The organism is Evansella halocellulosilytica, assembly GCF_002335745.1.
Classification (GTDB): domain Bacteria; phylum Bacillota; class Bacilli; order Bacillales; family Salisediminibacteriaceae; genus Bacillus_CA; species Bacillus_CA halocellulosilytica.
On sequence record NZ_NIST01000001.1, the window covers coordinates 2,152,094 to 2,267,436 of the forward strand.

A 115,343-nucleotide genomic window follows, 5' to 3' on the forward strand; every position below is an offset into this window, starting at 1 on the left:
CTGATTTATACGTTACGACGGCCAGGGATGGGATGAACGAGAGTCAACTGGAGAAATATCCTTATTCCGGAGGATTGTTTAAAATAAAAACAGGGGTTAAAGGAACGTCGGCATGTTTTTATAAAGGTTAATATGTGCGGACACTCGATACGCTAAATGACACTAATACGGTGGTTTATAAGAGTTGACGGCGAGGAGATACGCTATTCGCTTATAAGAGTACAACTTTTGAGTGGTTTTTGTAAAATAGCGAATTCATTGTCCACTGCTACAACAGGAGTAGATATGAGGTAATAACGAACTCCATGTCCGCCAAAAGAAAAGAGGTAAATGGTGATTATTAAACGAATTACGTGCGATGTAAAAGAGGATCAAAAGCTGGAATTCTATGAATATCAAAAACAATGGAAGCCTCTAAGTGATGTTCAAGGTTTCTTAGGTCAAATTGGAGGTTGGAATAAAAAAGATCCTCTTAAAGCTTGTATTTATTCATTTTGGCAGAGTGAAACAGATTATCAACATTTCATGAGAGAGATCCATGACGATATGTTTGTCAGTTCAGGGCAAGAAGAAACGTACCATTCCATTAATGTAAACTTATTTCAAGAACAGTTGAGTCTTCCTGGCTCTGAAAACAATATTGTACCTATTTTAAGGAGTAGTCGCTATTGTCGTATTGCCTTACCTGAAGTGAGAGAAGAGAAAGTCAAGCACTTTGTTGACATGCAAAAAAATGTTTGGAATTTTGGTATGAAAAAATGTAATGGCATGCTTGGTGGAACATTTGCATGCGCACTCAATGATAGAAGTAACTTTCTAGTTTTTTCAGGCTGGAAGACAAAAGATGACCATCAAAAATATATGGAGGATCATTTCCCTGATTTATTCAAAAACGCTAGTCCTCATAATGATGTTTTGAACCTTAAAGGAGAACAATTTGAAGTGGAAGAAGCATGGGTTGTTTTACCTACTTGATTTTTTACTGACTGAGGCCTTACTTAAAGAAAGAAGTAAGGTCTTTTTTTGAGAAGGCTGCAAAAAGGAGGATAAACAATGAATATTAGGGACGTTAACATGGAGGATATACCTGACGTCGTTCCTTTAATGGAGCAACTTGGTTATCCTGCCTCAGTTGAACAATTAAGAAACAGGTTTACAAAAATAATAGCGAATAAAAGCTACCACACTTTCATTGCAGATCTCGATGGGAAGATTGTAGCGTTGGCAGGATTATGTACAAGTATTTTCTATGAGCATGATGGTTATTATGTTCGTATTGTCGCTTTTGTTGTAGATGAAAATTATCGTGGAAAAGGGATAGGAAAACAACTTCTGCAAAAGGTAGAAGAATGGGCAAAAGAGCAAGGCGCTATTGCGATTTCATTAAACACAGGAACTCGTGAAGAAAGACAAGGAGCACACCAATTTTATATGAGCATGGGATTCGAACCGAAAAGTATCGGATTTAGTAAGGAAATAGAGTAAAAGGAGATCTAGCAATTGATAGACTAAGAATTTTTTCACGATTTTGCAACACTATTTCTCATCATTTATGTCATTTATGATCTCATTCGTAATAGAAGAAAGCAACGTTCGCTACTAAAAAGATTCGTTTTTACAGCTTTATTTATTACATGATTAACGTTATAAAATTTACGATATTCCCAATTATGTTTATACCATTTGATTTATCGGTTCAATTTGTTCCATTTTACTTTGTTATAGATTCTTTTAAGAGCGGCTATGTTGCGAGAGCATATATTGAAAACTTTATCTTATTACTACCTTTAGGACTGTATGTGCCACTTTTATTTGAGCGTTTTGGGAAAGCACAGATAACGATTTTTATGGCATTTTTAGTAAGTACATCGATCGAGACTTTACAATTAATGATCGGTTTAACAGTTGGGTCCTATCGAACTTTTAATGTTGATGACATCACTTTGAACATAGCAGGGCCAAGTATTGGGTATTACACATTTTTAACGTGCTTTCTATCATTATAAAAGATATAATATTCATTTTCTAAAATGGGCACGCTAACTCGCTTTATCCGTGAAACGACTACATAAATATTTGTTTGTATGAAGGGGCAAATTAGCGACAGAGGTGATCATTCAGATGAAAAAGTACTTTATTCTAATATTAATGTTAATCACTCTGTCGATTCCATTGACCGTTCATGCTCAACCGGAAACATGCCCAAATGTAAATGAATTAGAGAAAGTTACGATAGACGATAAAGACGGTTTTTTAAAAGCATTAGAAACAATTATTCCAGAAACATATGAAAAAGGTGATATGGCAGACAAGTACTCGGAGTGGCGGATAAGAACTGCTCTTCCTTTTCCAAAAACTGTGGGGATTGAAACGGATGAAATTTATTATGAAATGGCTAAAAACTTTTGTGGGAATGAGGTTGCGGATAAATCTTGGTTAGCAAGGATCTACTTCCCAAAATGGGAGGGGATAAGTGTCAGTGCATCAGAGGGGCAAATTTTCCTCGCAAAAAGTACAGAAAAAGGTTGGTTTGTTTGGTTTAGATACCATTAACTTTTTTCAACTTCTTGTAGGGATAAGTACAATAAGAACCGAAATGAGAGAATCAGGTGGTTCTCATGAGGAGGGAGGAGAATGGCAAATAAGAATAAAAGTGTGAAATTTAAAAAAGTTGTTCAGCGTATGAATTCCGAAAGTGAACTGCTTCGATCATGGGAAATGACTGGAGGTATTTCTGCTACGGTAACTGGAATTGAAGTTTTACGATCAAATGGAGAGGTGCAAAAATTGGTCGTACGTCAGCATGGGGAAGTTGACTTGCAAGGAAATCCGCTTGCTGCAGTAGCTGAATATAAGCTGCTACAACTACTAAAAACTGCGAGGGTTCCTGTACCGACTCCTTATGATTATGATCAAACAGGTGATATTCTTTCTTCACCGTATGTAGTAATTGAATTTATCGAAGGTGAGACAGTTTTCTCGCCATCAAATATACACTTATATATAGAACAGTTAGCCGCAATGTTAGTAAAGCTGCATCGTGTCGATCTGACGAGCTGGGATCTGTCTTATTTGCCAAAACAAGATAAAGTGTTGCTAACACTCATTCGTAAAGCAGAAGCAAATTATGAAAATTTGAAAAGTGAATTAAAAACCTTTTTGTCCATTAAATCGAATACGAATAAAAACGTCATCCTTCATGGCGATTTTTGGCCAGGAAATACGTTGTGGAAAGATGAAAAACTGGTAGCTGTTATCGACTGGGAAGATGCCGCAATAGGTGACCCACTTTTTGATGTCGCGAATGCGCGCTTAGAATTATTATGGGCATTTGACGATGAGGCAATGAAAAAATTTACGACATTGTATCAGTTTTTTATGCCAACTGTTGATTTCACGAATTTGCCCTATTGGGATTTATTCGCAGCGTTACGTCATGCAAGGTTTCCGGAGTGGGGATTGGAAAAGAGCATCGAAAGTGCAATGAGGGAAAAACATCAATGGTTTATTGATCAAGCTTTTAATACGATTCAAGGATAAAGCTGTTTGAGATTATGCTAAACCTCAAACAGCGCTAATCGTTAATACATCTTAGGGTAGTATGGTCCTCTAAATGGCCTCCACCAAGCTTCGACCGTGTTCCATGCTGTTTGAAAGTCTTGTCCTCTCCCCATCAAGTATCCGATTGCCACAGCTTCTCTTAATGCATGTTCAAAGCCTAGGTGCTGTGCCTCTCTTAGTCCATGGCTAACTGCAGGCTCTATAATCGAAAGTGTTTCTTGCGCTTCGTGGTGATGATGTGGATGGTGATGATGATGGTTATTCATATAAATCACGCCTTTCATTTGTAATCATGGCTCTATTCCTTTTTAATGTATGATTAGGTGGGTATTTGTGGAATAGGCAGGCGTCTGTTTTTTATACGAAAAGAACTTTGAAAACTTATAGCCAATCGTTATAACGTCAACTAAGGCTTTTGCCATTAAGACTGGGAAATAAGCTAAGTTTTGTTTATAGGAGATAAAAAATTATTTTAAAGGAGTGCTTGTATGACCCATGTTCATGAGCTTTTATCTGATCAACTGTTAGCAAATGCAAATGACCCTAGTTTTTACCTTCCTTTTTCGCATTCTGTCGAAAACTTGACAGATGAAGAAGCGTTTTGGAAGCCAACGAAAGAGTGCCATTGTATCGCGGAAATTGTTCAACATCTACTTTATTGGAATGAGACGTGGCAAAGAAGGTTTACAGAGTCTAGTTTTCATGCTGTTCAATCGCCAGAAAATAATGACGAGAGTTTTAATGTTTCGGAAAACGTATCGTTCAAGGAATTAAAAGAGAGATTGCTAGAGGTGCTGCTAAATTGGCAAAATATCTTATCAGAAGAAAGAGTACAGCAAGATGTAAATGATTTTCCTGTACAGGCAAAATGGTGGGAAATACTTGGGAATATTACGACTCATAATGCGTATCATATCGGACAAATTATTTATATTCGTAAGCTGCAACAAAATTGGAAAAATGATTAAGGATCATACACCTGCCCCTCCTTGCACGAAGATTTATGTGAGGAGGGGCAGAACCTTTTCCTTATTGATCATTCAATGCAAACGAAGCAGCTGCTTTTGAATGTAGCAGAGTCGTATCAAATAAAGGCAGTGATGTATCTTCCTGCTTAATGAGGAGGGGAATTTCTGTACATCCTAAAATGACTCCTTGTGCCCCCATATTTTTCAACCTTTCAAGAATACGTAAATATGCTTGTTTAGAGCTTTCTTTTACGATACCTTGACATAACTCTTCATAAATGACGTTGTGGATCACTTGACGATCGTCATCTGTTGGAATGATGACATCAATACCGTAGTTGTTTAAACGCTCTTTATAAAAATCTTGTTCCATCGTAAAATTTGTACCGATTAAACCAACAGACGTTACCTCTTGTTCCTTCATTTTCATAGCTGTTGCATCGGCAATGTGAATGAGCGGGACGTTAATTCCGTTTTCAACTTCTTCAGCCATTTTATGCATCGTATTCGTACAAATAACGATAGCTTCAGCTCCGCCTTTTTCCAGTGTTTTTGCAGTATCCACCATATATTTAGTTGCCTTCTCCCACTCACCATTATGTTGTAACTCAACCATTTCAGCAAAATTAAACGAATACATTAAGCACTTGGCAGAATGTAATCCCCCTAATTTCTCTTTCACAAACGTATTGATATACCTGTAGTATTCCAAGGATGATTCCCAGCTTAGTCCTCCGATCAAACCAATGGTTTTCATACCGATTCCTCCTTCTTTTTTATGGATCATATCATGCTATACTGGTATATAATAGATCCAAACAATGTAGAGTTTTATAGTACCAATTCAGGTGGGAGGGTCTCGTTTTGCTTATCGTTAATCGAAAGAACGGTACTTCACTAACACAACAAGTATATGAACAAATTCGTAGTCGAATATTGGAACAGGAATTTAAAGAAGGTGAGAAAATATTCTCTTCTAGAGAGCTGGCAGCGACACTTGGGGTTTCAAGAAATGTCGTTTTAGAAGCGTATGAACAATTAATTGCAGAAGGCTATTTGGAAGTCAGGCCAAGATCAGGAACGTTTGTAGCAGAAGGGATTAACTTTCAGAGAAATGTAGAGGAGTCTTCATCAATCGCCAACTCAATAGATAAGAAAGAAGAAAAGGATATCATTGATTTCCGAGCAGCAAATCCTGCGATGGATCAATTCCCGCGAAAAATTTGGGGCAGATTAACGAAAGAAATATGTAATGATACTCCAAATGAGGCATTTGCTTATAGTGGAGCTGAAGGAGTGAGGGAATTAAGGGACGTGCTCGCAAATTATTTACGTAATGTTCGGGGAGTACGGTGTCATCCAGATCAGATTGTCATTACTTCTGGTGCGACACAAGCACTCTATTTAATCACAAGACTATTAGGGAACCGTAATGACAATTTTATTGCCGTTGAAGATCCGGTGACAGACGAAATGCGCGAAATTTTTTCATTAGCAAATGTTGAAGTTCAACCAGTAGACGTCGATGAAAAAGGAATCCTGCCAGCTAAACTTCCAAATAAAAAGAAGCCCAGCTTTCTTTTTGTCATCCCGTCCCATCAGTTTCCTCTAGGAGGGACACTGTCGATTCAACGAAGAGTCCAGCTCATTGAGTATTCGCGTAAAATGGATACGTATATTGTCGAGGATGATTATGATAGTGAGTTTACATATGAGGGGATCCCGGTTCATTCGATTCAAGGATTAAATCCAGAAAAAGTATTATATGTCGGGACGTTTAGTAAAATCTTGTCTCCTGCTCTTCGAATCGGTTATGTCGTATTACCTTCATCATTTGTGAAACCATATCGCGAATTAAAGTGGTATACTGATCGACATACTTCTTCATTAGAACAACTCGTTCTCGCTAGGTTTATCGAGGAAGGTTATTTAGGGCGGCACGTCCGTAAAATGAAAAAAACATATAAGGAACGTCGCCAAACGTTAGTCAATAATTTAAAAGAGCATTTCCCTCAGGCTGCCATTTTAGGGCAAGCAGCTGGTATGCATTTAGTCGTTGAGTTTCCAAACATCACATTTACACAACAGTTCATCTCTTTATTAATGGAATCAGGCGTCCGGGTTTATCCTGTCGAGAGTTATGCACTGAAAAAAGGAAACCATAAACATCAAATTGTCATGGGCTATGGTGGTTTAACTGAGGAAGATATTATAAAAGGTGTAAAGAGGTTAAAGAAAGGGATAAGTGCATATCACCTAAAAAAATGATCGAGGGCGTTTAAAAATGAATCTGAAACGCTCATTGTCTCGCCGCCAGTACGTAACGCCAAATAAGCGTTTCAGAAACGCATGTTGAAGCCCCTTTCTTAGCAGCTTCTTTATGCATTTTTATGTTACATGATGAAACGCGTTTCAGAGCAAGGGGAAAATTTGTAATGTCTAAAACTAAGTTGAATTTGAAAGGAGAGGGATTATATGGAGAAGCTTTCACAAGTTGATAAAGATGGATTTATTGCAACAGAAGTTTCATTTGAACATATTGACCCACAGTTTGAAAACATGATTAAGGTGACGACTGAGAAAATCCAATCTGCATTAGATTCGAAGCTTCATAGTTTATATTTGTATGGCAGTGTTGCTACAGGCAGAGCGAAGACAGGACAATCCGATCTCGATGTTTTACTTGTACTGCAAGAAGAGCCAACAGAACCGACAAATAAGCAGATACGAGACATTAAAACTGAATTAAGCGATGCTTTTGTGAAACAAGTAAGAGAAGTCGGGATTGCCCGCACATATTTAGCAGAAATAGAGGAAGGGTCAGAATCATTAGGGCTTCACGTTTTTTTGAAGCATTTATGTTTATGTTTATCGGGAAAGGACTTACGTAAAGATATCGGAAAATTCAAACCGACAAAACGAGTAGCTACAGCACTAAATGGAGATGCACCAGAAGTGCTAGAGCGGTTATGGCGAAAATATGAAGATGCCAAGTCACAAAACGAAAAATCTCGTATTCGTGCATCAATTGCTCGTAAAATCTTACGAACAGGTCTCTGTTTTGCGATGGCACAAAAAGAAGTTTGGGCAACTGAGAGAAACGCAATGGCTCAGTTATTCCTTTCCTGTTACCCAGAACATCGTCAGCATATTGATATAGCTTTGCAAGCGACAGATGAATTTCTGCCAGTTACGACAGACCAGCTTCAATCGATAAAGGAGTTCAGTCAGTGGGTTGCTCATGAAGCTAAACGAGTATTTTAATATTTTCTGAAAAGAAGTCTCCGTCTTCCGGCAACCTGTAATGATGATAAGTGGTAGGTCGTTCACCTTATGAAATTGTGCTTTGCAGGAATGATAACCGACTTTATCTTTGTTAGGACCATATGAGTTAGCCTGAACAGACAATTCGCACATTCACTCGTGTCATTGTATATGTACGGAAGATTGAAAATTCTATCAATTCCATTTCATTCTACTTTCATTTCCTTTATAATGATAGTTAATCACTTCGTAACACGAAATAAATTTTGCAAACTATTATTTTTCAAAAAAGGAGAGGTTTTATGGCAACAGCATTTAAAAAGACGGTAAAGCGCTCGGAGGTTCCTGTTGAACAAACGTGGAACTTAAACGATTTATTTGCGAATGACGAGGCATGGGAGAAAGAACTAGCACATATTGAAAAAGATATAAAGACGGTCACAAAGTTCAAAGGTCGTCTCAATGAAAGTGCAAAAGCCTTGTTAGATTGTTTGCTAGCTAGAGATGCTTTGCACGAAAGAGTTGTTCGCGTGATGACATTTGCACATTTGCGTCAATCTGGAGATGGAACAGACCCTGTCAATCAAGCGAACTCTGCACGTGTCGGCTCACTCGTATCAACAGTAAGTGCAAATATGTCATTTATCCGTTCAGAAATTCTTGATCTCGATGATAAAACGGTTGAACGATACATACAAGAAGAGCCGGGACTTGAGGAATATCGAAAAGTTTTAACCGACTTGTTAGAAATGAAGCCACATAAGCTGTCTTCTGATGCTGAGGAAGTCTTAGCTGCATTTGGCGAAGTTCTGAATGCCCCTTATATGATTTATGAGCGAAGCAAAACATCAGATATGCAGTTTTCTTCGTTTACTACGGATGATGGAGAAGAATATCCATTAACGTTTAACTCATTCCCTAAATATGAAGGTTCAGCAGATACGGAACTACGTCGAAAAGCTTACAGCTCGTTTATTGATACGTTGAAGCAATACAAAAATACGTACGCCGCTACGTATGCGACAGAAGTGAAAAAGCAAGTCGTCGAAGCGAGATTGCGAAATTATGACTCGGTAACGGATATGCTTTTACACGATCAGCAAGTGACAAAGGAAATGTATCATAATCAACTCGATACGATTCAAACAGAGCTGGCACCTCATATGCGGCGGCTTGCGAAACTAAAACAACGTGTGCTCGGTTTAGACAAGATGTATTTTTCGGATTTAAAAGCTCCGCTAGACCCTGAATTCAATCCGCAAACAACATATGAGGAAGCATCGAAGCTTGTTCTTGAATCGCTAGAAGTCATGGGTCCTGAATATATTGAAATCATCGAGGAAGGCTTACACAATCGCTGGGTTGATCGTGCTGATAATGTCGGAAAACGGTCTGGAGCCTTTTGCTCAAGTCCATACGGTGTTCATCCATACATTTTAATGACGTGGAATGATTCGATGAGAGATACGTTTACGCTTGCTCATGAGTTCGGACATGCCGGACATTTCCGGTTAGCCAGCCGTTATCAAAATATCTCAAATACACGTCCATCCAGATACTTTATCGAAGCTCCATCAACGATGAACGAAATGTTGTTAAGTCAGCACATCTTAGCGAAATCTAATGACGAACGAATGCGGCGCTGGGTCATTCTTCAATCATTAGGGACGTATTACCACAATTTTGTCACACATGTCCTTGAAGGTGAACTGCAGCGAAGAGTGTACAATTTAGCTCATGAAGGAACGCCAATTACTGCACAAATTCTCTCTGAACAAAAAACGGAATTGTTGGCTATCTTCTGGGGAGACGATGTCGAGATGGATGAAGGAGCTGGTCTAACTTGGATGCGCCAGCCTCACTATTACATGGGGCTTTATCCATACACTTATTCAGCAGGACTTACCGCATCAACAGCTGCCGGTCAAATGATAAAAGAAGAAGGCCAGCTGGCTGTCGATCGCTGGTTATCTGCGTTAAAAGCGGGTGGAACGTTAAAACCGCTTGAATTAATGAAATTAGCAGGTGTCGACATGTCCACACCAGAACCGATTCAAAAAGCCGTTGCATACGTCGGAAGCCTCGTCGATGAACTTGAGAAAAGCTTCTAATTCTTTTCGACATTAATCGGGAAGTGCCTGTCACTTCCCGATTCCCTTATGATTCGGGGATTTTTTGTTGACATTATAGGTAAATTAACTTACCCTGTTAATTGAGTGAGTAACTCACTCAATTAAAAAGAACATTTGGGAGAGGATAGAATGGGGAAAAAGAATATGTTGCCTGAGATCATTTTTAGAAGGCGTAACCGGAAAAGAAATGCAAAGTTACTATATACTGAATCAGCAAATCGAATAACGGAAGGTAAATATATTCATATTGGTGGTATTGAGCAGTGGATCACCATTCGTGGTGAAGATCTAAATAATCCTGTTTTGTTGTTTATTCATGGTGGTCCAGCTTCTGTTTATTCAATATTTAATCCTTTGTTACGATCTTGGGAAAAAGATTTTACAATTGTTCAATGGGATCAGCGTGGTGCAGGAAAAACGTTTCGGAAGAATGGGAAGGATGGAAGCAGGAAAATTACATTCGAGCGTTTAGCTCAAGACGGCATTGAACTGACACAATACTTAAGTAAAACACTTAAGAAAGATAAAATTGTTCTAATCGGAAGTTCAGTAGGAAGTTTAATTGCCACGATGATGATAAAAACACGACCGGACCTTTATTATGCTTATGTAGGAACGGATCAAAATGCACCGGATCCAGAAAATATTTATTATCAATTGATGGTTGAAGCTTTTCAATCTACAGGCAATCAGAAGGGGTTGAAGTTTCTAGAGAAAATAGGAAAAGACCATTTAACTTGGAGTCGTAAAGACTACGATAAAATGAATCAATATCTTGTCAAATCAATCGAAGGTGTTCCAAATATGATCATGGATTTGTATTTTCCATCTATGCTTTCTTCGCCTGATCATAAACTGCGTGATATTTTTGATATATTTAATGGAATGAGTTTTTCACTCGATCATTTATATGATGAGTTCATAAATTTTGATATAAAGAAATTTGGGGTATCGTTTGAGATCCCATATTTTATTTTTCAAGGAGAGTCAGATATTTTAACTCCAACTACTTTAGCTGAAGATTATTTTAAAGAGATCGAAGCACCGTATAAAGACTTCGTCCTGATTAAAGAGGCAGGTCATCTTGCGTGTTTTGCCCGTCCTGATCAGTTTATGGAAGAATTGAAAACTAGGGTTATTCCTTTTATCAAAACGAGTAGCTAAAAACATTTGTGAACCAATCATGGTACAATGGTATCAATATAATATTAACAATTAGCGGAGGTTGAAAGATATTGACTCCATTAAAAGATGACCAGCTTGACCGAATTCGAGATGAGCGAAGAGAACAAATTAAGCAGGTTGCGCTTACATTTTTCGCCCGCTATGGGTATAAAGAAACGAAAACAAGTCAAATTGCGTCTGAGGCACGCATTAGTGAAGGATTAATTTATCGTTATTTCAAAACAAAAAAAGAACTTTTTTCTACAATTGTCCATGATCTATTGGGGGAAGCGAAAAAGGAACTTGAGAGTGTTCCCCACATCCAAGGAACACCATTAGAGCAAATGAAAGTCTTAACAGAAAACATGCTTGATGAAAAAAATAAGTTTGGGTTTATGCTAATTCATCGAGTGAAAAAATCGGAGGATATCCCCGATAATATGTTTGGTGATGATGAGTTAACTTCTGAAGAGACTTTAATTAATGTACTCATCCCTACTTTTGAAAAGGGGCAAGAATCAGGAGAATTTACGAGTGGTGATCCAAAAAAGATACTCTCATGGTACTTTTCAATTATTGACAGTCTCATAATGTGTGAAATAGGAAATGAAGAATACGGAATGCCTGATGTAGAGATGTTAATCCGGATGATAAAAAAATAGTTGCATCTTTATTATTGGGGGTAACTCAATTTACAAGACTGATTTGATAAAGAGCTTGGGAATTTCCAAGCTCTTTGAAGATTATAATGGTACTTATTTTTGGTTTAACTCAAAATGGTCTTCTTTTAATTGAATGGTTTTAACTTGTTGATTTAAGTCAACTAGTTTTTTTGCCAAGCTTTCGACACCGAAAATTTCCGTGAACGTATGACTGCCAGCTATTAAGTTGATTCCTACATATTGCGCGTACTGAATTGAATATAAAGTCGCTTCACCTGTAATATACGTATCGCAACCTTTTTCTAGAGCATATTTTATATTGTTTGTAGAATGGCCAGCACCAGTCAATAAACCAATTCTCTTAACGTCTTTTTTATTGTTTCTCCATACTCTGACTCGTTCATTTAACTTTTTGTTCATTTTTTCAACAAGAGTATAAAAATCAAGCGTTTCGTTATATTCACCAATCCCCGGAAATTCACCATTTTTGAACGTTGAATATTGTACAGTCCGATCAATACCTAAAACATTCATTAATGACGTACACGTCCCGAATGGAATATAATCTAATGGTCCGTGGATCCAAAAGTGACTAATGTTGTATTCTTTTAATTTTTTCATACATTCTTCTTTTAAGCCATAAATAAAATCCCAAGCATCATGATGGGTAATCATTAAATCAGCCTTACCTTCCGCTGCTCTTTCAATTGTTTCGAGTGATAAGTTAGTAGAATAGCCAATTGTTGAAATCGAGTTGTTTGATTTGTTTGTAAAACCGTAATCGTCATCAAAATCTTCCAATAGTTCATTGTGGAATAGCTTATTAATAGAAGCTTCAAATTGTCTTATGTCCAATCGATTTCTTCCCCTCTCATACGTACAAAGCATTTTGAATAATTTTACCATAATCCTCCATTTCCATAACGAGTAATCTAAAGAATTCGTTTTGAAAAATCAAAGATGAATAAGTAATATGAAGGGTGGAGGTGATGAAATCGTGAAGATCAATCATATTTTGTTCGTAAGTCCGATGTATCGAGATATTAAATCAATTTTGGAAAACAAAGGCTTCGACGATCGAAAAGAAGTCAGGTATCGCTCCGAACAAGGTGTCACTACAGAGGATTATCGTTGGGCGGATTCACTCGTCACATTTAACCGCCCGGAAAACTTTCAATTCGAGAATATAAAATGGGTGCATTCTCTCGGAGCAGGGATCGATAAAATCTTAAAACGTGAGAAATGGAAAGACGATGTCGTGTTAACGAGAACGATTTGTTCTTTCGGGCAAAAAATTAGTGAATATTGCTTGAGCTATATTTTAAGAGACGTACAAAACCATAATATGTATGAGTCGTTCCAATCTAAAAAAGAGTGGAAGCCGATTGCACCGACACCATTACGGAAAAAACAAGTCGTTATTTTCGGTACGGGAGTCATTGGTCAAGAAGTCGCAAAAGTTCTCACATCGTTTGGGGTGACTGTATTTGGGGTGTCGTTAAGTGGGAAAGCGAAAGAACCATTTACGGGCATTTTTTCTTCAGAGGATAGCAACTACGATCACTATTTGGCTCGAGCTGATTATGTCATTAATACGATGCCGCTAACTGAAAAAACGAGAAGCATGTTTAATACGAACTTCTTTCACAAATGTTCCCAAACATGTTTCATAAATATTGGGCGTGGTGAGTCGGTTCATTATGAATCATTACTTAAGGCGTTGAATTCAGGACAGATCCGAAAGGCAGTATTAGACGTATTTGAAGAAGAGCCGCTTCCAACAGACGACTTGTTGTGGAATCATCCGAACGTCATTATTACACCACACATATCTGCTGTTACGACACCAGAAGAAGGAGTAGAATGCTTCATCGATACGTTACATAAAATCGAAAACGAAGCCCCCCTCCCAAATAAAGTCGACCTCACCAAAGGGTTCTAAGTGCTTTTCTAAGTGCCAGGCACTTCCCGAAGTTTGTCGAAAAATCCTTCTGACCATTGTTAGAGGGATTTTCTTTTGGTTCTTCCATTGATCAATTAAAATAAAAAAATTCACAATATCAATAAATAGTACAATGAAAAATTTGTAAATCGTACTTCTACATTAAAAATGTACAAGAAATTCTATATATTCTCCTAACACGCTATTGATGACGGGTGGTATGATAATGGACGTACTCACATAGAAAGCGCTTACATTAAAGGGTGTTTTTTCAGTCTTATTTTACTTTTTGAACTTCCTCTAAGGTCTTTCATACAATCATTGTTAATGGTCATTACATGTTTTCAAAGTATCAATATTTTCATATCGCTACAAAATCTGTTCATTAGCAACGTTTCACCTAGTATTCGTTCAAGGAGGTGATAAGTTCTGTGCAATAAAGACTGAAAATTAAGAAAATATCTACTGCTACGTTTCGATGATCGTCAAAAGCTTGATAAGGGGAGGAATTGGACATGCCATCTTTTTTTAAAACGACTTGGAAAAAATATTTCGTCTATTGTTTATTGGTCGTACTATTAATCGAAACAGTCTCTCCTGCAACAGCGTCAAATCAAGATGAAGGAGCAGGTGAGGATGAAGTAGAAACTGAGTTGATTAAGCTCGATCCTAGCTATCAACACGATCCTTTTGACGGTTGGGGGACAGCACTCGTTTGGTTTGCTAACGTTATTGGCGGATGGCCTGATGAAATAAAGGAAGAGCTGGCTGATGCTCTTTATGGTGAAGAAGGGCTGAATTTCAATATCGGCAGGTATAATATCGGTGGCGGAGATTCACCAGAGACAGAACCGTATATGCGAAAAGGTGGTGCGGTACCTGGATATTGGGATCGGCCAGATGAATTTGGTCCGCCTGAAGATGCAGGGGATGATTGGGAAGAAGAAGAAAATTGGTGGGACCCTGAAGATCCAGATCATTGGAATTGGGAAGCTGATGAAAACCAGCAATGGTGGATTGAGGCAGCCAAAGAAAGAGGAGCCGACATTTTTGAAGCATTTTCAAATTCTCCTCCTTACTTTATGACGCAAAGCGGTCTCGTATCAGGAAACTTTAATTCCTGGGATGATAATATTAAGCACGATCAATTTGAAAACTTTGCAACATATTTAACTAAAGTCGTTGATCATTTACAGGATCATTTAGAAGTCGAATTTCAAACGTTATCCCCAGTAAATGAGCCGAACAATGGATATTGGGGAGCTTACGGTAGACAAGAAGGAGCTAACTGGTCACCGGAATCACAAGCGACAATCATAAATGAAGTAAAGGGACAGCTTGATGTAAAAGGATTAGACACGGTTGTCTCTGCAATGGATGAAACGAACCCAAGCAGGTTTAGGCATAACTGGGAAAGATATGATCAAGAAACGAAGGATAACATTGGTCAATTAAATGTTCATACGTACTGGCCAGAACAACGTGGAAGCATTAGAGATATTGCAAAGGGCGAGCAAACGCGGTTATGGATGTCGGAAGTAGATCTTGGTCCTAGCGGGATTCCTCAAAACCATGAGGATATCCGTCCAGCTCTCGCTTTATCAGAACGGATTCAAACTGACATTCAAGAACTAGAGCCGAAAGCATGGGTATTATGGCAAGCGATTGAAGACGAAGTTAATATGAATGAAGATCATGAAAACATGAACTGGGGTCTGATTCACGTTGATTTTGACCCTGAAGATTTTGACACACTACAATATCACAAAAATAAGAAATATTATGCGATGGGGAACTATAGTAAATTCATTCGCCCAGGGTATCAATTCATTAATACGAATAATAGAGAGACGCTAGCTGCAATCGAAGGGGAGAGTGATTCATTAGTTATTGTTTATACGAATCACTCTGCAGATGAAAAGACTGTTCAGATTGATTTATCAGGTTTTGATTCTATTGATACTAATGCAGTGGCGACTCCACATGTAACGTCTGCAACGGACAACCTTGTTGAAAAAGAGAGTATGTCAATATCAGATGATCAACTATCAGCTGTCGTACAGCCAGAGTCTGTCACAACCTTTGAAATAAGTGGTGTTTCAGGGGTTAATCCGGAAGGTTCATTTTTAAGTGAAGAACAAAAATATAAGTTTATTAATAAAAATAGTGGAAAAGCGATGGATATTGGATCAGATGGTGAATCAATCGTTCAACGAACAAGCGCCAATGAAAACGACAGTCAACAATGGAGCATTGAGAAGATAACAGATGGTTATAGCCACACAGAGTATTATCGAATCATCCATAATGAGACCGGTAAAGCACTTGGCGTAGACGGGTGGGATGCCGTTCTTCAAGATGAAGTTGAACATGACGATGGCCAAAAATGGTTATTGTCGACATCAGGAAATGGAAAATATACGTTACTAAATTCACAAGAAAGAGTGTTGTTGGAAGTAGGCGGTGCCTCAGAAAGTGATGATGCGTCAATAGGTTTATGGAATCCGAATTCAGGAAACAACCAAGTTTGGCAAGTCGTACATGCAGGCATTGTTGATGTTGAATCAACAAATATCGTCACATTCCCTGGTCGAGAACCAGAGCTGCCAAGTGAAGTAATGGTTACTTATGGTGATGGTGAGAGGATGAGTAAGGACGTTGAATGGGATGCCATTGATCCAAGTTTATATGAAGAAGAGAACACGTTTGATGTTAACGGAACTATAGAAGGTACAGACACGAAAGCAGTTGCGAACATTACAGTGAGTGAGGTTTCGAACATCGATCCTATAAAAATTAAGACGATTGCAGGACAAGAACCAGAGTTGCCAGAGCTTGTACAAGCTGATTTAGCTATTGGGTCAAAGGGAACAATTCCTGTCGAATGGGATGAAATTGATCCAGAAAACTATGCTGAATTGGGGAAATTTACTGTAGAAGGGACGATTGATGGCAGTGATGTGACAGCGACCGCTCATGTACAAGTAGAAGAGCCAGGTCTGGAAAATGTCGCATTAAACCAGCGAGGGTCTGACCAAGAGTATCCGAAGGCAGAAGCGTCCTTTACAGGCCAGTATGACAATGTGAATCACGTTAATGATGGTGATTTTTCCAATGATAGGTGGACAAATTGGGATCCAAATAATTGGCGAGAAGTTGACTGGGTATCAATCGATTTTGGTCAAGATGAAACCATTTCACAAATTGATTTTACATTTTATGATGATGAAAGTGGGACAAGACCTCCAGCTTCATTGTATCTTGAGTATTGGGATGGAAACGAATGGATGGAGATTCCTGGATCAGCGTTAGAAATTCCGGAAGATGAGAGGACAACAGAAGCTTCGATTCATTTTGATCCGTTGGATACCTCAAAAGTTCGATCAGTGATGACTGCGATGGAAGGACCTTGTATCGCAATAGTTGAAATGGAAGTGTATGGAATAAGCAGTTCAGTTCCAGCTATCGGAACCGATGCTACTCTTGAAAGCATTACAGTAGACGGGAACGAATATGCAGGTTTTGATCCAGAGCATTTTGATTATACAGTAGAGTTGTTAGCAGGGACATTTGACATTCCTGAAATTGAAGTTGAAACGAATCATATATTTGCAAGTTACGATATTGAACTTCCAGAAACGATTCTTGATGAAGTCGTCATTACTGTAACTGCAGAAGATGAGGTCACGACAAATATTTATCATTTAGAATTTGAATGGATACCGAGAAGGGATTGGAACAACAGGCCGTTTCCACACCCAGTACACCCGAAGGCTAAACAATAGCTTTTACTGTTAAAAAATATGAGGATGTCAGAAGCCATGAATGATTATTAAAATCCATGGCTTTTGATTTTTTTTATTCTAGCTCTCGATAGATGGCTGTTTTGGATAGCAATAGGAGGTCTGGTGTCCGCGTAGCAGTCAAAGAAGTCAAAGCTGCATCTGTCAAAGGTTGTCCAAATGCTTACGGAATCCAAGAGTTTGATGTTTAGCGGACATCAGATCCGTTATGTAGTGGAAAAGAGGCGATATGAAGATGTTCGAGGACATCAGATCCGTTAATGCTAGCAAATCATCAAAAAAGCTGAGCAAAATTCTTTAATAGTGGAACAGATGGCCGCGAAAATACGAAAATGGTTGTTTTGGAGAGCAATAAGGGATCCAGTGTCCGCGTAGCAGTCAAAGCAGTCAAAGCAGCCAAAGCAGACATACGGGTATCCAGGTGGATCCAGTCAAAAGCTGTAAAAGTGCTTACGGAATCCAATGGTTTGTCCGACAAAACTATTATTGAGGAAAAGGGGATTTCTAAATAGTGAAAATATTCAAAATTGTTAACGGGAGGTATATAATGAGAGTAATAGAATTGAAAGAGCTGTTATAAAAAAGGGGGATTACCTTGGCCGTTAAAGAAGCATGCAGAGTCGTAATTGTGGATGATGAGACTTTAATTAGACAAGGAATTAAACATTATTTCAATTGGGAAAAAGAAGGCTTTAAGATTGTCGGTGAAGCTTCGAACGGGCAAGAGGCTTTAGATGTCATCGCGTCTGTTGATCCTCATATTTTGATTACGGATATCGTCATGCCAATCATGGACGGGGAAGAATTAACGAAAATCGTAAAGGAAAAACACCCTGACATAGAAATCATCATTTTAAGTAGTTTTGGCGAATTTGATTACGTACGCTCGACATTTCAAAGTGGAGCTGCTGACTACATTTTAAAACCTAAGCTTGAAGCTGAAGGATTGTTAAAAACCTTACAAACAGCTGCAAGGAACATTTCGTCGTTAAACTATACAGAAGATCAGGTAAACGTTCAGCTTTCGATCGATCAAATAATCGATAAGATGATTTCAGGTTATGATGTGGATGATTATACAGACACAATTGTTCAAGCTTTTCCGAACAGTCATTATCAATTGTTAGGGGTTGATTTGAAGGAGCATCAACCGAAACGACAAGTTGAATTATCAACTTATATGAAAGAAAAAATTGAGTTTTTAGCTAAAGATCGTTTGGGAGAAGTATTGTTTCACAGTTATAAGCCAGATGAGACGACCCTTCTTATCATCATGAATGTGAGGGAGAAAGATGCGGCTCAGTTGGTGGACATAATCCATGATTTAGCTGATTTAGAATCACATTTCAGCTTTGTTTTAAGCGAAATGTTCCATTCTTTTTCGCAAGTGGGCGAAGTTTACAATAGAAGTCTCCTAAACTTAATTCAATGTCGCTTCTACTTGCCAGACAAAAAGGTCATTTTCTATGACGAACTAACGAGTAGTTCAAAGGAAATGGTTCACTTTAATTTAGAGTGGTTTACTGAAGAGTTTAAACGGTCACAGTTTGAATCAGCATTCCGTTATTTGAATAGCCATATTAAGGAACTAACGAAGTGTTATACGTTAGATGTCCATGAGTATAAATCGTTTGTAAATAATGTCATTTTTACGATTACCGTGCTTCTGAGGAATATGGGGTATAACGTTCAGGAGTTAGAAAAGAACAAGTATTCGATTATTCACGCCATTGATGAAGCCCCTCTAGCACGGGAGGTAATGGAACATTTAAATCAGTTTATTAAAGAAGCAAAAAAATGTATCGACAAAAACCAACCTCATTCAGGGAACCCGAATATGAATAAGATTTTGGAGTATATATCGAATCATTATATGGAGCCTTTGAGTTTATCTGAGGTAGCAAAGCATTTTCATTTTAACCCTTCCTATTTTTCTAGTTATTTTACAGCGCACAATCATGAAAGTTTCATTGAATATTTGAATAACATTCGAATTAAAGAAGCTGCAAAGCTATTACGAACAAGCTCTTCACCTATCTCTGAAATTAGCGGTATCGTTGGATATTCCGATCACAGCTATTTTTGTAAAGTGTTTAAAAAAATAACCGGTTTATCTCCAAGCAAATATAGAAGAAAAACAATATGAATAAAAGGAAGGAATGAATGATGACATTTTTGCGTAACAGATTGAAGCATAATGGTATGTTTATAAAACTATTCCTCCTTACTTTTATCATTATAATTGCTGTGTCAGTGACAATCACAATTACGACGCTCCGAATGTCGGAGCGCCTTTTCATTGATACATTTAGTATTACGAATGCAAAGGTGCTCAATCAAATAAATGGAAACTTTGAATCGTTTAATTACTCTGTTGTTCATGCATCAAATAGTCTGCAGCAAAATACGACAATTAGAACGATTCTTACGAGTGAGCATACAAACGCTGAATTAATGAATGCGTTTTACCATATGCATAATCACATTGAGCATATAAAGTCTAATTTAGATACATATGAAGCTGGAATGATGATTACAGGCATGAGGGGAATGAATTTTTCTACTGACAGGTCTTATTGGCGCATGTCTGATGAAGAATGGCAGCAGCATGAAATTACGAGAAAGACATTAAATGAGCCACGTAGACTCATTTATCAATATTACGAGCCAGATCGTGAAGAAAGGCCTGGAGAAGAGCCAATGATTGTTGCTTCTAAAGCCCTTTTGGAAAGAATCTCTGGTCAAATTTATGGAACCGTTTCCTTTGCGATGAAAGAAGATGATTTTAGACAGTTTTATAACAGTTTTACAAGTCCCGGAAATGATGTGTTTTTAATGGACAAGTCTGGTGTGATCGTGTCAAGTAATCAGTCAGATATGGTTGGGCAAATAACCGAAGATCTATTAACATATGCAGAAGAAATCGAAAGCCTGTCTCAAGATTACGTAAATAGAGAATTTAGGGGGAAGGATCACATTATTTTGACTGAGTATCTCCCTTTTTTTGACATGTATTTAGTCAATACAATTGATAGAGAAGTTGTCACAGAAGGCGCGATTGATAAAAAAGAAATTGCGCTCGTTTGCATTGAAATCGTTCTGATAGCGTTAATTATCGTGTTTATTTTTTCGAGGAGATTGACGAGTTCTTTATCAAAATTAGTGAGACAAATTGGGAACACGCCGAAGCATGACTTTGATCGCTATGTTTCTGTTACAGGTACTTATGAGACGAGACAAATTGGTCATGCGTTTAATTCGATGCTTGATGAACTTCATGAATATGTAGAAAAGCTAATGTTAACACAAAAACAAAAGAGAAATGCGGAGCTAGCAACACTCCAGCAGCAAATAAATCCACATTTCTTATACAATACGTTAACGTCTATAAAGTTTATGGTCCAGCAAGGCGGGAAAGAAGATGCTGCGAACACGATCAATTCTCTCATTTCGTTATTACAAAATACGGTCGGTAATGTGAGTGAAGCCGTGACGATCGAGCAGGAAATTGAGACCTTAAAAAACTATGTTTTTATTAATCAAAAAAGGTACGGCAACCGGATTAAAGTGAATTACTTTATCGCACCTGATTGTAAAAATTACAACGTTCCTAAGTTAATTCTTCAACCGTTTGTAGAAAATGCATTTTTCCACGCATTTAATCAAATAGCTGGAGGGTCGATCAATGTGATGATCTGGCATGATAATGGTACGGTGATTTGTGAAGTGATGGATAATGGAGACGGTATGGATGTTACCCCGAAAGGTCATTTCCCTGAAAAAAAGCAGAAAAAACAGCAGTTTTCAGGAATCGGTATTCGCAATGTTCATGAGCGTATTCAGTTATTGTATGGAGAAGCGTATGGAGTCGAAATCACAAGTAAGATAAATGAAGGAACAAAAGTGCGAATCTCACTCCCCGCAATTAAAAACTAAATATATTTATAAAATCTAAAGATCGTCTAAATTGAAATTAGTAAAGAAACTGAATATACAAAAATATCACAAAATGAAGAAAATATAATTCTAACGTGCCCCATTATACAAGTGATAACATGATGGTGTGATAGAAAGCGCTTACAAATAATCGGATCTGGGGGGAAGCAAGGATGAAAAATATTTTAATGGCATTATTATTAATCAGCGTCATGTTATTAGCAGCATGTTCTGGAGGGGATGATTCTGATTCAGCTTCCGGAGAATCTTCCGAAGATGACAATGGGAGCGAAGGTGTTAATGAGTCTTCTGACGGGAATGGAGCCGATGAGATTACGATTTGGGCATGGGATCCTAACTTTAATATTGCGGCGATGGAATTAGCAAAAGAGGCGTATACATCAGTCAATCCAGATCTTGAGATTCATATTAACGAGTTTGCTCAAGACGACATCATCCAAAAATTAAATACAGGGTTGAGTGCCGGGACTGAAAGTGGTTTGCCAAATATCGTCTTAATTGAAGATTACCGTGCACAAAGTTTCCTTCAAGCGTATCCAGGATCATTTTATGAATTGACGGGCTCGTTTAATGAAGAAGACTTTGCTCCATATAAGATCCCGCCTACTAGTTTAGACGATGAGAATTATGGATTACCTTTTGATACAGGTGTAACTGGTATGTATGTAAGAACCGACTATTTAGAAGAAGCCGGATACAGTGTAGAGGACTTACAAAATATTGATTGGAACGAATACATCGATATTGGTAAACAAGTAAAAGAAGCGACTGGAAAACAGCTTCTCACGTTAGATCCAAATGATCTTGGTCAAATTCGTATGATGATCCAGACGAATGGTGACTGGTATGTAGAAGAGGATGGTACAACGCCTAGTATCGCGAATAATGAGGCACTTAAAGTTGCTTTTGAAGTATATAAAGAGCTTCTTGAAGAAGATTTAGCTAAACCTGTTTCTGACTGGAGTCAATTTTTAGCAGGGTTTAACAGCGGGGATGTAGCATCAGTACCGACAGGGAACTGGATTACACCATCAGTTAAAGCTGAAGAATCTCAAAGCGGAAATTGGGCAGTTGTACCATTACCAAGCCTGCCTGGGGTTGAAACTTCAGTCAATGCGTCCAATTTAGGTGGAAGCTCTTGGTACGTTCTGAACATTGATGGAAAAGAAGAAGCAGTTGATTTCTTAGCTGAGACATTTGGATCGAACGTTGAATTGTACCAAAATTTTATTACAGAAATCGGAGCAATGGGTACGTATCTTCCGGCAACAGATGGAGATGCATACCAAGTTGAAGATGATTTCTTTGGCGGGCAATCGATATTAGCTAATTTCTCAGAGTGGTCTGAGCAAATTCCTCAAGTAAACTATGGGCTGCACACGTATGCAATTGAGGATATTCTTGTTGAAGCAATGCAAAATTATTTGAACGGAATGGAGCTTGATCAAGTACTGGAAGATGCTCAGCAGCAAGCTGAAGCACAAGTGAATTAGAACGTATGAATCAATCTACTAGTTATAAAAGAGGGAGCCTCGTTAACTTACTGTATATGCTCGGTTCCACAAATGTGGAGGGCGATACGAGTCAGTTGTTCCGAAGCTCTTTTCTTTTATAGGAAGATATGTGAAAGCATAATGTTGATATTGTGTCTCGCTATCGGCGAACGCTTGTACCTCTAGGCACAAGTGCAACAACCGCTCTTACTTCACTTCGTTTGTAATCATGGTGTTTTCTTTGCCCCGGACAGGGCCTCAAGCTCCTAAAACTTACAAAGATCGTTTTGGGTGATTTTCAGCTCAGGCTGTTCCCGTGGGTGTAGTCGCCTTCGCTCGACACATCAATAAGCTCTTCCATTAACTCATTTTATATCAACACTGAACTTTTACATCGCCTATAAGAAAAGTAAGGAGTGACTTCAGGTGGAAACAGCTAATCATAACGAGCAGACAGCAACGGTAAAGGTAGGGAAACCCTTTAAACCGAAAAAGCCAAAGATGAGTCATCGCATGAAAAGCCGGATGATCGGCTGGTCTTTCGTGCTGCTTTCAGTTTTTCTCATCTCATTATTTTATTTTTATCCGATGGTACATGCTCTTATTTTGTCTTTTCAGTCTGGTGCTGGAACGAACCTTCAGTTTGTCGGGTTCGATAATTATATTCGTTTATTTAAAGACCCTACTTTTTTAACCGCTGTAAGAAATACAGTCGTTTATTTGATCGTACAAGTACCGGTTATGATCATTTTAGCGTTGTTTTTATCGGTCCTATTAAACAGCAAAAAATTGAAACTAAAAGGGTGGTTTCGAACCGCTATTTTCTTACCATGTGTCACATCTCTAGTCGCATATGCGGTCATCTTTAAATATTTATTTGCTAACGATGGATTCGTAAACTTAATGTTAATGAATTTATCGATTATTTCTAGCCCGATACAGTGGTTGACCGATCCTTTTTGGGCAAAAGTAACGATTATAATTGCGATTACGTGGCGCTGGACAGGGTACAATATGATTTTTTATTTATCAGCCCTGCAAAATGTCGACAACTCAATTTATGAAGCAGCAAAAATTGATGGTGCTTCATCATTTCAGCAGTTTTTTAAAATAACGATTCCGATGTTAAAACCGATTATATTATTTACAACGATCACGTCAACGATTGGTACGCTGCAATTGTTTGATGAAGTTATGAATATAACTGGCGGGGGACCAGGCAATGCGACTTTGACGATATCTCAATATATTTATAACCTTTCGTTCCAATATACTCCTGACTTTGGTTATGCTGCAACGGTTTCTTACGCCATTGTCGTGTTGATCGTGTTCTTTTCAATTCTTCAGTTTAGAGTAGCAGGTGATAAAAATGGCTAAGTTGAAACAAGTTTTCATGTACCTCACCCTAACAATTGTCTCAATCATATCGCTTTTTCCGTTTTTTTGGATGGTGATCAGTGCTACGAACAGATCAGTCGATGTAACGCAAGGACGATTACTGCCAGGTACACACTTAATGGAGAACTTTCAAAACTTACTTGAAAATGTTGAACTCGTTCCTGCGCTCATGAATTCAGCTAAAATCTCGATATCAACAACGGTTCTATCTCTGTTTATTGCTTCATTAGCAGGATATGGTTTTGAAATCTATCGAAGTCGAGCAAAAGATATCGTGTTTAATATTTTACTATTATCGATGATGATTCCATTTGCGGCATTAATGGTTCCGTTATTCCGGATGTTTGCGAATATTTCACAAGTCATCCCCGCGATTGGAATTGATACGATTCCAGCAGTTATTTTGCCGACATTAACAACAGCTTTTCTCATTTTTTTCTTTAGACAAAGTACGAAGATGTTTCCTAAGGAATTGATTGAAGCTGGCAGGATTGACGGATTAACCGAGATTGGTGTGTTCTTTCGTATCTACGTTCCGACGATGAAAACGACGTACGCTGCAGCCGCAATTATTACGTTTATGCTTAGCTGGAACAACTATTTGTGGCCTCTGGTTGTCCTCCAGTCACCTGAAAATCAGACGATTCCGTTACTTATTTCAAATTTAGGCTCTAGTTATTCACCTGATTTTGGTGTCATTATGACAGCGATTGTCATTGCGACACTGCCAACTGCGTTAATCTTTTTCCTCATGCAAAAGCACTTTGTTGCTGGAATGATGGGATCTATTAAATAAATAGAAATTTGTTTTGAAAGGAAGCGGGAAATGATGACTATTCCAAAACAAAGCTGGTTGTCTGATCCAAATGTGTTTGCAGTGAATCGTCTTCCAGCTCATTCAGATCACGTCTATTATGAATCAGTACAAGAAGCTGAAGAGAAGCGTGTTATGCCAATGAGGCACGATTTAAACGGAAAGTGGAAGTTTCATTATGCTGTGAATCCGCAGTATCGTCCTAAAGAGTTTTATAAGCTTGATGAAACGTGTGCAAATTGGCAGGACATATCTGTCCCTAGCCATATTCAATTACAAGGTTTTGGAACACCTCAATATGTGAATACGATGTATCCATGGGACGGTCATCATCACCTTCGTCCTCCAGAAGTTCCAATGGATGACAATCCTGTAGGAAGCTATGTAAAGTATTTTCACTTGCCCAAACAGATGAAAGGCAACCGAGTGTACATTTCATTTCAAGGAGTCGAGTCGGCTTTTTACATTTGGCTGAATGGACATTTTATCGGTTATAGTGAGGACAGCTTTACACCTGCAGAATTTGACTTGTCGGATCATGTAATAGATGGTGAAAATAAGGTAGCTGTTGAAGTTTATCAAAGAAGCACAGGCAGCTGGTTAGAGGATCAAGATTTTTGGAGGTTTTCTGGGATATTCCGAGATGTCTACCTTTATACAATACCAGAGATTCATCTATTTGATGTAAATGTTCGTGCTGAGCTGGATGCGACATACCAAAAAGGAACCGTTACAGGACAGTTTACGTCTGTGGAAGATATTCCAAGCGGGTCTGAGCTTGTTGGAAAACTATATGATGAAGAGGGACGCCTTGTTGTTACTAGAAAAGGGACGGTAAGTGATGGTAAGTGGAAGTTGACATTACTAGTAGATGCTCCGCAATTATGGAGTGCAGAAAGACCTTATTTATATGAACTGTTCATCCATATTTTTAATGAGTCTGGAAAGTTAGTTGAAGTCATTCCACAAAAGATAGGGTTTCGCAAATTTGAGCTCATCGATAAAGTAATGTGTCTCAATGGAAAACGGATCGTATTTAAAGGGGTAAACCGTCATGAATTTAATTGCCGAAAAGGGCGGGCTATAACAAAAGAAGATATGCTTTCAGATATCAAAACGTTAAAACGTCATAACATAAATGCGGTTCGCACGTCTCATTATCCGAATCAAAGTTATTGGTATGAGCTTTGTGATGAATATGGGATCTACGTCATGGATGAGATGAACCTAGAAACACATGGATCTTGGCAAAAAATGGGTGAAGTTGAACCTTCTTGGAACATACCGGGAAATAAGCCAGAATGGCAAAATATTGTCATTGATCGTGCGAAGTCGATGTATGAGCGAGATAAAAATCATCCTTCAATTTTAATCTGGTCCTGTGGGAACGAATCGTATGCGGGTGAAGTCATTCTCAATGTGAGTAAATATTTTAAAGAGGTTGACCGAAGTCGTCTTGTCCATTATGAAGGAGTATTTCATGCTCGTGATTATGATGAGACGAGTGATATGGAAAGTCGAATGTATGCGAAGCCTGATGATATCGTACAATATTTAGAAAGCAATCCGACTAAACCGTATATAAGTTGTGAGTACATGCATGCGATGGGAAATTCAGTAGGTGGAATGGATAAGTATACAGACTTAGAGGCGAAATACTCAATGTATCAAGGTGGATTTATTTGGGATTTCATCGATCAAGCGATATTGAAAAAAGATCGTTATGGCGAAGAGTATTTTGCTTACGGTGGGGATTACGGAGATCGTCCGACTGATTACTCCTTTTGTACGAATGGGATCGTTTATGCGAATCGAGAGTTATCACCTAAAATGCAGGAAGTGAAGTCGGTATACGAAAATGTGAAGTTGGATGTAGATAAAGAAGGTGTCACAATCAAGAACGACAATCTTTTTATAAGTACGGAGTACTATGAAGTTGAGTATACTTTGTATGCTGAAGGAAAAGAGATCGACCGAAATACGATCAATGAGGTCTTGATCCAACCTGGAGGTCATAAGAGGCTTCAGTTTGATTTTTCAAAAATCAATACGAGTGGGCCGAGCGAGTACTGCATTGATGTCGCTGTCAAATTAAAGGAAAGTACTTTGTGGGCAGAAGCGGGTTTTGAAGTCGCCTTCGGTCAGCATGTTTTCCAGAACGGGGAACGTACGCAGAAACAGTCGGAAGTGTTCACTGAGCAAAAGAGAGAAATGAAAGTTGTATACGGTGATGTGAACATTGGTGTTCACGGAAAGGGTTTCTCAGTTTTGTTTTCAAAGCAAGTTGGCAGCCTTATCTCACTTCATTATGCAGGGAACGAAATGATTTCTGACCCTCCAGTACCGATGTTTTGGAGAGCGACAACTGAAAATGATAAAGGATATGCACAAGACTATCATTCTGGCGTTTGGTATGCAGCAAGCATTGCTCGAAAATGCGTTGCTGTAGATGTTGAAGAAAAAACGGATTGTATAAGTGTGATCTTTACTTATCGCTTCTCCATTCATGAAGAAGTAAAGGTACAGACTAAGTATGATGTTTTCCCGAATGGGAGTCTACGTATTAAAATGGATTATGCTGGAGCTGAAGGGCTTCCACAAATGCCTGCGTTTGCGCTGTCGTTTAAGGTTCCTGCAGATTATGACCAGCTGCAATGGTATGCGCTTGGACCTGATGAGAATTATCGTGATCGGTGTCACGGAGCGCGTCTTGGAATATTTGAAAACACGGCAGCAGTGAATGTATCGAAGTACGTCGTACCGCAGGAGACGGGAAATCGAACCGGACTACGCTGGGTAAATGTAAGGAATCATGAAGGGGAAGGGATAAAAGTGTCTTCATTGGAGGAACAGCTTGACTGTACAGTGACGCCTTATACAGCGTTCGAACTAGAAAGTGCCAAACATCATTTTGAGCTGCCAAACGTTCATTACACGGTCATTACGGTTGGAAAACAAATGGGAGTTGGCGGTGATGATAGTTGGGGAGCACCTGTCCATGAAGAATATTTATTAAATGGAAGTGGTGGTTTACAATTCGAATTTATGATAGAGCGTATATAACAACGTAACAGCGGACGTGATGACGGTTATAAAGGTTATAGATCATTCATAGTCTAGAAAAGAGGATGTTGATTATATTATTTCGACATTATTCGGGAAGTGCCTGGCACTTGCCGAATGATACAAATAATGATAGATTTATCTTTAATGAAAACAGAATAGTGTATGTTCAAAAGGAGAACAAAAAGGCGCAGAGAATCGAAAGCTATTTTTTCCCGGAATTTTTGAACATCCTCTAAATAGAAACACTCTAGGGGTGCTTGTAAAAGCTGAGAGAGACGATATGTCTTAACCCTTTTAACCTGATCTAGGTCGTACTAGCGTAGGGAAGAAGTGTAACATGTGAAAAGGCTGACGTATATTTATTTACAAAAATGCGTGTCATTTTTTCGGTGTTATTTAACCACTTCTACCTAGTAGGAGTGGTTTTATTGTTTTCTATACATTTACGGAAGAGAGGGGGAATTGGTTATGGAAGAAAAGTTAACAGCTGCATTACGACAAGTAGATGAACGAAAAGATGAGCTAATCGAGTTGTTGAAAACACTCATTTCATTTGAGACTCCGGCTCCGCCTGCTCGAAATACGAAGGAAGCACAGCGATATGTAGCTCAATTGTTAGAAAAACGAGGATTTTCGATTGATATGTGGGATGTTTATCCAAATGACCCAAACGTCGTAGCTCAATTAAAAGGTCACTCGTCAGAACAGTTTCACAGTTTAATCATCAATGGCCATATTGATGTAGCTGAAGTGAATGAAGGTGAACAGTGGGAGAAAGACCCTTTTACACCAGTCGTTCGAGATGGATATGTGATTGGCCGCGGGGCAGCGGATATGAAAGGCGGTATCGCTGGAGCGTTGTTTGCGATTCAGCTGCTTAGAGAGTATGACATTGAGCTTCCGGGAGACCTCACGCTTCAATCCGTTATCGGTGAAGAAGTCGGTGAAGCAGGAACACTGCAATGCTGTGAGCGAGGATATAATGCGGATTTTGCGGTCGTCGTCGACACTAGTGATTTACATATACAAGGACAAGGTGGTGTCATAACAGGCTGGATTACGATTAAAAGTGACGTAACGTTTCACGATGCACAAAGAAGCAAGATGATCCACGCAGGTGGGCAGATCTTTGGGGCAAGTGCAATCGAAAAAATGACGAAGGTGATTGGAGGGTTACAGGAGCTTGAACGTCATTGGGCGGTAACGAAAAGCTATCCAGGATTCCCACCAGGGACGAATACGATTAATCCGGCTGTTATTGAAGGCGGACGTCATGCCGCGTTTATCGCAGATGAGTGTAAGCTTTGGATTACCGTTCATTATTATCCAAATGAATCGTATGAGCAAGTTGCCACAGAAATTGAAGAGCACATTTTACAAGTTGCGAAAGCTGATCCTTGGTTGAAGGAGCACCCGCCAACGTTCATGTGGGGCGGAAAGTCGATGATTGAAGATCGCGGCGAAATTTTCCCATCACTTGAAGTTGATCAAAATTATGAAGCGGTGCAATTGCTCGCTTCGGCACACGAAACTGTTGCGGGAAAAAGAGCTGTTATTGATGTCTCCCCTACTGTCACAGACGGCGGCTGGTTAGCTGATGCAGGGATACCGACGGTCATATACGGTCCTGGCGATTTAAATAATGCCCATGCTGTCAATGAACAAGTAGCGATTGATCAATTAGTTGAGTATACGAAAGTATTGTTAACGTTTATCTATGATTGGTGTCATCAGAAAAAATGAAGGAGTGAAGCTTAAATGAAATTTAGTGAGCGTTTATATGAAAATTTGCAGCCAATTTGGCGGAAAAACCATGCACATCCGTTCGTTCAAGGTATTGGAGACGGAACACTTGATAAAGAGAAGTTTCGTTTTTTTATGATTCAAGATTATCTTTATTTAATTGATTATGCGAAATTATTTGCATTAGGGTCGATGAAAGCGAATGATGTTGAAACGATGGGTAAATTTGCGAGACTACTAGATTCAACATTGAATGAGGAAATGTCGCTTCATCGTGAGTATGCGAAAAAGTTTAATATAAGTCTAGAAGAGCTTGAATCAGCGAAGCCTGCGCCAACGACGCTTGCTTACACACACTATATGCTCCATGTTGGTCAAAATGGCGGTTTAGCGGAGCTTGTTGCTGCACTGCTTCCTTGCATGTGGAGCTATTGGGAAATTGGCAAAGAGCTGAACGAAAAGCCTGGAGCGAGTGAACATGAATTTTACGGAGAGTGGATTCAAATGTACAGTTCAAAAGAGTTTGGTGAACTAGCGATGTGGTGTATTGAGCTTCTTGATGAATTAACACAAGATAAGCCGGAAGCAGAGCTCGCTAAACTCGAGGAGATTTTCTTAAACACGACGAGATTTGAATATATGTTCTGGGATATGTCCTACAATCAGGAGATGTGGCCGACTGATGGATGAGCTCGCGTTACAATTCGATGCCGTCAGCTTTCATTATCGGGGACAAAAAGGTGAGACAACAGAGGCGATTATTGATTCACTAACGTTCAATGTCCAAAGTGGGGAATTTGTCAGTATCGTTGGCCCAAGCGGGTCAGGAAAAAGTACGTTGTTTAAACTGATCACTGGCTTGGAACAGCCATCTGCAGGGGACATTTCTCTCAATGGTGAGGTGTTAACAGACCGTCTCGGACATGTTGGTTATATGCCACAGCAAGATTTGCTCATGCCTTGGCGAACGATTATAGATAATGCAGCTTTAGCTTTGGAGTTAAAAGGAATGAATAAGCGAGCGGCTCATGATAAGGTCATTAAGCTGTTAGGTGAATTTGGCTTGTCAGGGACCGAAAACAAATATCCTGACGATTTATCAGGTGGAATGAAACAAAGGGTTTCGTTTCTCAGGACGGTTTTAAGTGGTTCGAACCTGTTGTTGTTAGATGAACCTTTTAGTGCATTAGATGCGATTACTCGAATATCGATGCAGGAATGGCTCATTGAGCAATGGCAAAAGTGGAGAAAAACTGTTTTATTCATTACTCATGATGTTGATGAAGCGTTATTTTTATCAGATCGGGTGTTCATTCTTAAAGAAAATCCGGTGCAACAGCTGCAAGAGGTTACTGTTCCGACAAAGCGACCTAGGTCCCTTCAAGATATGAGAGCGCCAGTTGTCGTTGAATTAAAACATTCATTGTTAGATCAATTGAGGCCGAGGTTGAAAGTATGAGGATCGTGAAGGAATATAGTATTTCATTTATGCTCGTTTTCTTCATTTTTTTCATTTGGGAGCTAGGCGCAAGGGTACTAGATATGGCTTATATATTACCAGCACCTACTCAAATCGTGATGAAGCTTTGGGAATTAAGAGAGCCTTTATTTTTCATGCATTTGCCAGCAACGGTCACCATTATTTTAGTCGGACTTTCGTTATCGATTGTTTTTGGTGTCGGCTTAGCTATATGGATGAACGTTAGTAAAGCAGCTGAGAAAGCGTTCTATCCAATTATTATTTCATCACAAACGATTCCGGTTATTGCTTTAGCACCAATTTTCGTTTTATGGTTCGGCTATTCACTTTGGAGTAAAGTGATCGTGACCGTTCTCATAACATTTTTTCCGATTACCGTAAATACTTTTGACGGGCTTCGCTCCAGCAGTAAGGAGTTAAAAGATCTGCTTTTAACGATGGGAGCAAACAAAAAGGATATATTCTTAAAACTATATATTCCGTCGGCACTGCCACATTTTTATTCAGGGTTAAAAGTTGCTGTCACTCTTAGTGTGATTGGTGCGGCAATTGGGGAATGGTTAGGTGCTCAAGCAGGACTAGGATATTTTAGCCGAAGGATGATGACTCAATTTGACGGTGCAGGCGTATTTGCACCAATTGTTTTACTATCTGCCATTGGGATTGGCTTATTTTTATTTGTCGTACTACTAGAAAAAATCACATTAAAATGGAGGAAAACAGGGTGAAGAAATGGTTATTACGTAGTTTTATAGGATTTGTGGTCGTACTTGCCACTGCATGTGGTGATGAGTCTGGAGAGAGCGAAAGCGCAGTAGAGGGAGGAGAATTAACAGAAGTTGATATTATGCTAGATTGGTATCCGAATGCTGTACATAGTTTTTTATATGTTGCAATTGAAAATGGCTACTTTGAAGAAGAAGGTGTTGAGGTGAACATTCAGTTTCCTGCCAATCCGACTGATCCGATTAACTTAGCTGCAGCGGGACAAGTGACTCTCGGGATTTCGTATCAGCCTGATGTTGTTATGGCAAGAGCGAATCAAGATGTACCGGTCAAATCGGTTGGGGCGATTGTTCGTTCCCCGTTAAATCACGTCGTCTATTTAGAGGATGAATTGATTGAATCACCGAAGGATCTTGCCGATATGCAAGTCGGTTATCCGGGGATTCCGTTAAATGAGTCGCTTTTAAAAACAATGGTTCAAAATGACGGTGGGAATGTTGAGGAGCTGCAGATGATCGATGTTGGGTTTGAATTAGGTTCATCGATTGTGAGTGGAAATGTAGATGCTGTCATTGGTGCATATATTAACCATGAAGTCCCGGTTTTACGAAACCAAGGTCATGAACCGAGCTATTTTAATCCAGTTGACTATGGTGTGCCTAGTTATTATGAGTTAGTCGCGGTTACAAATGATCAGACGTGGGAAGAACAGCAAGGTGTCATTGAAGCGTTTTGGCGTGGAGCAACGAAAGGATATGAGTTTATGAATGACAATCCTGAAGAAGCTCTCGACATTTTATTGAGCAATCAAGATGAAGCGAACTTTCCATTAATCGAAGAAGTTGAACAAGAAAGCCTTGATGTTCTGCTGCCAAAAATGAAGTCAGATGATGGGTTCGGCAGCCAGGAAGAAGCATCATGGCAAGAGACGATCGATTGGATGAAGGAATATGAGTTAATCGAAGAGGAACCATCAGTAGACGATATTTTCGTAGATATTGTTAACTAGCTTAACAGACAGGGTGATATCCCTGTTTGTTTTTTTTGAAGGGAAAGAATGTTTATAATTACAATCCCACAATAGGTGTCTATCCTCAAAGAAGATGAAGAGACAATAGAAAGCGTCAAATTCTCCTTAAAAATGAGGCGAATAGATCAAAGCGACGAAGTTTATGAGTAATGGAGCGTATATTGTTAATAAGTGAGCATAAGGAATGCATTTACTAAAATCCGAATCACACACAGGAAAAGTGTTTTTCCAAGGGATGGAGAAACGAGTCAATGCAGAGGCACTCGGGCTTTTTTAACATCTTCTTATAGGTTAGGTGAAACGCTTATTATGTCAAAAATAGACGGAAATCGGTCATCATTAGCTTGAAATTACACCCATAAGATAGGTAGTAGTGGCAAAAATTGAGGGGGAGTGATGAAGGTGAGATTTTGGGCAATTTTTTGTCCGCCGGTAGCTGTATTAATGGCGGGCAAACCGTTTCAAGCCATTATTGCGTTCATTTTATGGTTATGTTTATGGGTTCCTGGAAGCATTTACGCATGGGGCATTGTCAGTGATTACAAGGATGATCAACGAATGAAAAAACACGTTCAGTTACAACAAAAATACGGTAAATAGGGGCTGGGACAAAAACCAGCTCATAAGAGTGGCACTCACCGTGACACCTAAGTAAAGGTGTCTTTTCTTTTTTGGATATGTATAAGGGAGGAAAGTGAAAAGAACATTATTATATAGGAGTAAATCTTTGTTTTTTACGTGAAGATAAGCAGTGAATATGAATGAACGCTTATTTTTTACGAATTTGTATTGCCAAACTCATCCTTTCTCCGTATAAATAAAGTAAACTTTTGTTTTTTGGGGAGGGGTGAGTGGGATAGTCAGTGTTGCTGCAGTACAGATGCATTCAGCAATAGGTGAAGTTATCACAAATCGTCAGCAAGCTGTCGAATTCGTACGGGAAGCAGCTGCGAATGGCGCTAAACTGATTAGTTTACCTGAGTTGTGGGTGACTGGCTATGGGTTGGAAACGGGGGAGTTTCATAGATTAAGTGAGCCAGCAGACGGTGAAACTGTGTCGTTGTTTAAGCAACTGGCGAATGAACTGAAAGTTGTATTGATCATTCCATTTCCGGAGAAAGCGACGAAGCTTGGAATTGAGAATATGTTCATTTCAGCTGCGATTATTGATGCGGATGGAACCGTAGTGGGGATCTATCGGAAGTCGATGCTTTGGGGAGAGGAGAGCAGGACATTTGTACGAGGGGAAAAGCGGTATCACGTTTATGAGACAGCTATAGGTCGTATCGGTGTGCTAATTTGTTACGATATTGAATTCCCAGAGCCGACAAGGTTGCTTGCTTTGCAAGGAGCTGATCTGCTTGTCGTCCCTTCTGTATGGAGTAAGGAGGCAAAGTCACGTTGGGATATTCAGCTGCCTGCCCGAGGGTTAGATAATACGATATACGTTTTAGGTACGAATGCCGTAAGCGGTGGTGCATGTGGGAAAAGCAAGTTTATCGGTCCACAAGGAACGGTGCTAAATGAAGCTTCCTCAATAGAGGAGGAGATCATTTACGGAGAGGTCGATTTACAAACACTATTAGAAACGAGGAAGACCATCCCATATTTAAAGGATTACAAGTGCCAGGCACTTGTCGAATAAAAGCTCACATAACAGCTCATGAACACCCAAAAATATCCAGGTGCCAGGCGCCTGGATATTTTTGGGTGTATTTATTGTTTTATTGTTGGGTTATTTGGGTTATGTTTTTGCTTTATGGACTTTTAGTTGTTTCCCTTTTATCGTTTTCGTTTTCATTTCTTTGAGGACGTGGGGGCCTTTCCCATTGAGAATATCAACATACGTACAATGATCCTGAATGGTTATGATGCCTATGTCTTCAGCTGTAATGTCCGGAATGTTTGTAAGTGTTCCAACGAAATCAATAGGTCGTAACTTCTTTTTCTTGCCGCCATTAAAGTATAGTTTCATAATATTTTTATTTAGTTCGGTACTTTTATCCTTTTTCTCAACTGGAATTGTTTTCATTTTCTTTTCAAAATCAGCTTTCAAATTCTGAACGACTTTTCGTGTTGGTGCTTGCTTGTTTGGAATGGAAAAACCTATATATCGTTCAATATCTTGGAGATGTCTACTATCATAACGGGTAACAAAGGAAATCGCTTTTCCTGTTTTACCTGCTCTGCCAGTACGTCCAGTTCTATGTACATAGCTTTCTTTCTCTGTAGGCAAGTCGTAATTAATGACGAGCGATATATTGTCTATGTCAATCCCTCTTGCTGCAACGTCGGTAGCGATTAAATAACGGAATTGTCCTCGTTTAAATCTATTCATTACATTGAATCTGTCTTTTTGATAGAGGCCGCCATGAATTTTTTCACAAGGGTAGTTTGCTTGTTTTAATTGACGAAACAGATTGTCTACCTTTTCTTGTGTGCTGCAAAAAATGATACAGCTATCTGGATTTTCTGCGATGGTGACATGTTTTAACAAGGAAAGCTTATCGTGTTCATCTACTTTAATTAATGTATGCTCGATTTTTTCAGTTGCTAAGCTTGATTTAGTAATTTCAATCTCAACTGGTGATTGCATGTATTTTTGACGAAGGTTATCGACATCATCTGGTATGGTTGCAGAGAAAATCGATGTGACTCTGGATTTCGGCAATTTTTTAATAATTGCTTCGACTTGATCGATGAACCCCATATTAAACATTTCGTCAGCTTCATCAATAATAAGATATTTGATCTTTTCTGTTGCTAGAGTGCCTTTTTCGATATGATCAAATACTCTTCCAGGTGTTCCGACAACGACATGCGTTTTTTGTTTTAATTCAAGCCTTTGTTTGTTAAATGGATGCTTGCCGTAAATGGCTGCAGCTTTTATTCGTTTATACCGACCAATATTGGATATGTCCTCTTTCACTTGAGTGGCCAGTTCCCTAGTTGGTGTGAGAATCAATGCCTGCGGCTTGTTTTCTTCCCAATCGATTAATTCACATATTGGGATACCGAATGAAGCGGTTTTACCGCTCCCGGTTTGAGATTTAACGACCAGATCCTGCTTTTGTAATGCTTTTGGAATGACTTTTTGCTGTACTTCTGTCGGTGTATGGAAATGTAAATCTGATAATGCCCGTTTAATATCCGCACTTAGTTCATATTGATTAAACTTATTCATCGCTCAAAACCTCACTTTGGATTCGACAAGTGCCTGGCACTTGTCGAATGTAATCATACTATAGTTTTGCTTTTTATCCTAGGAAGCATGTGGATCTCAATGTATTTCTTTGGAAGTGACAAGGCATTCGTTTAAAAAATATGATTAAAGGTCGGAAAGGTGTTAACAGGATAAGTAAAAGGATAATGGGTGGAGGGTTCTTATATGACACACGAACAGAACATGTGGAGAGAAAATGGGGTAGGTTAGGATTAAGAAAAGAAAAAACAACTGCTGGTTCCAATATAGCAGTTGTTTTTTTTGAATTTTATTGTTGTTCAAGACGTTTAATTCTCTCGTCTAACTCTGGATGTGAAGAGAATAGGTTCATGACTCCGCCTTTTCCATTGATCTTCATCGTCTGAATCGCTGAATCGTCTGTACGATCATTAGCAGTAGCACGACTAACGTGTGCTTTTAACGACCGTAGAGCATGAGCCATTTTGTCTTTACCGGCTAAGTCTGCTCCGCCGCGATCGGCATGGAATTCTCGATGGCGTGAGTATGCCATAACGACAAGACTTCCAAGGATTGAGAATAGTATTTGGAAAATAATAATAGCGGCAAAACGAACGACAAACTGTAGTTCAGAACGAACTAAACGTGACACTAGGATTGCTGCAATTCGTGAGAAGAAGACGACGAATGTGTTCACGACACCTTGTAGCAATGTCATGGTCACCATGTCTCCATTTGCAACGTGGGCAACCTCATGGGCAATAACCCCTTCTACCGCATCATCGTCCATTGTGTTTAATAGACCAGATGAAACGGCAATAAGCGAACGCTTTTTTGATGGACCCGTTGCAAATGCGTTTACTTCGTTTGAATGGTAAATTCCAACTTCTGGCATATGCATTAAACCAGCTGCGCGTGACAGGCGGTGTACCTTTTCCACGACAGCACGTTCATGTGCAGATAGCGGACCATCAGGATCAAGTACTTTTATTTTCATCATTTTTTTTGCGATCCATCTAGAGATTGCTAAAGAGATGAATGCTCCTGAAAAACCAACAAGTAAACTGAATACAGCAAGTGCTGTAAGGTCAATACCTAATCCAGGTCCTCCAGTATCAATAGTTCCGCTGACTCCAGTGTAGGTAGTGATCAAAGACCAGACAATGACAATTGTCGTCATCACAAGAATATTTGTTAAAATAAAAAACAATAACCGTTTCCCCATTATACGCCTCCATCTATTTTGAAATATATTAATATATTAACATAGGTGACAAGTGCCAGGCACTTGTCGAATGAATTTATTATAAAAGGAATGAAAAAAATTTGATTACTATTCAAAATGACAAACTGAAATCGATCTATACATTTTCATATACAGAAGAAGAGCTGGAGTTATGTAAGCTGGAAATGCGGGCATTTTTTGGGATGGATTCCATATCTGGCACGTTAGAAAGTCACATTCAAGTTGATCCGACGAGAAGTCCATTTATGAATGAACGGATTGATGTGCTCTTAGAGAGTGAATCTATATCGGAAATGGCTAAGAAAGTCAAAAATCTACCTAAAAGTGAGATGACATTTAAAGTCGTGTTCGTAAAAAATCCATCCGGAGAAAAACTGTCGTTTAAAGAAAGACAAGCTGTTGAAAAAGAAGTCGGGCTGCAAGTGCGAGGGGATATTGATTTAAATCGTCCGGAACAATTATTTGGAATAATGAAAGTCAACGGACGTTGGGTGTTTGGCCATCTCCATCAAAGCAACTCGAAATGGTTAGAACATCAAAATAAGCCTCACGAATACTCAACAGCTTTGAGCACCAAAATGGCTCGAACTGTCGTCAATATCGCAGTACCAAAACCGGAAGGAGTTAAAGCGATTGACCCTTGCTGTGGAATTGGAACCGTCCTTATCGAAGCGTGTTCGATGGGAGTGAATATTGACGGGAGTGACCTTAATATTCGCGTCGTGTACGGTTCAAGAAAGAACCTCGCACATTTTGGCTATTCAGCTGAAGTATCGTTAAAAGATATTCGGGAAGTGACAGGAGATTACGATGTTGCGATTATTGATATGCCTTACAACCTCTGTTCAGTAATCTCAGATGAAGAACGATATGAGATGTTTAAAAGTGCATGTTCTTTTGCAAATAAGGTTGTGATTGTCACCATTGATCCCGTTGATGAAATAGTTAAGAATGCAGGTTTAACAATAATTGACCGTTGCAAAGCTAGCAAAAATAAAACATTCACCCGTGAAGTACTTGTGACAAGTGCCAGTCACTTTCCGAAAAATGTCGAATTCGATTAGGTAGGTGAGGAACGAATTGAATATAAAGAAATGAGGCTGTCCCAAAAGGTCGCTGAATAGCGACCTTTAGTGGACGGTCTCTTTTCTATTTCGTTTGATTTTTTATTGTTTTAGAGGACAGGTGGCCTGTTATCCTGCCATCTGCTCTCTCTTTTTTTCTTTTTGTTCTTTGAATTTATAATGTCTTTCCCATTTTAGAAAGTTATGGGCAATACAAAGAAGACCCCATTCCAGCGTAGTTTTGGAAAGGCCTCTCAGATGAAACCGATCAAAGCCCCGGTTATATTTTATTTGTCCAAAAACAGGCTCTACGTCACACTTTCTCTGCCGATAAAGCTGACTGCCAGTTTCCGTGTTCAGTCGATCACGAACCTGTCTTCGCTGCTCCTGATTTTTCATGGAAACACTGATGGTCTTGGTGTCATTTCCTTTAGCACATACTTCCTGGAAAGGGCAGCCGTGACAATCCACGCACCGGTAAACACGCTTGATAGTTGTATAACCGTTTTCAGTTTGGCGATTTGCCTTGTACTGAAACGTGAGACGCTTATTATTGGCGCATATCCACTCATCTTCATCCTCATCATATTGGAGATTTTCCACCCGTCCAACCTGATTTTTGAACTTTTTAGTCTGTTCTTTATCAAGCGTACTGTATTTCACAAAAGCTTCCATTTGCTTCTCTTCACAAAAGGAGTAATTTTCCTCGCTACCGTATCCTGAGTCGGCTATCAGATGCTCCGGCAGTGGTCGTCCGTATTTCTCTAAAAGTTCAAAATGGGGTTTTAGGCAACCAGGATCACCGGCACGCTGATGAAGACTAAACCCGGTAATAAACTGGTTTTCGGTTCCTGTCTGAATGTTGTAACCTGGCTTGAGTTGGCCATTACGCATATGGTCGTCTTTCATTCTCATAAAGCTGGCATCCGTATCCGTTTTAGAATAGCTGTTTCGCCCCGCCAGAATCTCTTTTTGTTTTTCATATTTTTCTTTTCGCGGAAGAAGGTCCTTCTCAAGCTGGCGCTTCGCTTTTTTAACCTCACGGTTTTTTGGTTCATCAACCAGTTTCTTTTCGAGATGGTTAATAGACTCTTTGATATCCTCTGAAGTAATTGGATCAGCCTCCAGTTTCTCTTGCTCGTCCAACTCTCCTGCGTGTTCCTCGTCTTGCTTGGTCACCTTTTCAATGCCCTGCATAATGGTGTGGTACTTTTCGTTGAGCTGACTGTCGTAGCGCTCTGTGGCTTTTCGCCAGACGAACGTATATTTATTGGCATTAGCTTCTACTTTGGTGCCATCAAGGAAGTAATCTTCTAACTTTACGAGGCCGTGATTCCGAAGGAGATCAACTATGGAAAAGAAAACTTCATAAATAATATCTTTCATCTTCTCGGAGCGAAAACGGTTGATCGTGCGAAAATCAGGCTTTTGATGACGGGCAAGCCACATAAAATAGATGTTTTCATTAAGTTGTTTTGCGATTTGTCTGGAGGAATAGATTTTCTGTGTATAGGCATAAAGGATAATCTTTAACATCATTTTGGGATGGTAAGGAGGACGGCCGCCGCCATCGTAACATTGATAGAGAATAGATTCATCCAGTTCTTCGACGGCTTGATTGACAATGCGGCAAACGTGATGGACAGGAATTTCTATTTCAAGATCCATTGGTAAGTATAGCTGATCCATGTTATAATCTTGGAAAGAAATATGATTATGTTTCATAAAGAAATCGCCTCCTGGTATGGTTTTGGTGTGGTGCTTTAATTATACCAAATGGGGCGATTTCTTTATTTTTCAATTTTATTAAAAAAGCTCGAAAGAGTGGCAGGCGGCGACTCCCTCAGAAAAAGTTGTTATGAAGGGCTTTCGCCCTTGTCATGAACTTTGAAAAAAATTTTTTCTAAAGAGTCCTCCGAGACCCACAACCACATAATGTAATCAAATACACATTATGGATCATTAAGTGACGCGTTGCGTTGGCAGTTTGACAAATACTGCCAGATTAAACATGATTTGCACGAGTGATCTCTGCTTCTATCAGGTGACTTACCCTCCCATGTCTCTTGGCATCAAGTGCATACATTCCTTCGTTGGGTCTTGCCTGACGCAGAGCTCGGGCTCATACTCCAGCATGGACTGACACTCTAATGGCCGTCTTAAGTCGCCGTCTGCCGAATCTCTGTGCCTTTGTTGTTGATTTAGATGGAACGCAGGTTTTTACGCTGCTTTGTTCTGTGTACCTTGTGAAAGGTCCGCTATCATTCTGTGAGGGTCAAACATAATCTGGTTTTTACTTAGTCCGTGTAACACCTGAAGCAGTTTTCTACACAACACGACCATCGCTTCTTTTTTGGTCAGTGGATTATGCTCTCGTGAGTGATAATACGTGTACAAATCATGAAAAGCAGTGTTGTTCTGAATCAGTGGAAGGATCGCTTTGTAAAGTAAAACGCGAAGTCGTCTCCTTCCACGTTTAGATATCTTCTTCGTACCCTCATGTTTGCCTGAGCTATTGTCTCGCAATGTTAGTCCCGCTAGCTTAATGATTTGGCGTGGATGCTTGTAATTGCGAAGAGAGCCTGTCTCGGCCAATAATGCGCTTATTGTGTTTTCACTTATTCCTTGGATTGAAACAAGGAATTGGAACTCGTCTAAATCTTTGGCCCGCTCAATCATGTGAGAGGTTACCTCTTCGAGCTGTAAGTCCAATAACTCAAGTTGACTGACAAGGCCCTGTATTTCCATCCTTGCCATTTGATCACTCTGTGTCACTCCGATGGAGTGATGGGCCTTTTCAATGAGGGCCACCATCTTGGGCTTTCCAGCATACTTGGCTCCTGCTTCCTTCTGTTGTTTAATTAATTCTTCAACAGAGGCGCCTCTGATGTCTCCTGGAAGCGGAGTCAGCTTTAAGACCGTTAGAGCTTGTTGGCCATAGTGTTTAAATACTTGATTAAATTCCGGAAAATAAAGGTCCAACCATCGCTGTATTCGGTTTTTTACCATAGCAATGTCTTTACGCAATCGTTCCTGGACCGCTGATCCTTGACGTATGTGATGATCTACAGGCGTCATCTTCCTTGGTATACTAAAGTACCCATTCGGAAGGAGTTTCGCTATAATACGCGAATCTTTCGCATCATTCTTTGTTTGTAGATTATCGTCCATTTCCTTGGATTGTTTCACATGCATTGGATTAACCAAAACAAAAGGTAATCCTGAGATCTCTAAAAATGCCGCAAGGTTCATCCAGTAATGACCAGTTGCTTCAAAACCGATGAGTACATTTGTTTTTTGGTGTGTTTCCATTAGATCTTTAACAGTCTTTTCGAAATGAATGAAACCGTCTTTCGATTGGTGGACTCGCCACACCCTAGCAAGTTCACGTCCACGCAGGTCAACGGCACATGCATAGTGATTTTTTTTAGCAATATCAATACCTATGACCAAAGTGTCTTCGTTTACTTGATTAATTTTTTCATTTCGAATACGATTCATGAAGGATCCTCCTTTGTGAATGCTTATTTCTTACGGCACTTGCATCATATCGGAGGATCCTTTTTTTATCAATAGGACGTATAGTTATTTGACAGGAATGCTCCAGCGGGAAAAGCAACAGCTGAAGACCCCGCAGGGTGGTTTTCCCAAGGAGGCTGAAGTGTTGCCCGCGGAAAGCGTCCGCCTAGAGCGATTCGAGCGAACCTATTACATTTACTTCAATTAATTAGTTAAAACAAAGAGGGTGTCACCGAAAGCTAGGCTTTTGGGACACCCTCATTTTAAGGTATACGAGTCTTCTTTATGAATATAAATTTATTGACCTTCTTTCATGGATAAAGTTATGTAATTAAAACTTTATTAGAAAAGAATGAATTTTTTTGCAGGAAATCATCGTATCATGTTGAACAATATTATTATGCGAAATATTTGTTTATTTAAACTATTTGGAATCATACCAAAATTGGTGTTATTCCAAATGGCTATAAAAAAAGGGGGAAATAACAAGTGAAGAACAAATTCATATTAGGTTTCGCATCATTATTTACTGTAGCAGTCATTGCTGCATGTGGTGCCGGGGACGATGAAACAACCGGAGATGGTGGAAACGATGACGGAGATGGAGATCTCCCTGTGTATACGGTGGCAACGGACACCAACTATGTACCGTTTGAGTTCTTAAATACCGAGACTGAAGAAATGGAAGGTTTTGATATCGACCTTATTAACGAAATTGCCGAAAGAGTCGGCTTCGAAATCGACCTTGAGGTTGTTGAATTTGACGGTATTGTAACCGGAATGGGAACTGGTCGTTACGATATCGGTATTGCTGGGATGACGATTACAGACGAACGAGCTGAGAACTTTGATTTTTCCGACCCATATTATGATGCTGGTTTAATTTTAGCTGTTCGTGAAGACGAAGAAGAAATCCAATCGATCGATGATGTGGATGGACGTCCTGTAGCGACTCGAGCTTCAACGACAAGTGAAGACTATTTATTAGAAAATACAGAGGCAGAAATTAGCACATTCCCGGACATAGTCAATGCCTACCAAGATTTAATTGCAGGCCGTGTCGATGCTGTTATTTATGATGTACCAAACGTCCTTTATTACATTGAAACAGAAGCACTTGGAGAAATGAAAACAGCCGGTGAATTATTAACTGGTGAGAAATATGGGATTGCTTTCCCACAAGACTCAGAGCTTACTGAACAAGTAAATGAAGCGTTAGCTGAAATGAGAGACGATGGCACATACGGTGACATTTATGAAGAATGGTTTGGTCAGCGTCCTGATGATGAATAAGTTAGACTAAATGAATAGAAACGCTAATCTAAATGCGCGACGAGTGGTTAGCTTGTTGCGCTTTAGATATTTATACTACAAGAATTTATAAAAACAATGGTGATAGTATTGACGTCAATTAACAATTTCACCATTAAAAGTTGCACAAAGCATAAGAGTTTTTAGGAAAGTACAATTCTCTTGCTGAGAACCGATAAGCTTAGTTTTGTTTATATGAAAAAAGGAGGTCATTACTTGACATGTTTGATGGCTTAATAGAGTTGGCACAGAGTCCTCATTGGAAAGGGACGCTGCCATTTATTGCAAAAGGTTTGCAATTAACGCTTTATATTACGTTTGTCGGAGTTTTTATCGGGTTTATCATTGGTAGTTTTACTGGACTTGCCCGTTTATCGAAAAATAAAATTATTTATGGTAGTGCGACCGTATATATTGAGTTAGTTAGAGGTACGCCGATTCTAGTACAAGCATTGTTCTTATATTTTGCTGTTGCAGACGCATTTGGCATTAACTTAGATGCCGTTACGGCAGGGGTCATCGCTATTGCCATTAACGCTGGAGCATACATTGCTGAAATCGTTCGCGGCGGGGTTGAGTCGATCGACAAAGGACAAATGGAAGCAGGGCGGTCCATTGGTTTAAGTTCCGCACAAACGATGAGATATATAATCTGGCCACAGGCGTTTAAACGGATGATTCCACCATTAGGAAACCAATTTATAATTAGTTTGAAAGATACGTCGATTTTTGCGATAATTTCTATCGGCGAGGTCACGTATTTAATGAGACAATATGTAAGTACAACAGCTCAAACATTTGAACCTTATGTCATGCTTTGTTTAGCTTACTTAATCATTACGATCCCGGCCATGTTAATTTTGAGAAAGATTGAACGGAGGTTAGATGTGTAATGATCAAAGTAACCGATTTACATAAATCTTTTGGCGACTTAAAGGTGCTGAAAGGAATCAATGCAGAAGTAAAAGAACAAGAGGTCGTTTGTGTGATCGGCCCTTCTGGTTCCGGGAAAAGTACATTTTTACGCTGCTTAAATTTGTTAGAAGAAGTGACATCTGGTGATGTAGTCATTGATGGTGAAAACTTAACGGATCCAAAAATTGATATTAACAAGCTTCGTTCACAAGTTGGTATGGTGTTCCAGCATTTTAACCTGTTTCCGCACATGACTGTGTTGGAAAATGTTACTCTCGGACCGAAAAAAGTGAAAGGGATCGAGAAAAACGAAGCAGAAGAACTCGCGTTACCTTTACTTGAAAAGGTCGGTTTGTCTGATAAAGCAAATGCATATCCACAAAGTTTATCTGGTGGACAAAAACAGCGTGTTGCAATTGCAAGAGCTTTAGCAATGAATCCGAAAGTGATGTTGTTTGATGAGCCAACTTCGGCCTTAGATCCTGAATTAGTCGGCGATGTGTTAGGAGCGATGAAGGATTTAGCAAAAGAAGGGATGACAATGGTTGTCGTTACTCATGAAATGGGCTTTGCACGTGAAATGGGAGACCGAGTTATTTTCATGGATGAAGGAAAGATTATGGAAGAAGGTGACCCTAACGAAATCTTTGATAATCCGCAGCACCCAAGAACTCAAGCATTTTTGAGTAAAGTACTATAATAATAGAAGCTTAGGGAGAACAATTTTAACTTCTCCTTAAGCTTTTTTGTCATACAAACTTGTACTTTTATATAATCTTTTTAAAACATGAAATTGATAAACCTTCAGTTATGTTCATATCTTTCACCCTAGTAAAGCCATGCTTCTCATAAAATTTTATTGCAGGTTTATTTTTTTTCCCAGTTGAAACAATGATTTCTTTAGCCCCGACTTCACTTTTCTCAATAAAATGTAAAAGAGAATTGGCGATTCCTTTCCTGAAATGTTTCGGATGAACCATGAGGCGATGAATATCGATGACGCTATCGATTACGTTTATCGAAATAACACCACATAAATTTCCTTGTTCAAAATAACCGAAATACGTTTCGTTACATTGCTGGATAGAGTCGATCGTATCGAGTAGTGGCGGCAGCCTATCATATTGAATGATCTCGGCTTCAATTTTATAAGCTAGTAATTGTAAGTTTCGTATGTCTTTTACGATGTCTCGGTTTTTCAAATTCAATTTTTTTATCAATGTGTTGCCCCCAGTCGGATGAAATCCTGTACGATATCTATCTGTACTTCTAGTGTTTTATTACCATTATAATACCAATCTAACTTTAAGGACATCGCTTTTAAAAAGTTGCAAGAGATTAAAAATATTGACATCGTGGGAATACTACAATGGAATCTGAACCTAGGAGGTAATAACATGAGTAAAAAATATTGGATTCTACTTTTTGTGATCCTGTTTAGTTTCATTTCTGCATGCGGAACAGCAGAAGATCAACCACCAGAAAACGGTGGAGCCGATATTGATGACAACATCGAGGATGATCTTGACGATGATCACCCTGATGACGACCCGGAAAACGGTGATGTCGATACCGGTGATCAAGAGGATGACCTGGATCAAACGATGAATATTACTGATTTTGAGCTTGAAATCGAAGTTACTGGTGAAGGAGACCTTATTGATATTGAGTACGAAGATGAGCATAACGGTTTTGAGGCAAAATACATTGTAAGAGATGAATCTTTACGCGGTGACGAAGCGAGGGACGAAATTTTCAGCTTGTTTGAAGAGTTGGATTTAACCCCTGAGTTGAGTGATGATGATGTAATTGATCGAATCCTCCAATATTTTGATTTAGAACGTGCCGATATTACAGACTTTGAATTAGAGGTTGAATTTGACGGGCAAGATCGCATTGATATTGATAGAGACAGCTTAAATTAAATGGAAGGGCTTTCCACACAAACTGTGGGGAGTCCTTCTTATTACATTCTTTGTAAACCACAGGCTCTGCCGTGTGAATTTAAACCTTTAAGGATTGTAATCGTGAGATATCCTTAAAAGTAACGAAATAGATGGAAGGTATTCTGTACTTCTTCCTCTGCAAGTAAATCGAAGAAGTGAATGCGTCGAAGCAGCTCGTAGAGAAATAGCGAAGAAACACTTGTTGTTCAAAGGGACTCTGGTAGTAAAGTGCCCTTATATTGCGAATTAAAACCACGTTTTACGACCGGATATTTATTGAAGGAACATTGAGTTTGTTATAAATAGCGTTATTAACAATTTCGTGACAGTAGGCCGTACTAATCACGTTCTCAAACAGACTTATGCTAAAATATATAGAAGAGGTTATCGAAGAAAATGCGGAGGTCGGATCCGCTTACGTTGAAACTAGATAATGGGAGATAGAGAATCATGTATCAAAACTTAGAACAATGTATTCAAGATTTGGAGAAAAATGGCCACTTAATTCGCATTAGTGAAGAAGTAGATCCATACCTTGAAATGGCTGCTATACATATGAAAGTATTTCAAGCTGGTGGTCCAGCATTACTATTTGAAAATGTAAAAGGGTCAAGCTACCCAGCTATATCGAATTTATTCGGTACGGTGGAGAGAAGTAAATTTATTTTTCGGAAAACGTGGGGGTCAACTGAGAATGTTATTGGACTCCGTAATGACCCGATGAAGGCACTGAAAAATCCGTTTAAACATATCGGAGCAGGCTTAACGGCGACAAAAGCGCTGCCAATGAAAAAATCCAAAGGGATTCCGAGCAGTTTTAAAGAGATAAACATCTCTGATGTACCACTTATTCACCATTGGCCCGATGATGGAGGGGCGTTCGTAACGTTGCCGCAAGTTTACTCTGAGGATCCAGAAAAGCCAGGGATTATGAATGCGAATTTAGGAATGTATCGAGTTCAATTAACAGGGAATGACTATGAGGTCGATAAAGAGGTTGGATTGCACTACCAAATTCATCGTGGCATTGGTATTCACCAGCATAAAGCGACGAAACGTGGGGAGCCGTTAAAGGTAAGTATTTTTATCGGGGGACCGCCTGCTCACACATTATCTGCTGTCATGCCGCTTCCTGACGGATTGAGTGAAATGACCTTTGCCGGTATGCTTGCGGGAAGGCGGTTCAGGTACAGCTATGATGAAAACGGCTATTGCATAAGTCATGATGCTGACTTTGTCATTACAGGAGAAATACATCCCGGTGAGACAAAACCTGAAGGCCCGTTTGGTGATCATTTAGGTTATTACAGTTTGACACATGAATTCCCGTTAATGAAAGTAGACAAAGTGTATGCGAAAGAAAATGCCATTTGGCCATTTACTGTAGTCGGCCGGCCACCACAAGAAGATACAGCTTTTGGAGATTTAATCCATGAGTTAACTGGCGACGCTGTCAAACTCGAAGTTCCAGGTGTAAAAGAGGTACATGCGGTTGATGCAGCTGGTGTCCATCCTTTGTTATTTGCGATTGGGAGTGAACGATACACACCTTATGAAGAGGTGAAACGCCCAGCCGAATTATTGACAATTGCGAATCGGATTTTAGGAACAGGTCAGCTCAGTCTTGCCAAATATCTTTTTATTACTGCAGAACAAGAACATGAACTAGATACTCATAAAGAGGAAGAATTTATCGGGCATATTTTAGAACGGATCGACCTTCGCCGGGATATTCACTTTCAGACGAATACAACGATTGATACGCTCGATTATTCTGGGACAGGCTTAAATACAGGTAGTAAAGTTGTCGTCGCAGCATACGGTGATAAAAAGCGAGAACTATGTACGAGTATCCCTGAGCAAGTGATGGCTTTGGATACGTTTGAACGACCACAGCTCGTCATGCCTGGAGTGATTGCACTGAAAGGACCTGCTTTTGTATCTTACGAACAGGCACAAAAGGAGATGGAGGATCTTACTGCTGCGTTAGTAGAAAAAGGAGAACTGCCATCCTGTCCATTGATCATTGTATGTGACGATAGCAACTTTATGAGTGAATCAACTAGTAATTTCCTTTGGGCAACTTTCACTCGCAGTAACCCATCACATGACATGTACGGGACAAACAGTGGATATGAGAACAAGCACTGGTCATGCGACAACATGGTCATTGATGCGCGGATTAAACCGCACCATGCACCTCCGTTAATAGCAGACCCATCTGTGGAGAAAAACATTGAACGTTTCTTTGCGGATGGTGCAAGCTTAAGCAAAATGAAAATTGATTGATAATAGAGAAACGACCTTCTTCATTTCTTATGAGGGAGGTCGTTTATAATGGCTTTGTGATATTAACTCAAACGTGATTTTGTTTTGAAAAAATAGCAGCTAACCCTTGAGATAATTGCTCTTCAAAGGCTTGAAAATGAAAGCTCTTACCACAAATGTGCTCTACTCGTTCCTGCCACGTATATTCCTCTGATGGGATCATAAATTTATTGATGATTTCCTTAAACGGATCAAGCTGGTTATATAATCCTTTTATTTGATAGTGGTCGCACAACATGTCACGAATACCACGGAAGCATAAATGTAACTATGTACATAAACGGGAAAACTAATAAAAACAGCTTGTGTAGCTGGGTGTTGACTAGTACCTTCGATTGCAAAGACGTCTTTAAAGCAGGAGTTTGCCGTTTTTAAAAAGTCGCCATCCGGATTTTTATAAAGCTCGTACTCTACTAAACTTAAATAATAAAAGTACATGGAAGTCATTAATTCTGAGAAGTGTTTTGCTTCTATGACAGAATCAGTATGTTTATCGTCAAGTTGTAAATAGTCAGTCAGCCATTCTTTATCGAATGGGATTGTCATGAATAATTCTGCCATTGCTTCGTGGCTAATTGTACTTTGAAAATGCTTGAACTCAAATATGCTCGGGTTTGCATAATGAAAATACAGTGCGTGCCCGGTTTCATGAAAGCCTGTTGCAAAGCTCGAATGTGAGTCAATTTTATTAATAAGCACTTTAATATTTTCAGAGTCAATATAATTACACATCCCTTGATAAGGAATGTTTAACACACGGATGTCTATCGGAGTGTCTCCTCGCTTTATCCCATATACCGAAAGACTATGATAGATAGCTTGTTCGACTTTTTCATGTGAAAAAATGGATTGGTCAATGTCTCCATAATTTGTTGCTGAGTATAACAGGTCCGTGAATGAAAGGGACGAATGATCTATAAGTTCCTTCGCCATTCTAATCCATTGTTTATATGTATCATTATTAGGATCAAACATTTTCGAGCATTCTGTTCTATATTGCTGGAAATTTAACTTTTCTACACCAAACTTATATTCGTGATAATGACGATATCCACGTTCCCTCGCTTTTTCGTTGCGTTTTTTTAATAGCAATCGAAAATCTTCTTCAAGTTCAGCGCTCTGTTCATTCACTGCGTTCATTAATTTCTCCCGGAGATGTTTGTTAGGATTGCTAACTAAAACTGACTGAACGTCGCCAATATTATATGATGTTCCGCCTACTACATATTGCTGGCTATATAGCTTGTTTTCTAATTGACTTTTTAGTGATAATATATCTGGATCCGCTTCAATTTCTTGTGATTCTATTTCATTAAGCATTAATGTTAACCTTTTTTTCCAAAGCGGATCTGTCATCTGATCAGCATGCTGCTGCACCAATTTTTTAAAAGAAGTGTCGGTTAAAATTTTCTGCTTCTTCTCTTTTAAAGTATGAAGGTCATCAGAAGCTTTGCCTGTCGTATATAATTCCTGTTCAAGCTTACTGATTTCTGATGAAAGTAATGAAAGTTTTCGTAATTCTTTTTCATAAGCGTTTTTCCATTCATGTACATTCGAGATATTTTCGAGCATTTTAATATCGGGTAAATGATTCAAATTAACACCTCACATAGAAAATATTTACATATTATTATACCATATTAGGATTGAATATTCTGAATAAAAGTCGAAAAAGGTTCCCGATTAGAAAGGAACCTCTATTCATCTTCCAGCTCATCCTTATTCAATCGGATTAAATTCCGGGAAGTCAAATACCCATTTCATCCAAAATGATTGCAGAAGACTTTGTAAGCGCTCGTAATTCTCAAGTTCTCGATTAAATGAAGCTTTTTTGGATGAGCTTATTTCATCACTTCGTTCTACTTCTTCTTGTAATGCTTCGATTTTGATGCTTTTCGCTTCAATGCTTCGATAAGTGTGATAGGAGAGAATACTGTAAAGAGCTGCTATTAGCACTGTAAAAAGAATAAGCGGGCCTTTTAACTGTTTCCACCACATGAATGTCACCTCCAAACAGAATCGTTTTTCTACCTTTTATGTGAAAAGTTAAGAAAATGAATTGGAATCGTAATGTTGAGTAGGATTGACCGATGAAGAAGGCTTGTTTATTTTGAGAGCGGGGAAGTTGAAAAAATATCGTTCAATAATAAAATATGACAATGACCAAGTTTTTGACACACTGTCTTTCTGTTTGTACAAAACGACTTAGATTCGACATTAATTTTAATCATCTAATGTCTACTTTTTCTATCGACTTTTACATATTTAAAGAAGCTTTGTTTCTCATATGTTAAAATATTAATATTCTGAATTTATAGTTTTTACTAGTTTTGCAGTATTGGGAGGTTAGAGATGTATAGCTTCAATAATTATTTGTTTGCACTTTTGCTCGTGTTAGTTCCTATTTTTGTTTACTATTCTTATTTTTTTAAAAGAGATTTTTTCAGAGGTTCACCGTTTATTCTTGGTTTAATTTGCTTTGTAACGATAATTTTATCAATGAGTTTTCCTATGGAATTAGCTAGTGGTCATATATATGATTTGCGGACGATACCGTGGCTTCTGGCTTTTCTTTATGCAGGCATTAAAATGGGAATTATTGCGACACTAGTTATCTTTACTTACAGATTAGTTATTGGTGTTGATGACGGGTTTATGATTACTATCTTCACCTACTTTATATCTGGAATCAGTGTCTTTTTTTGTTTAGAAAAATATAAAATTGCGAACGTAAAAAGGAAATTAATGATCAGTTTTTTCCTCACATTATTCAATTCATTGTTAGTTACCTCAGGGATTGTCTATTTTTATGAAAATTTTAATGCGTCGCAATTACCGAGCTTTATCGTGTATTTTATTTTCTCCCATATCGTCACAATCGTTATTGTTGTCTATATTATTGAAACGTTAATGGAAAAAGAGAAGAACCGAATGAAAATGCAGGAGGCTGAGCGAATTAAGCTAATCGGTGAAATGGCAGCGTCTGTCGCTCATGAAGTTCGTAATCCATTAACTGTTGTGAAAGGATTTATTCAAATTTTTAAAAATGAAAAAAATATTACGTCTAAGCAAATTGATTCGCTTGAATTAATGGATTCGGAATTACGAAGAGCTGAAAAAATCATTAATGATTATTTGTCATTGGCAAAAACAGACACGACAGATCTTGAGCAAGTGGATATGAAGGAAATTCTAGACAGTGTGATCGAAGTAATGGAATCGTATGCATTGTTAAACGGTGTGAGCATCGATAATAAGGTTGATCAATCATACTACATAACTGCAAATCGGAGCGAGCTTAATCAAGTTTTCTTAAATATTATTAAAAACGGAATCGAATCGATTGAAAATAAAGGAATGGTTACAATTGACTGTAAGAACATGGGGAGCAGAGTGAAAGTAACGATTACTGATACTGGAAAAGGGATGAGTGAAGAACAAATTAAACGATTAGGTTCTCCCTTTTATACGACAAAGGAAAAAGGTACAGGGTTAGGGACTTTGGTTTGTTTTAAAATAATCGAAAAGCTAAAAGGCGACATTCAAGTTAACAGCAAGTTAAATAGCGGTACAACATTCACGATAACCTTGCCTCTGAGCAAAAATCCTTACACAAAATAACATCCCTTAACAAATAACGATATCCAAAAATATCCAGGTGCCTGGCACCTGGATATTTTTGGATTGGATCTATTTGGATCTATTTGAGCTGTCGCTCACAGTGGTTTTTTCTCAAAGATTTTCACAAAGTTGTTTTTATATATAATGAGTAAAAATGCATGACAGATGAATAGCAGAATTGCTAATAGAAGGAGTGAATAGTCGACGAATATGTGAAGCAATAAAATGTTGGCAATGATCGGTGCTAACACAGCTAGTGCCAACGGAACAAACCGATTCAAGATAAGAAGCATTCCGCAAATAACTTCTAAAGACTTTTCAAAGATTAACAGATATTGAAATTCAAATAATTGCATCGCTTCATCACTCGTTTCAATAAAAGGTTCAAACCCAAAAGCAACGACAAATCCGTTGATACCAGCACCTAAGAAAATAATTCCTAATACAAGTCTTGCAATTATAATGAGTGCCTTTTTCAAATACCTCGCCTCCATCATTATTCTATTTTCACCGTTATTATATCACTATCTGGAAGAAATTAGCTGAGTTCTTCCTTCGTGCAGGAATTTTTACTCTTATATCGAATAATATTTCGTAAAGAAAGGATGAGGGATGATGACTGTTATGAACAAAGAACGTGAGTTAACGTCACCGGTAAACCTTTGTGATGAACAAGGGAAATTGAATCATGAAAGTATCGGCTGGGCGAGAAAGCCGATTATTACGAGTAATTTAAAAGGTCATTACTTTAGAAAAAAAAGGTGGAACTATTGGTGTGTGTTCGGACAAGAAGCGTTATTTTCAGCGACAGTCAGTCATCTTGATTATGCATTAGTTTGCTTTGTATATTACCTTGAATACGAAACGAAGGAATTTTATGAAAGGACGATTGTCATCCCTTTCGGAAATTCATACAAGATGCCAGATACAGTTCTTGGTAGTGTCGAAGCAATAAATGAAGATATGGGAATCTTCTTTTTCTGGGATGGACGTCACATTCATTTGAAAATAAGTACAGACAACTTTGGCGGTGAAACATTACACGCTGATATTAAAATTACATATAGAGAAGAAGTTGAATCATTAAATGTCGTCATCCCTTGGAGTGATGAAAAATTTCAGTTTACATCAAAACAGCAATGTTTGCCTGCTGAAGGCAAGTTTACTGTAGGTAACAAAACATTTACGTTTCATAAAGAAACGGATTCTGCTGTTTTAGATTACGGTCGGGGAGACTGGCCGCGAAATATTAGCTGGAACTGGGGGATGGCTTCAGGATGGCAAGGGAAAGATTCAATCGGGGTCAATTTCGGCAGTAAATGGACAGATGGTACAGGAGTAACGGAAAATGCATTTTTATTAAATGGAAAGCTTACAAAAGTTCATGAACCTGTGGAATTTTTGTTTTTTCCTGACAACATGATGAAAGAATGGGAAATTCGTTCGACTGAAACTGACCAAGTGCGTTTGACGTTCACCCCGTTTTTTAAAAGAAAGTCAAAAACGAATTTAATGATTGTAAAATCTGAAATGGTGCAGCTATTCGGGCACTACAATGGGACGATGAAAAAAAGTAACGGTGAAATGGTGAAGGTCGTTAAGCTTCTTGGATCTATTGAGGACCACATAGCTAAATGGTAAGGACTCTCGTACGAGATGTATGAAAATGGACCCAAATCTATTGTGGTAAACGTTTGGAGGATATGATGAGTATTATTTTTAACAAAGAATCAAAAACGTTTCATTTAACTGCAAAAAACACGAGTTATGTCATGCAAATTATTAAAGACGGCTATCTTGCCCATCTTTACTGGGGAAAAAAAATAAAAGAATATAACCACTCTAATCAAATTCGTTATCGAGATCGCGGTTTTTCTCCAAATCCTGTAACGAAGGACCGGACGTTTTCATTGGATACATTGCCGCAAGAATACCCCGCTTTTGGGATTACAGATTTTCGAAAACCTGCATATCAAATACAGCTGGAAGATGGCAGTACGATTACCGATTTGCGCTACGAATCACATGAAATATTTCCTGGGAAACCTCGCTTGGAAGGTCTTCCGGCAACATATACAGAGAAAGAAGATGAAGCAGAAACTTTAGAGGTAACAATGGCTGATCCGCTGATCAGTCTAAGAGTGATCATTCGTTATACTGTTTTTCATCATTTAGATGTGATAACGAGATCTGTTCAGCTAGTTAATGATGGGAAACGTTCGGTAAAGGTGTTGAAAGCAGCAAGTATGAATATTGATTTTCGCAAATCTGGTTTTGAAATGATTTCGTTATATGGTGCACATGAAAGAGAAAGGTTTATAGAGCGGACAGCGGTCAGAAGAGGAGTACAGTCTATAGAGAGCAGACGAGGGACAAGTAGCCACCAACAAAATCCTTTTCTGGCTTTAGTTGGTAAAGATACGAAGGAACATTCCGGTGAAGCGTATGGGATCAACCTCGTATATAGCGGCAATTTTGAAGGGTCAGTTGAAGTGGATCAATTAGAAATGACACGCATTACATTCGGGATTAACCCATTTGATTTTTCCTGGCTTCTTAACCCGGGGGAAACATTCCAAACTCCGGAAGCCGTTCTCGTCTACTCTGCTAACGGATTAGGAGAGATGTCACGAACATATCACTCATTGTACCGAAGTCATTTATGCCGAGGAATGTATCGTGATAAAGAACGTCCGATCCTCATTAATAATTGGGAAGCAACATACTTTCATTTTAATGAAGAGAAAATTAAAGAGATAGCTAGTAAAGGGAAAGATTTAGGAATTGAGTTGTTTGTTTTAGATGATGGCTGGTTTGGAAAACGAGATGATGACCGTTCTTCATTAGGCGATTGGCACGTTGACCGGAGAAAACTTCCTAACGGATTAAATCATTTAGCTGAACATATTAGGTCACAGGGGATGGAGTTTGGTTTATGGTTTGAACCTGAAATGGTTTCTGAAGATAGTGATTTATACAGAGAACATCCAGATTGGTGTATCCATGTGCCACAAAGGAGAAGATCGACTGGAAGGCATCAATTAATTCTTGATTTTTCAAGAAAAGAAGTGTGTGATGAAATTATCGAAAGACTGTCCGCGATCCTTTCAACGACTTCAATCACTTATGTAAAGTGGGATATGAACCGACATATGACAGAGGTAGGATCTGCTGGATTGCCGCCTGAACGGCAGCGGGAAGTTGCACATCGTTACGTATTAGGTTTATACCGTGTGATGGAAGAGGTGACGTCGAGATTTCCACATATTTTATTTGAAAGCTGTTCTGGAGGTGGCGGACGTTTTGACCCTGGAATGCTGTATTACATGCCGCAAACGTGGACAAGTGACAATACTGATGCCATTTCCAGATTAAAAATTCAGTATGGTACGAGTCTCGTTTATCCGATTATTTCAATTGGGGCACATGTGTCTGATGTTCCAAACCATCAAGTAAACAGAACGACATCATTGAATATTCGTGGACATGTCGCGATGTCTGGAAATTTAGGGTACGAACTTGATTTGACGAAGCTTTCTGAAGAAGATCAGCAAACGGTTATAAAGCAAGTGAATCATTATAAAGAAATTCGTTCAATCGTTCAATTTGGTGATTTCTATCGGATTTTAAGTCCATTTGAGGGAAATGATACCGCTTGGATGTTCGTGACGAAAGATAAACAGGAATCTGTTTTTACTCACTTTACGATATTAGATGAAGGGAATTCGCCGTTTAAGTCTGTGAAGATGCAAGGACTTGATCCCAATAAAAAATATTTAATCGTTGAATTAGATGAATCATATTACGGAGATGAACTAATGAATGTTGGAATTAATATACCGAAAGTGCAAGGTGATTTTACGAGTGTAATGTGGCGGTTAAGAGTGGTTGAAAATTGATGAAGTTCGTTTGATTGACATGTTTTGTTTTTTAGCTCGGGTGATTTGTTTGCCTGGGCTATTTTGTATTTGCAATAAAAATAGAGAGATAATTGTTCCTTGATCGTATTTCATTAATGTAGATGATTTACGTGTGCTAAGTATAGCACGGTCGTGATCTGTCCATCACTTAGATGCGCTTGAGGTTTCTTTTTTAGGGAGGATTACTGAAAATTGTATATGTTATTTGTTCAAGAATATTGAAAGTAGCGATGTGGAACACTAGGACGAAATTGCCCGTAACTGATGTTTTGAAAGAAAGCAGGTGAAATAAATGAAGACATTGCAAGTCGGGATGAGTGCACCGGACTTCCATTTATCATCCACACATAAAGAAAAAATATCTTTATCTGATTACTTAGGGGATAAAAATGTATTGTTGGCGTTCTATCCATTGAATTTTACACCTGGCTGAATTCGGGAATTAACCTCTTGGAAAGAGGATTACACTATTTTACAGGAGTTAGACACTGAAGTACTTGCTGTCAGTGTAGATCATATATATTCCCATAACGTTTTTGCTGCAAGTCTTGGAACGTTGCCATACCCATTGTTATCTGACTGGCATAAGCAAACAGTAAAAGATTATGGCGTATTAAATGAAAAGGATGAAACAGCGATTCGGTCGGTATTTGTTATTAATAAAGAAGGAAAAGTTGCGTTTAAAAACACCCACTTTAAAGCGGATCAGCATGACGATTACAACGAATGCTTCCAAGCATTGCGCAACTGCTGACAAGTGACAGTCACTTCCCGATATTTGTCGAATGAAAATCCTCGTTCTGGCTATTAAGCGTCAGAAACGAGGATTTTTTTAATCAATTTTACTTTTGAATCCTGATAGTAAAATGTCTAGCCCGAATTGGAACTCTCTTTCCATATTCGGCATGGATTGTCCGAATGGAAGATTGTCGATGATTTCGAGTGTTTCAGAAGCATCTTTTGGGATTTCATTGAAGCGATATTCCTCAAGAACAAACGATGTAATAAAGTTATTAAGCATCCATGATGAAGAAAATAAGTCTTCATTTTTTAACCCGAATAGCTGTAGAGCTTCACTCATTTTATTGATTAGCTGTAAACGATAAGGCGTAGTTGGCGCTGTTTCTACTAGTACGTGTGCGGAATCCCTAATTTTCAGCAATGTTTTTCGATATTCATATGAGAGGACTTTTATTTGATCTTCAGGTGATAACGAGTTATCAGGAAAAGGGATATCTTTACATATTTCTTCTGCAACAAGCTCCAGCAGTTCATCTTTATTTTTGACGTGCCAATAAAGTGAAGCACCTTTTATATGTAGTCGGTCGGCAACGTTTCGGATCGATATTTTTTTCATTCCTTCTTCTAAAAGTAAATCAAATGCTGCTTTGGCGATCGTCTGCTTATCAATTTTTATAGTTTTAGAATGGTGATTACGATTTGTCAAAATTTCTTCCTCCTTCACTTGACAATTATATCATTTTCAGTATAACTAACAGTGTTAGATTAAGTTGAATATAGGAGGGGAAATAGATGGATAAGTACAGTGAAGCTATAGGGGTGTTATATGCAGGATTTCTATTTATATCAGTTACATTAGGGATCGGCTTAGGAATCATTTTAAACCATTATGTTATCGGGCCTTTATTGGGAATAGGGGTCGGAATAGGGCTTGGACTACTTGCACACGGATTTGTGTCATTGAAAGCGGGTGGAAAATGATGGCGAAGAAATGTCATGCCGTTATTATCGGTGGGGGAATTGCTGGGACAGCAATGGCTTTATTTCTTAATAAAATTGGCTGGACGTCAACGATTTATGAAGCATATCCGAAAAGAGATGACATTGGCGGAGGGTTGCAAATAGCCCCGAATGGACTTCATGTTCTTGATACGCTAGGACTTGCAAATAAAATAATCGCATTTTCGACAGAGAAAACGAGAGAAGAATTACTTCATATGTGTAAAGGTTGTCATAAACCAGTGGAAGAACTGATCAAGAATACACCGTCATTTATGAAAGGGAATGTTCATGATGTTCAATCGCTTCCAACGTGGCATAAAGGGAGAGTAGTCTTAATTGGCGACTCTGCTCATGCAGTCAGTCCGAACTCTGGTCAAGGTGCTTCACTTGCGTTAGAAGATGCGATGTATCTTGCATCCTTATTTCGTAACTCCGAAAAGGATTGGGAAAATCTGTTTGAACAATTTGAACGTGAGAGGAAACCGCGTGTAGAAAAAATTATCGTTGAGGGGAGAAGAAGAGGCGATAATAAAAAAGAATTATCCACTTTTTCGGCATGGATCAGAGATCGGATCTTATCAATTGTCCTACCTCTCTTTGGAGAGAAAGGCAATCGGTGGGTTTATGAGTATAAAATAGACTGGCATGATTAAAACAGACTGGATGACTTTTCATCCAGCGCCTCTGTTACTAAAGCCTTTCATGTAAAATCTCTACTTTCGTTTTATGTAAATGAATGAAGGTTTCTACCAGAAATTAACGAATACAAGTAGTAATAGCCTTATCAAATCTTGATACCACAACTTAGAAATGGCATCAGGACGAATGTGTCGAGAATAACATAAAGATGGGAGGGGAGAAAGATGGTTATAGGCACGATTAAAGAGATCGTTAGACATCCTGTGAAATCATTTTACGGGGAACGTGTACAGAAAACGAAGGTTATGGATTATGGTCTTTATGGAGACCGAAGTCATGCCTTTCTTGATGGATTAAGAGACGGGAACTATTTAACGATTACACAATTTCCCGAAATGGCTCGCTATAAAGCCACGTTTGCAGGGGAAGAATCGATTGAGCATTTTCCGAAAATAAACGTTACGACACCTGAAGGGAATACACTCGAGTGGGGAAGCGAAAAGTTAAAGGAAGAGATTGAAGCGAAATCAAAACGTGAAGTCGCATATACGAGTTACTCACCTTCACACGTCCCTTTAGGGGCGATTGAGCTCGATCATATTCTTCTCGTAACAGATGCATCATTAAACAATTTGTCGGAAAAATGGGGAAAAGAAGCTTTAAATGAACGAAGGTTCCGACCCAATTTAGTCATCGAATTAACAGATAAAATGCCATTTATTGAAGAAAAATGGATAGGGAAACGGCTGAAAATTGGTTCAGAGGTGGAAATAGAAATAAATAGTCATTGTAAAAGGTGTATGATCATTACCGTTAATCCTGAAGACGGGGCAAATGATTCAACTTTATTAAAGACTGTCGCGAACGAAAGAAATAACAATTTTGGCGTGTACGCTTCCGTTATCAAAACCGGAAAAATTTCCGTAGGCGACAAGTGCCAGGCACTTCCCGATATTTGTCGAATGGAGGATGGAAGAGGATGAAGTTAACGATTGCGACTTGTCAATTTCCAGTTAGTGCAAACATTTTAAAAAACACAAATTATATTCTTCATCAAATAAAAAGTGCAAAAGAAAGTAAAGCTGATGTTGTCCATTTCCCAGAAGCAAGTTTATCGGGCTATGCAGGAGCCGACATGGAATCATTAAAAGGAATGAATTGGTCGTTATTAAGACAAAGTACGAAGAAAATTATGCAGGTTGCAAAAGAATTAGAAATCTGGGTCGTTCTTGGCTCAACTCATCAACTGAGCGGGAATCATAAACCGCATAATAGCTTATACATCATTAATGAAAAAGGGATGCTTGTAGACCGGTATGACAAAATGTTTTGTGCTGGGGACGAACAAGAAAAGACGGGAGATTTAGCACATTACAGCTCAGGGAATCACTTAGCAATTTTCACGATCAAAGGTGTTCGTTGCGGGGCACAAATTTGTCACGATTATCGATACCCTGAGTTGTATAGAGAGTATAAGAGAAGAGGAGTTCAAGTAATTTTTCACTCTTATCACGCAGCTAACATAAAAGGTGATCGATTAAAGGCGATGCAATCAGTAGTCAGTAAAGATATTATGAAGTTTAATCAAGGTAGGACGTACCCTGAAATCACGATGCCAGCAACGATGGTAAGTTATGCAGCCAATAACTATGTTTGGATCAGCTGCAGTAATAGTTCAGCAAAGGAAAGCTGTTGGGCCAGCTTTTTCGTAAGACCTGACGGTGTCATCACAGGAAAATTACGACGAAACGTGTCTGGAACCCTCATTTCTAACGTTGATACAGAACAAGAATATTATGACTCTACAAAGGCATGGCGAGATCGTGCTATCGAAGGAATATTTCATAGCGGTAGTTTAGTGGAAGATTCAAAGAGTGAAAATCGAACAACGTTATAACGTTCATAGTGATGAAAAGCCCCAAACATTGAAAATTGCACGGGATATTCGACAAGATCCTAATACATGCAGTATTGAAGAGTGGAAGGCGGCAACTGTGGCGGGAAAAGCAATAGCCTTGTTTTGTGTGACGAGTAACCGCAGGAGTAGAAGATCCAACATGGACGTTAGACTTGTTTAGCTGAGGCATTGCCTGCAGAGAGCGTCCGCCTCGCCAAAACAATGAAAATAAAAAAAGAAAACCAATCGTCCTTAGCGATTGGTTTTCAGTATATATTAATGGCATTATGGGGGATCACTTTAAATCATTACCATTAATAACAGGTGAGTAAGCTGTCATCAAGACCTTCATATGAGTCCGTTTCATCGTGGACAGATTGTAATTCAATATATGTGACTTCATTTTTCGTTAAAGTGAAGTTGAATGATACTTCTTGATTGTCTGTTTGCAATTGATTTGTGCGAACGAGCGGCTGATCCGCAGTTTGCAATAATTTCACTTGCTTTTGTGACGGAAAACGTGGTCTGCCGAGCTCTTTCCAAACTTTCCACGGGTTTGCATGATTTTCATCAGCCGTTTCACGAAACATAAATACGTGATCAGCTTTAAAAGGAATCGTTAACGAATGTGTTTTTTCAAATCCATCACCTTTATTAGAGACTAAGTTCCAAGCAACAAGTGCAATGCTGCCATCGTCCTTTTCTGTAACGATCATATTATCATTTTTAAATAGCAGCTTGCTGCCTAATTGGTTGAAGAAAGCGAACAAATGAAAAGTTGGTTTGCGAATAGAATGAAGCGCGACTAGACCGAAACCACCATGGAAGGGAGCTCTCGGAATATCAAATTCTTCAAAAACATCGCTAAATGTCCAATACGAAAAAGAATCGACAATGTCTCCAGCATCACTTAATATTTTTCCTAAATAAGCTGCATTGACGTTTGTATCATGGATCGGATTTATCGGGCTGTAAGACGTATTGTATTCGGTAATATGAAACGGCAAGTCAGGATAAGGCGACTCATTTATTAACTTTCTAACCGTCTCAAACTGATTTAGCATGTCAGTGTTTTCGGCCAAATCCTGATAATAATATTCATTTGTTTTTTTCTTAGGTGGTTTTGACGTATAAGCATGGCGAGTCACGAAATCGACAGGAACATGCTCCGTTTTGCAAAAATTGAGAAAATCGGTAATCCACTCATCGGAGCCGCCGCAAATTGCCGGTCCGCCTACTTGAAGATCACGGTGAACTTGTTTAACCGCATGTGCGGTTACTTTGTATAGTTTGAAGTATTCCTCTTTATCTGCACCTTTCCAAAAGTTGACGAGGTTCGGTTCGTTCCAAACTTCAAAAGGCCATTGCAAGACTTCTTCCAAACCATATCTATGTATAAAATGCTCAATGGTATTTGTAATTAAATCGTGCCACTTATGATAGTCAGCAGGAGGAGTGACATTTCCTTCCCAGTAAAAAATAGTCTGGTCGTCTGATGCGAGCTTCTTTGGCATAAAACCAAGTTCGACAAACGGACGTAGCCCCAATTGTAAAAAAGAATCAAAAATCCGGTCAATATACGTGAAGTTATAAAACGGTTTTACCCCATCTACAGTATCAACCTCTTTATAAATGCCTATGTCTTCATGGAACAGGCCGTGCCCTCGAATGTATTTGAATCCGATTTCTTCTTGAACGAGCTTTAAATGATCTAAATACTCTTTTTGCAAGGCAAGACCTAAACGCCCCGTTCCAATACAATGTTTCCAATGATTATGAAAGGATTTCTGGGTACTTCTGTTAATGTGAATGGTATCCATTGTCTCCTCCTGACAGATAGTTTAATCAATAAACTTTCTTAAAAGATAAAATATTACGTATTGTTTGTCAAGGTGATTTTCTCTTATTCTTTAATTTTCTGTTAACTAACGGGAACAATAGTCGGATTTTTCCAAAAAATCTTGACATTATTATTTTTATCATCTATTCTATTTTTGACTTTGTTTTATCAGTAAACAAAGTAATGGAGATTGGACAAAGGGGGAGATATAGAAGTCAAAGTAAAATTACAAGTGTATTAATATCAATGATGCTCTATTGAAGACTGTTGAACAGGTTTTGTTACAGCATAAGTCTATGATTACTGGTTTTTACGGAAACAGCAAGAGTGCTCCTTCAGAAAATGAAAACGCTATCATTTTATGACAGTTCTTTAAACTTGTTTAAGTTTATCAACCAACTTAATTGAATTTATGACAGTTTTAGGTTACTTGAGGTTGTTAAAAATGGCTGAAAGAGTGTGTGCTAATGTTTAGAAGGGGAAGGGCAGAATCTTTATCCATATTAGGAGAAGCCGATTCTGCATAGGTGGTAACGGCTATGTTAAGCAATCGATTGTGATGCAGCCATTTTCTTTTCAATCCTGACAAATGCAGCATGTGACAGCTTCATCATGACAAATGCGAGAAGTCCAATGGGAAGGATTGGTAGAATTCCTGGAATAATTAGGACCAATCTCCACATGAGAAAGATGGCAATAATCATACCGAGAGTATGCAATGGCATTGAAAAACCGATTATCGCTGAATACTTATAGTATTGCCATATTGAATACTTGTATTGAACAAATACAGGAAAAAGATAGAGAGAGACGATTGCAAAAATGATCAGAGCATTAATAAAAATGAACAACATGAAGTTATAAAACATGCCATCAATCATCGATAAATACATGAAATCGATGTATAGAATGTTGCTTGCAATGAACAACGGGACGAGCAGGAAAGTTGCACGGAAGAAATTTTGTTTATAAGCATTGAAAAATGTTTTAAAAACTGGAATGTCGTAATTCCCTATTGCCCATTGCCGTGTCACAGTGAACATGGCGGCTGATGCGGGACCGAGTCCAAAAACGACAAGACCAAGCAGTGAAAATCCAATCCACAATAAATTAATGTATGCAATTCGAGTAATAAATTCCATTGTTAGATAAACATATTTGAATAGTCCTCTGTATTCCATGTGTTGCCACTCCTTTTTTTGAGATTGATCATGTATGCGTTAACATACAGCTAGTACAAGTTTGCACGATAATATCAAAATTTTCAATAAGTTAAATAAAACATGTGAATAAGGCAAATGTAAAAAAGAATAGTCGTAAAATTAAAAATTATTTTACTACTCGTTCATTTTTTAGTAACATACTAGTATACTAGTTGTACTAGTAATCAAAATAAAAATGTTCATCAGTCGGCTGTATGTAAATGAATCCTTATTTTTGAAAGGGGGATTGTTTACTCACTCATTGTAAGCGTTTTATTGATCTTTCCGAAGTTAGACAGGCACATAAGTATTGGGGGATGATGAAGTTTTCATAGCTTTTATTTAAAAAGGGAGGAAAAACAATGATTAAGAAATCATTGAAATTACTAACGTTTGGATTAGTTTCAGCGGGGATGCTTATCGCTTGCAGTAATGATGAGGATGTCATGGAGGAAGGCGGCACGGTTAAGATGACGACTGCTCGAACGCTTGGTGATGACACCGTTTTTCGCTCTGGCGAGGATGTCAATAACAACCCTGTCGTTTGGTGGGCGGAAGAAGAACTAGGCTTAGAGATTGAGACGATCTGGACAGTACCGCACGATGAACAATATAATACACAACTTCGCTTATCGATGGCTTCAAATGAAGAACTTCCAGATGTGTTTTTAGTATCTGATGGACAATTAAAGGCAGATTTAATTGAATCTGGACTAGTTCAACCGATCGATGAAGCTTATGAAGAATATGCATCAGATCGAATCAAGGAAACTTTTGATCAATTTCCTGAAGCCTTCTATCCTTCGACAGACGAAGATGGTGTGAGATACGGTATGCCGCGTCTATCAGGCGGAAATGGTTCAGATCCTTTGCTTTGGGTGAGGAAGGATTGGTTAGACAATCTCGGACTCGATATGCCTGAGACGTTAGAAGAAATGGAAGAAGTCATGGACGCTTTTGTAAATGAGGATCCAAATGGTACTGGACAAAATGATACGATCGGGCTTTCGCTTGCGACTGTAAACGGACTTGCGACTTGGCTGGCAGATGGCAGTTTCATTTTCGGAGCATACGGAGATTATTTACCGAGACATTGGTCATTAGATGAAAATGGTGAGCTCGTATACGGTACGATTCAAGACAATATGAAAGATGGACTCGAAACGTTAAATCGCTGGTTTGAAAATGGTTACCTTGATCAAGAAGTAGGATTGTTAGATGAGCAAGGAGCTATTGAAAGTTTTGTTGCTGGTACATCAGGGTTTTTAGCAGCACCTCCATGGGGAGAGGGGTGGCCTGTAAGTGATGTATACGATAATGTACCTGATGCAGAAGTTGAAGTTTTGCCGTTACCAGCTGGACCTGATGGGAATATTGGCCGAAGAGGAGAAGGATTAATTACAGGTTCCTTTTTGTTCAGCAGAGAGTTTGAACATATGGATAAATACTTTGAGTATTTAGATGAGATATATGGTTATACATTAGGTGACTCACAGTATTTTGAAGATGGTATGTTTGAAGGATACGACTACATTTATAGTGATGACGGTGAACCAATTTATGATCACGATGCGATTGAGGAAGAAGTAGGGGAGGAACGTGTTGATCCAGGTGGGTATATGCTTCCGACAAATGTTCCGACGATTCCTTTTATGCTCTATGACTTAGCGTCTGAATTGTATTTAACAGATCGAGAGCCAGAGAATGCTTATGAGTATACAATTGCCGCAAACAATGAGCAATATTTACATGCGGCACACATTGTAAAGGAGCAGGATGAGCATCGTATTGTCAATGAGTTTACAGGTGCGCCGACACCGACTATGCGAGAGCGGGCGGAGCACTTAGATCGACTCGAGCAAGAAATGGTTGTAGATATCATTTACGGAAATAAGCCACTTGAATATTTTGATGAATTTGTGGAGCAGTGGAAATCTGGAGGCGGAGAACAAATTACTCAAGAAGTGAATGAATGGTATCAAGAAGTTACACAAGATGAATAAGTCCATCTAATCGCTGCGTTTTTTAAGTGCCAGGCATTTCTTTATGCACTAAATGACTATAACTGCTAGTAATATTGGCAAAAGAGAAGAAAGCACTGGCACTTATTAGACGCCTTCTTATTAAAAAAATGAAAAGAAAGTATAAAATTCAATCTCTCGATTGTTGTCTAGCCCCAAAGAGCGTTTACACCACGAGCTTCCACACGGATGTGGTAACTTCGGCGTTCCCGCAAGACGCGGGGATTTTAGCCGAAGAACTGAGCTAGCGAATTGCACTTTTCTTAGAAAAGGAGGTTCCATCATGGCAGAAACACGTCAAGTCATAGAGAAAAATAACAGCCTTTCGACAAGTATGAAGCCGAAACGTAAAAAGCAGCGTTGGGACTTTAAAAATACGTGGCCATTACATGCCCTTGTTATACCAGCGGTTATTGTCGCTTTAATTTTCCAGTATGGTCCGATGTTTGGTATCATCATGGCCTTTCAAGATTTTAAACCTTGGCTCGGTTTCATTGAATCAGAATTTGTTGGACTCAAACATTTTATTACGATGTTTGAATACGACTATGCACGACAAGTAATTTGGAATACTCTCGTTATTTCTGTCTTAAAACTAATATTTGGATTGATTGTTCCACTGGCATTCGCATTAATGCTAAATGAAGTTTACCATATGAAATTTAAACGAACCGTTCAAACAATCGTATACCTTCCATATTTTCTATCATGGGTCATTCTCGGAGGGATGTTAATTGACATTTTATCCCCTAGTGGCGGTATTATCAATCAGTTCCTCGGCTGGTTTGGAATTGATCCGATTTTCTTCCTCGGGAGTAATGATTGGTTTAGAACGACCGTTGTCATAAGTGATCTTTGGAAAGAAACAGGATTCAATACTATTGTGTTTCTAGCGGCAATTACAGTTGTCAATCCAGCACTTTATGAAGCTGCTGTCGTTGATGGAGCGAATCGTTGGAAGCAGACGTGGCATATTACACTGCCTGCAATGCGACCAATTATTATCGTTGTTGCGACACTTTCTCTCGGTAATATTTTAAATGCCGGTTTTGACCAAATTTTTAACCTATACAATCCGCTTGTTTATGAAACGGGAGACATTATTGATACATATGTCTATCGTGTTGGTCTCGTAAGCGGAGATTTTAGTTACGGTACTGCAGTCGGTTTGTTTAAGTCGATCATAAGTCTAGTCCTGATTGTCATTGGTTATAGATTAGCCTATAAATATGCAAACTGGAGAATTTTTTAAGGAGGGATCAACGTGCCTTATCAAACGAAAGGGTTTAAAATTTTTACAGCTTTCAACTACACCTTCATGATTATCGTTTCATTTTTATGCCTGTTCCCTCTTATTCATATTTTAGCAGTTTCATTAAGTGGATCTGCTCCAGCAACTGCGAATTTAGTAGGGTTATGGCCAATCGATTTCACGTTTGATGCATATGCGAGAACGTTGAATAATGAACACTTTTTAAGATCATTAGGTGTTTCGATATATAGAGTCGTTTTAGGTACAGCCGTTTCAATGGGGCTGCTCCTATGTGCAGCATATGCATTATCGAAGTATGAAGAGGAATTTAAAGGGCGAAAAATATACGTCTGGTTCTTTGTATTTACAATGCTCTTTAATGGTGGCCTTGTCCCGACATATATGGTCGTTACTAATTTAGGGCTGACAGATACGATATGGGCGTTAGTGCTACCGCCGGCAATTAATGCGTTTAACTTAATTTTGTTATTAAATTTCTTTCGAGCATCTGTTCCTAAGTCATTATCAGAATCAGCCTATATTGACGGAGCAGGGCATTTTAAAATCTTTTTGAAAATATATTTGCCGATCTCGGTCCCGGCAATTGCAACAATTTCACTCTTTACGATGGTGTTCCACTGGAATTCATGGTTTGACGGCTTGATTTATAATACAAACGCTGCTAATTACCCGCTGCAGACGTTCCTGCAAACGATCGTTGTCCAACAAGACTTTAGTAACGTAGAAGTCGATGCTGATATGATGCAAAACTTATCTCAGCGAACGGTACAGGCAGCCCAAATCTTTATTTCAGCGTTACCAATGCTGATCGTGTATCCATTTTTACAAAGGTATTTTGTTAAAGGGATCGTTCTTGGAGCTGAAAAGGAATAGGTATTCAACGTTTCGATGAAAACTGATTTGAAAAAGGAGAGCGAATGATGATTAATGTTGGAATTATCGGTACTGGAGCTATCTCGTCTCTGCACATTGAAGCTTATAAAACGTTTTCTAATACGTGTAAAGTTGTTGGGTTGTGCGACATTTATCCGGAAAAAGCGCAAGAGAAATGTGAACAATTTGCCAATGAAGCAGCTGTATATGATGACTATCAAGATTTACTGGCTAGAGAAGATATCGATTTAGTATCTATTTGTACACCACCATATACTCATTCAAAAATGGCTGTCGATGCTTTGAATGCTGGGAAACATGTCATCGTTGAAAAGCCTATGGCTTCTTCACTTAAAGAGTGTGATGAAATGATTAAAGCAGCAAAAAACAACGATAAACTGCTATCTGTAATCGCACAAAACAGGTTTAGAGAGCCAATTATGAAGCTGAAAAAGCTGCTAGACTCAAATAAAATTGGCACGATCGTACATGCACAGGTAGATTCTCACTGGTGGAGAGGCTACAGCTACTATGATTTATGGTGGAGAGGAACGTGGGAAAAAGAAGGAGGAGGCTGTACGTTAAATCATGCAGTCCATCATATTGATATTTTAAGGTGGTATCTAGGGATGCCGAAAGAAGTGACAGCTGTTGCATCGAATACAGTACACGACAATGCCGAAGTAGAAGACTTATCAATTGGAATCTTAAAATATGAAAATGGGAGTCTCGCCCAAGTTACAAGTTCTGTCGTCCACCATGGAGAGGAACAGCAACTCATTTTTCAAGGGGAGAAAGCGAGAATTTCTGTCCCTTGGAAAGTGACAGCCTCTTCAGCTTTAGAAAATGGATTTCCTGAACGGAATGAAAAACTCGAAGCGGAACTTGAAAAAGCCTATGAAGAACAAGATTCCCTTAATTTTGAAGGCCATGAAGGACAGATTAACAACATGCTCAATGCGATACAAGGGAAAGAAGAGATACTCAGTGACGGCAGGGACGGCAGAGAAACACTTGAGCTCATTATGGCGATCTATCAATCTGCCTCTGAAGGGAAAACGGTACCGCTTCCACTAACATCAGAAAGTCCGTTTTATACGAGAGAAGGCATCCTCAAAAATGCGACGTATTATTTCGAAAAGAAAAATAGTATTGATAACTTTTCAGAAAATCAGATTACAACTGGCAAGCTCGAAAATAAATAACAGTCTTTTTCATAGGAGGATTAACATTGAGTAAAAAAGATGGAATGTTTTATGCCCCTGAAGGAAGAACAGATAAAGTCGTCGATCAAGGAGAATTTCCTTTTGCTGCAATCGGTCTTGATCATGGTCACATATACGGGATGTGCAATGGATTAATCAATGCTGGTGGTGAATTGAAGCTTGTTTATGATCCAGACATCGAAAAAGCGAAAAAATTTCAAGAGAAATACCCTTCTGTAAAAATTGCTGAAACAGAGGAAGAGATTCTAACGAATCCTGAAGTGAAATTAATTGCTTCAGCAAGTATTCCTTCTGACCGCTGGCAGGTCGGTGTAAAAGCATTAAATCATGGAAAACATTTTTTTGCTGATAAACCAGCATTTACTGAGCTTTCTCAATTAGAAAAGGCGAAAGAATTAACAGAACGAACAGGGTTGAAATGGGGCATTTATTATAGTGAACGACTTCATGTTGAATGTGCGATATATGCTGGCCAGCTGATCGATGAAGGAAAAATCGGACGTGTCATTCAAGTAATTGGTACAGGTCCGCACCGTGCGAATGCAGGAGGAAGACCGGATTGGTTCTTTGAGCCAGAAAAGACAGGCGGGATTATTTGTGATATTGGAAGCCATCAGATTGAACAATTTCTTCATTTTACAGGAGCGAAAGATGCAAAGGTTGTCCATAGTAAAATAGCAAACTATGCTTACAAAGATTATCCGCAGTTTGAAGATTTCGGGGATGCTACTTTAGTTGCCGATAATGGAGCGACCTTTTATTTCCGGGTCGATTGGCACACACCAGATGGACTTCGAACATGGGGTGACGGACGCACGATCATTTTAGGAACAGAAGGCTACATTGAATTAAGGAAATATATAGATATCGCGAACGATTCAGAAGGAAACCACTTATATTTAGTCAATAAAGATGGGGAAGAGCATATGAAGCTTTCCGGAGAAGTTGGTTTTCCATTCTTTGGCGATTTTATTCATGACTGCTTACATGGTACTGAGCATGCAATGGCGCAGGCGCATGCTTTTAAAGCAGCAGAACTAAGTATAATTGCTCAAAAGCAAGCATTGAAAGTGGAGTAAAGGATTGACATATTGCTAAAAGAAAGGAGCTTATCAATGTCTAACATTCAAAACCCAATTTTACCTGGCTTCCACCCTGACCCTTCGATCGTCAGGGTTGGGGATGATTACTATATTGCTACATCTACATTTGAATGGTTCCCTGGTGTCAGAATTCACCATTCAAAGGACTTAAAGCATTGGCGGTTTATTTCAAGTCCGCTCACTCGGACGTCCCAACTCGATATGAAAGGGAATATGAACTCCGGCGGTATTTGGGCGCCTTGTCTCAGCTATCATGACGGAACGTTCTATTTAATTTATACCGATGTAAAGCAATGGCACGGGGCTTATAAAGATGCTCATAACTATCTTGTTACAGCGGAAAACATTGAAGGACCGTGGTCTGAACCGATCTATTTAAATAGCAGCGGCTTCGATCCGTCTCTCTTCCACGATGAAGACGGGCGCAAATGGTTCGTCAATATGATCTGGGATTACCGTAAGGGGAACCATCCGTTTGCCGGTATCGTTCTCCAGGAATATTCCGAAGCAGAACAGAAGCTCGTCGGGCCGGTGAAAAACATTTATAAAGGAACTGACATTCAATTAACCGAAGGTCCGCACTTGTACAAAAAGGACGGCTACTATTACTTGCTCGTCGCAGAAGGTGGGACCGAGTATGAGCATGCGGCGACGTTAGCCCGCTCGAAAACGATCGACGGTCCGTACGAAACCGACCCGAACTATCCGCTCATTACGTCGAACAAAAAGCCGGAACTCGCGCTGCAAAAGGCGGGGCACGGCAGTCTAGTCGAGACACAGAATGGTGAATGGTATTTCGCTCATCTGTGCGGCAGACCGTTAAAGGAAACCTATTGTACACTTGGTCGGGAAACGGCGATTCAGAAAGTCGAGTGGACAGAGGATGGCTGGCTTCGTATTGAAGATGGGGGGAACAGCCCATTACAGGAAGTGACAGCCCCAGACCTTCCAGAGCATCCGTTTGAGCCTGAGCCTGAAAAAGACAATTTCGATGGCGAAACGTTACACCACCAGTGGAATACGTTACGCATTCCAGCCGACTCTTCTTGGTGTTCATTAACCGAGCGTCCAGGACATTTACGACTTCGCGGCATGGAATCACTAAGCTCGGTTCACAGCCAAAGTCTTGTCGCCCGACGCCAGCAATCGTTTCATTGTGAATTTGAGACAAAGGTCGACTATGATCCGGAGTATTACCAGCATATGGCGGGTCTCGTCATCTATTACGATACAGAGGATCACGTTTACCTTCACGTAACAAGGGATGAACAGGCTGGAAAATCGATTCAACTTATTCAAACGAAACAAGGCGAGTATGAGGAACGGCTAGAGAAGCCGATCTCGATTCAAGAAGAAGGACCAGTTTATTTTAAAGGGGTTATTCACGAAGCTTCATTGGCGCTCTTTTATAAACAAGCAGAGGATGGAGAATGGACGCCAGTCGGTCCTGAACTTGACCCCACGCATATGTCCGATGATTCAGCAGAAAATGTCCGCTTTACCGGAACATTTATCGGTATGGCGACACAAGATTTAAGCGGGATGAAAAAGGCTGCCGACTTTGATTACTTTATTTATAAAGAACTTTAAGCGAGACTGGGGGTTGATGTAATTGAAATACCGAAGGAGTGAAGGTCGGTGATTCCGACGGGGTAAGTAGCGGAATCGCGTTGCACGTACAAGACCGTTTTACAACTTGATGCTTTCATATATAGGAGGAATAATCATGGCATTTTATTCTCGACTTTCAACATTACTCACTGAAGGAGTGGAAGAAGGTCAGGAAACGAGCTATAACGCATGGCTTCAATATACAAGGAAAGAAAATGAGCAATATGTTAAAAATGCGCAACAGATTGTGTCACAAATTGTATTGGAAGAATCTTCACCAATCATCGAGGCAATAAAAGAGGAGCTCACCATTGGAATAAACGGTATGCTCGGTTTTTCACCTATGATTACGTCTGAAAAAACGTGCCAACTGGCGCTTACACTCACGACGTCTGCTTCAGCGACAAGTGAAAATACTTATTCAAAGCTGAATCATGAAGGATATCTTATTGAAACTGTCGAAGGAGAAGGGGTTTATATTATCGGAAAAACCGATCGCGCTCTTATGTACGGAGCGTATCATTTTCTTCGGTTAATTCAAATGGACCATTCACTTGAACAGTTATCGATAAATGAGAATCCGGTTAATCAAGTTCGGATGATTAATCATTGGGACAATATGGACGGATCGATTGAGCGTGGCTATGCAGGGAACTCGATCTTTTTTAAAGACTATCGATTTCGTAAAAATTATCAACGGATAAAAGATTATGCAAGGTTACTAGCTTCAACAGGGATCAATGCGGTTTCAATTAATAATGTTAATGTCCATAAAATCGAATCAAAGCTCATTACGGATGAGTATTTACCTGATGTGAAAAAAGTTGCTTCCATTTTTCGCACTTACGGTATTTCTACTTTTTTAAGTGTTAATTATGCTAGTCCGATCGAAATAGGCGGACTAGAAACAGCAGATCCTCTTGATGAGCGGGTAAAACAATTTTGGAAAGAAGCTGTTGAAAAGATTTACAGTTATATTCCTGATTTCGGTGGTTTTATCGTAAAGGCCGATTCAGAAAATCGCCCTGGACCTTTTACATATGGGCGAAATCACGCTGACGGAGCAAATATGCTGGCAGAGGCTTTGGAGTCTTTTGGTGGTATGATTGTATGGAGATGTTTCGTTTATAATTGTAAACAAGATTGGCGTGACCGCGAAACGGACCGTGCTCGTGCTGCTTATGACCACTTTATGCCATTAGATGGACAATTTCACGACAATGTCGTATTACAAATAAAAAATGGACCGATGGATTTTCAAGTACGAGAACCGGTTTCACCGCTTTTAGGTGGATTAAAACATACGAATCATTTCATAGAGTTTCAAATTACACAGGAATACTTGGGACAGCAGCGCCACCTCGCTTATCTCATCCCGCAATGGAAAGAAGTTCTTCATTTTGACACGTATGCTGAAGGAGAAGGTTCAACGATTAAGAAGATTATCAGTGGCAGCTTATATAACCAGAAAATTAGTGGAATTGCAGCTGTTTCAAACATCGGTGATCACTATAACTGGACAGGACATACACTTGCTCAAGCAAATTTATATGGTTACGGTCGTTTAACTTGGAATTCAGATTATTCTTCAGAACGTATTACGGATGAATGGATCCGCTGTACGTTCGGTTCGGATGAGAAAGTTCAAGAGCACCTTTTTCATATGCTTATGAATTCATGGGAGACTTATGAAAAATATACGTCACCATTAGGTGTAGGATGGATGGTAACTCCAGGCCATCATTACGGTCCGAACATTGATGGGTATGAATATCAAGCTTGGGGAACGTATCACTTTGCTGATCGAGATGGTATAGGGGTTGACCGGACGAAGAAAAGTGGCACTGGTTATACGAATCAATATTTTTCACCAAACGCTGACATGTATGAGTCTGTTGAGCGCTGTCCGGACGAATTGCTTTTATTTTTCCATCATGTACCGTATACACATAAACTAGCATCTGGCAAAACGGTGATTCAGCACATTTACGATACGCACTTTCTTGGTGTCGAACAAGTAGAAAATATAGTTGATCGCTGGAAGGAACTTAACGAAAGAATGGATGACCGCCGTTATCAAGATGTTTATAGCCGGCTGAATGAACAATTGCTCCATGCGAAAGAATGGCGTGATATTGTAAATACGTACTTTTACCGTAAGTCTGGAATTGACGATGATCAAAAAAGAACCATTTACTAATTGACACTGAAAAAGGTAAGGGAAGGATTTCGAATAAGGAGTGTTATCGATGATTTTAAAAAGTAAGGTAGGAAAGCAATCAATTAGAGATTATGTTTACGAGCTATTAAAGGAACAGATTATATCATTTGAGATTGAACCAGCGACAAAAATATCGGAAAAGGAAATATCAGATAAATTAGATGTTAGCCGTACTCCTGTTCGTGAAGCCTTTCTTAAATTGTCAGAAGATGGTTTATTAGATATCATTCCTCAAAGCGGAACGATCGTTTCAAAAATTGATATGAACCTCGTTGAAGAAGGACGTTTTGTGAGAGAAAAGCTGGAAAAAGCAATCGTAGCAGAAGCATGTAAACAATTTGATGAATCCTATTTATTTAAACTCGAAACGAATATGGCGATGCAGGAACTTAGCAAGTCGAAAGATTATACAAAAATGTTTGAATTAGATGAAGAGTTTCATCATCTCTTTTTTCTAGGTACGAACAAAGTGAGGACATGGAATTTGATTCAGCAAATGAATACCCAATTTCAAAGGCTGAGAATCTTAAGGCTGCAAACGGATACGTTAGATTGGGATATTATCGTTCAGCAGCATAAGGATATTTTTCAGCTCATCGTTGAACAAAAAAGAGAAGAAGCTGAAGAGATGATGGAGTCGCATTTAAGGCTCGTTGATTTTGAGAAAGATACTATAATTTCCCAGTATCCTCATTATTTCAACTAATGTTATGTACGAACAAGAGAAAGGAAATTTGTAGAGGAGTCGGTACGTATGGAAATGACATTCCGATGGTTCGGAAAAGACGACGACAGCATTCCTTTAAGTTATATTAAACAAATACCGAAAGTATCCGGTGTTGTTGGAGGGATATTTGACATCCCAGCAGGGGAAGTCTGGCCGTTGGAAAGGATCTTTAAGCTAAAAAAACAAGTGAATGACTATGGATTAAAACTTGAAGTCATTGAAAGTGTGAATATACACGAAGATATAAAACTAGGTCTGCCTTCAAGGGATACGTACATTAAAAATTATCAAGAGACGATTCGGCATTTAGCCCAGGCTGGAGTGAAAGTTATTTGTTATAATTTCATGCCTGTATTTGACTGGACGAGATCAGATCTTGCTAAAAGGTTACCAGATGGTTCTACGGTACTTGCGTATGAAAAAGAAAAATTTACCGATACAGATCCACACGAATTAGTACAAAAAATTGAGCAAAGCTCAAATGGCTTTTCATTGCCAGGGTGGGAGCCTGAACGACTTTCAGCAATCAAGAAGTTGTTTAAACAATATGAACATGTGAGTGAAGAGGATTTGTTCGATCATCTGCAATATTTTCTTGAAAATATTATTCCTGTCGCTGAAGAGTGTGGGATAAAAATGGCGATCCATCCTGATGATCCACCATGGTCTGTTTTCGGCTTGCCAAGAATTGTGACAAATGAAAACAATTTGCAGCGAATTTTACAATTAGTTGATCATCCGTCTAATGGATTGACGTTATGCTCAGGGTCATTAGGAGCAAGTGCACAAAATGATGTGCCAGAAATATTCCGAAATTTCATAAAGCAAGGTAGAGTTCCGTTTGTTCATATCAGAAATGTGAAAAGGTATGACAACGGTGATTTTTTCGAAACGTCCCACTGTAGTACGGACGGTTCTTTAGATATGTATCAACTTGTAAAAGTGCTGCATGACCACAATTATTCAGGATATGTTCGGCCAGATCACGGACGGATGATTTGGGGAGAAGAAGGACGTCCGGGATACGGTTTATATGATCGCGCTCTCGGGATTATGTATTTGTACGGGATTTGGGATAGTCTTGGCAGAACGAATGGAACAAAGGAGTTGTCTGTGGATGATAAACAAGCATCACAATCTTGATAATAAAGTAGCTGTCATAACAGGCGGTGGTGGAGTTCTTTGCGGTTCAATGGCTAGGGAGTTGAGTAAACATGGCATGAACATTGCTATTTTAAATAGAACGTATGAAAAAGCGGTAAAGGTAGCGGATGATATTCATGCTGATGGAGGGACCGCAATCGCAGTCCAATGTGATGTGACAAATCGGTCAAGTGTTGAGGAAGCAGACAAAGCTGTCATTGAAGAATTTGGCAGCATCGATGTACTCATTAACGGGGCTGGAGGCAATCACCCGCAAGGGTCCACAACAAATGAAATTTTTCAAAAGGAAAATTTATTAAACGAAGAGATCACGAGCTTTTATGATTTAACGACAGAAGGTTTTGATCACGTTTTCCGGTTAAATATGATTGGATCACTCATTCCTTCGCAAGTGTTTTCAAAAAGAATGATCGATCGTGGCGGATCAATTATTAACATTTCATCGATGAGTGCTCCGTCCCCAATGACGAAAGTGCCGGCATATAGTGCGGCAAAGGCAGCGATCGATAATTTTACCCAATGGATGGCCGTTTATTTTGCAACGACAAATATTCGTGTCAATGCGATCGCACCGGGGTTCTTTTTAACGGAACAAAATCAAAAGCTTTTAACAAAAGAGGATGGATCATTTACAGAGAGAGCCGAAAAAATTATTGAACATACTCCGATGAGAAGACTCGGTAAACCAGATGATTTGCACGGAACATTATTATGGTTAATTGATGATGAATACAGTCAGTTTATTACGGGCATTTGTGTGCCAGTTGATGGTGGATTTATGGCTTATTCCGGTGTTTAATCTGTACCTACTATATGACTATTTCAGTGTATGCTGGGATACGGTTAGCAACTTAAATGAGCAAATGTGGTCGGAGCATTGGCTACTCAATTTTATGGAGACTGGTAAGGGAGCCCAATGAAAGAAAATTGAATGCATATTATGAAGGGAGAATCTGTAGTGACAAGGTGATAAGGAGGAATGTATAATGAAATCCTTTATTCATGATGACTTTTTGCTGCAAAATGAGTTTGCTAAAGTTTTATATCATGACTATGCAAAAGGTGAACCGATCATCGATTTTCATTGCCATTTACCACCAGATGAAATAGCAGAGAATAAGATGTTTCAAACGATTACAGATGTTTGGTTGAAAGGTGATCATTATAAATGGCGGGCACTAAGAGCTTTTGGAGTGGATGAATATTACATTACAGGAAAAGCAAGTGATAAGGAAAAATTCAGGGAGTGGGCGAAAGTTGTTCCAAAAACAATCGGGAATCCGCTATATCATTGGACACACCTTGAATTAAAGCGATACTTTGGGATTGATGATTTACTGTCGGAAGACAATTATGAACAGGTTTGGGAGCAATGTAATTCATTGTTGAAAACAGATGAGTTATCGGTTCATGGGATGATTACCCAATCGAATGTTGAAGTCATTTGTACGACAGATGATCCGGCAGACGATTTAGTGAATCACACGAAAGTGAGAGAAGATACCCGGATACAAACAAAGGTATTACCGACATTCCGGCCAGACGAAATCATTGATATTGAGAAGGATTCGTTTACAGGTTATTTAGAAAAACTAGAAAAGGTAACGAGAATCTCGATTCAATCTCTTCAGGATTTGCTGGATGTCATCGACCTGCGCATTGAATACTTTCATGAGCGAGGGTGCAGAGTGTCAGATCACGGACCCCAGCGTCTTCCGTTTAAACCGTGTTCAACGGGCGAAGCTGAGCGTGTTTTTCAAAATGCGCTTAGCGGGAAAAAATTATTAAAAGAGGAAATAGAAAAATATAAGACCTATATTCTCGTTTATTTAGGAAAGAGATATCATGCAAAGAAATGGGTCATGCAGCTTCATATTGGTGCGATTCGTAATAATAATAAACGGATGTATGGTCAGGCTGGAGCGAATACAGGTTTTGACTCGATTGACGATTTCTCTTTAGCAGAGCCACTCAACTTATTATTAAATGAATTGGATCAATCAAACGAACTTCCAAAAACAATCATTTACAATTTGAACCCGACTCATAATGAAATCGTTGCGAGTACGATCGGGAATTTTCATACTGGTGGTATTTCTGGCAAAGTTCAATTTGGATCGGGATGGTGGTTTAATGACCAGAAACGGGGGATGGAAAGGCAGTTAAATGACCTTGCCCATATAAATTTTTTAAGTCATTTTGTCGGGATGCTGACCGATTCGAGAAGTTTTCTTTCTTTTACAAGGCATGAATATTTTCGCCGTATATTATGTAATCTCGTTGGCGGATGGATGCAAGATGGTGAGATACCAGAAGACTACCATTTAGCTGGTTCGATCGTGAAAAATATTAGTTACCAAAATGCGAAGCAGTTTTTTAATGTATAAGAAAAGTAAAATATAATCAGTTGAAACAGAAATATGTTTATTAAAAAGGCAGAGGAATGTGGTTCCCTCTGCCTTATAAAAACTTTCTTTGTAAACTACAGGCTCTGTGTAAACTAATTAAAAATCCTAAAACAATACGAAAGGTCCTTTCGAACAACTTTAAACGGATCGAGTCTACGAAATCATCTTACTATGGGATAGAGAATTAACCTCTGAGGGAAAACTAGTAAATAGTACCGTCAAGAGAAGATTTCGAGTTCGGTAGGAAAAGCAGAAAAAGTGACTGTGTGAAAATAAACTTTTAAGGGTTGTAATCGTGAGCTCTCTACGAAAGTAGACACGAATAGATGGAAGGTATTCTACTTGCTTTCACCCCATGGTACAAGTGAGACATCCGCTCTTACTTCACTTTGTTCGTATACACAGTGTCTCAAAAGATTTTTAAATAGTTGCTTTTTCTTCTGATTGAAATTGTTTGTCAAGAAATTGCTCGATCGTAAATGCTGACATGCCAAGAGCTGCAGAATATTGTTGTTTCTGACTGAAGCTAATGTCAACAGACTTTTTCAAATGAGGGAGTGTTTGATGTTCAATGACCTCTTTTATTCCTGGTACTAGTAAGTGTTGAGCCTTCGCTAACCGGTTACCAATAATGATTTTCTCAGGATTAAAAGTATTGATAATATTGTTAATTCCGATACCGACATAGCGGCCGGTTCTTTCGAACATCTTTTTAACTTCGTCATTTGTTCCAGAAATCTGAATCATCTTCTCTAGAGAAGGGTTATTTTTACCTGCTTCCGTTTTCTGAAATTCGGTTAATAGAGCTAATTCTGATGCATACATTTCCCAGCAGCCTTTACTGCCACAACGACATGGCAGACCGTCAGTTTCAATGATCATATGTCCCATTTCACCTGTTAAACCGCTTTTTCCTCTGAAGAGATGATGATCGAGGATGAGCCCTACACCAATCCCGATACCTAAACTAATATAAATAATATTTTCTGCATTTCTCTTCATATCGTACGTAATTTCACCATAGGCACCAGCATTTGCTTCGTTTTCGACGAGAACTGGAACACCGTATTGTTTTTCAAACAGTCCTTTTAAATCTGCATCTTCCCACGATAAATTTGGCGTATGCAAAATATCTCCGTCAGTATTGACTAAACCAGGAACCCCGAACCCGATACCGATTAAGCCGAACGGAGTAGATTCCGTATTTGCTAAAAATGTATCGATTATTTGTTTAATTTCGTGTACCGTTTTCGAAAAGTAGTTCGTATCGAACTGTTTTACGACTTCATTGATCATGTTTCCGTGTAAATCAGTAAGGATTGCGAGAATATAGTTGACACCGATATCGACACTGATCGTAACGCCTGCATGTTGATTAAATTGCAGCATAAGTGGACGCCTGCCTCCGCTAGATTCCCCCAATCCTGTTTGATAACAATATTCTTCACTAATTAATTCGTCAACTAGACTCGATACAGTCGCTTTTGTAAGCCCTAATTTTTGCGCCAACTTTGCTCTTGAAATTGGCTCTTGCTCTCGAATTGTATTTAAGACGATCAACTTATTTTTTTTCTTAACTGTTTGCTGGTAACTGGACATGTTTAGAACTCCTTTATTTTTTCAAGGTCAAAATATGATTATTATGATATTAAGTCATTGCTGTATAATTTAGCCAGTTTTGCTTTTTTTCATGATGTTATGAAAATGAACACTTGCAAACTTAATAACGATCAATAAATATCAGTCATAGAACGTTTATGATCTTGATATGTATTTTATATGAAAAAATGTCTGATGCAAATTAATATACAAAACTTAGTTAATTCAATGGACAAACTAAGTTTACATTGTTAGAATATAATTATCAAATATTTCAATCCACTTGGGGGTATTTTATATGACTTACTTTAAAGGTATTGACAAAATTAATTATGAAGGACCTCGATCTCATAATCCATTTGCATTTAAGCATTATAATCCAGATGAAAAATTAGGCAATAAAACAGTGGAAGAGCATCTTCGCTTTTCTGTAGCTTATTGGCACACATTTACTGCTGATGGAGCAGACCCTTTTGGAGCAGGAACGATGCAGCGTCCTTGGGACCATCTAACAGGGATGGATCAAGCGAAAGCACGTGTGGAAGCAGCATTTGAGCTTTTTGAGAAGTTAAACGTTCCTTACTTTTGTTTTCATGATGTTGATGTGGCACCTGAAGGTAGCTCGCTAAAAGAAACGTTTCAGAACTTAGATGAAATCGTCGCAATGATTCAAAATTACATGAAAACGAGCAAGACTAAATTGTTATGGAATACGGCAAACATGTTCACTCATCCTCGTTTTGTCCATGGTGCAGCGACTTCTAGTAATGCTGACGTTTATGCATATGCTGCAGCAAAAGTGAAAAAAGGGCTTGAAGTCGGTAAAGAACTCGGTGGAGAAAATTATGTATTTTGGGGTGGAAGAGAAGGATATGAAACACTATTAAATACAAATTTAAAGCTTGAGCTAGACAATTTAGCTAAGTTTTATCATATGGCTCTTGATTATGCCAAGGAAATTGGTTTTGATGCACAGTTCCTCATTGAACCGAAGCCGAAGGAGCCGACGACACATCAATATGATTTTGATGTCTCAACGGCGACAGCATTCCTTTATCAATATGGACTTCAAGATGACTTTAAGTTTAACATTGAAGCAAATCACGCAACGTTAGCAGGTCATACGTTTGAACATGAATTAAGATTCGCGAGAACGAGCGGTATGCTCGGTTCTGTTGATGCGAACCAAGGCGATACTTTACTCGGCTGGGATACAGACGAATTCCCGACTGACCTTTATTCAACTGTACTCGCAATGTATGAAATTTTGAAAAATGACGGACTTGGACGAGGTGGTTTGAACTTTGATGCAAAAGTTCGCAGAGGATCATTTGAGCTAAATGATCTCGTTCATGCACATATTGCCGGCATGGATAGTTTTGCAATCGGGTTGAAAGTCGCACATAAAATGATCGAAGATAATTTCTTTGAAAATATCGTAGATGAGCGTTATAAAACATTTAAGTCCGGAATCGGTAAAAAAATTGTTTCTGGAACAACAAATTTTAAAGAGCTAGAAAATCATGCTCTCGAGCTTGGTGATATTAACAATGTATCCGGACAGCTAGAAAGAATTAAAGCTCAAATTAATCAATATTTGTTAAGTGTAAACGAGTTGTAAAAAGCGAAAGGGTGTGTCCTCTCTGGATGCACCCATTTTTAAAAAGTCAATCATATTTTTTCGAAAACAGAATGGATAGATTAATACGATGAATGGAGGGCAAAACGATGGGATATGTTATAGGAGTCGATTTAGGTACGAGTGCTGTCAAAGTGATGCTCGTTGACCGTGTCGGACATGTCATAGAAGAAGTGTCAAATGAATATCCGTTATATCAAGAAAAAGCAGGGTTTAGTGAACAAGATCCTGAAGATTGGGTTCGTGAAACGATTACAGCTCTGAAGGAATTGACGTGCAGAATCAATGATCCTGAACGGATTGAAGGAATGAGCTTTTCGGGGCAAATGCACGGACTCGTGCTGTTAGATAACGACAATGAGCCGCTTCGCAGGGCGATTCTGTGGAATGATACCCGTACGACAGAAGAATGCCGGGAAATAGAAGAAAAAGTAGGGATTGATGTTCTCCATCAGATTACGAAAAACCCTGCCCTTGAAGGATTTACATTACCGAAGCTTATTTGGGTGAAAAAAAATGAACCAACTGTCTTTGAGAAAGCGTCAACATTTTTGTTACCGAAGGATTATGTCAGGTACCGGTTGACTGGTGAGGTACATATGGAATTTTCAGATGCAGCGGGAACGTTAATGCTCAATGTTCCAGAGAAAAAGTGGAGTAAAGAGATGTGTGAACAAACTGGTATTCCTGTTGACCTATGTCCGACGTTAGTTGCTTCTCATGAAAAAGTCGGTACCGTCAAACCTGACATAGCAGAGAGCTGTGGATTGAACAATGATGTCGCTGTATTTGCTGGTGGAGCAGACAATGCTTGCGGTGCTATTGGTTCAGGTATTCTTGAGGATGGTGTTACGTTGAGCAGTACAGGAACGTCCGGGGTTATTTTAGCTTATGAAGACGATGGAGATAAAGATTTTTCTGGACGAGTACATTATTTTAATCATGGTGAAGAGTCAGCCTTTTATACGATGGGGGTCACTTTAGCTGCTGGGTACAGCTTAAGATGGTTTAAGAAAACGTTTGCAGAAGAGCGTTCCTTTGAAGAATTGACGGAGCTTGCCAATCAATCACCTCCAGGTGCAAATGGCCTTTTGTTCACCCCGTATATAGTAGGGGAACGAACTCCACATGCTGATGCTGATGTTCGGGGAAGTTTTATCGGTATGAATGCGACTCATACACTTGGCGATTTCGTTCGAGCTGTCATTGAAGGGATCACGTTCTCTTTAAATGAAAGTGTTGAAATTTTTAGGGAGAACGGCAAATCAGTCAATAAAGTAATCTCAATTGGAGGAGGAGCAAAAAGCTCTTTATGGCTGCAAATTCAAGCAGATATTTATAACGCTGATGTTGTAAAGCTTAAGAGTGAGCAAGGCCCTGGAATGGGAGCCGCGATGCTAGCAGCTTATGGGCTCGGTTGGTATTCTTCATTGAAAGAATGTGCTGATCATTTCGTTGAAGAAAGTGAACTCTTTAAGCCAATACCTGAAAATGTTTCTGTTTACAAAGAATTATTTGAGCTGTATCAACAAGTATATCCGCAAACGAAAGCAATCAATAAACGATTAAAAAAGTTTCGGTAAGTACCAGGCACTTACCGAATTATGTCGAGTGAAGTACTGTTGAAGGCACATTATTACATGAAAAGGGAGAGATGGTTGTGACTAATTCAGTAAGCCATAGCATTCCATCATTATGTGACGTTTATAAAGATTACTTTTTAATAGGGGCAGCAGTGAATCAACAAACACTTCAAACAGAACAAAATTTAATCAAAAAACATTTTAATAGTTTAACAGCAGAAAATGAAATGAAATTTGAACATTTACAGCCCGCTGAAGGACAGTTTAGCTTTGAATATGCAGACAAACTTGTCTCATTTGCGAATGACAATGGAAAAAAGGTGAGGGGACATACGTTAGTTTGGCATAATCAAACGTCGGATTGGCTGTTTACTGACTCAGCTGGTAAGACAATTGATCGGGAGACATTGCTTGCTCGTATGGAAAATCATATAGGAACAGTTGTTAGAAGATATAAAGAAGAGGTTTATTGCTGGGATGTAGTCAATGAAGCTGTTGCAGATCATAGTCAAGCTTTATTAAGAGATTCTAACTGGTTATCGATCATCGGGGAAGACTTTATCGAAAAAGCGTTTCATTTTGCACATAGTGCGAACCCTGAAGCGTTACTTTTTTACAATGATTATAATGAATCAGACCCAGATAAAAGTGATAAAATTTTTCAGCTAGTATGCTCTTTAGTAGAACGAGAAGTTCCAATCCATGGTGTTGGACTTCAAGCTCATTGGAATTTATATAAGCCATCATATGATGAGATTAGAAAAGCGATTGAGAAGTATGCATCTTTAGGGCTGCAACTTCATATTACAGAAATGGATGTTTCCGCATTTGAATGGAACGATCGGAGAACCGATTTGAAGGAGCCATTAAAGGAGATGCTTTATTTACAAGCGGAAAGATACGACCAATTCTTTCAGATTTTTAGAGAATATAAAGATCACATCACTTCCGTAACATTTTGGGGAGTATCTGATCACTATACGTGGTTAAATGACTTTCCTGTCAAAGGAAGACGTAATTGGCCATTTGTTTTGGATCATAATGGAAACCCCAAACCAGCATTCCAAAGAGTCTGCCAAGTGCCAGGCACTTCCCGAATAATGTCGAATTAATGTTGGTGAGCTAGCTTTTGAAATGACATGAACGAGCTGCTCATTAATATGAAAGCAATACCACTTGCACCAAAGAAGACTGCTAATACTGGAGCGAAATAAAACAGAATAAGAAGCAGTAGCAATCCTCCACTAGTCATCGAAAACGTCCAAAAGTTTGTAAATGGCATAAATAACGAAACCTTGAAATAGTCTGTAAACTTTAAGTCGTAATGAACATAGACCGGAAAAATAAATAAGATGATGGTGACAAAGATAAACAAACCGATGGCTGCTCCAATCAATGAGATGGTGAGGAGTAGCCCTTGTAACTGTTGGATAAGGAAAAAGTTAACGGTAATTATTGCACCAACTGTTATAAAGATCACGTTTATGACATTAGCTCGTAAAAATTCTTTTTTAAACGTACTTAGAAAATGCTGAAAGATTGGAGGATGACTCTTCTTTTGCAGCATTAGCCGAAGCAATGAGAACATTGCAACAGTTGCTGGGAAGAAGCCAAATACAATTCCACCTGCTAATGTGAAAATCGCCCACAAGAAATTCATGTATGCTAATTTCATCACCCAATCACATGCTTGATAAAATACATTAGACATCCACGGTATCCTCACATTTTCTCCTCCAATCTAACAGCTAATTTTAGTTGCGCGCGCTCACTGAAAGCGTCCGCAAGATATGGACTCGAGCAAAAGATGTAGCTTATCTAAAAGCAACAATCAATTATTAAAGATGCTTAAAGTTCTTTATAAATAAAGTAATCAAAGTCGGCAGCCTTTTTCATCCCGCTTAAATCTTGTGTCGCCATACCGATAAATGTTCCGGTAAAGCGGACATTTTCTGCTGAATCATCGGACATATGCGTGGGGTCAAGTTCAGGACCGACTGGCGTCCATTCTCCATCCTCTGCTTGTTTATAAAAGAGCGCCAATGAAGCTTCGTGAATAACCCCTTTAAAATAAACTGGTCCTTCTTCTTGAATCGAGATCGGCTTCTCTAGCCGTTCCTCATACTCGCCTTGTTTCGTTTGAATAAGTTGAATCGATTTTCCAGCCTGTTCATCCCTTGTTACGTGAAGGTAAACGTGATCCTCTGTATCGTAATAGATGACGAGACCCGCCATATGCTGGTAATACTCCGGATCATAGTCGACCTTTGTCTCAAATTCACAATGAAACGATTGCTGGCGTCGGGCGACAAGACTTTGGCTGTGAACCGAGCTTAGTGATTCCATGCCGCGAAGTCGTAAATGTCCTGGACGCTCGGTTAATGAACACCAAGAAGAGTCGGCTGGAATGCGTAACGTATTCCACTGGTGGTGTAACGTTTCGCCATCGAAATTGTCTTTTTCAGGCTCAGGCTCAAACGGATGCTCTGGAAGGTCTGGGGCTGTCACTTCCTGTAATGGGCTGTTCCCCCCATCTTCAATACGAAGCCAGCCATCCTCTGTCCACTCGACTTTCTGAATCGCCGTTTCCCGACCAAGTGTACAATAGGTTTCCTTTAACGGTCTGCCGCACAGATGAGCGAAATACCATTCACCATTCTGTGTCTCGACTAGACTGCCGTGCCCCGCCTTTTGCAGCGCGAGTTCCGGCTTTTTGTTCGACGTAATGAGCGGATAGTTCGGGTCGGTTTCGTACGGACCGTCGATCGTTTTCGAGCGGGCTAACGTCGCCGCATGCTCATACTCGGTCCCACCTTCTGCGACGAGCAAGTAATAGTAGCCGTCCTTTTTGTACAAGTGCGGACCTTCGGTTAATTGAATGTCAGTTCCTTTATAAATGTTTTTCACCGGCCCGACGAGCTTCTGTTCTGCTTCGGAATATTCCTGGAGAACGATACCGGCAAACGGATGGTTCCCCTTGCGGTAATCCCAGATCATATTGACGAACCATTTGCGCCCGTCTTCATCGTGGAAGAGAGACGGATCGAAGCCGCTGCTATTTAAATAGATCGGTTCAGACCACGGTCCTTCAATGTTTTCCGCTGTAACAAGATAGTTATGAGCATCTTTATAAGCCCCGTGCCATTGCTTTACATCGGTATAAATTAAATAGAACGTTGCGTCATGATAGCTGAGACAAGGCGCCCAAATACCGCCGGAGTTCATATTCCCTTTCATATCGAGTTGGGACGTCCGAGTGAGCGGACTTGAAATAAACCGCCAATGCTTTAAGTCCTTTGAATGGTGAATTCTGACACCAGGGAACCATTCAAATGTAGATGTAGCAATATAGTAATCATCCCCAACCCTGACGATCGAAGGGTCAGGGTGGAAGCCAGGTAAAATTGGGTTTTGAATGTTAGACATTGATAGCACTCCTTTTTTTGAAAAGAATAAGAAAGTATAAAATTTCAATCTCTCGATTGCTGTCTAGACTTCAGGCACGAGCATTTACATCTCGAGCTTCCACACGGATGTGGTGACTTCGGCGTTCCCGCAGGACGTGGGGGTTTTAACCGAAGATCTGATCTAGCGATTTGCCTCGACGGACAGGACGTCCTAATGCCGGGAATGCCACCGGATGGGGCGTATTGCCCGGTTGACGGATCTAGCTTCAAAGTGATACTAGAAGAGGAAGAGACAGCGCTTTTCTTGTGTTAACCTTTTACAGAACCAGCAGTAATTCCTTCGACAATTCGGTTACTTAATAAAACAAAGGCAATTAAGATTGGTAGAATACTAATAACGAGTGTTGCTCCAATTGCTCCCCAATCAGTTGAGTATTGTCCGATAAAGTTTTGAATACCGACAGTTAAGGTTTTATATTTGTCAGAGCTGATAAACGTATTGACGAAAACAAATTCGTTCCAATTATAAATCATGTTAATAATCGCCGTAGTTGCTACGACAGGTGCAGTCATTGGTAAGATGATTTTAAAGAACATTCTATGAACAGAACATCCATCCATAATGGCCGCTTCTTCAAGTTCACGAGGAAGCGTGTAGTAAAATCCTAGTAAAATCATAATCGTTAACGGCAGATTAAACGCTGTATATGTCAAAATGATCGATAATGGATTGTCCATTAAACCGATATTCAAGTAAAAGTTAAACAAAGGAATTAATGTTGAATGGACCGGAATCATAAGACCGATCATAAATAAGCCAAGAACAAATTTATTCAGTTTCCACCTCATTCGAGTAATCGCAAACGTAACGAGACTTGCGCACAAAACAGTGAGAAGAACTGCAGCCCCCGTTACAACAACACTGTTCAGGAAATATAGACCGATGTTACCTTCTGTCCACACTTTCAAGTAATTTTCCCATTTCGGTTCAGAAGGTAAAGCTAATGGCGGCAGGTTAAATACTTCTTGATTGTCCTTTAATGAAAAAAGGAAAAGCCAAATTAATGGAAGTATTTGAACGATTGCGACGATAAACAAAATGAAATATAAAATAGAATAAGAAATCGTATTTATAAAATTACGGCGGTTTGGAGGTTTATTCGCCTTTATTTTTGGTGAGTGTTTCTTCACTTCAACTGTCTCCGGGTTCATGGTGTCTCCCCCCTTTAATATTGTACTTCGTCTTCTTTTGATGATGTTAATTTACGGATAAAATATGTTGTAATTAAAATTAAGACGAGTAGGAAAAATCCAATTGCACTTCCGTAGCCAAAGTCATTCGTCCTAAATGCGAGCTTGTACATGTACGAAGCCATTACTTCACTTGCTCCGTTCGGACCGCCGTCAGTCATCACGTAAATCAAATCGAAATATTTTAGTGATCCAATAACCGCAAGGACGATTGTTACTTTAATGACACCTGAAATGAGAGGAAGCTTAATTTTATACGCAATTTGAAGTGGTGTCGCACCATCTATTTGTGCTGCCTCAACAAGCTCATTAGGGATGTTTTTTAAAGCGGCATAATAAATTAAAATGTAAAATCCTGCATACTGCCAAAGGATCGGAATGAAAATGGCATATAACACGATATTTGTATCTGCAAGCCATAAAGGCGGATTTTCAATGCCAATAGAAGTCAGAAATCGGTTCATGACTCCGTTTGATGGGTGATAAATCCTCATCCATAATTGTGCGATAGCAACAGATGAAAGCAACATTGGAATAAGATAGATTTTTCTAAACAGGTCTGCTCCTTTAATTTTTCCGGCTAAAACTACTGAAATAGCTAAATAAATTATTAAACTTAATACTGAAAAAATAGCGAGTAGCAAAGAGTGATAAGCACTGTTCCAAAACAAGCGGTCAGTAATTAAATTCTTGTAGTTCTCGAGTCCGATAAATGTCATCTTACCGATCCCATCCCAATCCATCAGACCGTAGTATCCTGTCAGGAATATTGGAATATAAATAAGGACGAGTATTAAGGTTAAGGCTGGGAGAACATAAAGGGCAATTACTTTCTTATCAGACATGATCTTGTTCATCGACTGCTCTCCTTTCGAATCAAATTTTAAGAAGAAAAGGGCTTCTCACATGTGCCTCACCCCACTTGCGTATACAAAAGGTAGTTAAAAATTTTGTATGAGGTGATTGGCACATTATTTTTGAGATAAGCCCCTTTTCAAGGTGTTATTCTTCTTCGGAGAGTGCTTTTTCGTGTTCTTCAGCGAACGTTTCCGGTGTAGCCTCATTTCCGAATAGTGATTGAATCATATTTAAATGAGTTTCAGCAACATCTGCGCTCATCTGTACATCAGCAAAGAGAGTAATATCTGATGCGTTATTTAGTTCGTCTAGAACATCGATAAATAAATCAGGGAGATCAACCTCGTCTGTATTTACTTGTGTTCCAGGGATAACCCCAGCATCTTCTACAGAATGTTTACCCCATTCTTCAATGAAGAACTGAACAAATTCTTTTGCTTCTTCTTTAACATCTGAGTTTTCAGCAACGAACAAGCCGACTCCAGGTCCGCCGACCCAGCTATTAATATCTCCTTCTCCGCCTTCAACAGTTGGGAATTTAAAGAATCCGACATTGTCACGGAACTCTTGAGGGATTTCTTCATTTGTCGTAAAGTTTGGAAGATCCCAAGATCCAATTAAATACATCGCTGCATTACTGTTCATAAATTCTGATTTTGCTTCTTGATCTGTTAGACCGTTATATCCGCGAATAAAAGCATCTCGTTCAATGAGATCTTGAATGGACGATGCTGCTTCAATTAAACGGTCGTCTTCAAATGAGCCGCTTCGATCGATTGCCGAGTTTAATGCATCAGCTCCTCCGATACGATCAGCTAAATACATATACCATAGTGACCCTGTCCATCTGTCACGATTTCCTAATGCGATCGGTGTGACGTCATTTTCCACTAGCGTATCAACGATATGAAGGAAGTCGTCATATGTTTCCGGAACGTCAAGCCCGTGCTCTTCAAATATTGCTTTATTGTAAAATACTGGGGCAATGTTTAACTCTAACGGCAATGCGTAAGAGTGTCCGTCCATTTCATATGCTTCAACTGTTCCAGCAACAAATTCGTCGCGTAGCCCGTCGTCAAGAAGATCATCTAGCGGTGTGAACAATTCTCCATTTACATATGGCTCTAAAAATCCAGCTGGCCAAGTCATTCCTACATCAGGTAATTGATTAGAGGAAGAGATGACTTGCAGCTTGTTTTTGTATTGTTCATTTTCTAATACTTCAAGTTCAACAGTGACGTGCGGGTGATCTGCTTCAAATTCTTCAATAATTTGATTCACGATACGGTTATGGTCCGCCGAACTTCCTTGTGGCCAAAGGTGCATAAAGTCAAGCGTGACATCTTCACGGTCTGAAGCACCATCTCCAGACTCATCTGCACTAGCATCTTCATTTTCACTACCACATGCACTTAAAGCTAGCACAGATGCTAATGAGATTGACAGAACCGTTGTAAGCGGTTTCTTTTTCATGTAATTTCCCCCTTAATTTAGTGTTATCCATAGTATAGCAATGGGGTTTTATTTCAGTAAGGTCACATTGATTGGTCAAAATACCACTTTTATCAGAAAATTGTAAAAAGAAATCAGGGTGAGTTTGATCCTTCTTTTCGGTATTTACTAGGTGTGAGACCTTCATTTTCTTTAAAAATCTTAATAAAGTATTTGGCAGTCTGATAGCCGCATTTTTCTGCAATATTACTTATAGGAAGCTGTGTGGATATGAGCAGATGCTTCGCGTGTTGCAATCTTTTTCGAATGAGATATTCACTGAAAGTCATTTCTGTCTTTTCTTTAAAAAGGACACTAAAATAACTCGGATTTAAATGAACAATTTTTGCTACATCTTTTAAGCTGATTTTTTCATGTAAATGGTCATTAATGTAAGTAATCGCTTCTTTTACAGGATCAGAAGGGTTTTTGTCTGTATCGATCGAGTAAATATCGCGATCAAGAACTTTTTCTGCTTGTACATGTCGATCTTTTTGGTCAATAACTTTGAACGCATTTTCAACAGCAGTAATCAGTTTTTCTTTTTTTACGGGCTTCAGTAAATACGTCATCACGCCGAGCTCGAGAGCCTGATGCGCATAATCGAACTCGGAGTATGCAGAGATGATAATAAAAACAGGTTTCCGATCCATAGTAGCGATGGTTTCAATTAAATTAAGGCCGGTCATTTCTGGCATACGAATATCGGTGATGAGCAAATCGATATGTTCATCAGCTAAAATTGTTATCGCTTCGTGGGCACTTTTTGCTGTTTTGATATATAACAGACTGTTGGACCATGATTCTAACGTTCGTTTCAATCCTTTTCTAGAGCGAGGTTCGTCATCAACAATGAGGACAGTTTTATTAATCACTGCTGCACCCCTCCTTTTTTAGGGATTATCATTGTAACGGTCGTTCCGACTGTCAATTGACTGTCGATCTGTATTTTCGTTTTCGGAAATTGACTGTAAGTTAAGTCAAGGCGTTGTTGAATGTTCATCATCGCTAGACCACTTCCTTTAGAAGGTGACCCCATTTTTGTTTTTAATGATTGTTTAAGCTTTCTTTTTGTTAACTCATCCATTCCTTGACCGTCATCTTTTACAACGATTTGAATATATTCAGGGTATTTAGACTGACATATTTGAACGTGAACATTTCCTCTTCCGAGCTTATTTCCAATTCCATGTAAAAGTGCGTTTTCGACGATTGGCTGAATGAGAAGTCTCGGAATGTCTACATTTTCATAACGCTCGTCCAGATCAATTTTCCAAGAAAAGCCGTTTTCAAAACGTAGCTTCATAATTTGCATATATCGCTCAATATGGTCGATTTCTTCGTGTAATTTTACCCAGTCTTGATCTTGAAGATCAGTAATTGTATAGCGAAATAAGTCTGATAATGCAATAACGATATCAGCAAGCTTTTCGTCTTTTTCTTCTAATGACCAATATAAAGCTTCTAACGTATTAAATAAGAAATGCGGGTTTATTTGTGCTTGAAGTGCTTTTAGCTCAGTACGGCTTCTCGTTAATTCTTTTTCATAAACGACCTCAATCAAATAATTCGTCGTTTCAACGAGCTGGTTATATGTGTCATTTAATTCATTAATTTCATTAGTGGATGATATTTTCGGACTTTCTTTCAATGCACCTAGTTTTCCGAAGCGCATCGTATGGGTTAGACGTTGAATCGGTTTTGTAATATACGTTGATAAAAAATAGGTTGCAATAATAAAAATGAGTAGTCCGACTGTACCTGCGATTAAGATGGCAGTTCCGATTCCAGATATACCTTGGGTCAACGAATGAACAGGTGTATAAGTAATGAGAGACCAACCGGAATGGTTTGAAGTCGTTTCGACCTTTATAAATTGACTGCCATTTATCATAACAACTTGATCTTCGTCGTCTTGTTCAATTTCTCCGATAAGCTCTACAGGCATGTTCGTTGTGATCATCTCGCCTTGCTGGTCGAGAAGTTCGACATATTCGTTCTCCATATCAATTTGTCCATGATCCCCACGCAATTCAAAGTAGTTATCAGCGATTTTCGTTACTAAATAGCCACCGTGGGTAAATTCTGTGTCAAGAAGATTAATCTTTTTTATCGTTAAAAAAGAATTCGGGTCTATCGGGTCTCTTCCTGCCCACACAACGCGACCGTTTGCTTCTTCGGCAGCGGTAATCCATTCGCGATCAATTCTTGATGATAAGGGAAGTTCATTTAATGGAAACAAACGACGATAATCAGTGAAATAAAGCTCGATGGAAGGGATGCCAGTCGTATATGCTTGGTAATTATTTATCACTTGATTCATTAATTGACGTTCTTCAAATGACGAACGGTCTCCGTTCACTTCCTCATAAAGGAGATTTTGAATATAAGAATTTGTACTAATTAAACTCGTAACCATTTCGATTGTTTCAAATTGTGATTCGACACGTCCGAGTGCTTCAATCGCTGTCTGTTCAATTTGTTTTTCTGCATTATCTTTCAAAATATCCGTTACGAGATTGTATGTAATGATTCCTACTGAGACTAATACGAGTATCATCGCTGTAACAAATATGACGAGAATCTGATTCCGTAATGTGTTCCATTCTTTCAACTTCGCTTTGAGCAACGATGCACCTCCTCATGACATACGTCCTATTTATTAGTTTAATCACTAAACATACTCGTTGACAAGTGCCAATCACTTCCCGGAATTTGTCGAATTCAAGTACCTTTAATAACAGGTTGGGGAATATTATAAAATCGTGCTCAGGCTAGCATTACTTGAAGTAAGAATAGGTAATAAGGAATATAGTTCATTTAAGCATCGCTATATTAGCATGGATTTATCCAATTGAAAATTAATCACAAATGAACAAAATAGCAGACTGGTTAACACAGTTAGAAAGTGGATTATAAGGTAAACGACAAGCATGAATCGTTCATTTAATAGAAAAAATGGGAAAAGGCTCAAGATATTCTGACGCCCACAAAAATAGTAGAAGCTTATTTTGATCAGATAAAATCGCCCCATAAAGAGTTTGTTTTAATACAAGATGCAGGACATCTGGCTTATTTTGCTAACTCAGTTCAATTTTATGTAGGTACCTGTTTTTTGCAAAAGTGATGAGAGCAGATACTTGAATTTGTTTCATTCTTTCTGAACGAATTTTATCCGCCTTTTTGATTTTAGAACGGACAATTATGGTTCTTCCTATGATCAGCTTTTCATTCATTATTCATCTCGATGTAAATACTCATATTCTTGTGAATGGCAGAATTCGCTGAATAAGGCTCATGCATGATTGCTGATGAAACGGGTGTTAGTGAAGGACTCATTTATCGTTATGATGAATCGAAAGAACAATTTTTTTAAAGGTTGTAGAAGGGTTGATGAAGGAATCGAGTAGAGAAATCTATTCACTTAACCAATTAGACGGGTCTCCACTTGAACAATTAAAATGTCTTACACAGAAAATGTTAGATGAAAAGAATAAAACAGAGGTTATGCTCATTGAACAGGCAAAAAAGAAGATGAAGTACCAGAGAGAGTAACAGAATTGATGAAAAGCTATACCGACCAAAATTTGATTGAATACTTAGACCCACTATTCATAGAGGGACAGAAAAATGAGAATGACAACCCCCCTAGACTGATTAAAGGGTCTCATTGACTCAATGTATTCGCAAATATATACTTGATTTAATCAAAGGAGGAGATTAACATGCTCAAAAGTACAATTAGTAAAGGTGACCAAGGTAGTTCCGATAACTAAAATTGGTGGCAGCATAGAGGTGTCACCTAAATGTAAGGAGACATCTAATTGAGAGTATTAGAACAAACTCACGAAACTAAAAGACTAATTATAAGGTCATTTGAAATGTCAGATTCAAACGCTTTATATGACATTTTAAAAGATAGAGAAGTAAATATTTTCATTCCTTTAAAGATTATGACGGATCCTAAAGAAGCGGCTCAAAAGCTGCAAAATCATTTTGCCGTTGATATCAAAGAGCGTGATTACTATTTTGCAATTTGTTTAAAGGAAAATAATATTCCCATCGGATATGTTGGTGTTAGTCAAAAAGATTTACCATATGATTTCGGATACGCATTAAGAAGTGATTTCTGGAATAAAGGTATCACAACGGAAGCGGCTAAACCTATATTAGAGCAATTAAAGCAAGATGGTTTTTCCTATTTAACTGCAACTCACGATGTGAATAATCCTGCAAGTGGTAAAGTAATGGAAAAGCTAGGTTTTAAATATCGTTATTCTTACGATGAAGTATGGGAGAAGAATCAGCAACTAGTGACTTTTAGAATGTATCAACTAAACTTCGATGATTCTACTCCAACTTATGAAGGATATAAAGAAAAATACCCATGGTATGTCGAAGAAATTTAAACGGAGATGAGGACTTTAACACAATAAGGGCTACAAAAGTAACTAAACTTTTTATCGATTGTAAAAAATGGGTTTACGAGCTGTTTTGATCAAACATTATCCCAAAGTTACTTGAATAGTGTGTATATTTTAAGAGACCAATTACCAATTTGGTATGTCAACACTAAACTGAACAAATAAAAAATCTATTATTGTTATTAATGTCTTTTGACATTATTTTTTTGTGTGTTAACATGAACATATTCATAAAATAAACGTGTTCATTAAAAGAACAAGTTCATAATCAGGGGGAGATTTTATCAAAGGAGACTATTTATTTGCTTTAGGAAACATGAATTCGGCCGGAATTTCATTATTAAATATTTAACTTGGAACTTGGTAGTATACGAAAAATATATAATGGAGGTATGTGAAACTACATGAATTATTCTAAAGTGGAAAAATCTATTTTTTGGCCATCATTATTATTAATTATTCTTGCTACTGTTTTACTCGTTATTTTTCGCGAAACAGCAGGTCCAGCCGTTGAGAGTATGATGACTGAGATTACGTTTCGATTAGATTGGGCATTCGAATTTCTTACGATTGGTTTATTTATCATTTTAATTTGGCTAATGATAGGAAGGTACGGACGTGTAAAGTTAGGCAGTTCTGGCGATCAACCAGAGTTTTCTAGATTTAGCTGGGGAGGAATGCTTTTTTCCGCCAGTATGGGTACGAGCATTATGTTCTGGTCCATAGTCGAACCACTTTATTATTACACGGGTCCACCATTCGGGTTGGAAGGTGAATCAACCGCTGCTGCAGAATATGCAGTCAGTTACGGTATGTTCCATTGGGGGTTATCCGCTTGGGCATTATATGCATTGCCGGCAGTCGTCATGGCGTATAGCTTTTATGTAAAGAAAAATTCTTCCCTTAAAATTAGTTCAGCATGTAAGGGAGTACTCGGGAAGCATGCAGATGGATTCCTTGGAAAAACGATTGATGTATTAGTGATCTGGAGTATGATAGGTGGTCTTGGAACATCACTTGGCTTAGGTGTTCCGATGGTTGCCGCTGTTCTTGGAGATTTAATTGGTATTCAGCAATCGTTAGGGTTAAATATTGCAATTATCATTATTTGGACAATCATCTTCAGTACGAGTGCATATTTCGGATTGTATAAAGGAATTCGCAAGTTAAGTGACTGGAATATTTATATGGCACTCGGGCTTGCAATCTTCGTGATTATTGTTGGTCCTACATTATTTATTTTATCCTATTTTACAAACAGCTTAGGGCTAATGTTAGATAATTTCTTAATGATGAGCCTTTACACAGATCCGATCAGCCAAAGTGGTTTTCCACAAGCATGGACGGTCTTTTATTGGGCTTGGTTTGCTGCTACAGCACCGTTTATAGGAATATTCGTTGCGCGTATATCAAAAGGAAGAAGTATACGTGAGTTAGTTTTTAACGTTTTATTATGGGGATCAGTCGGTAGTTGGATCTATTTCGGTGTTTTCGGTGGATATGCGATGAATTTGCAATTATCGGAAACAGTAAACTTAACCGGAATATTGACAGAGCAAGGAGAACCTTCTGTAATTGTTGCAGTACTAAATTCATTACCATTACCGGTGTTAGTGTCGATTTTCTTTTTAATCCTTGGATTTATCTTTTTGGCAACATCACTTGATTCAGCAAGCTATGTAATTGCAAGTGTTGCTACAAAAGAGTTAGGTGATAATGGACAACCGTCTCGATGGCACAGACTGCTGTGGGGTGTATTATTGTCAGCACTTGCGATTAGCTTGACAGTTGTAGGAGGACTTAGTGTCGTCCAGACTTCCTCAGTCCTTGTCTCTGTTCCGGTTCTGATCATGTATATTCTGTTGTCCTTATCCTTGATAAAATGGTTAAAGAACAATGAGGAATCACATGTTTATATTTCTGATGAAAGTCAAGATACAAAAGGAAGTGTGTAAATGGCAGGGCGTAAAGACATTCAGCGTGCACGGATGTGGAGATATTTTTTAGATGCAGCAACAGAAGTTATTGAACAAGAAGGGATAAGAAATGTAACGATTCGAAAAATAGCTGACCGTGCTGGCTATACGAGTTCAACAGCTTATAACTATTTTAAAGATTTATCTCATTTGAAATTTTTCGCAGCAATGAGGTTTACGACAGCCTATATGGATGAACTTCCAGCTTATATGGAAAAGGGAAAAAATACAGTAGAGAAGTGGCTTTATTCTTGGGAGTGCTTCTGTAAACACTCCTTCGAACAACCTGAAATATATTCAGTGATCTTTATGGATAATCTTGGTACTGAACCGCAGCGGATGCTGGATGATTATTACAGCATTTATGAAGATGAATTAATTGGGTTACCTGAAGAAATACAGTCTATCGTCATGGAACACCATTTTGCTAGGCGAAGCGCTTTGTATATCCAGAGTGCTGTCAATGAAGGGTTCATTGATGAAAAAGATGTTGACATGATCGCTGATATGACATTGATGATCTGGAAAGGAATGATGAACACATTTATGAATGGCCGCCGTCATTATTCAAAAGAAGAAGCTGCACGACGTACATTACAATTTGTACATGAGTGTGTCATGAATGTTGTTCAACGAGATAAACGAAAAGAGGTTACCTATCAAACACAGATTTAATGTTTTGGGGGAGGATGAACACAGGTATGGTTTTTAACATCAAAGAATCTCAAGAAAGACATTTGATAACTGATTTTCCAAGGAAAGTAAGGAAGTGGGAGAATGTATCAATTCCTATGTCAGACGGTGCAAAATTATCGGCGCACATTTGGCTGCCAGAGGATGCAGATCAGAACCCGGTTCCAGCAATTATGGAATATATCCCTTATCGGAAAAATGATTTTACAGCTATACGTGATTCAGTAAGACACCCTTATTTTGCAGGGCATGGTTATGCAAGTATTCGTGTAGACATTCGTGGTTCAGGAGATTCTGATGGGGTATTGCTCGATGAATATTTAAAACAGGAGCAAGATGATGCATTGGAAGTGTTAAGCTGGATCGCAGACCAGCCGTGGTGTACTGGTTCTATTGGAATGATCGGAAAATCATGGGGAGGTTTTAACAGCTTGCAAGTCGCCGCTAGGCAGCATCCGGCATTAAAGGCAATTATTACTTTATGTTCTACTGATGACCGTTTTGCTGATGATGTTCATTACAGAGGTGGAAATGTGATGGCATCAGATATGCTTTGGTGGTCCTCGACGATGTTTGCTTATAATGCCCGTCCTCAAGATCCGAATGTTGTCGGAGAAAGCTGGCGGGAGAATTGGCTTAATAGATTAGAGAATACACCACCATTTGTCGAAAAATGGTTACAACATCAACGTAGAGATGATTATTGGAAGCATGGATCAATCTGTGAAAATTATGATGATATTCAGATTCCTGTTTTTGCAGTAAGCGGATGGCAAGATGGCTATACTGATTCAGTATTCCGATTACTTGAACATTTACCAAATGAAAGTAAGGGGCTTATTGGTCCTTGGGCGCATGAATATCCTGAAGTAGCAACACCAGAACCAGCAATTGGTTTTTTACAAGAGTGCATACGCTGGTGGGATAAGTGGTTAAAAGGGAAAGATACAGGGATCATGGATGAGCCGAAGCTCATTTCATGGATACAAGAGAGCGAGCTTCCTGAAGTAACATATGAGAAACGTCCTGGAAAATGGGTCGGAGACGATTCATGGCCATCAAAAAATATTGATGAAGCGTCATTATGGCTTACTGACGGAAAGCTAACTGATCATGTGATAGATGGTGAAGAGTATACGATTCCGAGTGTACAGGGACACGGCTTTTATGCTGGAGTATTTTGTCCATTTGGCCAGCCAGGAGATTTGCCTGCCGATCAGCGGTTGGAAAACGGGAAATCAGTTGTTTTCACATCTGAACCTATGAAAAAATCAATCGATTTATTAGGCCATCCTGTTTTTCATGCTGAAATCAGTTCAGATCAGGAGAATGCACTTCTAGCGGTGCGCCTTTGTGACAAGGCACCGACTGGCGAATCGACGCTCATTAGCTGGGGGATGCTGAACTTAAATCATCGGAATTCTCATGAGTTTCCAGAAGAACTGGAGCTAGGGAAGAAATATCAAATATCCGTAAAGCTAGACTCATTAGGTCAAAATATTCCTGAGGGACACCGACTAGAGGTAGCCATTTCTCCAACGTACTGGCCGCAAGCATGGCCATCTCCTAAACCTGTGAACTTAACGGTTTTTTCAGGTGAAAATACTCGCTTAGCATTGCCGATTCGAACAGCACAGCCTGAAGATAAGGAGTGCGGAAAATTTGATGTTCCTGAAACAGCGGAAGTGATAGACAGAGAGATCCTTCGAAAAGAAGAACGAACGCGTAAGGTTATTCATAATCCAATCGATGGAGTATGGACTTTGGAGGACTATTCTGATGAGGGGGAACGTCGGTTGCTCTTAAATGGAATAGAACATGGAAGTGTTAATAAAAATACGTACACAATAAAAGAAAATGATCCACTATCTGCACATGTAAAATGTGAATGGGAGTTAACAGTCGGGCGTGGAAATTGGCAGACGAAACTAGTGACAAATAGTGAAATGAGTTGCGATGAAGAAAGTTTTTATTTAGTGAACACAATGACTGCCTATGAGAACGATGAAAAAGTCTTCAACAAAACATGGAAAAAAGAAATCAAAAGAGAGTTTAATTAGACAAGTGCCAGTCACCTCCCGATATTTGTCGAATGACGTTGTGTGATAAAGGTTTATAGGTGGCTGTCTTAAAAGGGTGAACCTGTACTCTGCCAGTACAAAAATCTTTGATGGAGAGGGTTCACTGCTTTAGGACAGCCTTTTTTACTAGTATAAGAAGAAAATTAGCACTGTAGTTAATAGTCCAACCCAAATGGATAGTAAAATACAATAACCCATAATATTTCTTATATTTAGACCAACGACACTAAGAATTGGTAAAGCCCAAAAAGGCTGGATTAAATTCGTCCATGCATCTCCCCATCCGACAGCCATTGCTGTCATACCTGGATCTACTCCGAGCTGTATAGCAGCTGGAATTTGGAGAGGACCTTGTAATGCCCACTGTCCCCCTCCAGAAGGAGCCAATATATTTATAAATCCACCTGCCCAATATGAGAAAACATGAAATGTATTGCTTGTCGCTACTGATGCCATTCCATCAATAATGAATTCCCCTAATCCTGAACTGCCGAGTAAAGCAATAATCCCTGCATAAAAGGGGAATTGTAAGATGATTGGTGAAATAGAAGTTGCAGCTTGCTTAAACGCATTGGCAAATTGACCTAATGAGCGGTGAAAGAATAGCCCTGATGATAAAAAGAATAGATTAATAACATTCAAGTCTAAGTCTCCGCCTTTAGCAAAATGAGTGAAAATAAAAATTAACCCAATTGCTCCAGTGACAAATCCTAGTATCGGTGTTGTTTCTAATTTTTTTGCTGGTGTAAGATCGTTTTCCTCCAATACCGTCACTTTAGGTTCATTTATAGATTCTTTCTCCTTATAGGGGGTAATTTCTGATTTGTTTTTTGGGGACATTAAAGTAATGAAAATAGGCATAGTGATGACAAGGGAAAGGAAAATGAGAATCGTAGATGGATGAAAAATTGTCTGCGAGGTTGGTATGACTCCCATTATGTCAACAAGAAAATGATTACTCGTTGCGATAGTTAGCCCAATAGAGCTTGATAGACCTGCAGAGTAGAGAACGGTTGGTGCATAAGCTGAAGCAACGAGTAATGGAAAGTGTGCTTCTTGATTACGCTTGCCAATTTCACGAGCAAGTATAGCACCTACTACGACAGCTAATCCCCAATTAATATAATAAGCAAGTGAAGTGACGATAAAGATGAGTACATAAGGCTTTTTAGAACCACCAGAAAACGTAGCAATTTTTTGTAACCCACTACTAATGAAAGGGACAGAGGCTAAGACCATCCCTGTCATTAACAGCAAGACCATTTGCATCGTGAATGCTAAGTACGTCCAGAAACCTTCTCCCCATGATTGTATAAGTTGCACTGGTTCTGAAATGTTCATCAGCCACCCTGCTAGAAATACGAGCAAAGTCATGACAATCGCAATAACAAATGCATCTGGCAAGTATCGTTCCACTATTTGTGAAAATCGGTTTGCAATTCTTGATAACATGCAGATCCCTCCTAGTCCCCATTTCTAAAAATATATACAAGTATCCAAAAAGATAGAAGTGCCAGTCACTTCCCGAAATTTGTCGAACAAAACATCAAAAAAAATTGATTTTACACTTGCTAAATAATTCCTTCCGATCTACAATAAAATTAATCAATAAATTTTGATTTATAAATCGTGTTAAATATATCAAAATTTATTGATGAAAAATAAAGTAAGGAGGGATGATTATGTTAGACAGCGACTTATTTTTAAAGGCAGAAAATGAATACAGGCATAGCGAGTTAAGTCATGATTATATTGGAGCTAATAGAATGAGCTATGACCGATGGTTCAAAAAGTTGAAACGATTATTTATGAAAAAACAATCGACTCAACTGCAGATGCAGTGTTGTGAGGCTTAGAAATTTAAATTATATATCAAAAAAAATTGATTAATTAAAGGAGCGATGAGAGATGGGACAATTTATGAAGAGAAAGAAAGATCATGAAAAAGAGATAGGGTGCTGCGGAGTAGAAATTGTTGAAGAAAAAGAATGTGAATCAGAGGAATGTTGTGATTCAACAGACGATACTAAAGAATCATGCTGCTAAATCAAATTAAATAAGCAACTCCACAATCTCAAAAAGACGCTTTTTGTAAATAACTTCCAGGTGCCAGACACCTGGAAGTTATAGGGATTTATAGAAAGTTATAGGAAATATATGGTCATTTTGGGCTTCGTTGGTTTTGTAGTCACACTGTTTTTCAAGTTAAGTAAGCTTGTTTAATATTTCATTTCGTTCATGTTTCTCTTCGTCATTCGCTAAATCGTATTTCTTCAATGCGTGAAATACCTCGTTTAACACTTGTTGGTCCGGTTTTTTGCTAAGCAGCACATTGACAGCATCGTAAATGTGACTTGGCAGAAATTCTTTTTGACTTTCGAGTTTTTTACTTACATCTTCAAGAGAGTGGTCGATATTACAGGCCATTTTGGATTCCTCCTTATATTTTCAAACATTGATCATCAAGCTTGGATGATCCGTTCTGGATGAGAATAAACGTTAAAAGATTGTCCACGTATAAAACCGACTGCGGTAATATTTAAATCTTCAGCGAGTTCAATAGCTAAATCAGTCGGTGCAGATTTTGAAAGGACGATACCAACTCCAATTTTCGCTGCTTTCAACAAAACTTCTGACGAAATTCTTCCGCTAAACACTAGCACTTTGTCGCGAATTGACATGCGGTTGAGAAGAGCGTGCCCGTACAATTTGTCGAGAGCGTTGTGACGTCCGATATCTGTTCGAGTAATAATTAATTTCGACGCATCGCAAAGAGCAGCGTTATGTACTCCCCCCGTTTTTTGAAAAACATTACTTTGTTCCTGCATACTTTTCATGAGATAGATGCATTGTGCAGCAGATAACTTCACATTAGACCGAGAAGTTTTGGCAGTCGTTGCATCATTGTGAAAATAAAATTGTCTGCTCTTCCCACAGCAAGATCCGATAAAACGTTTCGAATATTGCTTTTGGCTCGTCACATGCTCGGCATGTAAGTCAACATAGGCGAAGCCTTTGCTTTCATCAAGCGTAAATTGTTTTACATCTTCCTTGAAACGGATGACTCCTTCAGATGCTAAAAATCCATATACCATTTCTTCAAAATGAGCAGGCGTACATACCATCGTAGCAAATTCTTCATCATTCACATAAATCGTTAGCGGAAATTCTGAAACAATTTCATCTGTTGTCGATTGAAAATTCTCATTTGTATATTTTAAAATTTGACGGCTGCTACTAATAGGATGTTCCATCGCGATCACTCATTTCTCGATCAGTTTGACTCATATATAAACATATTCTATTTTAATTCACAAGTCCTAATATATAACTAAATTCATAAAAAGTCGCTGGGACATTTGGACAATCCGGCTAAAAAATTTATTTTCATAGAGAAAAAGATTGAATTTTTCACAAAAAGATTATATGATTTATTGAGAGTTCACAAATCTGTAACATTTATGATGCGAGATAGCGAACCTGTCGTCGATTATAAATGTGGGAGATTCTTGAATATTTGTAAGCGGTTTTATGTTGGTCATATAGTAGCGAACCCTGCTTGAAACTAACCGACGCTTTCCTTTCACGTCCTGAATTTGGACATTGAAAGTACTAGCGTTGGTTTTTTGGTTTTCAAAAACTTTAGCACTGCAGGGTAGTAAAAAGTAGAAAAATAGAAAAGAATTATGTTTTCTTGTTCCATTCGTAAAGCGTTTTCATTGAAGACGACTTCTGTTTACTCAAACGAATACACAAAGAGGAGTGAAGAAAATGGGTAAAACAAAAAACAGGTGGTTAATTGCACTAGCAGCAGTAGGCATTCATATTTCTATTGGTTCAGTCTATGCGTGGAGTGTATTTACGAACCCACTCATGAATGAGTTTGGTTGGGATCTCAGTGCTGTATCGATGACATTTAGTATTGCGATTGTATTTTTAGGGTTATCAGCGGCATTTATGGGACATTTTGTGGAAAAGTATGGTCCCCGTATTTCAGGAATTGTTGCAACTGTCTTTTTTGGGATAGGGATGCTCGGTTCGGGGCTTGCTGTATTCATTGAATCATTATGGCTGCTTTACTTTACATACGGAGCACTAGGTGGTATAGGGCTTGGTATCGGGTATATTACCCCAGTTTCAACATTAGTTAAATGGTTCCCGGATCGTCGTGGGTTAGCAACAGGTCTTGCCATTATGGGTTTTGGTTTTTCAGCGATGATTGCAAGTCCAGTAATGGAAGCGTTAATTAACAGTGTCGGAATTGCGAGTACATTTATTACATTAGGAATTGTTTACTTTGTTGTTATGACCGCCTCTTCACTTTACTTGGAGCGGCCGCCTGAAGGATGGATGCCTGAAGGATTTAAACAACAAGTGGAAAGCGGAGATAAGAAACCAGCAACTGATTTGTCACAGCTAACCGCAAATGAAGCGGTGAAAACAGCTCGTTTTTGGTATTTATGGATGATGTTATTTATAAATGTGACGTGCGGGATTGCGATCATCTCGGTTGCATCACCGATGGCACAGGAAATCGCTGGATTATCAGCGGCAGCAGCAGCAACGATGGTCGGAATAATGGGTGTCTTTAACGGGGTTGGACGTATTGGTTGGGCTTCGATTTCAGACTATATCGGAAGACCGAATTTATATATGACATTCTTCATTATCCAAATTGTCTCATTTTTACTATTACCAAGTATTACACACGCACTTATTTTCCAGCTAATTATCTTTGTCATTATGTCTTGCTATGGTGGAGGTTTTGCTGCAATTCCAGCTTTTATCGGAGATGTATTTGGAACGAAACAACTAGGAGCGATTCACGGATATATTTTAACAGCATGGGCGGCTGCAGGAATTGTTGGACCGATTCTCGCCTCTTGGATTAGGGAAACGACAGAAAGCTATGCAGGTACATTATACATTTTCGGTGGAATGTTTATCGTTGCCTTTATCGTATCTTTATTAATCCGTGTAGATATAAAAAAGATCCGAGAACAACAAAAACAACAGCTCAAATCGATGGCGAGTTAGTTGACAAAATGATAGATAATTTAATACCTTAAGATAAGAACTTACAAAGGGATTGAAGAAAACGATGAATAAATATGAGGCTGAATTTAGTAATCTCGTGAGAGCCTTTCGAAAAAGGCATATGGGAAAAGGCCCGAGCAAAATTAATACAACGTTTTGCAAAAAGTGGGCTATTTGCGAAATGGAAGGCAACTTGTCTCCAGTCGAGAAATTTATCGCAAGTGCTGATGACGGTAAACAAATGCTCCGTTCTGCACGGACAGAGATGGTCAAGGATATGTACAGAAAGAATCACCCGGTCGAAATGGAAGAATTTCTTGGCTGCCACTTTGTCGATTTATTTGTCGATATAGATATTGAACGGGATTTCGGCATGTCAATCTTCGTTTTCGATGAAGACATCGAACAAAAGTTTTTGAAAAAAGAATAGTATTGGTTTGGCACTTGGCAGCGATCCTGCTTAAGACTTAACCACCGTAACAGTCTCCAGTACTCAATTTGTTGGAAACGTGCGGTGGTTTTTTATTTCAGGAATAATGGGTACATCATCAAGGAGTGAATAGCATGGGGAAAACAAAACATACTGGACCAATGAAATTAAGTAAAAAGCCCGACCCGAAGCTATGGGCTGGTTTATCACCGATGGGACTTGGAAAAGTGAAGCCGCATCATATAAAAGATACGATGAAAGTGGCATGGGAAAATAAAGATAACCTGAAGTATGCCTATCGTATTTTAACAGAAGGTGTTTGTGATGGCTGTGCACTAGGTGTATCTGGACTTTACGACCAAACATTGGCAGGACCACACGTTTGTACGACGCGCTTAAATGTACTAAGGCTTAATACAGCACCAGCAATGGACCCGAAATGGTTTGAAGACGTCGAGAAGCTTCGTGAGCTCGACAGTACACAATTGAGAAAGCTAGGAAGAATTCCGTATCCGCTTTCCCGGAAAAAAGGTGAAAACAAATTTACGAGAATATCGTGGGATGAAGCATTAGATCGAATTGCGGAAAAAATAAAGGCAATCGATCCTAAACAACTCTCCTTTTATTTAACAGCAAGAGGGATTACGAATGAAGTGTATTACACGGCTGCAAAAATGGCTCGTTTCCTCGGGACGAATAATATTGACAACGCATCACGAATTTGCCACTCGCCGAGTAAGACAGCACTAAAACGCTCACTCGGGATCGGTGCATCAAGCTGTAATTATAAAGATTGGATCGGGACTGACGTTTTAGTTTTCTGGGGATCGGTTGCAGCTAATAACCAGCCTGTCTCAACGAAATACATGTACGCAGCTAAAAGGAAGGGAACAAAGATCATTATGATCAACCCTTACCGTGAGCCTTCGATGGAAAACTACTGGATTCCTTCGATTCCAGAAAGCGCTGTATTTGGAACGAAAATTGTTGACGATGTGTACCAAGTAAACATAGGTGGGGACATCGCATTTATGAACGGTGTCATGAAGCACTGGTTTGAGATGGAAGAGCGCAACCCTGGATCCGCGGTTGATTATGAGTTCGTGAAAGAACATGTAAACGGGTTTGACAAACTGCGCGAACATATGAAAACACAAAAATGGGCGGATCTTGAAAAATCATCAGGGTTATCGAAAGAACGGATGTATGAATTTGCAGAGCTGTTAGCCAACTCAAAATCTGGGATCTTCATTTGGAGTATGGGTTTAACACAGCACCGTTTCGCAACAGATAATATTTCTCAAGTGGCGAACCTTGCAATGCTTCAAGGATTTATTGGCCGCAAGCACTGTGGTGTGATGCCGATCCGCGGACATAGTGGTGTACAAGGTTCAGGAGAAATGGGGGCAGACCCATTTGTCCTTCCGGGCAGTGATTTTGATGAAGAAAATGCGAAAAGAATGGAAGAGATTTGGGGATTCGACATTCCACGTTGGCAAGGTGATACCGTCGGGCAAATGCTTGAAAACAGTATGCTTCCTGAAGACCATGAACGGAAACTCAAGTTATTTTATACGAGTGGCGGGAACTTCCTTGAAACGATGCCAAACCCTGATTTTATAAAAAAAGTTTTGGAAAGTGTTGATCTCCGCGTTCATCAAGATATTATTTTTAACACATCGACGCTCGTAGATGCGAAAGAAGAAGTGATCGTTCTCCCTGCTATGACACGTTACGAGCAGCCTGGTGGCGGGACATCGACAAGTACAGAGCGGATGGTTTACTTCAGTCCAGAAATTAAAGGTCCGAGAATCGAAGAAGCACGTTCGGAATGGGAAATTTATGTTGACCTTGCTTCACGTGTTTTTCCAGAAAAGAAAGAGTTAATCAATTTTACGACTGCTCAAGAAATACGTGATGAAATAGCAGTTGCAAACCGGAATTATGATGGCATTCAGCATTTGAAAAATAAAGGTGATGTTTTCCAGTGGGGTGGAGCCTGGTTGTGTGAAGGCGGAGTTTGTCCGACTCTAGATGGAAAAGGAAACCTGTTTGCGATCGATATACCTGAAAATCGCAGAACGGAAGGTCAGTTTTACGTTACGTCTCGGCGCGGAAAACAGTTTAACTCGATGATTTATAGTGAAACAGACCCTTTCAATGCAGGAGACCGCTACGATATTATTATGAACGAAGGGGATGCATCAAAGCTTGATATTAAAGTAGGCGACCAAATTGTTGCTTATAACAAATTTGGTGTATTTCAAGGACGGGCGAAGTTTGAGGATGTAAGTTCGAGCAATATTGCTGTCTACTGGCCAGAAGGGAATGTGTTATTACCAAAAGGTGTTTATGAAGAACATGCCCAAATTCCAGAATACAACACCGGAGTTATTGTAGAAAAGGCTGAAAACTTCCATGCACAAAAAGATCAAAACTATGTAGAAAAACGTGTGGAAGACTTAGAGATGTCAACCGACTAAAAACTAATAAAAAATTAGCATTCATTCTAGAAAATTCCAATAATCCCCAGGTGCCAGGCACCTGGGGATTTCTGGTTTCAATATTGGGAGATTATGGATTATTTTGGAACGGTGTGGTACGTTATTAGAAAGTTTGCTGTCTAAGAATAGAGAAGTTGCGTCAAAGCATAGAGAAGTTGCGTCAAAGCATAGAGAAGTTGCGTCGAAGCAAAGAGAAGTTGCGTCAAAGTGAAGGAATCTTATGACGAATCTAACTCATGATATAAAAACTATTACTTTACATTTCTTGACTCGATTTTGAATAAAAGAAACCGAATAAAAAATTGATGAAGTAGAATTACATCTGATAAGTGAACTAGAATCACTGAGGGGGAATGGTGATGAAGGTTGTCATTGGCGCTGGACAATATAATAACAATCCTGGATGGATCCATACGGATGAAAACGAGTTAAATTTGTTATATCTCACTCAATGGGAAAGGACATTTGAGAAAAATTCAATATCGGCGATATTAGCTGAACACGTGTGGGAGCATTTGTCCTATGAAGAAGGTGTAAAAGCAGCAGAGATTTGTTATACGTTTTTAAAGCCAGGGGGTTATGTTCGCTGTGCAGTTCCAGATGGATTTTTCCGAGATAAGGCGTATCAGCAAACCATACAAATCGGCGGTCCAGGTCCGAAAGATCATCCGGCAGTCAGCCATAAAATTGTCCACAACTTTCAAACAATAACAAAGATGTTTGAGTATGCTAGATTTAATGTCCGCTTACTAGAATATTGTGATGAAAATGGATCGTTTCATATGAATAAATGGAGTGGGGATGATGGGGTGATTTTCAGATCGAAGAAATTTGACCCGAGAAATCAAGGGAATCAGATTGTTTTTCCGTCATTAATCGTCGATGCAGTAAAAAGCGAACATTAACAAGGTGGTATTTCGATGGCTCAATTAAAAAGGAAGTACGGAGATCGATCAGGGTGGAAGCGCGTTGTTAGAAAACAATATGCCCAACGTTACGTGGAATCAAAAGAGTATAAGGGAGATATTACATTACTAAAAATTGAGGAGATTAAAGAGCCATTGTCCGTAAAGTATGATGAGCAACAGGAAATATGTATTGCTAATAAAGGGTATATGTGGCTTCAGCATTTTCCAGAGAACGAAAGACATTCAGTTACGACAATGTTTAATGATCATAGTGAAATTGTTCAATGGTATATCGGTATATGTTACGAGGTCGGTAACGAAAAACACGTACCGTGGATGGATGATTTATTTTTAGATATTGTTGTTCTCCCATCAGGTGACGTGATGCTGTTAGACGAAGAAGAACTCGAACAAGCTTTAATAACAGGTACTATAGATAACCAGCTATATGATATTGCACAAAAAGAAGCAGAAAAGATCATGCATCTAATTCGTAATAGTCAATTTACTATACTTGAGTTAGCGAAAACACATAAAGAAATATTAACGAAAACATTAGAATAAATTGATCTGAACCAAACCTAAAGATTCCTTTCATTTGTCCGAACGATACAGTGACTCATTTTATGGAAAAAGTAATAGTACTTTAAATATTGGCTAGGTGTGAGTGATTTGTCTGTTATCGTAAGCTTCTCTTCATCTCAGTACGTAAAGTTTCATTTTGCAGCCACGATGTAAATTCCTTCTTATTATTATTGAATGATAACCCCGTTCCCAATGCTGATGTAGCTGTTATCCGCAAAAATGATTCGAGCGATCTGCGGTTAATGATAGACTCCAATGGGGGAGTAGCTTGGGAAACCGGTGAAGCAGACTATTACCTCATCCGAGTTGAATTAGAGGAGAATGAAACAGACTACGAAGCAACATTATCTTATGTTGTACAAGAGGAGACATAAAAGGTGGAGGGGAATATGCCTCTCCACCTTTTACATCGTTACTCACTATTTGGAAACAAAGCTTTCAAATCCTCTTTGAATTCTGGATGAATCGTCACTTGAGGACGAATTTTTTTGACCATTGATTCAGCCTCATCGATCGAATCAGCGAATTCAAGCTCTAGTAAAACTCCGATTGCCACACTACCTGCGCGGCTTTTCCCACCTTTTCAATGAAAGATCGTTGTTTCTCCACTTTTGTAAGCGTTAGAAACAAAGGTAATCGCTTTTTGAAGAGGTTCTGTTTGACCAGATGTGCCGTCGACTAAAGGGATATGAACCCAATTGATAGGATGGTCGTTAATAACACCTTCATTTGCTTCGGCACGGAGGTCAACTATATTCATCACATCTTCATTCTCTGTTGCCGCTTTGACACCTTGTACGCCGCACATAAAGATGTTGTTTAATAATTGTTGATAATCAGCCAACCTTCTCACTCCTCTAAATAATGATTAGATAGAACTTAACATCGTCATTCTAATCATATCAGAAAATTCATAGGAAGCTTTCATTAAAGAGGTTCTTACAAGAATCAGATCGATCATTTTTACTTCTTATCCAATCAATACACAAGTGGAAAGCAGACATCACACTCAGAATTAGTAGAATCCGGTTGGAACCGGTGATCATCATAGATTTCTAACCAGAATGTATTGTGATCAATTTTGTAAGAAGATTGGACGAGCAAATTTTTAGCAGTAACAACCGTTTCATTAAATTTTTCCTGTTTTCCTTTATGAGTAAAAACAGCATACGTTCGCGCAGGAATGATGATTGGGATCATCCCTGATGGTACATCACCTAAGTTTTCCACTTCTATTGCAGCAAAGTACGTAAAATTTTTCTCACGTCCATGGACAACTCCGATTGCTCGTTCAAGGTTTAGAACATTAGGGATTTCTTCTACACGTTCTTTAAATGTTTGCCAAAGGTCACCCATTTGTTCGAGTTTGCGGTAAGGGCCGGAAAGTTCAATACCAATTGCTAATATTTCTCCTCTTTTATTACATGAGAATTCCATCTTGATACCTCCTTGTTTTTTGGGGATAAATTCATTTTATCTGCTGTTTCCGTATTTATTTTGACTGTTTTTGCGATCCTTCAGGAGAGCTTTTTTCTTTTACAGGCACCCATATTTCCGTCGAAATATGATCATCCTTCTGTTCATTGCGTTCATCATACACTTCAATTTCTACACCAAAGTTTACATGATAGTTGCTTGAAGGAATCCATGAACCGTAAATGTAGTTGCCCAGTTTAGAAATATTCTCAGCAGAACCTTTATGTTGAAAAGCAGCATAAGTTCCACCAGATACGTCAAAATTGACAAAGCCATCAGGGATAGACACATTTGAAGATTCAACTTCTACACATGCTGTATAAGTAAAGTGTGATCCATCCTTTAAAGGGCGGCCTATTCCATACGAAATGAAAGGATTAATCCGACCCTCAACTTCATTCACTCGAGAATGGAAATACTCCCAAAGTGTTGGAATATCCATCTCAGTCGTGTCATTTCTATTTGGAGAACCAGGAATATGTAAGTTTGATAATTCAATCCCAACAACATGAAAAGGTCCTCGGCAAACTTTTTTTGGTTGGAGCTTATGGTGATCGGTATCGGAATCGAAAATATCGATTAGTTGATATGGATCAATGAAATCTAAATAAGGGGATGTTTTACGATATTTACCTGGAAGCACTGAAAAAAGCTGTTTAAATGCTCTTGTAAAAGCTTCTTGACTTTCATATCCATAATCATAAGCAATATCGATCATTCTTTTATCAGTTTCATTTAATTCGAAGGCTGCATACGTTAACCTTCGACGTTTAATGTAGTCTTTTACTGAGCAGCCAACAATAGATTTAAAAATACGGTGGAAATGATAAACAGAATAAGAAGCCTGACTTGCGACCTCTTCTAATGAAAGATCTTCCTTCAGGTGAGCTTCTATATAATCAATTGCTTTTTGGATCGATTGAATGTAAGACATTTTTTCCTCCTTAACATTGTGAAGAATTTATATTTAAATTATCATAAAATAAATCATTATGTTTGAAAATTCAATTATTTTTTCGGTTTTTAAGATCGCAAAAAAAATCAAAAATTCTCTATTATAAATCACTAAAATATAAATCAAATAAACAGATAGGAAGAAGGAGGGAACAAATGGAGTCTAATAAAGCCATTAAAGTCCCAATCTTTAAAGTATATTAAGGGGGAAGACAAATGGGAAAAAAGGATACAGTCATACTCGATCAAATGGATTGGTTAAGAAGATTAACATTACGTACAGTAAAAAGTGTCACAGAAAATGAGGCAAATATCATTCCAGAAGGCTTCCGTAACAATATTTTATGGAATCTCGGGCACGTTTACTTTGATCAATATTTATGGTTACAGTACTTAACTGGTGAAAAAATGCCTTACCATGAAGATTATGTGAAACTTTTTAAAAATGGGACGAACCCATCTCAATGGGAGTATGATCCCCCATCAAAGGAGATTCTTCTTCAACAGTTAGAAGAACAGACAAAGTATATTCGAGAGATGTTTCAAGACCGGTTAGACGATCCCTTTCCAAAAAAGTCTGGAATGAAGACAGTACGACATGTACTAGTCAGAACACTTATGCATGAATCGATGCATTTAAATACAATAAAATCATACAAAAAGTTAATCAAATAACTCCATGACTTGGATATCTATAATCTAACGATATTTTAACATTCAAAAACAATGGATTCCTGTTTTTAGGTGTCAGGTTTTAATGTCACGGATACCGGAGTGCCAGACACAAAACCTACTTGACTCGCTTAAATTGCATTTATAAAAGGAGGGGGAATATTTGCAACAAATAGAAATCATTTGGGAGAACATAGAGAACTTCGGATGTGAGTATTTTAAAATGGAGAAAGATGAGGATCAGTTAATTGGGAAAGGAACTATCATTAGCTTAGAAAAAAATAAGCCATATAAGGTGATGTATCAAATTTTCTTAGATCGTAATTGGCAAACAAGGAAGCTGGACATTCATGTAGATGATGAAAAGAAGTTGACGATTACGAGTGATGGAATGGGAACTTGGTTAAATGAGCAAGGTGAGCAAATGAGTCAACTTTTTGGTGCGGTCGATGTTGATATTTCAGCGACTCCTTTTTCCAATACATTACCGATAAATAGAGAAAAATGGGACCTTGGAGAGAAAAAAGATTTCAATATGGTCTATATTCATGTACCATCATTGGAGACTCAACTCATTCCTCAAAGTTACACGTTTGTTTCTAACGAAGGAAATAAGCGGTTGTTTCAATATAAATGTAGGGACTTTCAATCCTATATTGAGATTGATGAACATGGATATGTTTTAAAATATCCCGATCTGTTTTTTCGACGATATTAATGACAGAAGCGCTTTCCTGTAAAGTGTAATCAATAGAAAAGGGGATGGAAAATGAGTCAAGTCATCCCCCCTCTATTGTTTATATATATAGGATGTTCAAAAAGTCCGGGAAAAATATCTTTCGTATCTCTGCGTTGACTCTCTCTCCGTTACTCACGTATTAAAACCATACGCTCCGTTACTCAAAACTTCGTCGCCTAAGGATGAGGATAATAGCAATGAGTTATCCGATGAAACGATCATAATGTATATTAGTATGTTTTATCGTGAAGTCATACGTCATCCGGAATGGTATAAAAACAAAGAAAGGAAAGCGGAAGTTACGAATGAAATTCTCAACTTGTTTTTATACGGGTTAGGCGGACGAAAATTGTTATTTTATCCTGGGGGATTGAAACGCAATGTATAATATGATACATTATATGGAAATTACGAGGTGGAGAAAATGAAAGCTTACAAACAGATTTCTAATTTTTCACAACTACATCATCATATTTAATAGCTTTGCTATTCGATTTTAACACGCACTTAAAAAAAATCGTACATAGGAAAGCTATTTCTCATGAAACCGCATTTGATTAAGTTTACTCACTTGAATCAAGTGTGGTTTTTTGTATTCAAAAATAAGGAGGAACGAAAAATGAAGAAAATGGATTATCAAAATGTAAAAGGGACACAGGATTATTTGCCGGAATCAGAGGTCATTAGGAGGAAAGTACGCAGAACGTTAGAAGATGTATTTATTCAATATGGTTGTAAGCCATTAGAGACCCCAATTTTAAATTATTCTGAGCTGCTCGCATCAAAATATGGTGGCGGTTCAGAAATTATAGAGGAAATGTACACTTTATCAGATCGGGGAGAACGACAGTTAGCTTTACGCTACGATTTGACGATACCATTTGCTAAAGTTATCGCGATGAATCCGTCTATGAGAATGCCGTTTAAACGTTATGAAATTGGAAAAGTATTTCGCGATGGTCCGATTAAAACAGGTCGGCTTCGGGAGTTCATCCAATGTGATGTTGATATTGTCGGAGTAAACTCGCAAATAGCAGAAGCAGAATTAATGGTGATGGCACTTGATGCCTTCCGCAAACTGGAATTAGATGTGGAGATTCAGTATAACAACCGTAAGCTATTAACGGGGATGCTTGAAGTGTTCAAGACACCTGCTGAAAAAATCAATGAAGTCGTACTAATATTGGATAAACTTGATAAAATCGGGATAGATGCTGTAATAGAAGAGTTAACAGAGAAAGGATTGCAGGAAACGACATTAAATAAGATCAATCAATTTTTAATGGAGAAAAACAATTCAACCTTTCAATATTTTGAGGTTTATTCAAAAGAAAATGAGCTCGTTAGATGGGGGTTGAAAGAGCTAAATGAGTTATCGTCATATTTAAAGTATTTAAACGTCGATATGAAGTGTAGGTTCAACCCATTTTTAGCGAGAGGCTTGGACATTTACACGGGGACGATTTATGAACTGTTTCTTACAAATAAAACGATTCAATCAAGTATTGGCAGTGGGGGGCGATATGACAATGCTATTGGCGGATTAATCGGAACGAATGAGACCTTTTCTACAGTTGGTATTTCTTTTGGGTTAGATGTCATTTATACAGCTTTAAATGAATCAAATATAGATGTCAAGAATGATACAAGAATCGATTATTTGGTGATCCCTATAAAAACAGAAAAAGAGTCGCTGTTAGTAGCTAGTGATTTAAGAAGTAAAGGTTTTCGCGTAGAGCTCGAAATGTCTGGAAAAAAACTCGGAAAAGTGTTGAATAAAGCGAATAAAGAAAGGGTAAAAAACGTCGTGATCGTCGGGGAGAATGAAGTACTTAACAATGAAATTCAAGTAAAAGATATGGCAAGTGGTGAAATAACAATGGGAAAATTTCCTTTTCATTAATAGAAAGACATGGTTAAATAAGCATACACATGAAACACGACAGTATTGAATAAAGGAAACTGGAGGAATAAGCGATGAATGAGGCAGCAAAAGCTTATTGGAACGATTATTGGAAAGACCAAAAAATGCCAGGCCACGTGAGTGCATGGCAGTTTGGAGCAGATCCTGATCAATTAGCACAGTTAGTTATCGATGGAATAAAAACAGCAACTTGTTCAGCGTATGTTTTTTATGAGAAAGAGAATGAGCCGTTACCTAAAAACGATGAATACAGCATTATTTTAAATCGTAAAGATGAACCTGCTGCAATTATTAAAAATGTTGAGGTTTCGGTAATACCGATGAATGAAGTGAGCGAAGAGTTTGCAGTAGCTGAAGGTGAAGGAGATCGTACGTATCGATATTGGTGGGACGTGCATGAACAATTTTTTCGTTCAGAGTTGAGAAAGCTAGGTGTAGAGTTTTCCGAAGATATGCTACTCGTTTGTGAGCGATTTGAATTAATTGATGTAAAAAGGAAGGAATGAATAGACAAGGCATTGCTAAATTTCTATGTTATTGACTGAAAATACGCACGCTTTCACCTTTGGACACAAATATGGCATTCCATCCAGGAACGTACGTTCTTGTTGTGGTCAGAAAGTTAATATAAAATGACATTAGATATAACAACGAAGGGTGAGGCGATAGAGTTGCAAATTACAGATACGATTTATGGAGAGTTTACGGTTAGCGGTGTACTTGAAGATTTAATAAAAAGCAAGCCGATACAGCGGTTAAAAGGTATTCATCAAGGAGGCGCAAGTTATCTTGTAAACGAGAACTGGAATGTAACAAGATATGAGCATTCTGTTGGCGTCATGTTGCTAATCCGCAAATTAGGTGGATCTATCGAGGAACAGATTGCGGGGCTGTTGCATGATGTGTCTCA

At 38.8% G+C, this 115,343-nt stretch carries 104 protein-coding genes and 1 riboswitch (2 of these 105 running past the window's edge); of the genes, 74 read left to right on the forward strand and 30 right to left on the reverse strand.

The genetic code is table 11. From position 1 onward, the window contains the following. The 6 genes from CD001_RS10250 to CD001_RS10275 all read left to right on the forward strand — a co-directional run. A protein-coding gene (locus tag CD001_RS10250; protein WP_096187527.1) for an SMP-30/gluconolactonase/LRE family protein crosses the window boundary here: on the forward strand, window positions 1–131 show its 3' portion. The gene continues 751 nt to the left of window position 1, outside the view; 131 of the gene's 882 nt are visible here — the last part of the coding sequence; the start codon falls outside the window, past its left edge; its stop codon occupies window positions 129–131. 199 nt (window positions 132–330) lie between these two features. Then, complete coding sequence (locus CD001_RS10255) at window positions 331–975, forward strand: YdbC family protein (protein WP_096187529.1); 645 nt, start codon at window positions 331–333, stop codon at window positions 973–975. Window positions 976–1,053: 78 nt separating this feature from the next. Further along, window positions 1,054–1,485 (forward strand): GNAT family N-acetyltransferase, encoded by a 432-nt coding sequence (locus tag CD001_RS10260; RefSeq protein ID WP_096187531.1) that lies wholly within the window; start codon window positions 1,054–1,056, stop codon window positions 1,483–1,485. Window positions 1,486–1,634: 149 nt separating this feature from the next. After that, window positions 1,635–2,006, forward strand: a complete 372-nt coding sequence (locus CD001_RS10265; protein ID WP_096187532.1) for a VanZ family protein — start codon at window positions 1,635–1,637, stop codon at window positions 2,004–2,006. 115 nt (window positions 2,007–2,121) lie between these two features. Further along, window positions 2,122–2,553 (forward strand): hypothetical protein, encoded by a 432-nt coding sequence (locus CD001_RS10270; protein WP_096187534.1) that lies wholly within the window; start codon window positions 2,122–2,124, stop codon window positions 2,551–2,553. Window positions 2,554–2,634: 81 nt separating this feature from the next. Further along, window positions 2,635–3,540 (forward strand): phosphotransferase family protein, encoded by a 906-nt coding sequence (locus tag CD001_RS10275; protein WP_096187536.1) that lies wholly within the window; start codon window positions 2,635–2,637, stop codon window positions 3,538–3,540. A gap of 41 nt (window positions 3,541–3,581) precedes the next feature. Here the strand turns inward: CD001_RS10275 and CD001_RS10280 are convergent, their stop codons facing one another. Then, window positions 3,582–3,827, reverse strand: coding sequence for a hypothetical protein (locus CD001_RS10280; protein WP_096190552.1), 246 nt, complete (start codon window positions 3,825–3,827; stop codon window positions 3,582–3,584). A 222-nt stretch (window positions 3,828–4,049) separates the two neighbouring features. On the opposite strand from CD001_RS10280, the gene CD001_RS10285 reads away from it, so the two are divergent. Then, window positions 4,050–4,529: a DinB family protein gene (locus CD001_RS10285; protein ID WP_096187538.1), complete on the forward strand. Its 480-nt coding sequence runs from the start codon at window positions 4,050–4,052 to the stop codon at window positions 4,527–4,529. A 61-nt stretch (window positions 4,530–4,590) separates the two neighbouring features. Here CD001_RS10285 and CD001_RS10290 read toward each other — a convergent pair whose 3' ends face one another. Then, window positions 4,591–5,286 (reverse strand): aspartate/glutamate racemase family protein, encoded by a 696-nt coding sequence (locus CD001_RS10290; RefSeq protein ID WP_096187540.1) that lies wholly within the window; start codon window positions 5,284–5,286, stop codon window positions 4,591–4,593. A gap of 107 nt (window positions 5,287–5,393) precedes the next feature. Between CD001_RS10290 and pdxR the strand changes: the two genes are divergently transcribed. The 5 genes from pdxR to CD001_RS10315 all read left to right on the forward strand — a co-directional run bounded on the left by pdxR (window position 5,394) and on the right by CD001_RS10315 (window position 11,751). Continuing rightward, window positions 5,394–6,797, forward strand: a complete 1,404-nt coding sequence (pdxR, locus tag CD001_RS10295) for a MocR-like pyridoxine biosynthesis transcription factor PdxR (RefSeq protein ID WP_096187542.1) — start codon at window positions 5,394–5,396, stop codon at window positions 6,795–6,797. Window positions 6,798–7,004: 207 nt separating this feature from the next. After that, complete coding sequence (locus CD001_RS10300) at window positions 7,005–7,793, forward strand: nucleotidyltransferase domain-containing protein (RefSeq protein ID WP_096187544.1); 789 nt, start codon at window positions 7,005–7,007, stop codon at window positions 7,791–7,793. Window positions 7,794–8,095: 302 nt separating this feature from the next. Next, window positions 8,096–9,904, forward strand: coding sequence for an oligoendopeptidase F (gene pepF, locus CD001_RS10305; RefSeq protein ID WP_096187546.1), 1,809 nt, complete (start codon window positions 8,096–8,098; stop codon window positions 9,902–9,904). A gap of 150 nt (window positions 9,905–10,054) precedes the next feature. After that, the gene (locus CD001_RS10310; RefSeq protein ID WP_096187548.1) at window positions 10,055–11,089 is read left to right on the forward strand and encodes an alpha/beta fold hydrolase; all 1,035 of its coding nucleotides are present in this window, start codon (window positions 10,055–10,057) and stop codon (window positions 11,087–11,089) included. 71 nt (window positions 11,090–11,160) lie between these two features. Continuing rightward, window positions 11,161–11,751 (forward strand): TetR/AcrR family transcriptional regulator, encoded by a 591-nt coding sequence (locus tag CD001_RS10315; protein WP_096187550.1) that lies wholly within the window; start codon window positions 11,161–11,163, stop codon window positions 11,749–11,751. A 93-nt stretch (window positions 11,752–11,844) separates the two neighbouring features. Here the strand turns inward: CD001_RS10315 and CD001_RS10320 are convergent, their stop codons facing one another. Continuing rightward, window positions 11,845–12,606, reverse strand: a complete 762-nt coding sequence (locus CD001_RS10320; protein WP_096187552.1) for a Nif3-like dinuclear metal center hexameric protein — start codon at window positions 12,604–12,606, stop codon at window positions 11,845–11,847. Window positions 12,607–12,748: 142 nt separating this feature from the next. Here CD001_RS10320 and CD001_RS10325 point away from each other — a divergent pair, with 142 nt between their 5' ends. The 15 genes from CD001_RS10325 (at window position 12,749) to CD001_RS10400 (ending at window position 34,848) form a co-directional block, all read left to right on the forward strand. Then, window positions 12,749–13,693 carry a D-2-hydroxyacid dehydrogenase gene (locus CD001_RS10325; protein ID WP_096190553.1) on the forward strand — a complete coding sequence of 315 codons (945 nt, stop codon included), beginning with the start codon at window positions 12,749–12,751 and terminating at the stop codon, window positions 13,691–13,693. A 515-nt stretch (window positions 13,694–14,208) separates the two neighbouring features. Further along, window positions 14,209–17,478 (forward strand): Ig-like domain-containing protein, encoded by a 3,270-nt coding sequence (locus tag CD001_RS10330; RefSeq protein ID WP_096187554.1) that lies wholly within the window; start codon window positions 14,209–14,211, stop codon window positions 17,476–17,478. Between the two features lie 613 nt (window positions 17,479–18,091). Continuing rightward, window positions 18,092–19,642: a response regulator transcription factor gene (locus tag CD001_RS10340; protein ID WP_096187558.1), complete on the forward strand. Its 1,551-nt coding sequence runs from the start codon at window positions 18,092–18,094 to the stop codon at window positions 19,640–19,642. Window positions 19,643–19,662: 20 nt separating this feature from the next. Further along, window positions 19,663–21,432, forward strand: a complete 1,770-nt coding sequence (locus CD001_RS10345) for a sensor histidine kinase (protein WP_096190554.1) — start codon at window positions 19,663–19,665, stop codon at window positions 21,430–21,432. 173 nt (window positions 21,433–21,605) lie between these two features. Continuing rightward, window positions 21,606–22,946 (forward strand): ABC transporter substrate-binding protein, encoded by a 1,341-nt coding sequence (locus CD001_RS10350; RefSeq protein ID WP_096187560.1) that lies wholly within the window; start codon window positions 21,606–21,608, stop codon window positions 22,944–22,946. Between the two features lie 501 nt (window positions 22,947–23,447). Next, the gene (locus CD001_RS10355) at window positions 23,448–24,323 is read left to right on the forward strand and encodes a carbohydrate ABC transporter permease (RefSeq protein WP_096190555.1); all 876 of its coding nucleotides are present in this window, start codon (window positions 23,448–23,450) and stop codon (window positions 24,321–24,323) included. Then, entirely contained in the window at window positions 24,316–25,140 is an 825-nt protein-coding gene (locus CD001_RS10360) for a carbohydrate ABC transporter permease (RefSeq protein WP_096187562.1), read from the forward strand. The genes CD001_RS10355 and CD001_RS10360 overlap by 8 nt, the downstream gene beginning before the upstream one ends. A gap of 33 nt (window positions 25,141–25,173) precedes the next feature. Continuing rightward, the gene (locus CD001_RS10365) at window positions 25,174–28,221 is read left to right on the forward strand and encodes a glycoside hydrolase family 2 TIM barrel-domain containing protein (RefSeq protein WP_096187564.1); all 3,048 of its coding nucleotides are present in this window, start codon (window positions 25,174–25,176) and stop codon (window positions 28,219–28,221) included. A 242-nt stretch (window positions 28,222–28,463) separates the two neighbouring features. After that, a riboswitch (TPP riboswitch) is annotated at window positions 28,464–28,567 on the forward strand. A 125-nt stretch (window positions 28,568–28,692) separates the two neighbouring features. Continuing rightward, a complete protein-coding gene (locus tag CD001_RS10370) occupies window positions 28,693–29,967 on the forward strand; it encodes an acetylornithine deacetylase (RefSeq protein ID WP_096187566.1) in 1,275 nt (424 codons plus the stop codon). A 15-nt stretch (window positions 29,968–29,982) separates the two neighbouring features. Further along, window positions 29,983–30,657 (forward strand): thiaminase II, encoded by a 675-nt coding sequence (tenA, locus tag CD001_RS10375; protein WP_096187567.1) that lies wholly within the window; start codon window positions 29,983–29,985, stop codon window positions 30,655–30,657. Continuing rightward, window positions 30,650–31,426: an ABC transporter ATP-binding protein gene (locus CD001_RS10380; RefSeq protein ID WP_096187569.1), complete on the forward strand. Its 777-nt coding sequence runs from the start codon at window positions 30,650–30,652 to the stop codon at window positions 31,424–31,426. The genes tenA and CD001_RS10380 overlap by 8 nt, the downstream gene beginning before the upstream one ends. A 5-nt stretch (window positions 31,427–31,431) precedes the next feature. Next, on the forward strand, window positions 31,432–32,175 hold the full coding sequence (locus tag CD001_RS10385) for an ABC transporter permease (RefSeq protein WP_096190556.1): 744 nt from the start codon (window positions 31,432–31,434) through the stop codon (window positions 32,173–32,175). Continuing rightward, window positions 32,172–33,182 carry an ABC transporter substrate-binding protein gene (locus tag CD001_RS10390; RefSeq protein WP_257009774.1) on the forward strand — a complete coding sequence of 337 codons (1,011 nt, stop codon included), beginning with the start codon at window positions 32,172–32,174 and terminating at the stop codon, window positions 33,180–33,182. The genes CD001_RS10385 and CD001_RS10390 overlap by 4 nt, the downstream gene beginning before the upstream one ends. Before the next feature lie 423 nt (window positions 33,183–33,605). Further along, on the forward strand, window positions 33,606–33,803 hold the full coding sequence (locus CD001_RS10395; RefSeq protein ID WP_407081102.1) for a YqaE/Pmp3 family membrane protein: 198 nt from the start codon (window positions 33,606–33,608) through the stop codon (window positions 33,801–33,803). Window positions 33,804–34,050: 247 nt separating this feature from the next. Further along, window positions 34,051–34,848, forward strand: a complete 798-nt coding sequence (locus CD001_RS10400; RefSeq protein ID WP_257009775.1) for a nitrilase-related carbon-nitrogen hydrolase — start codon at window positions 34,051–34,053, stop codon at window positions 34,846–34,848. A 99-nt stretch (window positions 34,849–34,947) separates the two neighbouring features. On the opposite strand, the gene CD001_RS10405 is transcribed toward CD001_RS10400, so the two are convergent. Beyond that, the gene (locus CD001_RS10405; RefSeq protein ID WP_096187576.1) at window positions 34,948–36,387 is read right to left on the reverse strand and encodes a DEAD/DEAH box helicase; all 1,440 of its coding nucleotides are present in this window, start codon (window positions 36,385–36,387) and stop codon (window positions 34,948–34,950) included. A gap of 307 nt (window positions 36,388–36,694) precedes the next feature. Further along, window positions 36,695–37,609: a protease HtpX gene (gene htpX, locus CD001_RS10410; protein WP_096187578.1), complete on the reverse strand. Its 915-nt coding sequence runs from the start codon at window positions 37,607–37,609 to the stop codon at window positions 36,695–36,697. A 101-nt stretch (window positions 37,610–37,710) separates the two neighbouring features. On the opposite strand from htpX, the gene CD001_RS10415 reads away from it, so the two are divergent. Then, window positions 37,711–38,694, forward strand: coding sequence for a TRM11 family SAM-dependent methyltransferase (locus CD001_RS10415; protein ID WP_257009776.1), 984 nt, complete (start codon window positions 37,711–37,713; stop codon window positions 38,692–38,694). Between the two features lie 129 nt (window positions 38,695–38,823). Here the strand turns inward: CD001_RS10415 and CD001_RS10420 are convergent, their stop codons facing one another. Together CD001_RS10420 and CD001_RS10425 are read right to left on the reverse strand one after the other, a co-directional pair. Continuing rightward, window positions 38,824–40,419 carry an IS1182 family transposase gene (locus CD001_RS10420; RefSeq protein ID WP_096187580.1) on the reverse strand — a complete coding sequence of 532 codons (1,596 nt, stop codon included), beginning with the start codon at window positions 40,417–40,419 and terminating at the stop codon, window positions 38,824–38,826. Window positions 40,420–40,914: 495 nt separating this feature from the next. Beyond that, entirely contained in the window at window positions 40,915–42,195 is a 1,281-nt protein-coding gene (locus CD001_RS10425) for an IS110 family RNA-guided transposase (protein WP_096187582.1), read from the reverse strand. Between the two features lie 507 nt (window positions 42,196–42,702). On the opposite strand from CD001_RS10425, the gene CD001_RS10430 reads away from it, so the two are divergent. The 3 genes from CD001_RS10430 to CD001_RS10440 all read left to right on the forward strand — a co-directional run bounded on the left by CD001_RS10430 (window position 42,703) and on the right by CD001_RS10440 (window position 45,139). Continuing rightward, complete coding sequence (locus tag CD001_RS10430; protein WP_257009777.1) at window positions 42,703–43,506, forward strand: transporter substrate-binding domain-containing protein; 804 nt, start codon at window positions 42,703–42,705, stop codon at window positions 43,504–43,506. Window positions 43,507–43,745: 239 nt separating this feature from the next. After that, window positions 43,746–44,417 (forward strand): amino acid ABC transporter permease, encoded by a 672-nt coding sequence (locus CD001_RS10435; protein ID WP_096187584.1) that lies wholly within the window; start codon window positions 43,746–43,748, stop codon window positions 44,415–44,417. Next, entirely contained in the window at window positions 44,417–45,139 is a 723-nt protein-coding gene (locus tag CD001_RS10440) for an amino acid ABC transporter ATP-binding protein (protein WP_096187586.1), read from the forward strand. The genes CD001_RS10435 and CD001_RS10440 overlap by 1 nt, the downstream gene beginning before the upstream one ends. Window positions 45,140–45,206: 67 nt before the next feature. Here the strand turns inward: CD001_RS10440 and CD001_RS10445 are convergent, their stop codons facing one another. Further along, the gene (locus tag CD001_RS10445; RefSeq protein WP_096187587.1) at window positions 45,207–45,659 is read right to left on the reverse strand and encodes a GNAT family N-acetyltransferase; all 453 of its coding nucleotides are present in this window, start codon (window positions 45,657–45,659) and stop codon (window positions 45,207–45,209) included. A 177-nt stretch (window positions 45,660–45,836) separates the two neighbouring features. On the opposite strand from CD001_RS10445, the gene CD001_RS10450 reads away from it, so the two are divergent. Together CD001_RS10450 and CD001_RS10455 are read left to right on the forward strand one after the other, a co-directional pair. After that, on the forward strand, window positions 45,837–46,364 hold the full coding sequence (locus CD001_RS10450; protein ID WP_096187590.1) for a YusW family protein: 528 nt from the start codon (window positions 45,837–45,839) through the stop codon (window positions 46,362–46,364). A gap of 471 nt (window positions 46,365–46,835) precedes the next feature. Continuing rightward, on the forward strand, window positions 46,836–48,674 hold the full coding sequence (locus CD001_RS10455) for a UbiD family decarboxylase (RefSeq protein WP_096187591.1): 1,839 nt from the start codon (window positions 46,836–46,838) through the stop codon (window positions 48,672–48,674). Between the two features lie 67 nt (window positions 48,675–48,741). Here the strand turns inward: CD001_RS10455 and CD001_RS10460 are convergent, their stop codons facing one another. The 3 genes from CD001_RS10460 to CD001_RS10470 all read right to left on the reverse strand — a co-directional run bounded on the left by CD001_RS10460 (window position 48,742) and on the right by CD001_RS10470 (window position 50,711). Beyond that, window positions 48,742–48,951, reverse strand: a complete 210-nt coding sequence (locus CD001_RS10460; RefSeq protein WP_096187593.1) for a hypothetical protein — start codon at window positions 48,949–48,951, stop codon at window positions 48,742–48,744. Then, the gene (locus CD001_RS10465) at window positions 48,927–50,309 is read right to left on the reverse strand and encodes a hypothetical protein (protein ID WP_096187595.1); all 1,383 of its coding nucleotides are present in this window, start codon (window positions 50,307–50,309) and stop codon (window positions 48,927–48,929) included. Before CD001_RS10465 ends, CD001_RS10460 begins: the two co-directional genes overlap by 25 nt. Before the next feature lie 123 nt (window positions 50,310–50,432). Next, entirely contained in the window at window positions 50,433–50,711 is a 279-nt protein-coding gene (locus CD001_RS10470; RefSeq protein WP_096187597.1) for a hypothetical protein, read from the reverse strand. 354 nt (window positions 50,712–51,065) lie between these two features. On the opposite strand from CD001_RS10470, the gene CD001_RS10475 reads away from it, so the two are divergent. Beyond that, complete coding sequence (locus CD001_RS10475) at window positions 51,066–52,334, forward strand: ATP-binding protein (RefSeq protein WP_096187599.1); 1,269 nt, start codon at window positions 51,066–51,068, stop codon at window positions 52,332–52,334. Between the two features lie 95 nt (window positions 52,335–52,429). On the opposite strand, the gene CD001_RS10480 is transcribed toward CD001_RS10475, so the two are convergent. Further along, window positions 52,430–52,813, reverse strand: a complete 384-nt coding sequence (locus CD001_RS10480) for a DoxX family membrane protein (RefSeq protein WP_096187601.1) — start codon at window positions 52,811–52,813, stop codon at window positions 52,430–52,432. Between the two features lie 145 nt (window positions 52,814–52,958). Between CD001_RS10480 and CD001_RS10485 the strand changes: the two genes are divergently transcribed. From CD001_RS10485 to CD001_RS10500, 3 genes are all read left to right on the forward strand, one after another. Next, window positions 52,959–53,975 carry a DUF2804 domain-containing protein gene (locus CD001_RS10485; RefSeq protein ID WP_257009778.1) on the forward strand — a complete coding sequence of 339 codons (1,017 nt, stop codon included), beginning with the start codon at window positions 52,959–52,961 and terminating at the stop codon, window positions 53,973–53,975. Window positions 53,976–54,040: 65 nt separating this feature from the next. Further along, complete coding sequence (locus CD001_RS10490; RefSeq protein WP_096187604.1) at window positions 54,041–56,233, forward strand: alpha-galactosidase; 2,193 nt, start codon at window positions 54,041–54,043, stop codon at window positions 56,231–56,233. Window positions 56,234–56,567: 334 nt separating this feature from the next. Further along, window positions 56,568–57,008 carry a redoxin domain-containing protein gene (locus CD001_RS10500; protein WP_257009975.1) on the forward strand — a complete coding sequence of 147 codons (441 nt, stop codon included), beginning with the start codon at window positions 56,568–56,570 and terminating at the stop codon, window positions 57,006–57,008. Between the two features lie 78 nt (window positions 57,009–57,086). Here CD001_RS10500 and CD001_RS10505 read toward each other — a convergent pair whose 3' ends face one another. Continuing rightward, complete coding sequence (locus tag CD001_RS10505) at window positions 57,087–57,701, reverse strand: TetR/AcrR family transcriptional regulator C-terminal domain-containing protein (protein ID WP_096187609.1); 615 nt, start codon at window positions 57,699–57,701, stop codon at window positions 57,087–57,089. A gap of 86 nt (window positions 57,702–57,787) precedes the next feature. On the opposite strand from CD001_RS10505, the gene CD001_RS10510 reads away from it, so the two are divergent. The 4 genes from CD001_RS10510 to CD001_RS10525 all read left to right on the forward strand — a co-directional run bounded on the left by CD001_RS10510 (window position 57,788) and on the right by CD001_RS10525 (window position 60,533). Beyond that, on the forward strand, window positions 57,788–57,976 hold the full coding sequence (locus tag CD001_RS10510; protein WP_096187610.1) for a hypothetical protein: 189 nt from the start codon (window positions 57,788–57,790) through the stop codon (window positions 57,974–57,976). Beyond that, on the forward strand, window positions 57,973–58,650 hold the full coding sequence (locus CD001_RS10515; protein WP_096187612.1) for an FAD-dependent oxidoreductase: 678 nt from the start codon (window positions 57,973–57,975) through the stop codon (window positions 58,648–58,650). Before CD001_RS10510 ends, CD001_RS10515 begins: the two co-directional genes overlap by 4 nt. A 210-nt stretch (window positions 58,651–58,860) precedes the next feature. Further along, window positions 58,861–59,619, forward strand: a complete 759-nt coding sequence (locus CD001_RS10520; RefSeq protein ID WP_096187614.1) for an MOSC domain-containing protein — start codon at window positions 58,861–58,863, stop codon at window positions 59,617–59,619. Further along, window positions 59,616–60,533 (forward strand): carbon-nitrogen hydrolase family protein, encoded by a 918-nt coding sequence (locus CD001_RS10525; RefSeq protein ID WP_096187616.1) that lies wholly within the window; start codon window positions 59,616–59,618, stop codon window positions 60,531–60,533. Before CD001_RS10520 ends, CD001_RS10525 begins: the two co-directional genes overlap by 4 nt. Before the next feature lie 314 nt (window positions 60,534–60,847). On the opposite strand, the gene CD001_RS10535 is transcribed toward CD001_RS10525, so the two are convergent. Both CD001_RS10535 and CD001_RS10540 read right to left on the reverse strand, forming a co-directional pair. Further along, entirely contained in the window at window positions 60,848–62,353 is a 1,506-nt protein-coding gene (locus tag CD001_RS10535; RefSeq protein ID WP_096187621.1) for a GH39 family glycosyl hydrolase, read from the reverse strand. Between the two features lie 562 nt (window positions 62,354–62,915). After that, window positions 62,916–63,554: a YesL family protein gene (locus CD001_RS10540; protein ID WP_096187623.1), complete on the reverse strand. Its 639-nt coding sequence runs from the start codon at window positions 63,552–63,554 to the stop codon at window positions 62,916–62,918. 383 nt (window positions 63,555–63,937) lie between these two features. On the opposite strand from CD001_RS10540, the gene CD001_RS10545 reads away from it, so the two are divergent. From CD001_RS10545 to uxaC, 11 genes are all read left to right on the forward strand, one after another. Next, window positions 63,938–65,578, forward strand: a complete 1,641-nt coding sequence (locus CD001_RS10545; RefSeq protein WP_096187625.1) for an extracellular solute-binding protein — start codon at window positions 63,938–63,940, stop codon at window positions 65,576–65,578. Window positions 65,579–65,879: 301 nt separating this feature from the next. Further along, a complete protein-coding gene (locus tag CD001_RS10550; protein ID WP_096187627.1) occupies window positions 65,880–66,848 on the forward strand; it encodes an ABC transporter permease in 969 nt (322 codons plus the stop codon). A 66-nt stretch (window positions 66,849–66,914) separates the two neighbouring features. Further along, entirely contained in the window at window positions 66,915–67,742 is an 828-nt protein-coding gene (locus CD001_RS10555; RefSeq protein ID WP_179298919.1) for a carbohydrate ABC transporter permease, read from the forward strand. Window positions 67,743–67,789: 47 nt separating this feature from the next. Further along, window positions 67,790–68,947, forward strand: coding sequence for a Gfo/Idh/MocA family protein (locus tag CD001_RS10560; protein WP_096187630.1), 1,158 nt, complete (start codon window positions 67,790–67,792; stop codon window positions 68,945–68,947). Window positions 68,948–68,973: 26 nt separating this feature from the next. After that, complete coding sequence (locus tag CD001_RS10565) at window positions 68,974–70,047, forward strand: Gfo/Idh/MocA family protein (protein WP_096187632.1); 1,074 nt, start codon at window positions 68,974–68,976, stop codon at window positions 70,045–70,047. A gap of 36 nt (window positions 70,048–70,083) precedes the next feature. Further along, window positions 70,084–71,661, forward strand: a complete 1,578-nt coding sequence (locus CD001_RS10570) for a glycoside hydrolase family 43 protein (protein WP_096187634.1) — start codon at window positions 70,084–70,086, stop codon at window positions 71,659–71,661. A gap of 136 nt (window positions 71,662–71,797) precedes the next feature. Next, entirely contained in the window at window positions 71,798–73,882 is a 2,085-nt protein-coding gene (locus tag CD001_RS10575) for an alpha-glucuronidase family glycosyl hydrolase (RefSeq protein ID WP_096187635.1), read from the forward strand. Window positions 73,883–73,931: 49 nt separating this feature from the next. Further along, window positions 73,932–74,609 carry a GntR family transcriptional regulator gene (locus tag CD001_RS10580; RefSeq protein ID WP_096187637.1) on the forward strand — a complete coding sequence of 226 codons (678 nt, stop codon included), beginning with the start codon at window positions 73,932–73,934 and terminating at the stop codon, window positions 74,607–74,609. Between the two features lie 48 nt (window positions 74,610–74,657). Next, window positions 74,658–75,773 (forward strand): mannonate dehydratase, encoded by a 1,116-nt coding sequence (gene uxuA / locus CD001_RS10585; RefSeq protein WP_096187639.1) that lies wholly within the window; start codon window positions 74,658–74,660, stop codon window positions 75,771–75,773. Then, window positions 75,748–76,593: an SDR family oxidoreductase gene (locus CD001_RS10590; RefSeq protein WP_096187642.1), complete on the forward strand. Its 846-nt coding sequence runs from the start codon at window positions 75,748–75,750 to the stop codon at window positions 76,591–76,593. Before uxuA ends, CD001_RS10590 begins: the two co-directional genes overlap by 26 nt. Window positions 76,594–76,780: 187 nt before the next feature. Beyond that, a complete protein-coding gene (uxaC, locus tag CD001_RS10595; RefSeq protein WP_096187644.1) occupies window positions 76,781–78,181 on the forward strand; it encodes a glucuronate isomerase in 1,401 nt (466 codons plus the stop codon). A gap of 441 nt (window positions 78,182–78,622) precedes the next feature. Here uxaC and CD001_RS10600 read toward each other — a convergent pair whose 3' ends face one another. Continuing rightward, window positions 78,623–79,801: an ROK family transcriptional regulator gene (locus CD001_RS10600; RefSeq protein ID WP_096187646.1), complete on the reverse strand. Its 1,179-nt coding sequence runs from the start codon at window positions 79,799–79,801 to the stop codon at window positions 78,623–78,625. Between the two features lie 298 nt (window positions 79,802–80,099). On the opposite strand from CD001_RS10600, the gene xylA reads away from it, so the two are divergent. The 3 genes from xylA (at window position 80,100) to CD001_RS10615 (ending at window position 84,135) form a co-directional block, all read left to right on the forward strand. Beyond that, entirely contained in the window at window positions 80,100–81,422 is a 1,323-nt protein-coding gene (gene xylA, locus CD001_RS10605; protein WP_096187648.1) for a xylose isomerase, read from the forward strand. Between the two features lie 107 nt (window positions 81,423–81,529). Then, window positions 81,530–83,023 carry a xylulokinase gene (xylB, locus tag CD001_RS10610; protein ID WP_096187650.1) on the forward strand — a complete coding sequence of 498 codons (1,494 nt, stop codon included), beginning with the start codon at window positions 81,530–81,532 and terminating at the stop codon, window positions 83,021–83,023. A gap of 77 nt (window positions 83,024–83,100) precedes the next feature. Next, window positions 83,101–84,135, forward strand: a complete 1,035-nt coding sequence (locus CD001_RS10615) for an endo-1,4-beta-xylanase (RefSeq protein ID WP_257009779.1) — start codon at window positions 83,101–83,103, stop codon at window positions 84,133–84,135. On the opposite strand, the gene CD001_RS10620 is transcribed toward CD001_RS10615, so the two are convergent. The 7 genes from CD001_RS10620 to CD001_RS10650 form a co-directional block, all read right to left on the reverse strand. Further along, window positions 84,132–84,734 (reverse strand): YesL family protein, encoded by a 603-nt coding sequence (locus CD001_RS10620; RefSeq protein ID WP_142303574.1) that lies wholly within the window; start codon window positions 84,732–84,734, stop codon window positions 84,132–84,134. The two genes, CD001_RS10615 and CD001_RS10620, sit on opposite strands and share 4 nt — an antisense overlap. 137 nt (window positions 84,735–84,871) lie before the next feature. Then, on the reverse strand, window positions 84,872–86,449 hold the full coding sequence (locus CD001_RS10625) for a glycoside hydrolase family 43 protein (RefSeq protein WP_096187656.1): 1,578 nt from the start codon (window positions 86,447–86,449) through the stop codon (window positions 84,872–84,874). A 290-nt stretch (window positions 86,450–86,739) separates the two neighbouring features. Beyond that, on the reverse strand, window positions 86,740–87,642 hold the full coding sequence (locus CD001_RS10630) for a carbohydrate ABC transporter permease (protein WP_096187657.1): 903 nt from the start codon (window positions 87,640–87,642) through the stop codon (window positions 86,740–86,742). A gap of 14 nt (window positions 87,643–87,656) precedes the next feature. Then, window positions 87,657–88,538 (reverse strand): carbohydrate ABC transporter permease, encoded by an 882-nt coding sequence (locus CD001_RS10635; RefSeq protein ID WP_096187660.1) that lies wholly within the window; start codon window positions 88,536–88,538, stop codon window positions 87,657–87,659. Between the two features lie 145 nt (window positions 88,539–88,683). Next, window positions 88,684–90,012: an extracellular solute-binding protein gene (locus CD001_RS10640; RefSeq protein WP_096187662.1), complete on the reverse strand. Its 1,329-nt coding sequence runs from the start codon at window positions 90,010–90,012 to the stop codon at window positions 88,684–88,686. Window positions 90,013–90,125: 113 nt separating this feature from the next. Beyond that, window positions 90,126–90,905 carry a response regulator transcription factor gene (locus CD001_RS10645; RefSeq protein ID WP_096187664.1) on the reverse strand — a complete coding sequence of 260 codons (780 nt, stop codon included), beginning with the start codon at window positions 90,903–90,905 and terminating at the stop codon, window positions 90,126–90,128. Further along, window positions 90,902–92,659: a cache domain-containing sensor histidine kinase gene (locus CD001_RS10650; RefSeq protein WP_257009780.1), complete on the reverse strand. Its 1,758-nt coding sequence runs from the start codon at window positions 92,657–92,659 to the stop codon at window positions 90,902–90,904. Before CD001_RS10650 ends, CD001_RS10645 begins: the two co-directional genes overlap by 4 nt. A gap of 672 nt (window positions 92,660–93,331) precedes the next feature. On the opposite strand from CD001_RS10650, the gene CD001_RS27295 reads away from it, so the two are divergent. The 6 genes from CD001_RS27295 to CD001_RS10675 all read left to right on the forward strand — a co-directional run bounded on the left by CD001_RS27295 (window position 93,332) and on the right by CD001_RS10675 (window position 99,183). Further along, complete coding sequence (locus CD001_RS27295; RefSeq protein ID WP_096190561.1) at window positions 93,332–93,406, forward strand: TetR family transcriptional regulator; 75 nt, start codon at window positions 93,332–93,334, stop codon at window positions 93,404–93,406. A 17-nt stretch (window positions 93,407–93,423) separates the two neighbouring features. Beyond that, on the forward strand, window positions 93,424–93,585 hold the full coding sequence (locus CD001_RS26380; protein ID WP_179298700.1) for a hypothetical protein: 162 nt from the start codon (window positions 93,424–93,426) through the stop codon (window positions 93,583–93,585). Window positions 93,586–93,854: 269 nt separating this feature from the next. Beyond that, window positions 93,855–94,439, forward strand: coding sequence for a GNAT family N-acetyltransferase (locus CD001_RS10660; RefSeq protein WP_218839250.1), 585 nt, complete (start codon window positions 93,855–93,857; stop codon window positions 94,437–94,439). A gap of 419 nt (window positions 94,440–94,858) precedes the next feature. Then, window positions 94,859–96,409, forward strand: coding sequence for a BCCT family transporter (locus CD001_RS10665; protein WP_096187666.1), 1,551 nt, complete (start codon window positions 94,859–94,861; stop codon window positions 96,407–96,409). Next, window positions 96,410–97,105, forward strand: a complete 696-nt coding sequence (locus CD001_RS10670) for a TetR/AcrR family transcriptional regulator (RefSeq protein WP_096187668.1) — start codon at window positions 96,410–96,412, stop codon at window positions 97,103–97,105. 26 nt (window positions 97,106–97,131) lie between these two features. Then, entirely contained in the window at window positions 97,132–99,183 is a 2,052-nt protein-coding gene (locus CD001_RS10675; RefSeq protein WP_096187670.1) for a CocE/NonD family hydrolase, read from the forward strand. Between the two features lie 147 nt (window positions 99,184–99,330). On the opposite strand, the gene CD001_RS10680 is transcribed toward CD001_RS10675, so the two are convergent. Beyond that, the gene (locus CD001_RS10680) at window positions 99,331–100,656 is read right to left on the reverse strand and encodes a short-chain fatty acid transporter (protein ID WP_096187672.1); all 1,326 of its coding nucleotides are present in this window, start codon (window positions 100,654–100,656) and stop codon (window positions 99,331–99,333) included. A 230-nt stretch (window positions 100,657–100,886) separates the two neighbouring features. Between CD001_RS10680 and CD001_RS26385 the strand changes: the two genes are divergently transcribed. Together CD001_RS26385 and CD001_RS26390 are read left to right on the forward strand one after the other, a co-directional pair. After that, entirely contained in the window at window positions 100,887–101,060 is a 174-nt protein-coding gene (locus tag CD001_RS26385; protein WP_179298701.1) for a hypothetical protein, read from the forward strand. A gap of 52 nt (window positions 101,061–101,112) precedes the next feature. Next, window positions 101,113–101,250, forward strand: a complete 138-nt coding sequence (locus CD001_RS26390; RefSeq protein WP_179298533.1) for a hypothetical protein — start codon at window positions 101,113–101,115, stop codon at window positions 101,248–101,250. 159 nt (window positions 101,251–101,409) lie between these two features. On the opposite strand, the gene CD001_RS10685 is transcribed toward CD001_RS26390, so the two are convergent. Together CD001_RS10685 and fdhD are read right to left on the reverse strand one after the other, a co-directional pair. Next, entirely contained in the window at window positions 101,410–101,631 is a 222-nt protein-coding gene (locus tag CD001_RS10685; protein ID WP_096187674.1) for a group-specific protein, read from the reverse strand. Between the two features lie 35 nt (window positions 101,632–101,666). Continuing rightward, window positions 101,667–102,458 carry a formate dehydrogenase accessory sulfurtransferase FdhD gene (fdhD, locus tag CD001_RS10690; protein WP_096187676.1) on the reverse strand — a complete coding sequence of 264 codons (792 nt, stop codon included), beginning with the start codon at window positions 102,456–102,458 and terminating at the stop codon, window positions 101,667–101,669. A 517-nt stretch (window positions 102,459–102,975) separates the two neighbouring features. Between fdhD and CD001_RS10695 the strand changes: the two genes are divergently transcribed. The 6 genes from CD001_RS10695 to CD001_RS26900 all read left to right on the forward strand — a co-directional run bounded on the left by CD001_RS10695 (window position 102,976) and on the right by CD001_RS26900 (window position 109,042). Then, on the forward strand, window positions 102,976–104,241 hold the full coding sequence (locus CD001_RS10695; protein WP_096187678.1) for an L-lactate MFS transporter: 1,266 nt from the start codon (window positions 102,976–102,978) through the stop codon (window positions 104,239–104,241). 64 nt (window positions 104,242–104,305) lie between these two features. Further along, window positions 104,306–104,671: a DUF2294 domain-containing protein gene (locus CD001_RS10700; RefSeq protein ID WP_096187679.1), complete on the forward strand. Its 366-nt coding sequence runs from the start codon at window positions 104,306–104,308 to the stop codon at window positions 104,669–104,671. 134 nt (window positions 104,672–104,805) lie between these two features. Further along, window positions 104,806–107,154, forward strand: coding sequence for an FdhF/YdeP family oxidoreductase (locus tag CD001_RS10705; RefSeq protein ID WP_096187681.1), 2,349 nt, complete (start codon window positions 104,806–104,808; stop codon window positions 107,152–107,154). Window positions 107,155–107,528: 374 nt separating this feature from the next. Next, window positions 107,529–108,080 carry a class I SAM-dependent methyltransferase gene (locus CD001_RS10710; protein ID WP_096187683.1) on the forward strand — a complete coding sequence of 184 codons (552 nt, stop codon included), beginning with the start codon at window positions 107,529–107,531 and terminating at the stop codon, window positions 108,078–108,080. A 15-nt stretch (window positions 108,081–108,095) separates the two neighbouring features. Beyond that, window positions 108,096–108,647, forward strand: a complete 552-nt coding sequence (locus CD001_RS10715) for a DUF402 domain-containing protein (protein WP_096187685.1) — start codon at window positions 108,096–108,098, stop codon at window positions 108,645–108,647. Between the two features lie 263 nt (window positions 108,648–108,910). Next, window positions 108,911–109,042, forward strand: coding sequence for a hypothetical protein (locus CD001_RS26900; RefSeq protein ID WP_257009781.1), 132 nt, complete (start codon window positions 108,911–108,913; stop codon window positions 109,040–109,042). A gap of 38 nt (window positions 109,043–109,080) precedes the next feature. Here the strand turns inward: CD001_RS26900 and CD001_RS26395 are convergent, their stop codons facing one another. From CD001_RS26395 to CD001_RS10730, 4 genes are all read right to left on the reverse strand, one after another. Further along, window positions 109,081–109,224, reverse strand: coding sequence for a hypothetical protein (locus CD001_RS26395; RefSeq protein ID WP_179298702.1), 144 nt, complete (start codon window positions 109,222–109,224; stop codon window positions 109,081–109,083). A gap of 27 nt (window positions 109,225–109,251) precedes the next feature. Next, entirely contained in the window at window positions 109,252–109,512 is a 261-nt protein-coding gene (locus tag CD001_RS10720; protein ID WP_257009782.1) for a hypothetical protein, read from the reverse strand. A gap of 134 nt (window positions 109,513–109,646) precedes the next feature. Next, window positions 109,647–110,105, reverse strand: coding sequence for a GyrI-like domain-containing protein (locus CD001_RS10725; RefSeq protein WP_096187686.1), 459 nt, complete (start codon window positions 110,103–110,105; stop codon window positions 109,647–109,649). A 55-nt stretch (window positions 110,106–110,160) separates the two neighbouring features. Continuing rightward, window positions 110,161–111,078 carry an AraC family transcriptional regulator gene (locus CD001_RS10730; protein WP_096187688.1) on the reverse strand — a complete coding sequence of 306 codons (918 nt, stop codon included), beginning with the start codon at window positions 111,076–111,078 and terminating at the stop codon, window positions 110,161–110,163. A gap of 236 nt (window positions 111,079–111,314) precedes the next feature. Here CD001_RS10730 and CD001_RS10735 point away from each other — a divergent pair, with 236 nt between their 5' ends. The 5 genes from CD001_RS10735 to CD001_RS10755 form a co-directional block, all read left to right on the forward strand. Continuing rightward, window positions 111,315–111,773, forward strand: a complete 459-nt coding sequence (locus tag CD001_RS10735; RefSeq protein ID WP_096187689.1) for a DinB family protein — start codon at window positions 111,315–111,317, stop codon at window positions 111,771–111,773. 160 nt (window positions 111,774–111,933) lie between these two features. Further along, on the forward strand, window positions 111,934–112,488 hold the full coding sequence (locus CD001_RS10740) for a putative glycolipid-binding domain-containing protein (RefSeq protein ID WP_096187691.1): 555 nt from the start codon (window positions 111,934–111,936) through the stop codon (window positions 112,486–112,488). A 640-nt stretch (window positions 112,489–113,128) separates the two neighbouring features. After that, a complete protein-coding gene (locus CD001_RS10745; protein ID WP_096187692.1) occupies window positions 113,129–114,412 on the forward strand; it encodes a histidine--tRNA ligase in 1,284 nt (427 codons plus the stop codon). Window positions 114,413–114,486: 74 nt separating this feature from the next. Further along, window positions 114,487–114,939, forward strand: coding sequence for an ASCH domain-containing protein (locus tag CD001_RS10750; protein ID WP_096187694.1), 453 nt, complete (start codon window positions 114,487–114,489; stop codon window positions 114,937–114,939). A gap of 165 nt (window positions 114,940–115,104) precedes the next feature. Then, on the forward strand, window positions 115,105–115,343 hold the 5' end (the start) of the coding sequence (locus CD001_RS10755) for an HD domain-containing protein (RefSeq protein WP_096190564.1). 736 nt of this gene lie beyond the right edge of the window; the window shows 239 of its 975 coding nt (coding positions 1–239); its start codon is at window positions 115,105–115,107; its stop codon lies off the right edge, out of view.

Bases quoted from the DNA above. Each gene is read 5' to 3' on its own strand.
- CD001_RS10345 (WP_096190554.1), top strand. From the start codon at position 19,663: ATGACATTTTTGCGTAACAGATTGAAGCATAATGGTATGTTTATAAAA.
- CD001_RS10750 (WP_096187694.1), top strand. From the start codon at position 114,487: ATGAATGAGGCAGCAAAAGCTTATTGGAACGATTATTGGAAAGACCAA.
- CD001_RS10525 (WP_096187616.1), top strand. From the start codon at position 59,616: ATGAAGTTAACGATTGCGACTTGTCAATTTCCAGTTAGTGCAAACATT.
- CD001_RS10425 (WP_096187582.1), bottom strand. From the start codon at position 42,195: ATGAATCGTATTCGAAATGAAAAAATTAATCAAGTAAACGAAGACACT.
- CD001_RS10275 (WP_096187536.1), top strand. From the start codon at position 2,635: ATGGCAAATAAGAATAAAAGTGTGAAATTTAAAAAAGTTGTTCAGCGT.
- CD001_RS10555 (WP_179298919.1), top strand. From the start codon at position 66,915: ATGATTATCGTTTCATTTTTATGCCTGTTCCCTCTTATTCATATTTTA.
- CD001_RS10675 (WP_096187670.1), top strand. From the start codon at position 97,132: ATGGTTTTTAACATCAAAGAATCTCAAGAAAGACATTTGATAACTGAT.
- CD001_RS10440 (WP_096187586.1), top strand. From the start codon at position 44,417: ATGATCAAAGTAACCGATTTACATAAATCTTTTGGCGACTTAAAGGTG.
- CD001_RS10725 (WP_096187686.1), bottom strand. From the start codon at position 110,105: ATGGAATTCTCATGTAATAAAAGAGGAGAAATATTAGCAATTGGTATT.
- CD001_RS10350 (WP_096187560.1), top strand. From the start codon at position 21,606: ATGAAAAATATTTTAATGGCATTATTATTAATCAGCGTCATGTTATTA.
- CD001_RS10380 (WP_096187569.1), top strand. From the start codon at position 30,650: ATGGATGAGCTCGCGTTACAATTCGATGCCGTCAGCTTTCATTATCGG.
- CD001_RS10310 (WP_096187548.1), top strand. From the start codon at position 10,055: ATGGGGAAAAAGAATATGTTGCCTGAGATCATTTTTAGAAGGCGTAAC.
- CD001_RS10490 (WP_096187604.1), top strand. From the start codon at position 54,041: ATGAGTATTATTTTTAACAAAGAATCAAAAACGTTTCATTTAACTGCA.
- CD001_RS10360 (WP_096187562.1), top strand. From the start codon at position 24,316: ATGGCTAAGTTGAAACAAGTTTTCATGTACCTCACCCTAACAATTGTC.
- CD001_RS10670 (WP_096187668.1), top strand. From the start codon at position 96,410: ATGGCAGGGCGTAAAGACATTCAGCGTGCACGGATGTGGAGATATTTT.
- CD001_RS10625 (WP_096187656.1), bottom strand. From the start codon at position 86,449: ATGTCTAACATTCAAAACCCAATTTTACCTGGCTTCCACCCTGACCCT.
- CD001_RS10280 (WP_096190552.1), bottom strand. From the start codon at position 3,827: ATGAATAACCATCATCATCACCATCCACATCATCACCACGAAGCGCAA.
- CD001_RS10435 (WP_096187584.1), top strand. From the start codon at position 43,746: ATGTTTGATGGCTTAATAGAGTTGGCACAGAGTCCTCATTGGAAAGGG.
- CD001_RS26385 (WP_179298701.1), top strand. From the start codon at position 100,887: ATGTTAGACAGCGACTTATTTTTAAAGGCAGAAAATGAATACAGGCAT.
- CD001_RS10685 (WP_096187674.1), bottom strand. From the start codon at position 101,631: ATGGCCTGTAATATCGACCACTCTCTTGAAGATGTAAGTAAAAAACTC.
- CD001_RS10680 (WP_096187672.1), bottom strand. From the start codon at position 100,656: ATGTTATCAAGAATTGCAAACCGATTTTCACAAATAGTGGAACGATAC.
- CD001_RS10355 (WP_096190555.1), top strand. From the start codon at position 23,448: ATGAGTCATCGCATGAAAAGCCGGATGATCGGCTGGTCTTTCGTGCTG.
- CD001_RS10535 (WP_096187621.1), bottom strand. From the start codon at position 62,353: ATGGATACCATTCACATTAACAGAAGTACCCAGAAATCCTTTCATAAT.
- xylB (WP_096187650.1), top strand. From the start codon at position 81,530: ATGGGATATGTTATAGGAGTCGATTTAGGTACGAGTGCTGTCAAAGTG.
- CD001_RS10710 (WP_096187683.1), top strand. From the start codon at position 107,529: ATGGTGATGAAGGTTGTCATTGGCGCTGGACAATATAATAACAATCCT.
- CD001_RS10270 (WP_096187534.1), top strand. From the start codon at position 2,122: ATGAAAAAGTACTTTATTCTAATATTAATGTTAATCACTCTGTCGATT.
- CD001_RS10745 (WP_096187692.1), top strand. From the start codon at position 113,129: ATGAAGAAAATGGATTATCAAAATGTAAAAGGGACACAGGATTATTTG.
- CD001_RS26380 (WP_179298700.1), top strand. From the start codon at position 93,424: ATGAAGGAATCGAGTAGAGAAATCTATTCACTTAACCAATTAGACGGG.
- CD001_RS10520 (WP_096187614.1), top strand. From the start codon at position 58,861: ATGGTTATAGGCACGATTAAAGAGATCGTTAGACATCCTGTGAAATCA.
- CD001_RS10580 (WP_096187637.1), top strand. From the start codon at position 73,932: ATGATTTTAAAAAGTAAGGTAGGAAAGCAATCAATTAGAGATTATGTT.
- CD001_RS10420 (WP_096187580.1), bottom strand. From the start codon at position 40,419: ATGAAACATAATCATATTTCTTTCCAAGATTATAACATGGATCAGCTA.
- xylA (WP_096187648.1), top strand. From the start codon at position 80,100: ATGACTTACTTTAAAGGTATTGACAAAATTAATTATGAAGGACCTCGA.
- CD001_RS10730 (WP_096187688.1), bottom strand. From the start codon at position 111,078: ATGTCTTACATTCAATCGATCCAAAAAGCAATTGATTATATAGAAGCT.
- CD001_RS10715 (WP_096187685.1), top strand. From the start codon at position 108,096: ATGGCTCAATTAAAAAGGAAGTACGGAGATCGATCAGGGTGGAAGCGC.
- CD001_RS10470 (WP_096187597.1), bottom strand. From the start codon at position 50,711: ATGTGGTGGAAACAGTTAAAAGGCCCGCTTATTCTTTTTACAGTGCTA.
- CD001_RS10630 (WP_096187657.1), bottom strand. From the start codon at position 87,642: ATGAACCCGGAGACAGTTGAAGTGAAGAAACACTCACCAAAAATAAAG.
- CD001_RS10665 (WP_096187666.1), top strand. From the start codon at position 94,859: ATGAATTATTCTAAAGTGGAAAAATCTATTTTTTGGCCATCATTATTA.
- tenA (WP_096187567.1), top strand. From the start codon at position 29,983: ATGAAATTTAGTGAGCGTTTATATGAAAATTTGCAGCCAATTTGGCGG.
- CD001_RS10700 (WP_096187679.1), top strand. From the start codon at position 104,306: ATGAATAAATATGAGGCTGAATTTAGTAATCTCGTGAGAGCCTTTCGA.
- CD001_RS10570 (WP_096187634.1), top strand. From the start codon at position 70,084: ATGTCTAACATTCAAAACCCAATTTTACCTGGCTTCCACCCTGACCCT.
- uxuA (WP_096187639.1), top strand. From the start codon at position 74,658: ATGGAAATGACATTCCGATGGTTCGGAAAAGACGACGACAGCATTCCT.
- CD001_RS10640 (WP_096187662.1), bottom strand. From the start codon at position 90,012: ATGAAAAAGAAACCGCTTACAACGGTTCTGTCAATCTCATTAGCATCT.
- CD001_RS10260 (WP_096187531.1), top strand. From the start codon at position 1,054: ATGAATATTAGGGACGTTAACATGGAGGATATACCTGACGTCGTTCCT.
- CD001_RS10265 (WP_096187532.1), top strand. From the start codon at position 1,635: ATGATTAACGTTATAAAATTTACGATATTCCCAATTATGTTTATACCA.
- CD001_RS10575 (WP_096187635.1), top strand. From the start codon at position 71,798: ATGGCATTTTATTCTCGACTTTCAACATTACTCACTGAAGGAGTGGAA.
- CD001_RS10405 (WP_096187576.1), bottom strand. From the start codon at position 36,387: ATGAATAAGTTTAATCAATATGAACTAAGTGCGGATATTAAACGGGCA.
- CD001_RS10365 (WP_096187564.1), top strand. From the start codon at position 25,174: ATGACTATTCCAAAACAAAGCTGGTTGTCTGATCCAAATGTGTTTGCA.
- fdhD (WP_096187676.1), bottom strand. From the start codon at position 102,458: ATGGAACATCCTATTAGTAGCAGCCGTCAAATTTTAAAATATACAAAT.
- CD001_RS10550 (WP_096187627.1), top strand. From the start codon at position 65,880: ATGGCAGAAACACGTCAAGTCATAGAGAAAAATAACAGCCTTTCGACA.
- CD001_RS10460 (WP_096187593.1), bottom strand. From the start codon at position 48,951: ATGTTGTGCGACCACTATCAAATAAAAGGATTATATAACCAGCTTGAT.
- CD001_RS10560 (WP_096187630.1), top strand. From the start codon at position 67,790: ATGATTAATGTTGGAATTATCGGTACTGGAGCTATCTCGTCTCTGCAC.
- CD001_RS10455 (WP_096187591.1), top strand. From the start codon at position 46,836: ATGTATCAAAACTTAGAACAATGTATTCAAGATTTGGAGAAAAATGGC.
- CD001_RS10620 (WP_142303574.1), bottom strand. From the start codon at position 84,734: ATGTCTAATGTATTTTATCAAGCATGTGATTGGGTGATGAAATTAGCA.
- CD001_RS10485 (WP_257009778.1), top strand. From the start codon at position 52,959: ATGAACAAAGAACGTGAGTTAACGTCACCGGTAAACCTTTGTGATGAA.
- CD001_RS10300 (WP_096187544.1), top strand. From the start codon at position 7,005: ATGGAGAAGCTTTCACAAGTTGATAAAGATGGATTTATTGCAACAGAA.
- uxaC (WP_096187644.1), top strand. From the start codon at position 76,781: ATGAAATCCTTTATTCATGATGACTTTTTGCTGCAAAATGAGTTTGCT.
- CD001_RS10450 (WP_096187590.1), top strand. From the start codon at position 45,837: ATGAGTAAAAAATATTGGATTCTACTTTTTGTGATCCTGTTTAGTTTC.
- CD001_RS10515 (WP_096187612.1), top strand. From the start codon at position 57,973: ATGATGGCGAAGAAATGTCATGCCGTTATTATCGGTGGGGGAATTGCT.
- htpX (WP_096187578.1), bottom strand. From the start codon at position 37,609: ATGGGGAAACGGTTATTGTTTTTTATTTTAACAAATATTCTTGTGATG.
- CD001_RS10255 (WP_096187529.1), top strand. From the start codon at position 331: ATGGTGATTATTAAACGAATTACGTGCGATGTAAAAGAGGATCAAAAG.
- CD001_RS10695 (WP_096187678.1), top strand. From the start codon at position 102,976: ATGGGTAAAACAAAAAACAGGTGGTTAATTGCACTAGCAGCAGTAGGC.
- CD001_RS26900 (WP_257009781.1), top strand. From the start codon at position 108,911: ATGATAGACTCCAATGGGGGAGTAGCTTGGGAAACCGGTGAAGCAGAC.
- pepF (WP_096187546.1), top strand. From the start codon at position 8,096: ATGGCAACAGCATTTAAAAAGACGGTAAAGCGCTCGGAGGTTCCTGTT.
- CD001_RS10590 (WP_096187642.1), top strand. From the start codon at position 75,748: ATGATAAACAAGCATCACAATCTTGATAATAAAGTAGCTGTCATAACA.
- CD001_RS10475 (WP_096187599.1), top strand. From the start codon at position 51,066: ATGTATAGCTTCAATAATTATTTGTTTGCACTTTTGCTCGTGTTAGTT.
- CD001_RS10370 (WP_096187566.1), top strand. From the start codon at position 28,693: ATGGAAGAAAAGTTAACAGCTGCATTACGACAAGTAGATGAACGAAAA.
- CD001_RS26390 (WP_179298533.1), top strand. From the start codon at position 101,113: ATGGGACAATTTATGAAGAGAAAGAAAGATCATGAAAAAGAGATAGGG.
- CD001_RS10540 (WP_096187623.1), bottom strand. From the start codon at position 63,554: ATGGAATACAGAGGACTATTCAAATATGTTTATCTAACAATGGAATTT.
- CD001_RS10635 (WP_096187660.1), bottom strand. From the start codon at position 88,538: ATGAACAAGATCATGTCTGATAAGAAAGTAATTGCCCTTTATGTTCTC.
- CD001_RS10735 (WP_096187689.1), top strand. From the start codon at position 111,315: ATGGGAAAAAAGGATACAGTCATACTCGATCAAATGGATTGGTTAAGA.
- CD001_RS10705 (WP_096187681.1), top strand. From the start codon at position 104,806: ATGGGGAAAACAAAACATACTGGACCAATGAAATTAAGTAAAAAGCCC.
- CD001_RS10330 (WP_096187554.1), top strand. From the start codon at position 14,209: ATGCCATCTTTTTTTAAAACGACTTGGAAAAAATATTTCGTCTATTGT.
- CD001_RS10600 (WP_096187646.1), bottom strand. From the start codon at position 79,801: ATGTCCAGTTACCAGCAAACAGTTAAGAAAAAAAATAAGTTGATCGTC.
- CD001_RS10285 (WP_096187538.1), top strand. From the start codon at position 4,050: ATGACCCATGTTCATGAGCTTTTATCTGATCAACTGTTAGCAAATGCA.
- CD001_RS10510 (WP_096187610.1), top strand. From the start codon at position 57,788: ATGGATAAGTACAGTGAAGCTATAGGGGTGTTATATGCAGGATTTCTA.
- CD001_RS10290 (WP_096187540.1), bottom strand. From the start codon at position 5,286: ATGAAAACCATTGGTTTGATCGGAGGACTAAGCTGGGAATCATCCTTG.
- CD001_RS10545 (WP_096187625.1), top strand. From the start codon at position 63,938: ATGATTAAGAAATCATTGAAATTACTAACGTTTGGATTAGTTTCAGCG.